Origin of the sequence: Bradyrhizobium sp., from assembly GCF_036735945.1 — a bacterium.
Taxonomy (GTDB): Bacteria; Pseudomonadota; Alphaproteobacteria; order Rhizobiales; family Xanthobacteraceae; genus Bradyrhizobium.
The window spans coordinates 1-95,977 of record NZ_DAINNI010000010.1; the positions used below are offsets into that span (position 1 = coordinate 1).

General features: G+C 64.0%; 104 protein-coding genes. 51 read left to right on the plus strand and 53 right to left on the minus strand.

Annotation, left to right across the window (positions count from 1 at the left end; translation table 11 throughout):
• A partial coding sequence (locus V7E26_RS05525; RefSeq protein WP_324414339.1) for an ATPase domain-containing protein occupies window positions 1-336 on the minus strand: 336 nt, incomplete at its 3' end.
• Between the two features lie 378 nt (window positions 337-714).
• Here V7E26_RS05525 and V7E26_RS05530 point away from each other — a divergent pair.
• The 3 genes from V7E26_RS05530 to V7E26_RS05540 all read left to right on the plus strand — a co-directional run bounded on the left by V7E26_RS05530 (window position 715) and on the right by V7E26_RS05540 (window position 2,364).
• Window positions 715-888 (plus strand): hypothetical protein, encoded by a 174-nt coding sequence (locus V7E26_RS05530; RefSeq protein WP_324414341.1) that lies wholly within the window; start codon window positions 715-717, stop codon window positions 886-888.
• 123 nt (window positions 889-1,011) lie between these two features.
• Window positions 1,012-1,209: a hypothetical protein gene (locus tag V7E26_RS05535; protein ID WP_324414342.1), complete on the plus strand. Its 198-nt coding sequence runs from the start codon at window positions 1,012-1,014 to the stop codon at window positions 1,207-1,209.
• 975 nt (window positions 1,210-2,184) lie between these two features.
• Window positions 2,185-2,364 (plus strand): hypothetical protein, encoded by a 180-nt coding sequence (locus V7E26_RS05540; RefSeq protein ID WP_324414344.1) that lies wholly within the window; start codon window positions 2,185-2,187, stop codon window positions 2,362-2,364.
• 23 nt (window positions 2,365-2,387) lie between these two features.
• Here V7E26_RS05540 and V7E26_RS05545 read toward each other — a convergent pair whose 3' ends face one another.
• The 3 genes from V7E26_RS05545 to V7E26_RS05555 form a co-directional block, all read right to left on the minus strand.
• On the minus strand, window positions 2,388-2,735 hold the full coding sequence (locus V7E26_RS05545; protein WP_324414346.1) for a PilZ domain-containing protein: 348 nt from the start codon (window positions 2,733-2,735) through the stop codon (window positions 2,388-2,390).
• Window positions 2,736-2,845: 110 nt separating this feature from the next.
• Window positions 2,846-3,076, minus strand: a complete 231-nt coding sequence (locus V7E26_RS05550) for a hypothetical protein (protein ID WP_324414348.1) — start codon at window positions 3,074-3,076, stop codon at window positions 2,846-2,848.
• A gap of 90 nt (window positions 3,077-3,166) precedes the next feature.
• Window positions 3,167-3,442 (minus strand): hypothetical protein, encoded by a 276-nt coding sequence (locus V7E26_RS05555; RefSeq protein WP_324414350.1) that lies wholly within the window; start codon window positions 3,440-3,442, stop codon window positions 3,167-3,169.
• Between the two features lie 172 nt (window positions 3,443-3,614).
• On the opposite strand from V7E26_RS05555, the gene V7E26_RS05560 reads away from it, so the two are divergent.
• Window positions 3,615-4,076, plus strand: coding sequence for a PaaI family thioesterase (locus tag V7E26_RS05560; protein ID WP_324414352.1), 462 nt, complete (start codon window positions 3,615-3,617; stop codon window positions 4,074-4,076).
• A 635-nt stretch (window positions 4,077-4,711) separates the two neighbouring features.
• On the opposite strand, the gene V7E26_RS05565 is transcribed toward V7E26_RS05560, so the two are convergent.
• Entirely contained in the window at window positions 4,712-6,745 is a 2,034-nt protein-coding gene (locus V7E26_RS05565; protein WP_324414354.1) for a pyrroloquinoline quinone-dependent dehydrogenase, read from the minus strand.
• A 55-nt stretch (window positions 6,746-6,800) separates the two neighbouring features.
• Entirely contained in the window at window positions 6,801-8,240 is a 1,440-nt protein-coding gene (locus V7E26_RS05570; protein ID WP_324414356.1) for a caspase family protein, read from the minus strand.
• A gap of 256 nt (window positions 8,241-8,496) precedes the next feature.
• On the opposite strand from V7E26_RS05570, the gene V7E26_RS05575 reads away from it, so the two are divergent.
• Window positions 8,497-8,874: a hypothetical protein gene (locus V7E26_RS05575; RefSeq protein WP_324414358.1), complete on the plus strand. Its 378-nt coding sequence runs from the start codon at window positions 8,497-8,499 to the stop codon at window positions 8,872-8,874.
• 2 nt (window positions 8,875-8,876) lie between these two features.
• Here the strand turns inward: V7E26_RS05575 and V7E26_RS05580 are convergent, their stop codons facing one another.
• A complete protein-coding gene (locus V7E26_RS05580) occupies window positions 8,877-10,661 on the minus strand; it encodes a ShlB/FhaC/HecB family hemolysin secretion/activation protein (protein WP_442893356.1) in 1,785 nt (594 codons plus the stop codon).
• A 129-nt stretch (window positions 10,662-10,790) separates the two neighbouring features.
• On the opposite strand from V7E26_RS05580, the gene V7E26_RS05585 reads away from it, so the two are divergent.
• The 4 genes from V7E26_RS05585 (at window position 10,791) to V7E26_RS05600 (ending at window position 17,024) form a co-directional block, all read left to right on the plus strand.
• Window positions 10,791-11,912, plus strand: coding sequence for a FecR family protein (locus V7E26_RS05585; protein ID WP_324414363.1), 1,122 nt, complete (start codon window positions 10,791-10,793; stop codon window positions 11,910-11,912).
• A gap of 75 nt (window positions 11,913-11,987) precedes the next feature.
• The gene (locus V7E26_RS05590) at window positions 11,988-14,708 is read left to right on the plus strand and encodes an EAL domain-containing protein (RefSeq protein WP_324414365.1); all 2,721 of its coding nucleotides are present in this window, start codon (window positions 11,988-11,990) and stop codon (window positions 14,706-14,708) included.
• Between the two features lie 174 nt (window positions 14,709-14,882).
• Window positions 14,883-16,079: a GNAT family N-acetyltransferase gene (locus tag V7E26_RS05595; protein ID WP_324414367.1), complete on the plus strand. Its 1,197-nt coding sequence runs from the start codon at window positions 14,883-14,885 to the stop codon at window positions 16,077-16,079.
• On the plus strand, window positions 16,080-17,024 hold the full coding sequence (locus tag V7E26_RS05600; protein ID WP_324414369.1) for a cupin-like domain-containing protein: 945 nt from the start codon (window positions 16,080-16,082) through the stop codon (window positions 17,022-17,024). It begins immediately after the preceding gene.
• Between the two features lie 99 nt (window positions 17,025-17,123).
• On the opposite strand, the gene V7E26_RS05605 is transcribed toward V7E26_RS05600, so the two are convergent.
• Window positions 17,124-17,762, minus strand: a complete 639-nt coding sequence (locus V7E26_RS05605; protein ID WP_324414371.1) for an NIPSNAP family protein — start codon at window positions 17,760-17,762, stop codon at window positions 17,124-17,126.
• Between the two features lie 34 nt (window positions 17,763-17,796).
• A complete protein-coding gene (locus V7E26_RS05610; RefSeq protein WP_324414373.1) occupies window positions 17,797-18,462 on the minus strand; it encodes a DsbA family oxidoreductase in 666 nt (221 codons plus the stop codon).
• Between the two features lie 162 nt (window positions 18,463-18,624).
• Between V7E26_RS05610 and V7E26_RS05615 the strand changes: the two genes are divergently transcribed.
• Both V7E26_RS05615 and V7E26_RS05620 read left to right on the plus strand, forming a co-directional pair.
• Window positions 18,625-19,419 carry a thioesterase family protein gene (locus V7E26_RS05615; protein WP_324414375.1) on the plus strand — a complete coding sequence of 265 codons (795 nt, stop codon included), beginning with the start codon at window positions 18,625-18,627 and terminating at the stop codon, window positions 19,417-19,419.
• Between the two features lie 190 nt (window positions 19,420-19,609).
• The gene (locus V7E26_RS05620) at window positions 19,610-21,400 is read left to right on the plus strand and encodes an adenylate/guanylate cyclase domain-containing protein (RefSeq protein WP_324414377.1); all 1,791 of its coding nucleotides are present in this window, start codon (window positions 19,610-19,612) and stop codon (window positions 21,398-21,400) included.
• Window positions 21,401-21,499: 99 nt separating this feature from the next.
• Here V7E26_RS05620 and V7E26_RS05625 read toward each other — a convergent pair whose 3' ends face one another.
• Both V7E26_RS05625 and V7E26_RS05630 read right to left on the minus strand, forming a co-directional pair.
• A complete protein-coding gene (locus V7E26_RS05625; protein WP_324414379.1) occupies window positions 21,500-22,312 on the minus strand; it encodes a helix-turn-helix domain-containing protein in 813 nt (270 codons plus the stop codon).
• 127 nt (window positions 22,313-22,439) lie between these two features.
• Window positions 22,440-23,258: a helix-turn-helix domain-containing protein gene (locus V7E26_RS05630; protein ID WP_324414381.1), complete on the minus strand. Its 819-nt coding sequence runs from the start codon at window positions 23,256-23,258 to the stop codon at window positions 22,440-22,442.
• A gap of 100 nt (window positions 23,259-23,358) precedes the next feature.
• On the opposite strand from V7E26_RS05630, the gene V7E26_RS05635 reads away from it, so the two are divergent.
• Entirely contained in the window at window positions 23,359-23,580 is a 222-nt protein-coding gene (locus V7E26_RS05635) for a hypothetical protein (RefSeq protein WP_324414383.1), read from the plus strand.
• A 36-nt stretch (window positions 23,581-23,616) separates the two neighbouring features.
• Window positions 23,617-24,015, plus strand: coding sequence for a hypothetical protein (locus V7E26_RS05640; RefSeq protein WP_324414385.1), 399 nt, complete (start codon window positions 23,617-23,619; stop codon window positions 24,013-24,015).
• Between the two features lie 62 nt (window positions 24,016-24,077).
• Here the strand turns inward: V7E26_RS05640 and V7E26_RS05645 are convergent, their stop codons facing one another.
• Together V7E26_RS05645 and V7E26_RS05650 are read right to left on the minus strand one after the other, a co-directional pair.
• Window positions 24,078-24,209 (minus strand): hypothetical protein, encoded by a 132-nt coding sequence (locus V7E26_RS05645; protein WP_324414387.1) that lies wholly within the window; start codon window positions 24,207-24,209, stop codon window positions 24,078-24,080.
• A complete protein-coding gene (locus V7E26_RS05650; RefSeq protein WP_324414390.1) occupies window positions 24,209-24,688 on the minus strand; it encodes a group III truncated hemoglobin in 480 nt (159 codons plus the stop codon). The genes V7E26_RS05645 and V7E26_RS05650 overlap by 1 nt, the downstream gene beginning before the upstream one ends.
• 77 nt (window positions 24,689-24,765) lie before the next feature.
• Here V7E26_RS05650 and V7E26_RS05655 point away from each other — a divergent pair, with 77 nt between their 5' ends.
• Both V7E26_RS05655 and V7E26_RS05660 read left to right on the plus strand, forming a co-directional pair.
• Window positions 24,766-25,194 (plus strand): RrF2 family transcriptional regulator, encoded by a 429-nt coding sequence (locus V7E26_RS05655; RefSeq protein ID WP_324414392.1) that lies wholly within the window; start codon window positions 24,766-24,768, stop codon window positions 25,192-25,194.
• Between the two features lie 16 nt (window positions 25,195-25,210).
• Entirely contained in the window at window positions 25,211-25,501 is a 291-nt protein-coding gene (locus tag V7E26_RS05660; RefSeq protein WP_324414394.1) for a DUF6522 family protein, read from the plus strand.
• Between the two features lie 2 nt (window positions 25,502-25,503).
• Here V7E26_RS05660 and V7E26_RS05665 read toward each other — a convergent pair whose 3' ends face one another.
• Window positions 25,504-26,178, minus strand: coding sequence for an SET domain-containing protein (locus V7E26_RS05665; RefSeq protein ID WP_324414396.1), 675 nt, complete (start codon window positions 26,176-26,178; stop codon window positions 25,504-25,506).
• A gap of 216 nt (window positions 26,179-26,394) precedes the next feature.
• On the opposite strand from V7E26_RS05665, the gene V7E26_RS05670 reads away from it, so the two are divergent.
• Window positions 26,395-26,961 (plus strand): hypothetical protein, encoded by a 567-nt coding sequence (locus V7E26_RS05670; RefSeq protein ID WP_324414524.1) that lies wholly within the window; start codon window positions 26,395-26,397, stop codon window positions 26,959-26,961.
• Between the two features lie 459 nt (window positions 26,962-27,420).
• Here V7E26_RS05670 and V7E26_RS05675 read toward each other — a convergent pair whose 3' ends face one another.
• Window positions 27,421-28,152 (minus strand): TetR/AcrR family transcriptional regulator, encoded by a 732-nt coding sequence (locus tag V7E26_RS05675; RefSeq protein ID WP_324414398.1) that lies wholly within the window; start codon window positions 28,150-28,152, stop codon window positions 27,421-27,423.
• A gap of 113 nt (window positions 28,153-28,265) precedes the next feature.
• On the opposite strand from V7E26_RS05675, the gene V7E26_RS05680 reads away from it, so the two are divergent.
• The 5 genes from V7E26_RS05680 to V7E26_RS05700 all read left to right on the plus strand — a co-directional run bounded on the left by V7E26_RS05680 (window position 28,266) and on the right by V7E26_RS05700 (window position 31,936).
• On the plus strand, window positions 28,266-29,669 hold the full coding sequence (locus tag V7E26_RS05680; protein ID WP_324414400.1) for a carotenoid oxygenase family protein: 1,404 nt from the start codon (window positions 28,266-28,268) through the stop codon (window positions 29,667-29,669).
• Window positions 29,670-29,774: 105 nt separating this feature from the next.
• Window positions 29,775-30,182: an MAPEG family protein gene (locus tag V7E26_RS05685; RefSeq protein WP_324414402.1), complete on the plus strand. Its 408-nt coding sequence runs from the start codon at window positions 29,775-29,777 to the stop codon at window positions 30,180-30,182.
• Window positions 30,183-30,334: 152 nt separating this feature from the next.
• Window positions 30,335-30,910, plus strand: coding sequence for a hypothetical protein (locus V7E26_RS05690; protein ID WP_324414404.1), 576 nt, complete (start codon window positions 30,335-30,337; stop codon window positions 30,908-30,910).
• A 43-nt stretch (window positions 30,911-30,953) separates the two neighbouring features.
• Window positions 30,954-31,511 carry an inner membrane-spanning protein YciB gene (locus V7E26_RS05695; protein WP_324414406.1) on the plus strand — a complete coding sequence of 186 codons (558 nt, stop codon included), beginning with the start codon at window positions 30,954-30,956 and terminating at the stop codon, window positions 31,509-31,511.
• Window positions 31,512-31,639: 128 nt separating this feature from the next.
• The gene (locus V7E26_RS05700; RefSeq protein ID WP_324414408.1) at window positions 31,640-31,936 is read left to right on the plus strand and encodes a hypothetical protein; all 297 of its coding nucleotides are present in this window, start codon (window positions 31,640-31,642) and stop codon (window positions 31,934-31,936) included.
• A 69-nt stretch (window positions 31,937-32,005) separates the two neighbouring features.
• Here V7E26_RS05700 and V7E26_RS05705 read toward each other — a convergent pair whose 3' ends face one another.
• Both V7E26_RS05705 and V7E26_RS05710 read right to left on the minus strand, forming a co-directional pair.
• Window positions 32,006-32,680 (minus strand): DUF429 domain-containing protein, encoded by a 675-nt coding sequence (locus V7E26_RS05705; protein ID WP_324414410.1) that lies wholly within the window; start codon window positions 32,678-32,680, stop codon window positions 32,006-32,008.
• Entirely contained in the window at window positions 32,677-34,329 is a 1,653-nt protein-coding gene (locus V7E26_RS05710) for a fumarate hydratase (RefSeq protein WP_324414412.1), read from the minus strand. Before V7E26_RS05710 ends, V7E26_RS05705 begins: the two co-directional genes overlap by 4 nt.
• A 179-nt stretch (window positions 34,330-34,508) precedes the next feature.
• Between V7E26_RS05710 and V7E26_RS05715 the strand changes: the two genes are divergently transcribed.
• From V7E26_RS05715 to V7E26_RS05730, 4 genes are all read left to right on the plus strand, one after another.
• Window positions 34,509-34,985 carry a hypothetical protein gene (locus tag V7E26_RS05715; protein ID WP_324414414.1) on the plus strand — a complete coding sequence of 159 codons (477 nt, stop codon included), beginning with the start codon at window positions 34,509-34,511 and terminating at the stop codon, window positions 34,983-34,985.
• 152 nt (window positions 34,986-35,137) lie between these two features.
• Entirely contained in the window at window positions 35,138-35,323 is a 186-nt protein-coding gene (locus V7E26_RS05720; protein ID WP_324414416.1) for a hypothetical protein, read from the plus strand.
• A 90-nt stretch (window positions 35,324-35,413) separates the two neighbouring features.
• Window positions 35,414-36,088, plus strand: coding sequence for a methyltransferase family protein (locus V7E26_RS05725; protein WP_324414418.1), 675 nt, complete (start codon window positions 35,414-35,416; stop codon window positions 36,086-36,088).
• Window positions 36,089-36,109: 21 nt separating this feature from the next.
• Complete coding sequence (locus V7E26_RS05730) at window positions 36,110-36,469, plus strand: GFA family protein (RefSeq protein ID WP_324414420.1); 360 nt, start codon at window positions 36,110-36,112, stop codon at window positions 36,467-36,469.
• 8 nt (window positions 36,470-36,477) lie between these two features.
• Here V7E26_RS05730 and V7E26_RS05735 read toward each other — a convergent pair whose 3' ends face one another.
• Window positions 36,478-37,185, minus strand: coding sequence for a glutathione S-transferase (locus tag V7E26_RS05735; protein WP_324414422.1), 708 nt, complete (start codon window positions 37,183-37,185; stop codon window positions 36,478-36,480).
• Between the two features lie 188 nt (window positions 37,186-37,373).
• Between V7E26_RS05735 and V7E26_RS05740 the strand changes: the two genes are divergently transcribed.
• On the plus strand, window positions 37,374-37,793 hold the full coding sequence (locus V7E26_RS05740; RefSeq protein ID WP_324414424.1) for a DUF3606 domain-containing protein: 420 nt from the start codon (window positions 37,374-37,376) through the stop codon (window positions 37,791-37,793).
• A gap of 28 nt (window positions 37,794-37,821) precedes the next feature.
• Here V7E26_RS05740 and V7E26_RS05745 read toward each other — a convergent pair whose 3' ends face one another.
• The 9 genes from V7E26_RS05745 to flgB all read right to left on the minus strand — a co-directional run bounded on the left by V7E26_RS05745 (window position 37,822) and on the right by flgB (window position 46,118).
• Complete coding sequence (locus V7E26_RS05745) at window positions 37,822-38,466, minus strand: lectin (RefSeq protein WP_442893357.1); 645 nt, start codon at window positions 38,464-38,466, stop codon at window positions 37,822-37,824.
• 264 nt (window positions 38,467-38,730) lie between these two features.
• Window positions 38,731-39,705 (minus strand): Tim44 domain-containing protein, encoded by a 975-nt coding sequence (locus tag V7E26_RS05750; protein ID WP_324414428.1) that lies wholly within the window; start codon window positions 39,703-39,705, stop codon window positions 38,731-38,733.
• 188 nt (window positions 39,706-39,893) lie between these two features.
• Complete coding sequence (gene cckA / locus V7E26_RS05755) at window positions 39,894-42,458, minus strand: cell cycle histidine kinase CckA (protein ID WP_324414430.1); 2,565 nt, start codon at window positions 42,456-42,458, stop codon at window positions 39,894-39,896.
• A gap of 146 nt (window positions 42,459-42,604) precedes the next feature.
• Window positions 42,605-43,678: a flagellar biosynthesis protein FlhB gene (gene flhB / locus V7E26_RS05760; RefSeq protein ID WP_324414432.1), complete on the minus strand. Its 1,074-nt coding sequence runs from the start codon at window positions 43,676-43,678 to the stop codon at window positions 42,605-42,607.
• 71 nt (window positions 43,679-43,749) lie between these two features.
• The gene (gene fliR / locus V7E26_RS05765) at window positions 43,750-44,520 is read right to left on the minus strand and encodes a flagellar biosynthetic protein FliR (RefSeq protein ID WP_324414434.1); all 771 of its coding nucleotides are present in this window, start codon (window positions 44,518-44,520) and stop codon (window positions 43,750-43,752) included.
• Window positions 44,521-44,534: 14 nt separating this feature from the next.
• Entirely contained in the window at window positions 44,535-44,798 is a 264-nt protein-coding gene (fliQ, locus tag V7E26_RS05770; RefSeq protein ID WP_057860162.1) for a flagellar biosynthesis protein FliQ, read from the minus strand.
• Between the two features lie 125 nt (window positions 44,799-44,923).
• Window positions 44,924-45,238, minus strand: coding sequence for a flagellar hook-basal body complex protein FliE (gene fliE, locus V7E26_RS05775; RefSeq protein WP_324414440.1), 315 nt, complete (start codon window positions 45,236-45,238; stop codon window positions 44,924-44,926).
• A 16-nt stretch (window positions 45,239-45,254) separates the two neighbouring features.
• Window positions 45,255-45,680 carry a flagellar basal body rod protein FlgC gene (gene flgC / locus V7E26_RS05780; RefSeq protein WP_324414442.1) on the minus strand — a complete coding sequence of 142 codons (426 nt, stop codon included), beginning with the start codon at window positions 45,678-45,680 and terminating at the stop codon, window positions 45,255-45,257.
• Between the two features lie 27 nt (window positions 45,681-45,707).
• Window positions 45,708-46,118 (minus strand): flagellar basal body rod protein FlgB, encoded by a 411-nt coding sequence (gene flgB / locus V7E26_RS05785; protein ID WP_324414444.1) that lies wholly within the window; start codon window positions 46,116-46,118, stop codon window positions 45,708-45,710.
• Between the two features lie 407 nt (window positions 46,119-46,525).
• Here flgB and V7E26_RS05790 point away from each other — a divergent pair, with 407 nt between their 5' ends.
• From V7E26_RS05790 to V7E26_RS05805, 4 genes are all read left to right on the plus strand, one after another.
• Window positions 46,526-47,533 carry a flagellar biosynthetic protein FliO gene (locus V7E26_RS05790; protein WP_324414446.1) on the plus strand — a complete coding sequence of 336 codons (1,008 nt, stop codon included), beginning with the start codon at window positions 46,526-46,528 and terminating at the stop codon, window positions 47,531-47,533.
• Window positions 47,530-48,285 carry a flagellar type III secretion system pore protein FliP gene (fliP, locus tag V7E26_RS05795; protein ID WP_324414448.1) on the plus strand — a complete coding sequence of 252 codons (756 nt, stop codon included), beginning with the start codon at window positions 47,530-47,532 and terminating at the stop codon, window positions 48,283-48,285. The genes V7E26_RS05790 and fliP overlap by 4 nt, the downstream gene beginning before the upstream one ends.
• 225 nt (window positions 48,286-48,510) lie before the next feature.
• Window positions 48,511-49,494, plus strand: coding sequence for a GGDEF domain-containing protein (locus V7E26_RS05800; RefSeq protein ID WP_324414525.1), 984 nt, complete (start codon window positions 48,511-48,513; stop codon window positions 49,492-49,494).
• 60 nt (window positions 49,495-49,554) lie between these two features.
• Window positions 49,555-49,887, plus strand: a complete 333-nt coding sequence (locus V7E26_RS05805; protein WP_324414450.1) for a copper-binding protein — start codon at window positions 49,555-49,557, stop codon at window positions 49,885-49,887.
• A 265-nt stretch (window positions 49,888-50,152) separates the two neighbouring features.
• Here V7E26_RS05805 and V7E26_RS05810 read toward each other — a convergent pair whose 3' ends face one another.
• Window positions 50,153-50,389: a hypothetical protein gene (locus V7E26_RS05810; RefSeq protein WP_324414452.1), complete on the minus strand. Its 237-nt coding sequence runs from the start codon at window positions 50,387-50,389 to the stop codon at window positions 50,153-50,155.
• Window positions 50,390-50,958: 569 nt separating this feature from the next.
• On the opposite strand from V7E26_RS05810, the gene V7E26_RS05815 reads away from it, so the two are divergent.
• On the plus strand, window positions 50,959-52,353 hold the full coding sequence (locus tag V7E26_RS05815; protein WP_324414454.1) for an FAD-binding oxidoreductase: 1,395 nt from the start codon (window positions 50,959-50,961) through the stop codon (window positions 52,351-52,353).
• A 44-nt stretch (window positions 52,354-52,397) separates the two neighbouring features.
• Here the strand turns inward: V7E26_RS05815 and V7E26_RS05820 are convergent, their stop codons facing one another.
• The 3 genes from V7E26_RS05820 to V7E26_RS05830 all read right to left on the minus strand — a co-directional run bounded on the left by V7E26_RS05820 (window position 52,398) and on the right by V7E26_RS05830 (window position 56,913).
• On the minus strand, window positions 52,398-52,634 hold the full coding sequence (locus V7E26_RS05820; RefSeq protein WP_324414456.1) for a hypothetical protein: 237 nt from the start codon (window positions 52,632-52,634) through the stop codon (window positions 52,398-52,400).
• Between the two features lie 109 nt (window positions 52,635-52,743).
• Window positions 52,744-53,118 carry a DUF1488 family protein gene (locus V7E26_RS05825; RefSeq protein WP_324414458.1) on the minus strand — a complete coding sequence of 125 codons (375 nt, stop codon included), beginning with the start codon at window positions 53,116-53,118 and terminating at the stop codon, window positions 52,744-52,746.
• Between the two features lie 102 nt (window positions 53,119-53,220).
• Window positions 53,221-56,913: a tetratricopeptide repeat protein gene (locus tag V7E26_RS05830; protein ID WP_324414460.1), complete on the minus strand. Its 3,693-nt coding sequence runs from the start codon at window positions 56,911-56,913 to the stop codon at window positions 53,221-53,223.
• Window positions 56,914-57,312: 399 nt separating this feature from the next.
• Here V7E26_RS05830 and V7E26_RS05835 point away from each other — a divergent pair, with 399 nt between their 5' ends.
• Together V7E26_RS05835 and V7E26_RS05840 are read left to right on the plus strand one after the other, a co-directional pair.
• Complete coding sequence (locus V7E26_RS05835; protein ID WP_324414462.1) at window positions 57,313-57,534, plus strand: hypothetical protein; 222 nt, start codon at window positions 57,313-57,315, stop codon at window positions 57,532-57,534.
• A gap of 5 nt (window positions 57,535-57,539) precedes the next feature.
• A complete protein-coding gene (locus tag V7E26_RS05840) occupies window positions 57,540-57,983 on the plus strand; it encodes a hypothetical protein (protein ID WP_324414464.1) in 444 nt (147 codons plus the stop codon).
• Between the two features lie 6 nt (window positions 57,984-57,989).
• On the opposite strand, the gene V7E26_RS05845 is transcribed toward V7E26_RS05840, so the two are convergent.
• From V7E26_RS05845 to fliL, 4 genes are read right to left on the minus strand one after another with little or no spacing between them, the layout of a single operon-like run.
• The gene (locus tag V7E26_RS05845) at window positions 57,990-58,760 is read right to left on the minus strand and encodes a MotE family protein (RefSeq protein ID WP_324414466.1); all 771 of its coding nucleotides are present in this window, start codon (window positions 58,758-58,760) and stop codon (window positions 57,990-57,992) included.
• Window positions 58,757-59,197: a DUF6468 domain-containing protein gene (locus V7E26_RS05850; RefSeq protein WP_324414468.1), complete on the minus strand. Its 441-nt coding sequence runs from the start codon at window positions 59,195-59,197 to the stop codon at window positions 58,757-58,759. The genes V7E26_RS05845 and V7E26_RS05850 overlap by 4 nt, the downstream gene beginning before the upstream one ends.
• Window positions 59,194-60,393, minus strand: a complete 1,200-nt coding sequence (gene fliM, locus V7E26_RS05855; protein ID WP_324414470.1) for a flagellar motor switch protein FliM — start codon at window positions 60,391-60,393, stop codon at window positions 59,194-59,196. The genes V7E26_RS05850 and fliM overlap by 4 nt, the downstream gene beginning before the upstream one ends.
• 18 nt (window positions 60,394-60,411) lie before the next feature.
• Window positions 60,412-60,906 (minus strand): flagellar basal body-associated protein FliL, encoded by a 495-nt coding sequence (gene fliL / locus V7E26_RS05860; RefSeq protein ID WP_324414472.1) that lies wholly within the window; start codon window positions 60,904-60,906, stop codon window positions 60,412-60,414.
• A gap of 391 nt (window positions 60,907-61,297) precedes the next feature.
• Here fliL and flgF point away from each other — a divergent pair, with 391 nt between their 5' ends.
• The 6 genes from flgF (at window position 61,298) to V7E26_RS05890 (ending at window position 66,578) form a co-directional block, all read left to right on the plus strand.
• On the plus strand, window positions 61,298-62,062 hold the full coding sequence (flgF, locus tag V7E26_RS05865; protein WP_324414473.1) for a flagellar basal-body rod protein FlgF: 765 nt from the start codon (window positions 61,298-61,300) through the stop codon (window positions 62,060-62,062).
• A gap of 18 nt (window positions 62,063-62,080) precedes the next feature.
• Entirely contained in the window at window positions 62,081-62,869 is a 789-nt protein-coding gene (gene flgG / locus V7E26_RS05870) for a flagellar basal-body rod protein FlgG (RefSeq protein WP_324414475.1), read from the plus strand.
• 9 nt (window positions 62,870-62,878) lie between these two features.
• Complete coding sequence (flgA, locus tag V7E26_RS05875; protein ID WP_324414477.1) at window positions 62,879-63,964, plus strand: flagellar basal body P-ring formation chaperone FlgA; 1,086 nt, start codon at window positions 62,879-62,881, stop codon at window positions 63,962-63,964.
• A 4-nt stretch (window positions 63,965-63,968) separates the two neighbouring features.
• Window positions 63,969-64,721, plus strand: a complete 753-nt coding sequence (gene flgH / locus V7E26_RS05880) for a flagellar basal body L-ring protein FlgH (RefSeq protein ID WP_324414479.1) — start codon at window positions 63,969-63,971, stop codon at window positions 64,719-64,721.
• Window positions 64,722-65,055: 334 nt separating this feature from the next.
• Window positions 65,056-65,415, plus strand: a complete 360-nt coding sequence (locus V7E26_RS05885) for a PRC-barrel domain-containing protein (protein WP_324414481.1) — start codon at window positions 65,056-65,058, stop codon at window positions 65,413-65,415.
• A gap of 782 nt (window positions 65,416-66,197) precedes the next feature.
• Complete coding sequence (locus V7E26_RS05890; RefSeq protein ID WP_324414483.1) at window positions 66,198-66,578, plus strand: ClpXP protease specificity-enhancing factor SspB; 381 nt, start codon at window positions 66,198-66,200, stop codon at window positions 66,576-66,578.
• 4 nt (window positions 66,579-66,582) lie between these two features.
• On the opposite strand, the gene V7E26_RS05895 is transcribed toward V7E26_RS05890, so the two are convergent.
• The 4 genes from V7E26_RS05895 to V7E26_RS05910 form a co-directional block, all read right to left on the minus strand.
• Window positions 66,583-67,395 carry a hypothetical protein gene (locus V7E26_RS05895; RefSeq protein ID WP_324414485.1) on the minus strand — a complete coding sequence of 271 codons (813 nt, stop codon included), beginning with the start codon at window positions 67,393-67,395 and terminating at the stop codon, window positions 66,583-66,585.
• A gap of 10 nt (window positions 67,396-67,405) precedes the next feature.
• Window positions 67,406-68,191, minus strand: a complete 786-nt coding sequence (locus V7E26_RS05900; RefSeq protein ID WP_324414487.1) for a 2-keto-4-pentenoate hydratase — start codon at window positions 68,189-68,191, stop codon at window positions 67,406-67,408.
• A 67-nt stretch (window positions 68,192-68,258) separates the two neighbouring features.
• On the minus strand, window positions 68,259-68,624 hold the full coding sequence (gene dksA, locus V7E26_RS05905; protein WP_324414489.1) for an RNA polymerase-binding protein DksA: 366 nt from the start codon (window positions 68,622-68,624) through the stop codon (window positions 68,259-68,261).
• Window positions 68,625-68,834: 210 nt separating this feature from the next.
• Window positions 68,835-69,446, minus strand: coding sequence for an NAD(P)-dependent oxidoreductase (locus V7E26_RS05910; protein ID WP_324414491.1), 612 nt, complete (start codon window positions 69,444-69,446; stop codon window positions 68,835-68,837).
• A gap of 114 nt (window positions 69,447-69,560) precedes the next feature.
• Between V7E26_RS05910 and V7E26_RS05915 the strand changes: the two genes are divergently transcribed.
• Complete coding sequence (locus V7E26_RS05915; protein WP_324414493.1) at window positions 69,561-69,950, plus strand: winged helix-turn-helix transcriptional regulator; 390 nt, start codon at window positions 69,561-69,563, stop codon at window positions 69,948-69,950.
• Window positions 69,951-69,986: 36 nt separating this feature from the next.
• Here V7E26_RS05915 and V7E26_RS05920 read toward each other — a convergent pair whose 3' ends face one another.
• A complete protein-coding gene (locus tag V7E26_RS05920) occupies window positions 69,987-70,403 on the minus strand; it encodes a flagellar assembly protein FliX (protein WP_324414495.1) in 417 nt (138 codons plus the stop codon).
• 265 nt (window positions 70,404-70,668) lie between these two features.
• On the opposite strand from V7E26_RS05920, the gene V7E26_RS05925 reads away from it, so the two are divergent.
• The 4 genes from V7E26_RS05925 to V7E26_RS05940 all read left to right on the plus strand — a co-directional run bounded on the left by V7E26_RS05925 (window position 70,669) and on the right by V7E26_RS05940 (window position 73,166).
• A complete protein-coding gene (locus V7E26_RS05925) occupies window positions 70,669-71,787 on the plus strand; it encodes a flagellar basal body P-ring protein FlgI (protein WP_324414497.1) in 1,119 nt (372 codons plus the stop codon).
• Window positions 71,787-72,125, plus strand: a complete 339-nt coding sequence (flgJ, locus tag V7E26_RS05930) for a flagellar assembly peptidoglycan hydrolase FlgJ (RefSeq protein ID WP_324414499.1) — start codon at window positions 71,787-71,789, stop codon at window positions 72,123-72,125. The genes V7E26_RS05925 and flgJ overlap by 1 nt, the downstream gene beginning before the upstream one ends.
• A 16-nt stretch (window positions 72,126-72,141) precedes the next feature.
• The gene (locus tag V7E26_RS05935) at window positions 72,142-72,627 is read left to right on the plus strand and encodes a hypothetical protein (protein ID WP_324414501.1); all 486 of its coding nucleotides are present in this window, start codon (window positions 72,142-72,144) and stop codon (window positions 72,625-72,627) included.
• A 158-nt stretch (window positions 72,628-72,785) separates the two neighbouring features.
• Window positions 72,786-73,166, plus strand: coding sequence for a hypothetical protein (locus V7E26_RS05940; protein WP_324414503.1), 381 nt, complete (start codon window positions 72,786-72,788; stop codon window positions 73,164-73,166).
• A 73-nt stretch (window positions 73,167-73,239) separates the two neighbouring features.
• Here V7E26_RS05940 and V7E26_RS05945 read toward each other — a convergent pair whose 3' ends face one another.
• The 3 genes from V7E26_RS05945 to V7E26_RS05955 form a co-directional block, all read right to left on the minus strand.
• The gene (locus V7E26_RS05945; RefSeq protein WP_324414504.1) at window positions 73,240-73,602 is read right to left on the minus strand and encodes a hypothetical protein; all 363 of its coding nucleotides are present in this window, start codon (window positions 73,600-73,602) and stop codon (window positions 73,240-73,242) included.
• 22 nt (window positions 73,603-73,624) lie between these two features.
• Window positions 73,625-73,990, minus strand: a complete 366-nt coding sequence (gene flaF, locus V7E26_RS05950) for a flagellar biosynthesis regulator FlaF (RefSeq protein ID WP_324414506.1) — start codon at window positions 73,988-73,990, stop codon at window positions 73,625-73,627.
• Window positions 73,991-74,288: 298 nt separating this feature from the next.
• Entirely contained in the window at window positions 74,289-76,283 is a 1,995-nt protein-coding gene (locus V7E26_RS05955) for a flagellin N-terminal helical domain-containing protein (RefSeq protein ID WP_324414507.1), read from the minus strand.
• A 298-nt stretch (window positions 76,284-76,581) separates the two neighbouring features.
• On the opposite strand from V7E26_RS05955, the gene flbT reads away from it, so the two are divergent.
• On the plus strand, window positions 76,582-77,010 hold the full coding sequence (gene flbT / locus V7E26_RS05960) for a flagellar biosynthesis repressor FlbT (RefSeq protein WP_324414508.1): 429 nt from the start codon (window positions 76,582-76,584) through the stop codon (window positions 77,008-77,010).
• Window positions 77,011-77,083: 73 nt separating this feature from the next.
• Here flbT and V7E26_RS05965 read toward each other — a convergent pair whose 3' ends face one another.
• The 5 genes from V7E26_RS05965 to V7E26_RS05985 all read right to left on the minus strand — a co-directional run bounded on the left by V7E26_RS05965 (window position 77,084) and on the right by V7E26_RS05985 (window position 84,926).
• Window positions 77,084-78,955: a flagellar protein gene (locus tag V7E26_RS05965; RefSeq protein ID WP_324414509.1), complete on the minus strand. Its 1,872-nt coding sequence runs from the start codon at window positions 78,953-78,955 to the stop codon at window positions 77,084-77,086.
• Window positions 78,956-78,962: 7 nt separating this feature from the next.
• Window positions 78,963-80,849 (minus strand): flagellar hook-associated protein FlgK, encoded by a 1,887-nt coding sequence (flgK, locus tag V7E26_RS05970; protein WP_324414510.1) that lies wholly within the window; start codon window positions 80,847-80,849, stop codon window positions 78,963-78,965.
• Window positions 80,850-80,896: 47 nt separating this feature from the next.
• A complete protein-coding gene (locus V7E26_RS05975; RefSeq protein WP_324414511.1) occupies window positions 80,897-82,705 on the minus strand; it encodes a flagellar hook protein FlgE in 1,809 nt (602 codons plus the stop codon).
• A 180-nt stretch (window positions 82,706-82,885) separates the two neighbouring features.
• Complete coding sequence (gene msrB, locus V7E26_RS05980) at window positions 82,886-83,386, minus strand: peptide-methionine (R)-S-oxide reductase MsrB (protein WP_324414512.1); 501 nt, start codon at window positions 83,384-83,386, stop codon at window positions 82,886-82,888.
• A gap of 61 nt (window positions 83,387-83,447) precedes the next feature.
• Complete coding sequence (locus V7E26_RS05985; RefSeq protein ID WP_324414513.1) at window positions 83,448-84,926, minus strand: NAD(P)/FAD-dependent oxidoreductase; 1,479 nt, start codon at window positions 84,924-84,926, stop codon at window positions 83,448-83,450.
• Between the two features lie 94 nt (window positions 84,927-85,020).
• Here V7E26_RS05985 and V7E26_RS05990 point away from each other — a divergent pair, with 94 nt between their 5' ends.
• Both V7E26_RS05990 and V7E26_RS05995 read left to right on the plus strand, forming a co-directional pair.
• Window positions 85,021-85,575 carry a SixA phosphatase family protein gene (locus tag V7E26_RS05990; protein ID WP_324414514.1) on the plus strand — a complete coding sequence of 185 codons (555 nt, stop codon included), beginning with the start codon at window positions 85,021-85,023 and terminating at the stop codon, window positions 85,573-85,575.
• Window positions 85,576-85,739: 164 nt separating this feature from the next.
• On the plus strand, window positions 85,740-86,165 hold the full coding sequence (locus V7E26_RS05995) for a universal stress protein (protein ID WP_324414515.1): 426 nt from the start codon (window positions 85,740-85,742) through the stop codon (window positions 86,163-86,165).
• Between the two features lie 35 nt (window positions 86,166-86,200).
• Here V7E26_RS05995 and V7E26_RS06000 read toward each other — a convergent pair whose 3' ends face one another.
• Window positions 86,201-86,437 carry a DUF1127 domain-containing protein gene (locus V7E26_RS06000; protein WP_324414516.1) on the minus strand — a complete coding sequence of 79 codons (237 nt, stop codon included), beginning with the start codon at window positions 86,435-86,437 and terminating at the stop codon, window positions 86,201-86,203.
• A gap of 178 nt (window positions 86,438-86,615) precedes the next feature.
• On the opposite strand from V7E26_RS06000, the gene V7E26_RS06005 reads away from it, so the two are divergent.
• Complete coding sequence (locus V7E26_RS06005) at window positions 86,616-87,956, plus strand: aminotransferase-like domain-containing protein (RefSeq protein WP_324414517.1); 1,341 nt, start codon at window positions 86,616-86,618, stop codon at window positions 87,954-87,956.
• Window positions 87,957-87,973: 17 nt separating this feature from the next.
• On the opposite strand, the gene V7E26_RS06010 is transcribed toward V7E26_RS06005, so the two are convergent.
• Together V7E26_RS06010 and V7E26_RS06015 are read right to left on the minus strand one after the other, a co-directional pair.
• On the minus strand, window positions 87,974-88,567 hold the full coding sequence (locus tag V7E26_RS06010; protein ID WP_324414518.1) for a YdcF family protein: 594 nt from the start codon (window positions 88,565-88,567) through the stop codon (window positions 87,974-87,976).
• Window positions 88,568-88,657: 90 nt separating this feature from the next.
• Window positions 88,658-89,263 carry a hypothetical protein gene (locus V7E26_RS06015; protein WP_324414519.1) on the minus strand — a complete coding sequence of 202 codons (606 nt, stop codon included), beginning with the start codon at window positions 89,261-89,263 and terminating at the stop codon, window positions 88,658-88,660.
• A gap of 69 nt (window positions 89,264-89,332) precedes the next feature.
• Between V7E26_RS06015 and V7E26_RS06020 the strand changes: the two genes are divergently transcribed.
• Window positions 89,333-89,767: a hypothetical protein gene (locus V7E26_RS06020; protein WP_324414520.1), complete on the plus strand. Its 435-nt coding sequence runs from the start codon at window positions 89,333-89,335 to the stop codon at window positions 89,765-89,767.
• A 9-nt stretch (window positions 89,768-89,776) separates the two neighbouring features.
• Here the strand turns inward: V7E26_RS06020 and V7E26_RS06025 are convergent, their stop codons facing one another.
• Both V7E26_RS06025 and V7E26_RS06030 read right to left on the minus strand, forming a co-directional pair.
• Window positions 89,777-92,179, minus strand: coding sequence for an EAL domain-containing protein (locus V7E26_RS06025; protein ID WP_324414521.1), 2,403 nt, complete (start codon window positions 92,177-92,179; stop codon window positions 89,777-89,779).
• Window positions 92,180-92,409: 230 nt separating this feature from the next.
• Window positions 92,410-92,556 carry a hypothetical protein gene (locus V7E26_RS06030; protein ID WP_324414526.1) on the minus strand — a complete coding sequence of 49 codons (147 nt, stop codon included), beginning with the start codon at window positions 92,554-92,556 and terminating at the stop codon, window positions 92,410-92,412.
• A 235-nt stretch (window positions 92,557-92,791) separates the two neighbouring features.
• Here V7E26_RS06030 and V7E26_RS06035 point away from each other — a divergent pair, with 235 nt between their 5' ends.
• The gene (locus tag V7E26_RS06035; RefSeq protein WP_324414522.1) at window positions 92,792-93,847 is read left to right on the plus strand and encodes a lysylphosphatidylglycerol synthase transmembrane domain-containing protein; all 1,056 of its coding nucleotides are present in this window, start codon (window positions 92,792-92,794) and stop codon (window positions 93,845-93,847) included.
• A 96-nt stretch (window positions 93,848-93,943) separates the two neighbouring features.
• Window positions 93,944-95,926, plus strand: coding sequence for a hypothetical protein (locus tag V7E26_RS06040; RefSeq protein WP_324414523.1), 1,983 nt, complete (start codon window positions 93,944-93,946; stop codon window positions 95,924-95,926).
• The last annotated feature ends 51 nt before the right edge of the window (window positions 95,927-95,977 follow it).

The following is a 95,977-nucleotide window of genomic DNA, read 5'->3' on the forward strand; positions in this document are numbered from 1 at the left end:
CGGATCGAGCGCGTGTTCGGCGTCGATGAAGGCGCAGATGCCGCCCTTCTTCTGCCCTTCCGCCACCGTGTGCAGCGCCAGCGTGGTCTTGCCCGACGATTCCGGCCCGTAGATCTCGACCACCCGCCCCTTCGGCAGCCCGCCGACGCCGAGCGCGATGTCGAGCCCGAGCGAGCCCGACGAGACCGTCTCGATGTCCATCGAGCGGTCGTTCTTGCCCAGCTTCATCACCGAGCCCTTGCCGAACTGGCGCTCGATCTGGGAGAGCGCGGCAGACAGGGCCTTGGTCTTATCCATGGAGGATCCTTCAACGATACGCAGGGCAGAGGCGGACATCTTACGTGCTCCTTATGGCGAGGATTCGCGAGCGGGGAAACGGGCGGCGGGAAGCTTTTTTGGTGCGATTTCGTCTGGGAATTTCTGTACCACGTTTGTTCTATGTTCGCAATATGTTCTTTTCGCAAGCACTGGCCTGCTTCCAATCTCGGGTGGGGCCCGGTGGATTTCAGGATCGACCGCCAACGGCCCCGGCTTTTTTCCGCCTCTCGCCGGGGCCGCCGGCTTCCGCTTGCTTGGGAGGCTGATGCTGCGGAAGCGGCAGCTAGTACGCTCGTCGGGAACGTTGGTTCCTAAGTGTCCGGAAGCCGCCAAAGCCGCCCCTCTACGCAATCATACGGAAGTGACCGCGGCCCGACCCGGTGCGCATATGCCGCGATGGGCCGTCACATTTTGTTCAAATGCCCGCAACTGGGCAGCAACGTGCAGCATTGGCTTCCGGACGCCTCGCCGGAGGACAAGCCCAATGCCTATGTTTCGGTCGCCTGCCTCGCCTGCACCCGGCTTCACTTCATTCACAGGGAGACCGGCAAGCTTCTCGGCGAGGACTGACGCGGGCTCCAGGGCCCGGGCCCGCCCCCCACCTGCTCATTTAGTTCACTTATGTCGCCTTCCGTTCGGAACGGATTCCGCCGCAGCGCGTAGTCGCTTCGGGTGTTTGTGGGCGAGCGCAGCGTGACGGGGAACCAGAGTGTGCCGGGAAAAAAATATTTGAGCGAACAGGCGGCAACCTTTCTGAAATTTGCAATGGCCAGCACGGATCCGGATGTCGCCGCGGGCTTTCTCGAAAAGGCCGCCGACCTATCCGCCAGGAGTAAACAGGCACCGGACGCCAGCCCCCGGCCGCCTGACGTAGAGCAGCCCGACGGCTAGCTCGCGCGGTGAGGCCGCCCAGCGCGGCCTCATTCGTTTTCCGAAGCTCGCTTCATCTACAATTTTAGGCGTGGTTGCCGTTCCATCTGAACGCTCCGTCAATCCGCAAGCGCTATGGCTCGCGGCATGCACATTCTCGTTGTCTCCCGTCACGAACCCCTGCTGCCGATGCTTCAAGAGCCTGGCGCCCATCTCCTCCAACCGCTGCTGAGCATCGGCCGCACGCCCGAACCCTCGCGCGTGCCGCAGCCTGTCCGGCCGGATACGCCGTCGCCGCGGCCGCATATTCCCTCGCGCGAGCCCTATCCGACGCGTCGGGACTAGACGTTCAGCCCAACGACCCCGCCGCATGGGGCTATGCGGCGAGGTCGCCGAGAGCTGGGAAATAAAGCACCACCCGGCCCTCAGCGAGCAGATACGCCGGCCGCAGGCGTCCCGTTTCAGCGCATTAACCGCTAGAGCATGATCCGGAAAAGTGTGCAGCGGTTTTCCGAAAAGATCATGCTCAAACAACAACCTAAAGCGCGATGATGATTCATCCCAATCTCATCGCGCTTTAGTCAAATCAGCGGCGCATCTGCCGCCCGCCGGCATTGAACCTTTTCGCGGCGAGCCAGACCTAATGTGTGCCTGGGACATTGCACCACCGGGGAATAAGCCTGCGCCGCCAAGCGAATATATTCCGCTTGCGCGGCGCAGTTGCTTTTTGGCGGCAGCCGAACGATTCGGCCCGAAACGCTGCCGGCCGGCGGCAGGCTTCGTCAACCGATTGCGTCATGGCACGTTGCAGTTTGCCGCGTCCCATTATCGCGCAGGACATCGTCCCGTCCGTCAGGCGCCGCCGCGTGGGGGATCACCGGCTTCGCCGCCGCTCGGGCTCGCGACCAACCGTCATTTAGTTGTATTGATTATAATATGCAATTTTAAGTACGGAGAATGGATTTGAGGCGGCTGAAGCCGCAGCGGGATATTGCAATGATTCACAAGGGCGTTGAATTCACCGTCACCGCGGTCGCTCCGGGCATCTGGAAGTGGCAATTCCGCATCGGCGAGAAGATCGTCGTCGGCAAGACCGAAGCCAGGCTCGATTTGCTGGCGATCCGCCGGGTGCAGCTCCGGATCGATCGGGAGCTCAAGAAGACCGCGCCGACGTGACTTCGGGCCCGCGACATGGCCGATCAGGCGCGCGCCTTCCGGGCAGTTTTCTCTGGTTCGCCGGCCGGCGGCGTGGCCGGGGAAATACCCTGGCGCAGCTCCCGCGCGGAGACGAAGCGGACGCCGATCAGCTCGCCACGGCGCCAGATTACCGTGCAGACCCGCCGCACCTCGCCTCCCGCCGTCAGCGACAGGCCGAACATCCCGGGCACGGCGAGGTCGCCGACATCCAGGCAGGCCCCGTTGTCGGAAATGTCGAGGATGTAGCACTCGATCCACGGCGCATCCGGTGCTGGAATCACGAACCCCGGCTTGTGCAGGCCGACCCGGATGAACTTGCGCGCTCCGAGGTCTTTGCGGTCTCTCGCCATGATTTCTCCTGTCGGGCCGAGACCGTAGGCAGAATACCTGAATACCGGGTTATCGGTATTCGGCAAAAATCGGGGTATCTGAGCAGGCGAGCGGGCCGTGACGAGCCGAACTAATCGGCGCTGGCGAGCCGGCGCATCGTGAACTCGATCTCGCCGCCGGGCAGTTCGCGCCAGCTTTCCACCGAACTCATATAGGCCGCCTTCGGATAGCGGTTGAGGAAGTCGCGCGCCCGCGCCCGGGCCGCCTCGCGCGGCAGCGTGAAGGTCTCGCGCAGATAGCCGTCGACCGGCCTGCGCCGGCCGGCTATCCGACTCGCGAGATCACGCGGGCGAAAGACCATGTCGCAACTCCGGACACGTGACGACAGGCCGAATATAGGCGCAACCGTGGCGGAATCCTACCACGCCGCCTTCGTGCTTCGCGGCGGAGCCTAGTGGCTGCTGCTGCCGGTCTTGGTCTTCGCCTTGGGCTGCGCCGCGGCCTTGGGCGCATCGTTGCTGCGCACGGTGCCCCAGGGATCGGAGGAGGCCTTGGCGTCAGGAATCCTCTTCAGGGAATCCCTGTAGGCCCTGTCCTTGATCGCATCCTGCTCCTTCTCCTCCGGCGACCTGGACTGGACCTCCGGCATCAGGTTGATGTTGGGGGTCTGCGCGTAGGCCGGCACCGTCAACAATACGACCACCGCGGCCGCGCTCAGCATTCTCATGACGCTCTCCTTGTGGGACGCTTGCAGCGTTTGCGCGATAGATACCACCGGCGCGGCGGCCCCGCCAAGCGGAAGTGCCCTCGCCTCTTGCCTCAATGCGGCGGCTGTTCCCTTCGCCGCCGCGACCACTACAATGCGCCGGCAACGGGAGCGAACGAGGAAACCAAAATTCATGCAACAACAGCCAGAAGCGGCGGAATTCGGCATCGCGGACGCCAGGCGCGTGCTCGGCGAGGTATTTGCGCCCTGGGTGATGGATCTCAATCTGTCGATCGAGCGCTTCGACGTGACGCCGCCGGGCGATGCCGCCGACTGGCAGCCGGGCGCGATCCTGCGCCTGCCGTTCTCGGAGCGGCTCTGCCGCAATGGCGGCACGGTCTCCGGCCAGGCGCTGATGGCGTTTGCCGACACCGCGATGGTGATCGCCAATCTCGCCGCCAACCGCGGCTATCGCGCGATGACGACGGTCGACCAGACCATGCATTTCATGCGCGCGGTCTCGGCCGCCGACGTGCTCGCCGATGCCCGCGTGGTCCGCCTCGGCCGCACCATGAGCTTCGGCCGCGTCACGCTCTCAAGCGCCACCGACAACAAGCCGGTCGCGATGGTCTCGAGCGCGTTCGCGATGTTGTAGGGATTTCACATGTGTTTGCCCGACGGGCAACTCACTTCTGATTTTCGGAAATCACGTCAAGCCGCGGAATCAAAAATATTCCGCTTCCGTTCTCACCCAAATCACCGGCATAATTCCGCTCGTCTCACCGCAAGATGAGGGGCGCTTCGCGAACGTCAGGAACGCGCGGTGAGATGCGATGGACGCCGATGGCGCGGAAGACGTTGCGCGCCGGAAGCGTACGGCGAAGTCGTGTGGTCTGGACGCCGCGGTGCTGGCGTTAAGTCCGAGCGAAGCGAAAGCTTCTTGCGGGCGATGGTGGCAAAATAGCCGTTCGCCAGGGAGAGCACGAAGTAAGCCGTAAAGCCATTGCGCAGGGAAGGCCGGGATGCTCCCGCCGAACCTGTATGCTCGTGTGCATCTCTTGCTATGCGCAACAGCACACGAGACCGCGGGTGCGGCGCGCACCCGGTCTTCCCTGCGCCCTCTGAATTGGATGAGGGCAAACGAGATGTACACCTCGGGCAATCATGTCGCGAGATCGCGCAACTATATCCACGTCATTGCGAGCGCAGCGAAGCAATCCATCTAACCCGAGCCGAACCATGGATTGCTTCGCTGCGCTCGCAATGACGGAAGAAGCAGCGGAGTGCGCCTTACGCCCTCACCCTCCGCCCCCGCCAGCGCCACAGCAGCGCCGCCAGCAGTACGAGCAAGAATCCCGCCGCGATCGCTCCGCCCATGAAGCGCCCGCCGGGCCGGTCGATCGTGCGCGAGCGCAGCGACGGCGTCTCGCCGGCCCGCGCGAGGCGGAATGCCACCACGCTGTCGCCGATCGTGGTGCCGGACTCGGAATGACCGCCAGCCCCGATCGCGACATATTGCTCGCCCTTCCACATGTACGTCATCGGATTGGCGACGCCCGGCACCGGCAGCCGGCCCTGCCACAGCTCGCGCCCCGAGCGCGCGTCGAAGGCGCGCAAGTATGCATCCATCGCGCCGGTGAAGACGAGGCCGCCGGCGGTGATCGCGACACCGCTGACCAGCGGCGTGCCGAAGGCGAAGGCAATGCCGAGCGGCGCGCGGTCCTCGGTGGTGCCGACGCGCGAGCGCCAGAGGATTTTGCCGCCCTTCAGATCGACCGCGACCGTCTCGCCCCACGGCGGCTTGTTGCAGGGCAGCCCGAGCGGCGACAGTGCGACCGCGCGCGTCATCGCGAACGGCGCGCCCTGCTGCCGGCCGAAATCATGCCCGGGTGGCGGCTCAAAACCCTGCGTCTGATCGCGCGGAATCAGTTTGACGATGTGGATCGCCCGCGAGATGTTGGCGATGAGGATCTGGTTGACGGGGTCGAACGCGGCGCTGCCCCAGTTCACGCCGCCGCCGGTCATCGGAAATATGATCGTGCCCTGCGTCGACGGCGGCGTGTACAGGCCGTCGTTGCGCGCCGCCGCGACCTTGGCGCGGCAGGCCTCGCGTTCCCAGAACGGGATCAGGCCGAACACGTCGTCGGGCGAAATCCGCTGCGACAGCAGCGCCGGCACGTGAGTCGGAAACGGCTGCGTCGGCGAGAGCTGTTCGCCCTCCGCGCCGCCCTGCGGAACGCTGCGCTCCTCGACCGGCCACACCGGCTTGCCGGTATCGCGATCGAGCACGAAGACAAATCCCTGCTTGGTCGGCTGGATCACGACGTCACGCTGGCCCTCGCCGGTCTCGATCCGCGCCAGCGTCGGCTGCGCCGACAGGTCGTAATCCCAGACGTCGTGGTGCACGGTCTGGAACGACCAGGCAAGCTCGCCGGTCTCGGCGCGCAGCGCGACGACCGAATTGGCGTGCTCGTTGTTGCCGGGCCGCTTGCCGCCCCAGAAGTCCGGGCTCGGCGAGGATGTCGGCAGGAACACCAGTCCCCGCTCCTCGTCCGCCGACATCGGCGCCCAGACATTGGCGTGGCCGGCGCTGATACCGGCATGACCCAGCGGATCGAAACTCCAGCGATTGACTCCGGTTCGCGCATCGAAGGCGCGCACCAGGCCCAACGGCGCCTCGACGCGGCGGTTGTCCGAGATCGCGGAGCCGACGATCACGGTATCGCGCACCATCACCGGCGCCGAGGTGATCTGGAATTCGCCTGGCCATTCCAGTGGCATGCCGATATCGATTTTGATCTCGCCGCCGGTGCCGAAATCAGCGCACGGCGCGCCGGATCTGGCATCGAGCGCGATCACGCGGGCGTCGTTGGTGCCCATGAAGATCCGCGCGCGGCAGGCGGCGTTTTCGGGTGCCCTGCGGTCCACCCAATAGGCGACGCCGCGGCAATTATAGCGGTTGGCGGGGCGCAGGTTGGCCGGAAGCTTCGGATCGAACCGCCACTTCTGCGCGCCGCTGCCCGGATCGAGCGCGATGACTTCGTTGAAGGGCGAGCAGAAGATCAGGCTGTCCTCGACCAGCAGCGGCGTTGCCTGAAACTTGGTCCTCCGCATCACATCGGCTGCGCGGCTGTCGAGATCGCCGGTGCGAAACTCCCAGGCGCGGACCAGATTGTCGACATTGTCGGGCCTGATCTGGCCGAGCGGCGAAAACCTCGTTCCGCCGCGATCGCCGCCCCAATACTCCCACGCGGACGCCGGAAGCGCGGTACCGGCGGATAAGATGACAACGAAGAGAGCGACCAGACCAACCGGATTTCGCATTCCAACCCCGCAAGCGCATCGCAACGCTTGCGGGATGGATTACCCTATTGCCACCTCAGTATCTACCCCTGCCGTAACCGCCGCCGTAGTTGCCGCCACGGCCGCCGCCGAAGCCGCCGAGACCAATGCCGACACCGATGCTGACCGGCGGCGGTGGCGGCGCGTCATACACCACGCGCGGCGGCAGGCGGCGGACGACCACGACATCGTCGTCATCCGGCTCACGCACGCGACGCGGCGGCTTGCGGTCGGCCCGCTTCGGCGTTGCAGGTTCGACACGCCGCACCGGCGCGTTGACCTTGATCGGCTGCTGCTGCGGCGGCTGCGCATTGCAGGGACAGGTCAGCGCGACGTTCTGCGGGATCGCGGCATTGGCGGATGCGACGGCCGGCGTGAAGTCGGGACGGTTGCGCAGCCGCTCTTCCATCTTGCGCGCGGTGGCGCTGAGATCGCTGTCGGGGAATCGCGTCAGGAACGAACGATATGCGACCGCGGTATTGGCGAGCACGGCGTCATTCCACGCCACCATGCGGCGGTGGCGAACCAGCCAGTCGCGGGCCAGCCGTCCGAGCGAGGTCTGCGGATAAAGGCCGGCGAAGGCCTCATAGGCTTCGTCGGTGCCATCGGCCACGATCAATTCGTTTGCCGCATCGACCGGCTTGCCGTTCAGATCGCGCGTCCATTCGGCAACCGTCTTCTTCGGAGCAGCCGCCGGCTTCGGCCCTGCGACGGCAGTGCCCGTGAAGCGGAAATCTTCCGTCAGCGACGAGCTGTCCCACGGCGTCTGCCGGCCCTCGGTGACCTTGTTCACCGCAAGCCGCACCCGCTTGAAGGTCTCCTCGATCGGAATGTTCTGCTCCTTGCCCGCCGCCAGCAGCGCGGTCGTATAGGGGCTGTTGGAACCGGTGCCATCCTCGGCAACCGCACCCGGCGAGGTCGAGAACGACAGGAAGGTGCCGGGTGCGCCGACCTTGGCATCGACGAGCGCAAGACCGCCGCCGGCTGTCTTCAACTCCGGGAACGGATTGTTGCGGCAGGCGTCGAGCATCAGAATGCGCATCCGGCTCGGCACCGAGGTCAGCGTGTTCAGGATGTCGTTGAGGCGCACCGCCTGCAGCGGAATGTCGGCTTCGCGCTTCGGATCGATGTCGACCGGAATCAGGAAATTCTCGCCGTCGATCTGCAGTCCATGGCCGGCATAGAACACCAGCGCCACCGTGTCGGCGCCCTTGGCCGCCACCTTGCCGGCGAATTCGCTGACCGTCTCGCGAATCTGGTTCTGCGAGAGATCGGAGGCCGTCGAAACCTCGAAACCGGAGTCGGTCAGCATTTGCGTGACCGCTTTGGCGTCATTGGCCGGATTGGGCAGCGCCGGCACCGAGCGATAGGCGGATTGACCGATCACCAGTGCGAGGCGGCTCTCGGCGAAGGCCGGCTGTGCTCCCAACAGAAGCGCGGCGGGAATCATCAGTTTGAACAGCGTGTGACGGAACATGGGGGCAGCTCCAGACAATACAAGTTAGCGATTGGTGTCGGCCTCGCGGCGACGGGTTCAGGCCGGCTGCGCAATGTGAGGTGTGACAATAAGCCCGACTCAACGGCGATGTTCTCGCGGCGGAACGTCCTGCGCCGTGATGTGAATCACAGTCGCAAGATCGTTATGTTGACAGGACCGCAATGCCCTGTCCGAAACGGCATCTCCACGGTAAGAACAACCCCGGATGCGGCGGATCGGGATACATCTAGCGCTGGTGGCGGGCGCAGCGTTGACGCTTGCGGGTTGCGGCTTTGCCGACATCCGCGCGCCGGTGCCGGAATTTATGCGCGCCAAGGTACCCGAACCGGCCCCGCTCGAACCAGCGCCCGACGTCAGGCGAATGCTGAAGGAGAAACTGGATTCGGTATTCACGGCCGCCTCGCAACCGACCAATATTCGCGTCTCCGAGCCGCGCCCCAATCTTCGCGGCCCCGGCTGGACCGCATGCGTCAAGGCCGACGTAAATTCGGTCACCGGCCAGCCGCTGGGCACGCAAACCTATCGGATCGAGATTTCCGACGGGGCGATTGCCGACCGGCGGACGATCGAGCCCGAGGATACCTGCGCCGGCGAGAGCTACGAGCCGATCTAGCCCTACTGGCAGCGGGTTGCGGCCCGCACCGGGCAGAGTTTCAGCGCATTCGACAGCGAGAACAGCACCCGTGCGCTGCGGGTGGAATTGTCGGGCGCGCGATAGCTGAGCGGCGCGGCAACGCCGACGTCGGCCTGCAGGCCATCGAACATGAAGAAGCGAACGCCAGCGCCGGCCGAGACGAGCGTGATGCCGTCGCTGGGACCATAACCGTCGTTCCAGGCAACACCGCTGTCGACGAAGCCATAGAGCTGATAGCTGCTGAAATATGGCAGGCTGGTCTTCTGGTCGAAGCGCAGTTCGACGGTACCCGCCAGACCATTGTCGCCGCTGATCTCGGCGCTGCCATAACCTCGCCCGAACGCCAGGCCGCCGAGATAGAATTGCTGCGAGTTGAACAACGGGCCGGAAGCGGCCTGGCCGGCCGCGGCCAGTTTCAGCGACCATGCATCCGTCAGCATCTGGTAGCGCGTGAACCAGAAATTCAACGCCGAGAACTGGGCGGATGCGCCGAACCGCGACGAGTAATCATCGTCGCTGTGCGATGCGTCGAAAATATCGAGGCCCTGGCGATAATTCACCGTGAGATAATTGGTGCCGCCAAAATTGTCCTGCAGACGGTAGTCCGATGTCAGGCTCGCGGTGCGGATGCGATCGGCATAGATCGGGCCGAAGACATCGTTCTCGTTGGCGTTGGTGAAGCCGGCAGCCGCGGTCAGCGTCAACGTCGACTTCTGCGATTGCAGCGGCACGATGCTGCCGCGGATTTCGAACGACTCGGTCTTGACGTTGTCGCTGAAGAGGCGGCGGTAGTCGCCGGGCCAGACTTCGCTGTAATACCCCGATGCGCCGATGCGGGCGCCGTCGGTGCCGACAGGCGCGTCGTAGGACAGCCGGCCGAACGCGAGCTGGCGCACGTCGCCGGGGGTGGTCGACAGATTGGCCACGAAGGAGTCGCCGGGCGCGAGATAGGAATTGAACGCGACTGTGCCGTAGCTCTGCCAGGGGCCGACCGACGACGATCCCAGATTGTCGACGCCGACCGACGTGAACACGTGCCAGGTCTTCACCGAGAGGATCAGGCGGAACTGGCCGCTTGCCGTGCCGATCTCCTCAATCGCGGTGTCCTCGATCCGCACGCCGGGCCGGCCGTTGATCTGCAGCAACTGCCGTTCGAGCGTCGCCAGCCGCGAGGGCTGTTCCGTCAGCACGGCATCGAGCATCGGGCGGACGCCGAATTGCCCGTCGCTGTCGCCCTTCAGCGTCAGCTCGGTGATACTGCCTTCGATGACCTGGACGCGAAGCTCGCCATTCCGGATGTCCTGTGGCGGCGCGATCGCCCGGCTGAGGTGAAAGCCGGCGGCGCGATAGGCGTCGCTGATCGCGGTGGCGATCGCCGCGAGATCCGCCTGCGACACGTTTTTCCCGATATAGGGTTGATAAGCCGTCACCAGTCGCTCCCGCGGTATCGTCGCGGCGCCGGTGATCGAGACATGCCGCAGCACGAACAGCGGACTGGCCTCCCCCTGCCCCCCGTTCCCTGCGAATTGCGGCGACGGCAGCCGCGGGCGCCCGCCGGCACCCTGGCTCGACTGCTGGTCCTCGAAGCGCCTTTCGGTTTGCCTTGGATCGTAGCCGGGCTGGCTCACCTGTTGCGCGTGCGCCGGAAAGACGAGCAAAACCCACAACCCGATACCGGCCACAAGCCGGCAGGACAAGGATGCAGGCGCGCGTTTCCGTACTTCTACGGACGAACAGCCATAGTCATGGGAAGGCCCGCCAGCCATATGATTTTTAATAGAAAATTATGGTCAAGGAACGGTTAAAGGATCACGCGGGGCCTGCTTGTTCCGCTCACTCAATCTTGAAACATTTCCCCTAACTTCCGGGACAAATCGGTAATCGGGAGAAGTTTCATGCGTGCGTTGCTTCACGTCTCAAGAGCCTTCGCGGCCGCGGTCGTCATGGCGACGGGATCCATTGCGTACGCCGCGGATGGCGACGCATGGACGGTCAGCAAATCATCCGGCGAAGTCTGGCTCACCGGCAGCGGCTTGCAGCAGGCATCGCTGAAACAGGAGGACGTGTTGAAGCCGGGCGATACGGTGCGTACCGGCCGCAACGGACGCGTGCTGCTGAAGCGCGGCGAGGAAGCGATCATGGTCGCGCCGAATTCCGTGGTCGGCATGCCCGCCGAGAAGAAGGAAGGCCTCTCCACGACGATCGTGCAGCAGGCCGGCTCGATCCTGCTCGACGTCGAAAAGCGCAACGTCAAGCATTTCGAGGTCGAGACGCCCTACCTCGCCGCCGTGGTGAAGGGCACGCAATTCCGCGTCACCGTCAACGCCGGCAAGACCACGGTCGACGTCATCCGCGGTCAGGTCGAGGTCGCCGACTTCAAGTCCGGCCAGATCGCGCAGGTGATGGCAGGCCAGCATGCGACGGCTTTCGCGAACGGCAAGGCCGGTCTGTCCCTGGGCGGAACCGGTACGTTCAGCCCCATCGAACACGGCAAGCCGCGCGCGTCGTCGATCGAACGCGTTCCGGTGCCGCGCAACGGTCTCACCATGCGCCATGCGGCCGCCGGACAAAGTGGCAAGCCGGGCCAGCATGCCGTCGCTCACCGTGCCGGACATGGCGGGACCCGCATCTCGTCCTCAATCGGGGAAGTCCGCCTCAACGTCCATCGCGTCACGCACGGTCTCGCTCGCGAGAAGTCCGCGGTGCATGGCGGTTCGCGGAACGCCGCGAGGAACGACACGGTCTGGGGTTCGTCCGAGGGTGGCGCGAACTCGGCAAACAACGGCCAGAGCAATAGCGGCAACGCCGCGGCAAACCCGGCCGGCGCCTCCGGCGTCAGCGCTGCGATCGCCGCCTCGCAAGGTGGCGGAAACGGCAACAATGGCAATGGAAATGGCAACGGCGGGGGCAACGGCAACGGCGCCAATGGCAATGGCAACGGAAACGGCAACGCCTATGGGCACGCCAAGGGGAACGGCAACGGAAACGGCAACGCCTACGGCCGTAACAAAAGCTAGAGCCCATCTTAATTGAGAGGTCACGCACGCCAGGCTTGATGGCGTCGAATTTCGAACCACCAGAATGGTGACCAGGTGAAACGATACCGGGCGCAGATCTTCGCGATGATTGCATTGGCAATCGTCGCGCTGGGGGGATGGCACAGCGGGCTCCGCCATGCGCTGGTCGATCTGCGATTCGCATGGCAACCGCGCCAGGCGAGCGGCGATGTCGTCGTCATCGCGATCGATGCTCCGTCCATCGACGAGGTCGGCGTCTGGCCCTGGTCGCGCTCGCTCTACTCCGAACTGCTGCGCCAGCTTCAAAAGGCCGATACGCAGGATATCGCGCTCGACATCGATTTCTCGACGCCATCGGATGCGGCGTCCGACCGCAACTTCGCCGAGGCCCTCGAGAGCGCGGGCGGATCGATCGTGCTGCCGTCCTTCCAGCAGCCCCGCGTCGACCGCAAGGAGCTTCACCTCAACCATCCGCTGCCGCAATTTGCCGAGCATTCGTGGCCCGCGCTCGTCAACGTCGAAGTCGGGCCGGACGGGCTGGTTCGCCGCTACCCGTTCGGCGAGACCATCGGCAAAAAATTCGTGCCCGCGATGGCGGCGGTGCTCGCCGGACAATATGACGAGAAGCGCACGCCGTTCCTGATCGATTTCAGCATTCGTACCACCGGAATCCCAAAGATATCCTTCAACGAAGTAAGGCTCGGCGACGAAGCGACGCTGCGCAAGCTGAGCGGCAAGAAAGTCATCGTCGGCGCCACCGCGCTCGAACTGGGCGACCGCTTCAGCGTCCCGAACGGCGCGATCCTGCCCGGGCCCGTTCTCCAGGCCCTCGCACTGGAATCGCTGCTGCAAAACCGCGCGTTGCAATGGACTTCGGGTGTCGTCACGGCGGCCGGCCTCGCGCTGCTCGTTCTCGTCATGCTGGCGACGTGGCGTCGCCTGTCCGCCAGCAAGCGGGTGGCGATACTGCTCGCAATGGCCGCCACGGTGGAAGCCGGTGCGTTCCTGCTGCAGGCGATGTTCCCGCTGATTCCAGACACGGCGCTGTTTCACATCGCCGTCGCGATCTACATCGCCACGATCGCACTCGACGAAATCGACATCCGCAATCTGCTCGGCCGCGTCGCCGAAAGCCGCTTCCAGCGCGTCGCGATGTCGCTGGGCGACGGACTGGTCTGCACCGACTCGCGCTACATGATCACGGCCTGGAATCCGGGCGCGACGGCGATCTTCGGCTACCAGCCCGACGAGATGATCGGCCGTCCGTTCGACGATATCTGCGCCCACGACGAAACGGTTGCCGCCTTCTCGATCAGGAAGGCGGCTGAACTCGCCGCCGGAACCGTGATCGAATTCGACGGACGCCGGCGTAACGGCGAGGTATTTCCGGTCGAAGCCAGCTTCTCCGGCTGGCAGGGCGCCGACGGCCTGCAGTTCGGCGCGATCCTGCGCGACATCTCGGTGCGCAAGCGCGAGGCTGCGCGAATAAAGTATCTGGCCGAACACGACACGCTGACGGGGCTGATCAACCGGAACACGCTTCACGCCAGGCTTGAAGAAAAAATGTCCACGGCCGAAGCGGACGGGAACCAGGTCGCACTGCTGGTAATCGGTATCGACGGTTTCCAGCAGATCAACGAGATGCTCGGCAACAGTTTTGGCGATCTCGTGCTTCGCGCCATTTCACAACGACTGACGCCGGCTATTCCACCGGAAGGTCTGGTCGCGCGCTTGAGCGGAGACGAATTCGCCATCGTCGTTCCCACGGGCGATATCGGAGACGACCTCGGCGGCTTCGCCGAACAGATCGGCGACAGCTTCGATGCGCCGCTGCTGGCCGGCAACCGCCACCTCCGCATCAAGGTCAGCATCGGCGCCGCCGTTGGCCCCACCGACGGACGAACCGCCGACGAACTGCTCAGCAACGCGCATATGGCACTGAGCCGCGCCAAGGCCACCAACCGCGGCGGCTGTGTGCTGTTCGAGGACTCGATCCGTCGCGAACTGGAGACGCGCCTGACGCTGGAGGCGGAACTGGTGCTGGCGGCGGACCGCGACGAATTCGAACTGTTCTACCAGCCGCAGGTGCATCTGGCCGATGGCCGCCTGATCGGCGCCGAAGCGCTGATCCGCTGGCGTCATCCGGAGCGGGGCCTGCTCTCGCCTTCGGAATTCATGTCGGTCGTCAACACCTCCTCGATTTCCGAGCGGATTGCCGAGCGGGTGCTGCAGGCCGCCTGCGCCAAGGGCGCCGCCTGGGAAGGCGCCGGACACAGGCTCCGCATCGGCGTCAACCTCGCGCCGATCCAGATGGGATCGGGCGGTCTCGCCATCTCGGTCGCGCAGGCGCTGGCGAACACCGGCTTGAGTCCAACCAGCCTCGAGCTCGAGGTCACCGAAGACATCCTGCTCCACGATGAGCAGGCCGCGCTGAACACGTTCCGCGAGATTCAGGAGCTTGGCGTTCGCCTCGTGTTCGACGATTTCGGCACCGGCTTTGCCAGCCTGAGCTATCTGAAGAAATTCCCGCTCGACGGGCTGAAGATCGATCGCTCCTTCGTGCTGTGCTTGCTGACCAATCCCGACGATGCCGCGATCGTCAGTTCGACGATCGGCCTTTCCAGGCAACTCGGCCTCTCCGTCATCGCCGAGGGCATCGAGGATCGGGCTACCGCCGACTTCCTGATCCGCATGGGCTGCGAAGAAGGCCAAGGCTATTTCTTCGGGCGGCCGATGCCGGCCAGCGAGTTCGAAGCCAGATTCCTGACCGCCCCGGCGACCGCCGAAGTGGCGTGAGGCCGACGCGGACCAATCAGGCTAACGATCCGTTAACGCAACCGCTCAAATTCAGGCCTCGCAGAAACACTCTTTTCTACCTCTTCCGTTACCGTTGCCCCGTGAACGCGATGGCCACACGGCGCCCCCAAAGGCGTCGCCGGCCGCATAAATCGCGAACGGGGATGCGGGGACGTGGCTGACATAGCCGACACATCGACGATGCAGCGTGCATCGAGCACGGATACGAACACGCGCGTGCCGGCGTCCGGCGCCGCGCTGATGCCGCTTGCCGCCGTCTCCATGGCTCAATGGCGCGCGCTGTCCGAACGCGCGGCCGAACCGAACGGCTATTACCTTCCCGAATGGGAACTGGCGGTGAACGCCTCTGCGGGAGGCCGCACCGATGCCGCAGCGCTCGGCGCATGGCGCGATGAAAAGCGCCTGATCGGCCTCGTGCCTGTGATCTCGATGTGGCGCGCCTACAGGATTCCGTTGCCGGCGCTGGTCAGCGCCGACCCCTACGGCACGCTCTGCACGCCATTGCTCGACGCCGACATGGCCGAGGATGCCGTGGCGAGCCTGTTGCACAGCGCCCGGCAGGCCGGCGCGCATGCGCTGATCTTCCGCGCCACCTCGCTCGAGGGCGCGGCCATGCAAGCCTTTACCGAGGTGCTGCGTCGCGACGGCATGCAGCCGCTGGTGCTGCAATCGCATGTCCGCGCCTGCCTCGACGCCAACGCCGATGCCGAGATACTTCTGCGCGAGGCGCTGGGGCAAAAGAAGCTGAAGGAACTGCGCCGCCAGCGCAATCGCCTTGCCGAACATGGCACCGTCGGTTTCGAGGTGGCGCGAACGCCGACTGAGACAGCCGCCGCGCTCGAAACATTCCTGAAGCTGGAGGCAAGCGGCTGGAAAGGCCAGCGCGGCACGGCGCTCGGCCAGGACGAGGGCGATGCGACCTTCATCCGCCGCGCGGTCCCCGCACTGGCCGCGACCGGCCAGTGCGAGATCGTGAGCTTGCGTGCCGGCGCGACGCCGGTGGCGGCGGCGATCGTGCTGCGCCATCACCATCGCGCCTTCTATTTCAAGCTCGGCGTCGACGAACGCTTCGCAAGATTCTCGCCGGGGGTGCAACTCACGCTGGATCTGACCCGGCATCTCTGCGCCGACCCTGATATTTCGACGGTGGATTCCACCGCGAACCCCGACCATCCCATGATCAACCCGATCTGGCGCGGGCGCCTTGCCATCGGCGACGTCCTGATCCCGCTGCGGCGGAACGATCCGGTGGTGGCGCTGATCCGCGCCGCGCTGGCGTTGCGCGGCGCCATCCGCGAACCGGCGCGCCGCCTCGTTCATTTCATCCGGGCACGGCAGGAGAAATCCTAGATGAACACGCTCACTGCCATCGCGCCCGTGATCACCGCCGAGCACGAAGCGCTGCGCCGCGATTTCCCGCTGAAGCCGTTCGCGATCCGCCACAGGCTCGCCGGCCATCCGCTGCTGACGCTGCCACGCATCGCGCAACTGGCCTCCGAACTGCCGCGCGACCTGATCGAATATAATTCCGGAGGGGTCGCGATCAGCCAGGATCCGGATGCGATCCCGACCGTCGACCTCGATCCCGTCGAAGTCGTGAAAAGCATCGAAACCGCCGGCGCCTGGATGGTGCTCAAGCGCGTCGAGAACTCGCCCGAATACCGGGCGCTGCTGGAGGACACGCTGCTCTCGGTCGCCCGCGCCCGCGGCTTCAACAGCCTGCTGGATGCCGGTTTCGAGCAGGTCGAAGGATTCCTGTTCGTGTCCTCGCCCAACTCGACCACGCCGTTCCATCTCGACAGCGAAGACAATTTTTTCGTCCACGTCCACGGCGAGAAATACTTCACGATCTTCGACAACACCGACCGTTCGATCGTCTCCGACGAGGAGATCGAGCGCTCGATGACGAAGCACCGCAACCTGAGATATGATGAGAGCATTGCGCCGCGCGGCACGGAATTCCACCTGTTCGCGGGCGACGGCTGCTACGTGCCGTATCAATGGCCGCACTGGGTGCGCACCGCGGGCTCGTTCTCGATCTCGATGGCGATCACCTGGAAGACGCGCGAAGTGCGACGGATGAACGATCTGCACTTCTTCAATTCGATGCTGCGCGGCATCGGCCTGCCGCAGCAGCCGCCGGGCAGGCAGCCGGTGCTCGATGCGCTGAAGCTTGCGGTCTACCGGACGGTGACGACCCTGATCAAACCGCTGCGCGCCTCGATGGCGATGCGCCGCGTATTGCGGCGGATCGCACTCGGCAAGCGCGCGAATTATTATTTGAAGGGCGCGTAAGCCTCTTCGTAGCCCGGATGAGCGCAGCGACATCCGGGGCGGTGTGAGAATAGTCCCGGATGTCGCTGCGCTCATCCGGGCTACAATTCCACGAATATCTCACTTCAGCGGCGAATGCGGCGCCGGCAGCATGATGGTCGAGTGCATTTCCTCCAGGAAGCCAGGCCCCCTGCCGAGGAATTCCTGCCACGCCGGATCCTTCATCGCATTGCCGCGCGCTTCGGCGCGGGCATTGAGGCTGGGATAGGCCCAGATGTGGCAGGCCTCGTTCGGCTGTCCCGCCTCGGTGGTCCAGAGGCCGACGATCTTCGAATATTTCTCGCGTTCCGGCAGCACCGCCGTAAACGCGTCGAGCCATTGCTTGAGGCCGCCCGCCGCCTTGCCGCGGTAATTGCGCAGTTCGTAGACATTGCCCGTCGAGGCCGGCGCGACCGGCGGCTTGACCGCGTTCATCAGTCGGACCTCCTGACGCACCAGCAAGGGGCGGATCAGCGGCACGTACTCGCCGGTCCAACGCGGATTCCTGGCCAGCTCCGCGCGCATCCGTGCCCGCTCGTCAAAGCTGTTGTAGCTCCACATGTGCAGGACCTGGTTGAGCGGTCCGATCTCGGTGAACCAGTAGCCTTCGAGCTTGCCGTAATCGTCCTTGCGGATCTCGCGCGACACCGTGCTCGCGGCCTTGACCATGTCGCCGAGCGTGCCCGGCTTTACGGTGTAGGTTCGTAGTTCGTAGATCATGACGCCTCCCCAGATGTTGTTGTTTGTTGTTGAATTACTCAGCCGCCTGCGCGTTGATTTCGCCGGAGACCTGCCGGATGGCGCGGGCAAGCTGCTCGGCAGGCTGCGCGCCGGAGACGGCGTATTTCTGCGCGAAGACGAAGGTCGGTACGCCGGAGATGCCCTTGTCCGCGGCCTCCTGCGCCTGCGCGGAGATCCGCGTGACATCCTCATCGGTCGCAAGGCGCCTGCGGACGTCATCGGCATCGAGACCGATATCGGCCGCGGCCTGCACCAGCACGTTCACGTCGGTGAGATCGCCGCCATCGCGGAAGTACAATTCCATCAGCCGCTGCTTCATCTCGGCCGCCTTGCCGATCGCTTCCGCCCAGTGGATCAGGCGGTGGCAATCGATGGTGTTGGGCTGGCGCTTCACGAGTTCGGGCCGATAGGTCAGGCCCTCCTCGCCCGCCGCCGCCACGACGCGGCCGGCGATGCCCTTGTAGGCCTCCACCGAGCCGAACTTGGCGGTGAGATATTCGTCGCGGCTGATACCCTCGCGCGGCACCCAGGAATTGAGGAAGAACGGCCGCCAATTCACTTCGACCGGAACATCGGGCACCAGTGCCAGCGCATTCTCGATCCGGCGCTTGCCGATATAGCACCAGGGGCAGACCACGTCGGAGACGATGTCGATCTTGAGAGGTTTCAGGGTGCTCATCGGGGCGTCCTCGCTGAATGGTGCCCGGAAGGTAGCCCGATCCAATGGGGAGACAAGGGCGATATCGGCATGTCTCGTATCACTTCACCTCCGCGGTTATTGTGGGACCCTGCCGGCCTTCCTAGAACTCCGTCCTATCGATCTGAACCTCGGAGCCGCGCCATGACCGCCATTTTCAAGCCCGAAGGCCCCCTGTTTCGCGCCACCGAGCAGGCCGGGGGGCCGTGGTCCCCCGAGATGCTGCAGGGCAGCGCCACCACGGCCTTGATGACGCGCGAGGTCGAGCGGGTTGCGGAGGCCTCCGGCTTTGCGGTCCGCCGCCTCACCTTCGACCTGTGGCGCCCGGCCGGGCTGCGGGCCTACGGGCTCACGACGGACATGCTGCGTGACGGCCGCAAGGCCAAGACCCTGCAGGTGCGGCTCACGGACGGCGACGTCGAGATCGGCCGCTGCACGGCACTATTGACGGTGCAAGGCAGCGAGTCCCCGGCCGATCCGTTCTCGAAGGACCGCACCGACGCCGCGCCGGAGACCGGCACGCCGCCGCCGGCCTTTGCGCAGAAATGGAGCCGCTATTTCCAGAACGTCTCGGTGCGGCTGATCGAAGGCGCGCTGGAGAAGCCCGGTCCCGCAGCCGCATGGATGCGGCTCGACGTGCCGATGGTCGAGGGCGAGCGCAATACGCCGCTGCTGCAGGCGGTGCAATCAGCGGATTTTGCCAGCGGCGTCGGCCAGATCGTCGACATGCGGGAATGGACCTTCATCAATCCGGAGATCAGCCTGTACTTCTTCCGCCCGCCGGAAGGCGACTGGATTTTGATCCGCTCGCGCACCCGCGCCGGCGCAGATGGCGCCGGGCTGACGATGGCGAGCTTAAGCGATTGCAAAGGACCGTTCGCAGAAGTGCTGCAGGCCATGACCTTCGAGCGGCGCGCCGCGCAAGCTCAGGCATCTTGAGTCGCTGAATCCACAAAGACAGAGCCAGTCGACTAATGTCCGCTTTGGTGCGCATGCCGGAATCACGTTGGCCTTGCCTGAGGTTCGAAAGCGCCAAAAACCGACATCATCCTGCCTTCGTGTCTCCCAAATAGCTTTTGGCGCTCCGTCCAATCCATCATACAGTATCGCTCTTGGCGGATTGCGGGCGATGGTGCAGGAACGGCCAGTCCGGGTCGAGCGCAAGTTGGCTGCGATATTGGCGGCCGACGTGGCTGGCTATTCGCGGCTTATGCACCACGATGAGGAAGGTACGCACGCCAATCTGACCGCGCTCCTCGCAGAAATTGTCGAGCCTTCGATTGCCGAATACGGCGGCCGGATCGTGAAGAAGACCGGCGATGGGTTCTTGGCGGAATTTCCCAGCGCGGTTGAAGCAGTTCGAGCCGCCTTGCAGTTTCAAGTCCGTGTGAGGGATTTTGCAATCGGCGAATCGGAACACAAGCGCATTGCTTTCCGAATCGGAATTAACATCGGCGACATAATCGTCGAGCCGCATGATATCTTTGGAGACGGAGTCAACATCGCCGCACGGCTTGAGGGAATCGCAGAACCCGGTGGTATCTGCGTCTCGGCTTCCGCCTACGATCAAGTGCGAGGCAAGATCGGGGTTGAGTTTGCCGATTTGGGCGAGCAAGTCCTGAAAAACATAGCGCTTCCAGTCCGCGCCTACGGCTTGGGACCCGATGGGTATCGCCCGATTGCGCACAGTGACGGCAAACCTTCGATCTCCTCTTTGGCGCCTCGACTTTCCATTGTGGTGCTTCCCTTTTCGAACATCGGCAGCGATCCCGAACAGGGCCATTTCGTCGATGGCGTTACGGAGAGCCTGACCACGGACCTGTCGCGCATCAGGGGCTCGTTCGTCATCGCGCGAAATACCGCGTTCACCTTCAAAGGCAAAGCCGTTGACGTGAAGAAAGTCGGGCATGAATTGAGTGTCCGCTACGTGCTCGAAGGCTCGGTGCAGCGAGGTGGGAATCGGCTTCGGATCAACGTCCAGTTGATCGACGCCCAATCCGGCAATCACATTTGGGCTGAACGCTTCGACAAGGCCGTCGCCGACCTCTTCGACATGCAGGACGAAATCGTATCAAGGCTCGCAAATACGCTGGATGCCCAACTCGTCGCGGCCGAAGCGCGGCGAGCGCGACGTTCGCCAAATCCCGACGCGATGGATATGCATTTTCAGGGCATGGCCTGCCTGCACGAAGGACTTACGACCCAGCATCTGACGCAAGCACGTGCCTATTTCGAACGCGCTTTAGCGCTCGACCCCGCTAGCGTCGAAGCACGCGTTGGCACGGCAATAGTCGACTTCAACAGAGGCGCCATTTTTGGTGCTGACGGCCGAGCTGTGCCCCTTGCGGCGGCGGAGATGGCCTTGATCAAAGCCTTGTCCATGGCGCCTCAATACGCGGAGGCTCATATGTATCTGGGCGCCGTGCATATCTTCACGGAGCGAGTCGCTCAGGGTGTCGTCGAATGTGAGCAGGCGTTATCGCTGGATCGCAATTTAGCAAATGCTCACGGCTGGATCGGTATGGCCAAGTATATTCTTTGTCGCGCTGCGGAGACTGAGACGCATATCCTTGAAGCGTTGCGTCTTTCACCTCGCGACGTGTTCGCTCACCGATGGATGATGTGGGCCGGCATGGCGCGCGTGCATCTCGACGCCAACGCCGAGGCAGTTGCCTGGTTGCGCCGGAGCATCGAGGCGAACCGCAACTTTCCTCTCGCGCATTTCAATCTCGCCGCGGCGCTAGCGCTTCTTGGATCGATCGACGAGGCGCGGATGGCCGCACAAGTGGGGCTTGCGTTAGATCCAGGTTTTACTCTCCGACACTTCCAACTTCGGTCACCAACCAAGGATCCTGATTATTTGGCGAGACGTGAACGTTTCTATCAGGGCATGCGTTTGGCTGGGGTGCCGGAGATGTGATCGCGCGTGACATGGTCGAGCGATTCCTCATGAGAGCAATCTGCATCGAGACCTCTCGAGCCGAATGAGGACCTCGCTGCGAACTCTTGGACTAGCTGATCATCCCCCTAAGTTTACGAGCGTTGCTTCCGATCCTTCGTCCGCCGGCATGAACATCTCCACGCGCAATTCCTGCAGCGTGACGTCCTGCGGTGTGCCAAGCGTCAGCACCGCGCCGATCAGGCCGATGCTGACATCGCCCTTCTTCAGCCGCACCTCGCAAAGCGGGCCCGGCGGATCGGTCTCGTTGAGCTGTGGCGTCGGGATATCGGGCAGCTTCAGGAGTTCGCGCCAGGTCGATTGCAGGGCCAGGTCGAGCGGCGCGGCCATCGCCTCGTGGCGGGCGCGCGCGAGCAGCGCGGCGGCAACCTGCGGCCAGTCCGCGACGAATGGGCGCAATTCGTCCGACGCGAGAAACATCCGCATGTGATTGAGCGGCCGCGTCATCCGCTCCTCGCCGAGCAGCATTGTCATCAGCCGCGCAGCGGCGCGGTTCGCCTGCACCACGTTCCAGCGCCGGTCGGTGACGATGGCCGGAAACGGCTCGTGCCGGCGCAGCAGCAGATCGATCGCGCGCCGGGCGTCGGCGACTTCAGGCGCGGAGAGATCGCGCTCGCCATACTGGCGCGCGAAGCCTCCGGCTTCCAGCAGCGCGTTGCGGTCGCGCAAGGAGAGACCGAGCGCGGCAGCGAGTTGCAACAGGATGTCGCGACTGCCGGCGGCCTTGCCGGTTTCGACGTAGCTCAGATGCTTGATCGAGATGCCGGCCTCGAATGCGAGGTCGGCCTGGCTCATGGCGTGGCGGGTGCGCCAGCCGCGCAGGAGATCGCCAACCGGATTGATCGACAGCGGTGCATGTTGGCGCGGGTCCATGCGGCGATTATGCGAAGGCAGCGCTGCGGTGTAAACCGCGTGTGTAGGATGGGTAGAGCGCAGCGAAACCCATCATTACCACCGATCCGGCGTAAGCCGTGATGGGTATCGCTTCGCTCCACCCATCCTACAAGCCAGCCGCAATTTGCCGCATCCGCTCGGCCGTCAGGTCGTCCGCCGGGAAGAAGGTTTCCAGAGCCAGCTCCTGCAGCGTGATGTCGACCGGCGTGCCGAACACCATGGTGGTCGAAATGAAGCTCAGCACATCGTTGCCAAGCCGCAGCTTGAAGGGGATCGCGACATTGTCGGCCGGGACCGGTCCGGAACGCGCCGGCATCCGATAGGACTTCAGCTCCTGATAGAGCTTGAGCAGTTCGGGATCGGCGGTGGCCTCACATTGCCGGTGCAGCCGCTCCAGAAGATGCGCGCTCCATTCGGCGAGGTTGACCGTGCGCGGCGCCAGGCCCTCGGGATGGAAGGCCAGCCGCAAGATGTTGAAGGGTTGCCCGAGCAGATGCGGCGGCAGTCCTTCGAGCAGCGGCGCCACCATGCGGTTGGCCGTCACCAGATTCCAGTGCCGGTCATAGGCCAGCGCCGGATTGGGCTCATGCGCCCGCAGCACCAGATCGATCGCATGCCGCGCGGATTTCAGCGCGGGATCGTCCAGCGAGCGCTGCGGAAAGGCCGGCGCGAAGCCCGCGGCGACCAGGAGCACGTTGCGTTCACGCAAGGGAACCTCCAATCGCTCGGCGAGCTTGAGCACCATTTCGCGCGAAGGCGAGGCGCGGCCGGTCTCGACGAAACTGAGGTGGCGCGCGGATATCTCCGCATCTCCCGCCAGATCGAGCTGGCTCAGATGGCGACGCTGGCGCCATTCGCGCAGGTGATCGCCGATGTGATTGGGCCTCGATCGTTCGGCTCGCGCCGCGGCAGCATGTGCGTTCATGGTGGAAAACCTACCATGCGAATTTCATCCATTCCATTACGTCCGAGGTAATCGAAACCGGTCTCGGGCCGGCTCATCCTGAGAGCACAGGAGATGACCCATGCTGATGCTCTCGCTCTTCCGCCTCGCCGCAACCGTGATCCCCGTAGCGGTCAAGCTGGCGACCTGGCTGCTGGCCCGTTCGCTGAACATGCCGCAGCCGGTCGTACACGACACCGGCGTGTTCGTGTTCGTGCAGGTGCAGACGATCGAGAACCGGATCGGCAAGGCGCTGTGTCCTGTGCGGCTGCTGCGTCAGCTCCGGTCGCTGCTGCAACGCTGACCCCTGCCCTCAACCACCCAAGCAAGGAGACTTGTCATGATCCGCCCCTCGACCTTCCTGAGCCGTGCCCTGCTCGCCGACGCCTTCTTCAGCGGCGTTGCCGCTGTTGTCCTGACGCTCGGCGCCGGCGCCCTTGCGCCGTTCCTCAATCTGCCTGAAGCGTTGCTGCGCGAGACCGGCCTGTTCCTGATCGCCTATACGGCGCTGGTCGGCTGGCTCAGTTCGCGCTCGACGGTGGCGAAGGCGCTGGTGCTGCTGGTGATCGTGGGCAACGCGGCATGGACGCTGGGCAGCATCGCGCTGCTGTTCTCCGGCGCGGTGTCGCCGAACCTGCTTGGTCAGGTCTTCATCGTGGCGCAGGCGATTGCCACCGGGCTGTTTGCAGAGCTGCAGTTTATCGGGCTGCGCAGGAATGGTGAGACGGTGACGGCGTAAGTTGCGTTTCGTCATTCCGGGGCGATGCGAAAGCATCGAACCCGGAATGGCGCAAGTAACCGTTAGCTCAACATCACCGCCACGATCATTCCTGCAAAGGTGAGGATCAACCCAATGACCAGCATCGGCACCAGGCTGCTGCCGGAATACGGGTTAGACTCCTTACCGCTGATGAGATGTCCACGATACGCCATTAGACTGCTCCTTCCTGGTCGCGCCGAAATCGTTCTCCCTTGCCCAGCATGACGCCATGGGCGCCGGCGATGCCGAACTCGAGGCTTTGCGCGATCCGTCGCGCCCGCTCGACAAAATGCGCTTCGGCCTCGCCCGGGCAGATCTCGTGGGCCGCTTGCTCGAACAGCGCGAGCCAGCGGTCGAAATGGCCGCCGTCGACCGGCAGCGGGAGGTGCTTGACCATCGGGGTGCCGTGGTAGCGGCCCGTCATCAGGGCAACCGACGACCAGAACGCGCACATCTGCATCAGATGCGGTTCCCAATCCTTGATCCTGGCATCGAAGATCGGCCCCAGCACGACATCAGCGCGCACCTTGGCATAGAAGCCTCGCACCAGGCGCTCGATCATCGCCTCGTCGATCCCTGTCCGCTCCATGATTTCCGCCGTCAGCCGCTCTCGCCGCTCCGGCCCCGCCACGATCGCTTCCATTCTCGGCATGCCCTTAAATAGGTATTTCAAATACCTATTTAGACGGCTATAGATGATTTGCAAGCGGATATTTCGAAAGAGCTCCCATGCGCCTGACATCGTTTACGGATTTTGCCTTGCGCGCCCTGATGCGGCTGGCGGGCGAGCCCGGCCGCTCGTTCGCCACCAGCGAGATCGCAGCCGAGTTCGTCATATCCCGCAATCATCTGGCCAAAGTGGTGCGCGACCTCGCCGACAGCGGCTTCATCACGACCCAGCGCGGTGTCGGCGGCGGCTTCATGCTGGCGCGCCCGGCACAATCCATCACCATCGGCGAAGTGGTGCGCGCGCTGGAAGGTCCGCCGCTGGTCGAATGCTTCAGGGAGGACGGCGGTGAATGCGTGCTGAAGCCGCGCTGCCGGCTGAAGGCAAAGCTCGCCGCCGCGCGCGAGGCCTTCATGCGCGAACTCGATTCCACGACGCTGGCGGAATGCGCTTATCCGGCGCCGGCCAGGCGAAACCCGGTCCACGCGTGACCGCAAGGAGGCAAGTATGCAACCGATCGAATTCGACAACGGCGCCGTGCAAATCGACGCCTCCATCGTTGCCGAAGGTCTCGGCCTGACGCCGCTATCGCTGCGACAGCAGATGCACGCCGGCAGGGTCACGAGCCGTGCCGAGCGCGGGATTGACGCCGATGCCGGCAGGCACCGCCTCACCTTCTTTTCCGAGCATCGGCGGTTTCGCGTCGTGGTCGACGCAACAGGCGCGATCGTTCAGCGCTCGTCGGTCGATTTCGGCAATTCGGCGCTGCCAAAATCGGCGCACAGGAGCGGCGGGTAAACTCAGGCCTGCAGGGCCGGCGCCGGGGTCGTTCGCTTCCGCCCGGCGGGCTTCTTGCCAGCAGTTTTCTTGCCGGCCGTCTTGGTGCTGATACCGCCGTTCAGCGAATGGCCATTGAGCTTCTTCTTCCGCTCAGCCTTCGCTTTCAATTCATCCTTCAGCTTCGCTTTGGCCTTGGCGAGCTTCTCGGCCTTCTTCAAGGCCTTGCGCTCGGCCTTGGCCTTCAGGCGCGCCCGCTCCTCGCGGGCCTCGGCACGCTTCTTCTTGCGCTTCTTCTCGCAGGCGTCGCATTTACAGCCGATCGGCTTGAGATAGGCTTTGAAGTAGTCGGTGCCGTAATCGTAATTGATCTCCTCGCCCGGCTCGATGTTCTTGATCGCCCGGATGAACACCTTGCGCTTGCGCGGCTTGACGTCGGATTCGGCATTGGGCTTGCAGGCATGATTGATGTAGCGAGCGACGTTCTCGCGGACCGAGCCGTCGATCGTCCAGCGGTTGGTCAGTTCGAACAGGTACTTGTTCTCGATCTCGTCCTCTTCTTTCTTCTTGGAATCGAGAAGCGGCCCGAAATAGCGGATGATCTTGCTGCCCTTCCTGATCGGTTTGGTGGCAAAGAGGCCGAGTCCGGTGCGGGAGCGGCCGACGCGATAGGGTTTGTTCGATGGTATGGACGGCATGACGATTGAATTGACTGCACGCTCTTGAAACGAGGAATTGCGAAGCCGCCCTTCTAGGACGATTCCGAGGCAAAGTCAGGTGTTTCGCGCTGTTCCATTGAACCTTCCCCAGATTGCACACGTCACATGGCCGAAGGCCTTCCCCAGCAAGGGCAGCAGATGAATTTCGTTCCCAATTCCCAGGCGGGGCTGCCAGCCCTGGCGCTTCTCGGCGCCATGTTTGTTCTGCCGGTACCGGCAGACGCCCAAACTTTCAGCAGCAGCTACACCTCCACCGCGCCAAAGGACTGCCGGACGATCGGCAAACCCGGAGCGGAAGACGGCAGCACCACGCAGGTTTGCCCCGGCAAGTGGGGTCTGGTGGTTCTGATCAGCGAGGGCGACCTGCGCGAAACCGTGTCGGTAGGCCGAACTCGCGAAGCCGCAGCCAGGGAACCCGCCGCGGAGACCTGGTTCGGTCCGTTCAATTCCACGGCCCACACGGTCGAATGGCGGGCCATCGAGGGCAAACCCTTTGCCATCATTCAGCGCTGGCTGATCGCCGATATCGACGACGAGGACAAGACCGGAAAGCCTGTCAGCAAACCGATGCTGGCGGTGACGCGGCTGCCGCCGGGGCCGGTGTGCCATGTCGCCTATGTCGACGGCCAGGCCAACCGCAATGCCAACGAGCTCGCGCGCCAGGCGGCGGACGAATTTGCGCGTGATTTCAAGTGCGGAAAGGATGAGGTGAAGGTAATCGGTGAGCGCGGCCGCGCGGTGGACATGGCAGCGCGACAATGAGATACAGGGCGGCACTTTATCGCCGCATTAACGTCAAAGCTTCAGGCTTGAGTGACCTGAGTTGGAAATCCGGATTTTTGCTGCGTCATCAATTGGAGGGGCAGTGGTGCACACGAAACTCATTGCACTCCTTGTGGCCTGCAGCGCCCTCTCCGGCTGCTGCGTATCAGGCACAGGCTGTTCGGCTCCGGCGCCCGGCACGCCGCTCGCCTGGGATGGATTGGGTCAACCGCCGACGGCAGATGGCGAGCCGGCCGGGCCTCCGTCCAAGCCCGTGCGACGGGCCGCGCCGAGCCGTGATCGCGAGATCGTTCTCGGCCCGCTGAATGGCGCCCCGCCGCCCCAATCGGACGCCAAGGCGCGGTATGACGATTGGACGCGGGCGCCCAACGAAGACGCGGAAGCCGATGCGAGACTCGCGCGGCAAACCAAGATCTGCAAGGGCTGCTGAGCGCGCCTTTACATCCCCGGCGGCCGCGGCACCGTCGAGCGCAGCATCGCATCCAGCAACTGGTCCACGCCGGTGCCTTCGGGCAGCCGGTGCAGGATGTCCTTCAGCCGCCCGTCGAGCAGCAGCATGGTGAAACCGTGCACGAGCGACCACGCTCGTGCTATCGCGGCGGCCTGGTCGAGCGACAGGGTCTCCAACGCCTCGCCGGTCATCTTCTCGTTGCGGCTAAGGCTCACGGCCGTCGCCAGGCCTTCGAACGAGGCGGTGGCCGCCTCGTGCAGCGAGGGCCGCATCATGTCGAGCCGTTCGGTCCGGAACATCAGCCCGTACATGCCGGGCTGCGCCTGCGCATAGGCGACATAGGCCTTGGCGCGCGCCAGCGCCTTCATCAGCGGCAACGTTTCGCTGTTGCCCGCCGCGATCATCGCTGCGTTGAAGCGGCGGAAGCCGATGGCGGCAAGCTCGCTCAACAATCCCGAGAGATCGCCGAAATGATGCGTGGGCGCCGCATGCGAGACGCCGGCCTCGCGCGCCACCGCGCGCAGCGTCAGGCCGGGCAGCCCGTCGCGCTCCAGCACCTGCTCGGCGGCGGCAAGCAACGCGTCGTGCAGGTCGCCATGATGATAGGGAGCTTCGCCGGCCGAGCGGCGGCGGTTCGCCGGCCTTTCGGTCGCGACTCTTGCCGGACGCCGTCTCGCGGCAGGACGGGTCACTCTTGATTCTCTTGATGCTCTGGCCATGCGACTCCTTATAGCCGCAATTTTTACAGTGTAAAGATTTTGCTTGACGACGCCACTTGGCATGCCTACTGATATCTTTACGATGTAAAGATAAACTTCAGAGGAGACGCGAGATGCTCGACCAGGTGAATGCGGATTGGGCGCGGACCAATCTGGCGCCGATTCCGATGGAATGCGACGCGCCGCACCTCAAGGTCTCTGGCGAGCTGCCGCGCGAACTGAACGGCACGCTCTACCGCAATGGCCCCAATCCGCAGTTCGATGCCCCCGGCGCCCACTGGTTCGTCGGCGACGGCATGCTGCACGCCTTTCACCTGGAGAACGGCCGTGCCAGCTATCGCAATCGCTGGGTCCGCACGCCGAAATGGCTGGCCGAGCACGACGCCGGCCGCGCGCTGTTCGGCGGCTTCGGCCGCAAGCTGCCGGGTGCGCCGGCCGGGATCACCGACGATGGCGGCGTCGCCAACACCAACATCATCTTCCATGCCGGCAAGTTGCTGGCGCTCGAGGAAGGCCATCTGCCGACCGAGATCGAGCCCGGCACGCTGAACCGTGTCGGCTATTGCGACTATGAGGGCACCATCAAGGGCCCCTTCACCGCGCATCCCAAGATCGATCCGGTAACCGGCGAAATGGTGTTCTTCGGCTACAACGCCAAGGGCCCGCTCACACCCGCCCTCTCCTTCGGTTCGGTCAATGCCTCCGGCGTCGTGACGCGGTTCGACCGTTTCGACGCGCCCTATGCCAGCATGGTGCACGACTTCATCGTCACCGAGAATCATCTGCTGTTTCCGATCCTGCCCATCACCGGCAGCATGGAGCGCGCGATGCGCGGCGGCCCGCCCTACGCCTGGGAGCCGGAAAAGGGCGCCTATGTCGGCGTCATGAAGCGGAATGGATCGGCGAATGATCTGGTCTGGTTCCGTGCCGAGAACTGCTACGTCTTCCACGTCATGAACGCCTGGGAAGAAGGCAGCCGCATCATCGCCGACGTGATGCAGTTCGAGGAAGCCCCGCTATTCCCCCATCCCGACGGATCGAAGACCGATCCGCAGAAATCGCGGGCGCGCTACTGCCGCTGGACCTTCGATCTCGCCGGCAATACCGACCGCTTCACGCAGACCTATCTCGACGATCTCACCGGCGAATTCCCGCGTATCGACGATCGCCGTGCAGGCCTTTCGAACAGCCATGGCTGGTACGCCTGCGCCAATCCTGACCTGCCGATGTTCGGCGCGCTGTCCGGAATCGTCCATGTCGACGGCAGGGGCAAGCGCCTCGGGCGTTACCTGCTGCCCGCCGGCGACACGATTTCCGAGCCGGTGTTCGTGGAGCGCGGACCCGACGCCGCCGAAGGCGACGGCTGGCTGCTCGCCGCGGTCTGGCGCGCGCGGGAGAACCGCAGCGATCTCGCGGTATTCAACGCGCAGGACGTCGAAGCCGGCCCGGTCGCGCTGGTGCATCTCGGCCACCGCGTGCCCGACGGCTTTCACGGCAACTGGGTCGGCGGGGAGTAAGCGCTTCAAGCCGTCATTCTCCGATGTGCAATTGCACATCGGAGGCATCGCGCAGCGATGAACCTGGAATGACGTGGTAGGTAGATGGACCCCTGGGAGAACCACATGCACCTGCCCTCAATCACATCAACCTATCTCGCCGTCCTCGCCCTGCTCTACACCGTGCTGGCGGTTCAGGTCGGGCGGCTGCGCCAGCGCGACCGCGCCGCGTTCGGCGACAATGGCAGCCTGCAACTGCGCAGCGCGATCCGCGCACATGCCAACTTCATCGAATACGTCCCGATCATCACTCTGATGGTCGCGATGCTGGAAATGTCCGGCCTTTCGGCGGCATGGGTACATCTCCTCATGGGCGCGCTGCTGCTGTCGCGGCTGCTGCACCCGCTCGGCATGTACGCCGCACCCAACACGCTGCAATTCCGCATCGGCCGCGTCGGCGGCATCACGATCACGCTGTTCCTGCTGCTTGCGTGCGCGCTCACGATCCTGTCGCGCGCCCTTGCGGGCGCCTGAAGACAACCAAGCAGACATTCAAGACGTTGAAAATACGAGAATGTTCGTAATTTATCCGCTTATTTTGACACTGTAAAGATTTTCCTTGACGACTCCAGCCTGCGGCTCTACGGTATCTTTACGTTGTAAAGATTATTGCTTCAGAGGCCACCATGATCCTCTTCCTGCTCCTCGCACCCTTCGGCGCGTTCGCCCTGCTGATGCTGGTGACCACGGCCGAGATCAGCCTGTTCGCGGCAGCTGCGATCTGCCTCGCGGTCATCGGCATCGACGTCTATCGGGGCCGCTCGATCAAGATCCTCGGCGCGGGTAGCGTTCTCATGTTCAGCGGGCTGGGCGCCTATATCGCGCTGATCGATCCGCACATGAGCACCTCCGCCGTGAAGCTTTCGATCGATATCGGCATGCTCGCGATCGCGCTGGGCTCGCTGATCATCCGCAAGCCGTTCGTCATGCAATACGCGCTTGAGGAGGTCGATGCCGAGACGGCAAAGCTGCCCGGCTTCATCAAGGCGGTCTATCTCATCACCTGGGCCTGGAATGCCACGTTTGTCCTGATGATCGTCGGCAACGTGCTGACCATCTACGTGCCGGGCCTGCCGCTGTGGTCCAGCCTCGTGATCGCCTTCGCCGCCCGCAACAGCGCCGCCTATTTCACGACGTGGTATCCACAATATCGCAAGGCAAAGTATGGTACGCCGGCGAACGCCCTCCCCGGCACCAACTGAACCCTGACCTCAGACCGCAACACGAGCACCAGAGAGCAAGACGATGAAGGACGTATTCGCCAGACTGGGCGCCGATTTCTTCTCCACGATCGTATTCCTCGCGATTTATCTCTCAACCGACAACGTGCTGCTGGCAACGGGCGTAGCAATCGCCGGTGCCATCGGCCAGGTGATCTACTCGCGGATCAAGGGCAAGGAGCTCGGCTACATGACGTGGGCCAGCCTTGCGCTCGTCATCGTGCTCGGCAGCGCCACGCTCCTGACCCACGATCCGCGCTTCGTGCTGGCGAAGCCCGCGATCGGGCATTTCGCGATCGGCGCCATCATGCTCAAGCGCGGCTGGATGCTGCGCTACATGCCGCCGATCGTGTCGCAGACGATTCCCGAATACGTCACCTTCGCGGGCTATGCTTGGGCCGCCCTCTGTTTCGCGCTTGGCGCCGGCACCATCGGCGTCGCCATGACCGGCGACATGAAGCTGTGGACCTTCTATGTGACGGTCGTGCTGGTCGGCGCCAAGGTCGCGGCGTTTGCAATTCAATACGTCGCGTTTCGTATTCTGGTCGGCAGCCGGCTTCGCGCCGCCGCCCAGCGCGCCTGAAGATATCAGCGTCAAAAGGACGCTTGAGACGGTTGGGCTTGTGTGGCGAGATGGGCTATACCGCCGATCGAGTTTAGCGGATCTCGCAAGCCATTCCGGTTTGCCGGGACAAATGTCGGGAGACAGCAATGGCCGTGGACGGAAACTGGAATCTCACCATGAGCACGCCGATGGGCGAGCGCAAGGCGACGCTGACCCTGTTGAATTCCGGCGGCACGCTGACGGGCACGCAGGGCGCCGACGGCAATTCCGCGCCGATCTTCGACGGCGCCGTCAGCGGCGACGCCATCAACTGGAAGGTCTCGATCACCAATCCTATGCCGCTGACCCTCGAGTTCATCGGGAAGGTCTCCGGCGACAGCATGAGCGGCGAGATGGGCATCGGGCCCATGGGCAGCTTCCCGTTCTCCGGCACGCGGGTCTGACGCATCAGGAGGCGGCGACGCCTCCTTCCTCTCCTGCCTATGCGCAAGACCACCGTCGTTGCGATGAACTCACGACCAGATCTGCATCGGCAGGCCGTAGGCATCGCGTGGCGCTGAGCCTTCCGGAACGCAGCCGGTGACGTCGCGTGCGGCAATCGCAACGGCGCAGGCGTCAAGCACGTCGTCGCGCTTGGCGCCGGTGCCCAAACGCTCGTCGGCCAGCCACCTGTCGATCGCCCTGATCCCTTGCCGCTTCAGCAGCCGGCAGCGCAGACGTATCCCATCCTCCGATTTCTTCGACGGCAGCGGCTTGGTGCCGTTGAGGCGCAAGTAGACCAGTTCCGGATGAGCCTCGCGGATATCCTGAGCAGGATTGGCTCGCACGAACCCATCCACCTCCATGATCTTCGGGCCGAGATGCCAGAGCTGGCGCGACACCCGCTTCTGGCCGCGCCGCACGGCATCCTCATTGGCCCGGTCCGGATCGGAGAATTCAGTCCACAACCACCGGCGAGCCCCGGTGAACACGCGCGAAAAATGCGGCCGCAACCGCTCGCGGGCGAGCAGATCGCAGGCCCGCTCGCCGTCATCGGTCATGCCGATTGGAATGTCGATCGCCGCGCGATCGAAGCCGATGGACAGCGCCTCGGCGATGTCGCGACAAAACCTGATTTCGTGGCGGTCGCCGTCGAGGAGCACGGCGACCCAGCCTCTGCTGAACCCGTCGAGGCCGAGCGCCCTCACCCCAGGTTCAATTCCTTGAAGAAGTCGTTGCCCTTGTCGTCGACGATGATGAAGGCCGGGAAATCAACCACCTCGATGCGCCAGATCGCTTCCATGCCGAGTTCGGGATATTCGACGACCTCGACCTTCGTGATGCAGTGTTCGGCGAGGTTTGCCGCAGCACCGCCAATCGAGCCGAGATAGAAGCCGCCATACTTCTTGCAGGCCTCGCGCACCGCGACCGCGCGGTTGCCCTTGGCGACCATCACCATCGAGCCGCCGGCGGCCTGGAACTGGTCGACGAAGGAATCCATCCGTCCCGCGGTGGTCGGGCCGAACGCGCCGGACGCGTATCCATCGGGCGTCTTGGCGGGGCCGGCGTAGTACACCGGATGGTTCTTGAAATAGTCCGGCAGCGGCTCGCCCTTCTCCAGCCGCTCGCGCAATTTCGAGTGGGCGGAATCGCGCGCGACGATCATGGTGCCAGTCATCGAGACCCGCGTCTTGATCGGATATTGCGACAGCGTCGCCAGGATCTCCTTCATCGGCTTGTTGAGGTCGATCTTGACGACCTCGCCGCCGAGCGACTGCTCGACCGCGGGCAGATATTGCGCCGGGTTATGCTCGAGCTCTTCGAGATAGACGCCGTCCTTGGTGATCTTGCCGAGCACCTGGCGGTCGGCCGAACAGGAGACGCCGAGCCCGATCGGGAGCGAGGCGCCATGGCGCGGCATTCGGATCACGCGAACGTCGTGGCAGAAATACTTGCCGCCGAATTGCGCGCCGACGCCGAGCGACTGCGTCATCTTGAGGATTTCCTGCTCCATCTCGAGATCGCGGAAGGCGTTGCCGTCGGCTGAGCCCTGGGTCGGCAGCGCATCGAGATAGCGCGCGGAAGCAAGCTTCACCGTCTTCATGCAAAGCTCGGCCGAGGTGCCGCCGATGACGATGGCGAGGTGATAGGGCGGGCACGCCGCGGTACCCAGCGTCAGCACCTTCTCCTTCAGGAACGCGAGCAGGCGATTCCTGGTCAGCACCGAGGGCGTCGCCTGGTACAGGAAACTCTTGTTGGCGCTGCCGCCGCCCTTGGCCATGAACATGAACTTGTAGGCGTCGTCGCCCTCGGCGTAGATCTCGCACTGCGCCGGCATGTTGTTGGCGGTGTTCTTTTCCTCGTACATCGAAAGCGGCGCCACCTGCGAGTAGCGCAGGTTACGGCGCAGATAGGCGTCGCGGGCGCCTTCGGAGAGCGCCGCCTCGTCGTCGCCATCGGTGATGACGTTGCAGCCCTTCTTGCCCATGATGATCGCGGTGCCGGTATCCTGGCACATCGGCAGCACGCCGCCGGCGGCGATGTTGGCGTTCTTCAGGAAATCGAAGGCGACGAACTTGTCGTTGTCGCTGGCCTCCTTGTCGTCAAGGATCGAGCGGAGCTGCTTCAGGTGGCCGGGCCGCAGATAGTGATTGATGTCGCCGAAGGCGGCTTCCGACAGCGCCCGCAGCGCCTCGCGCGACACCACCAGCATATCCTTGCCGAGCACTTTCTCGACCCGCACGCCCTCCGTCGTGATCTTCTTGTAGGGCGTGGTATCGGGCCCAAGCGGAAACAGCGGCGTGTGCTTGTAGGGCGGAACGGGCTTCTGGTCGGGAAAAGCGGTCGGGGCGTTCATGTCGATATCTCGGGTTGGCCTGCGACGGCCGGAACGGCGCCGCGGAGATAGACCCGTTCTAAGCATTTTTCGACCAAAAGGAAGGTTTTGCTTGCCCGTGACAAGCAAGTTGACTTCCGCGCGCGCTCCTTGCAGGAAATTCGGCGCGCGGGCGTAGTTAGGGCATAGGGGCATTCACAATGGCTTTGGGACCACGATTTCACCGACCGATCCTGCTTGCCGTGGCGCTGGCCCTCGTTGCTTGCGTCAGCGCATCGCCGGCGCGCGCCGACCGCTGCGACGACAGCGCCAAGGAGCTGGCCGGCCAGATCGACAGGCTGAAGGTCAACTTCAAGGCGGCCAACACCGTCTATCTGACGCACCCGCTCGCCAAGGAATTGTCGGTCTCCTGCCGCGGCGACAAGTTTTCCATCGAGCTCTACGCAAAGGGCGACCGCAAGCCGAAGCCGGAATTCATCTCGCTGGTCGGCGCCATGGCCGCGCTCGTCTTTTCGGTGACCAAGGACGACACCACGACCGGCGCGTCGCGCTGCCTCAAGCGCATGGGCCTGCTCCGCGGCGACAAGGTCAGCATGCGCTTCCGCCGTCTCAGCCTGGAGTGCCAGCGCAACAAGACCGAGTCCTGGATCGCGATCACCCGCGGCAAGGACGAATAGGTTCCAGATCCATCGCATTCTAACGATTCAGCGAGCCGTCCGTTCACCCTCCTGCGGGATTGACGGCATCGGCGCGGGATTGCGGTGCCGGATTCACCAATCATTCGCTTGAGCCCGGCCAGTGTCGGAGGCAACGCACAAGGATGCTTCCGATGAATATTTCTGCTGTGCCCGCAACGGTCGTGGTCAAAGCGCCCGAAGTCCCCGTGTTCAAGGCCCCCGACCCGACGCGCGACGTGCAGAACGGCGCGCCGGCCGACGGCACCCGCAAGCCGCAGCCGACGCTGGTTGCCCCCTTGCCGCCCGGTCAGGGAACGCGGGTCGACCAGTTCGCGTAAGGGCTGACGTTCCCGTCGGGAACGAGTCGACGCCGCAAGTTTGCCGAAGAATTGCGCGATCATCTCGCTGCGGGGGAACGGAACCCGGGCATGATCGCGAAACTTCTGCTGCAGAATTCCTTCTTCGTCGTCGCGCTCGGCGCCGTGCTGTTTGCGTCAGCGGGCTCGCTGGACTGGCCGGCGGCGTGGGTGTTCCTCGTCGTCAGCGCGATCCTCGGACCCGCCTGCGGATTGTGGCTCGCAAAGACCGACCCCGCCCTGCTGGCCGAGCGGATGCGGCCGACGTTCCAGGCGGATCAACCGGCCGCCGACAAGAAGTTTATGCTCACGTTTGCGGCGGCAACGCTGGTCTGGCTGATTGCGATCGGACTCGACCGGCGCGTGCAGGCGTCAGATGTTCCGCTTGCGTTGCAGGCGGTCGGACTTGCGATGTACCTGCTGTCGACCGCCTTCATCATGTGGGTGTTCCGCGAAAATTCCTTTGCCGCGCCGGTCGTGAAGGTACAGACCGCGCGTCACCACCATGTCGTCTCGAGCGGGCCTTATGCATTTGTCCGCCATCCCATGTATAGCGCGGTCATGCTGTTCTTCTTCGGGGTGCCGCTACTGCTCGGATCATGGTGGGGCGTCGCGATCGCACCGATATTCGCGGTTCTGTTCGCCATTCGCGCGCGCATCGAGGAGCGTGCGCTGATCGAAGGCCTGCCGGATTATGCTGACTACGCAGCGCGCGTGCGCTATCGTCTGGTGCCCGGACTGTGGTGAGATAACGAAGGCGGACCAGCGATGCCCGAAAGCAAGACCTACACCGGCGGCTGCCATTGCGGACAGGTGCGCTTCGAATGCACCACGGATCTAGCGATGGTGACCGCATGCAACTGCTCGATCTGCACCAAGAAGGGCCTGCATTTCACCTTCCTCGACCCCAAGAGCTTCCAGCTCCGCGCCGGCGAGGAGAACCTGAAGGAATATCTCTTCAACAAGCACGCGATCCATCACCAGCTCTGCGTCGATTGCGGCGTCGACGTATTCGCGCGTGGCAGCAAGCCCGACGGCAGCGCCGTGATCGCGCTGAATGTGAGCTGCATCGACGGTATCGATCTGTCGAAGCTGCAAATGACACCTATCGATGGGCGGAGCATGTAGGCTCCACGTCAGGCATCCAGCGCCTTGTACCGACGAAAAATCCCATCCTCGTTGAACGGAATCCTTCGATCGCTCGCCAGATAGGTCTTGATGTTGGGCCGCGCCGCGACGCGGTCGCGCAGCTCGACCAGGCCGGGAATCCTGCGCTCGAACGCCTTCATGCGTTTCGGGAAAGCGTAGCGCAGTCCCTCGACGATCTGAAACAGCGACAAGTCAGCGTAAGTGAGGCGGCGGCCGGTGACGTAGGTTCCGCCATTGGCCTTCAGCAGGTCTTCGAAATAACCCAGATATTTCGGCACGCGCGCCTTCCAGAACTCATCGGTGCGCTTCTTCGCCGGCGCCCTCTGTTCCTCGTAATACAGCGACGGGCCGAGCGGATGGTGGGTGTCGTGAATTTCGAGCACGAGATCGGCGATCGTGAGCTGTAACTGATGCACCCACAATTTGCCGGCTTCCGACTTCGGCGCTAGCCCATGGCGCGATCCCAGGTAAAGCAGGATGTTGGCGGTCTGCCCGATCACGAGCTTGCCGTCCTTGAGGAACGGCGGCGCAAACGGTGGCGCTCCCTTGCTCGCATCCATCATCCGCGTCATCGCAGCCATGCCGTTGCCGCGGCGCACCACATCGGCGTAGCGGGCGCCCGCTTCCTCCAGCGCGAGGCGAACATATTCGCCGCGCCCCTGAATCATCGGCCAGTAATAGAGCTCGTAGCGCATCGATCGCACCTCCGCTGCCGGTTCGGTCGATGTAACAAATCATCCCGCTGCTCGTTCGTCACGCCCTCTGCGCGGCGCTACGAACGTGTCGTACAGAACTCCACAAGCCTGAATCTGTCCGAATGCGGTGGAGCGTGTTAGGTTGCTCGTGTTTGAATCATCGATTCTCAATCCGCGGGAGAACGGGAATGGCGGACGACAAGAAGAAGCGCGGCGGGGCTGACCGCGGGTTGATCGCGTTGAGCGAGCCTTACGAGGTCGCCTATTGGTCGAAGAAATTCAAGATCACGCCGGTGAAGCTGAAGGCCGCCGTCGGCAAGGCAGGACGCTCCGCGAAGAACGTCGAGGCCTACCTCAAGCTGCAGAAACACAAGGCTGCCGACCGGGCACGGATCGCAATCAGCCAGCCTTACGAAGTCAGCTACTGGTCGAAGAAGTTCAAGGTCACGCCGGCCAGACTGAAGGCGGCCGTGGCCGCCGTCGGACATTCGTCCAAGGCCGTCGGCGCCCACCTCGCGGAGCGCAAGGCGGCGAAGAAGACGAAAAAGAGCGCCAGGAAAGCTCCAGGCAAGACGGCAAAGAAGCGCGCAAAGAAAAAGGCCGCCTAATTTAGCGGCGGCCTTGTTCGCACCGCGCTCAGTTCGCCGCGAAGCAGTAGAACAACCCGTCACCGCCGGTGCTCTTCAGGTCGGCCTGCGAGCAGCCGCCGTCCGATCCGCGCGAAGGGTGCGAAGAGTTCCAGGATTTCGAAGCGTCGTCATCGCGCAAGCCGATGCGGTCGGTATGACCGACCATCGCTGCGCCTTGCGTCGAGCTCGTCCAGTTCTTGCAGGTGCGGTCCTCGCCGGCCGCGAACGCGGTCCCGTCGGCCTGCGAGCCCGTCAGCGCGTCATGGCGATTGGGCGTATCGCCGCGTCCGTTGATGACCTCGCCCTTCTCGCTGAGTGCGGTCTGCTTGGTGAGACCATTGGTGCCGTGCAACTCGGCGACATCCTTGGCGACTACCTGGCCCTTTGCATTCTTCCACGGTCCCTTGCCGATGCGGTCGCGCGCATTGACCGCGGGCTTATCGTCGGCGGCCTGGGTTGAAAGGTAGGCGCGCCAGGTCTTGGCCCCTGCTCCCGCCGCCTGCGCCAGCGTCTGGCAGTGATTGTCGGCGCCGGCGAGCCCGCCGAGATTGCCGCCATTGCCGATGCCGTTGCTGGTCAGGAAGAAGCCGGTATCGGCGGACTGCGCCTGCGCGGGCGCGGGCGGTACAAACGACATGGCGGCGAGCATCATGGCCGGCGCAACGATCCCTGCGAAGTTCTTCATTTTGGTCTCTCCCTGTTGGCTCTTGTTCCTGGTCATCAACCCGATGCGACGACCATTATTCCGGTCGTGGCGACGTCATCGTGAAATCAATAAGGCAAGGAACTCTTCTCGTGGCACGGATGCAGCGCGGCGTGCAACGCTGCACCGCATCCGGGAGACGCAGCTGCACCAAACGAAAAAGGCGCCGCGGAACGAACCGCGGCGCCTTCCTCATAGTGTACCTGCAGGCGACTAGCCGGTCTGCTGGATCGCCGAGAGTTCCCAATCAGTGCCGCGGCGGCGGGAGAAGGTCCAGACCTCGGTGGCCTCGGTCGGGGTTTCGCTGCCCGCGACCAGACGGTTGGTGCCGCGCTCCAGCGTCTTGTCGACCAGCGAGAACCGCATCGCCACGCTGGCGTAGTCGGTTTCGCCCTCGCGCCACGCTTCCGCGAGGTCACCCTGCAGCAGCTTGACGTCAGTCACCTTGTTGATGTCGTTGCGGGCCTTGTTCTCCTCGAGGTCCTTGGAGAAGTAGGACACCATCTCGGGCGTCGCGAGCGTATGCAGCTTCGCGATGTCCTCGTTCGACCAGGCGGTTTGGACCTCGCCGAGCAGCCGCTCGAAGGCTTCGTAGTCAGCCGGCTGGATTTCCAGCGGCGGCTGGCTCGATCCGATCCCGAAGCCGCTCAGGCCGGAACGGAGGCTGGTCTGCGCGCCGGGGCTTTCGGCAGGCGCGCCGGCATAGGCGGAGGCCGGCGTATGGCGACGCTGCCACCACGACATCGCCAGCCGCACCACGATGACGATCAGCGCTATCTGCAGCAGCAGACCGATGATCGAGGACAGGCCGCCGAGGCCGGAGAACAGGCCGCCGCCGAACAGCATGCCGAGCAGGCCGGCGCCGAGGAAGCCGGCGGCAAGACCGCCGAGCATGCCCATGCCGGGCCGGTTGAAGAAGCCACCCTTGTTGGCCGCCGCGCCAGCCGCGGGCGCGCCCATGCCGGGGTTGCCCGGCTGGGTGAAGGTACGATTCATCGGCTGCGCCGTGCCAGGCGCCGTGGTCGTGCTGGGGGGCGCCGAATAGGTTCGCGATCCCCGCGAACCCGAACTGCTGCCGCCGCCGACGCGGGCGTCGGCCGCCTCGATCGAAATCGCCAACGGGAGCGCCACGGACAGGACGACGGCCATTGCCCGAATAATTCCGCGCGTGCCTTGCGAGAAATTCATGTGCTTGTTCCTCATTCCCCTGGATGGGGAAGCGCCCCTAAGATGGGCGCCATTGCTTAAAAGTGAAGCCACTATCGGGAACCGCCGCTGCGGCCCTCAGTCGCGGGGATGTGACGATTTGGCAGTGAGTTAGCGGTAATTTGCGGGCCGAGCGGCGGCCAGGAAATTGGCCGGCGTCCAGAAAGCGTTCACGACGTCGTCATGGTCTCCTTCACCTTCTCGACCAGCGCGGCGAGCGCGAACGGCTTCGGCAGGAAGGCGAACTGCTCGTTCTCCGGCAGGCTCTTGTCGAAGGCCTCTTCGGCGTAGCCGGAGACGAAGATGATCTTGAGGTCTGGATTGCGCTTGCGCATTTCGCGCAACATGGTCGGCCCGTCCATTTCCGGCATCACCACGTCGGAGACGACGAGATCGACGGCGCCGTCCTTTTCCTCGAGCGCTTCCACCGCCTCGAGGCCGTTGGACGCCTCGATCACGCTGTAGCCGCGCGAGCGAAGCCCGCGCGCGTTCAGGGACCGCAGGCCGTCCTCGTCCTCCACCAGCAGGATGGTGCCCTCCCCGGTCAGATCGGGCCGCGGCTTCGGCGGCTCGGCTCCGCCCTCCTTGGCCGCACCGCCCGTCGGCTGCGGCTCCGGCTGCGCTTCCAGCTCGGGCCGGTGACGCGGCAGGAAGATGCGGAACGTGGTGCCTGCACCGGGCATGGAATCGACATAGACGAAGCCGCCGGTCTGCTTGACGATGCCGTACACCGTGGAGAGGCCGAGACCCGTGCCCTTGCCGACTTCCTTGGTCGAGAAGAACGGCTCGAAGATCTTGTCGACGATGTCGGCGGGGATGCCGGTGCCGGTATCGGAAATGTCGATCCGCACGTAATCAGCCGCGGGCATGCCCTTGTGCGAGAGCTGCGCGGCTTCTTCCGCCGTCACGTTGCCGGTCCTCACCGTCAGCTTGCCACCGTCAGGCATCGCATCGCGCGCATTCACCGCGAGATTGACCACCACCTGCTCGAATTGCGAGACGTCGACCTTGACCGGCCAGAGGTCGCGGCCATGAACGAGGTCGAGCTTGACCTTCTCGCCGATCAGCCGCCGCAGCAGCATGGTGAGATCGGAGAGCGCGTCGCCGAGATCGAGCACCTGCGGTCGCAGCGTCTGGCGCCGCGAGAACGCAAGTAGTTGTCGCACAAGCGTCGCCGCCCGGGTCGCGTTCTGCTTGATCTGCATGATGTCCTGGAACGACGGATCGGTTGGCTTGTGCGCGTTCAGCAGGAAGTCGTTCGCCATCATGATGGCCGACAGCACGTTGTTGAAGTCGTGCGCGATGCCGCCGGCGAGCTGGCCGACCATGTCCATCTTCTGCGACTGGTTGATCTGGTTTTCCAGCGTGCGCCGCTCGCTGGTCTCCAGCAGGTAGACGATGGCGGCTTCGGTGTCGCGCTCGTCCTCCTCGACCGCGGTGACGAAGAACTGCCCCCAGCGCTCCTTGGCGCCGTCGAGCATGACTTCCACCGGCGCGATGTCGCCCTGCCCTTCGGCAGCCTGGTTGATCGCCGCGATCAGCAGGCTGCGGTCGCGGGCGTTCACCGTGCGGAAGATCGACTTGTTGGCCGCGCCGTCCGGGGCCAGGCTCTGCGCGAGCTTGGCGAAGCGCGCATTGGCGCGCACCACCGCGCCGGCGCGGTCCACCGTCGCAATCGCCATCGGCGTATGGTCGAAGAACCGCATGAAGCGGACTTCGGCGGCGCGTTCGGGATCGGAATGCTCGTCGCGCGCCCGGCTGATCACCAGCGTGCGCGACGATCCCGGCGCGCCGTCGGCGCCGAAGGCGAGCTTGTGATAGAGCCGCACCGGCATGGTCTTGCCGCCGCGCATGCGCAGGTCGATATCGAAGACTTCGGTCTTGACCTCGCCTGGCACCGCGACGATCGAGGTCAACAGCGCAGCACCGTCGCCGGAGACGATATCGGTCAGCTTCAGCCCGCCCGAGCCGATCTCGGCAAGATCGTAGTCGAGCCAGTTCGCCAGCGTGGCGTTGACATAGATGACGTCACCGGCCGGATTGACCGAGAAGAAGCCGCATGGCGCATGATCGAGGTATTCGATCGCGTGCTGCAGCTCGCGGAACACGTCTTCCTGGCGCTCGCGGTCGCGCGTGATGTCGGCGATCGACCACACCGCGTATTTTGCTTCGCGCTTGCCCTGGCCGAGCGGCCGGACCCGCATCCTGAGCCAGCGGCCCTGCGACCCGTCGGAGCCGGCGATACGGACCTCTTCCTGCTGCCGCTTGCCTTCGCGCGCCGCCTTGAGCAGGCGGAACACGGCTTCCGAGACGTCGGGATTGCCGATGAAGACGCGCTCGACCGGCCGCACGTCCTGCCGGCCGGCGGCGCCCGTCAGCGCCAGGTAGGCGGCGTTGGAGTAGACCACGTGTCCCCTGGCATCGGTCACCGCCAGCCCGTCATGGGCCTGGTCGGCGATGCGCCCCATCACCGGGTCCTCGGCGGCGCGGTCGGTGAAGCGGACAATGCCGGCGGCAAAGGCAAACAGATTGAACAGGCCGACCATGGCGAGCAGCGCCAGCACGCCGAGGATATAGGGCTGGGCCTGCGCGCGGCCGATGGTCATCAGCGCCACCGCCACCGCGACGATGCCGGCCGCCACCAGCAGCACCAGCACGATGCTACCGCCCCGCCGCACCGGTTCCTGGCCCGCGAAGGGCTCGGTCGGCGATGGACTGTTGGTTTCGACGGTCATGAAAAAAGCGCTGCCTTCCGGCATGGGGGGTGACGCGCCAAATTGCGCGTCCCTCCTGAGTGCCTGAATCGGACCCGCAAACGCAAGTCCATCAGGCAGCAATTTGACATATTGAAGGTATTTCAAGGGGATTTCCGGTTATTCCCTCAATTTCGCCGCCCGGAAAGCCCGCTCTTCAGCCGCATCACATAGCCGATGATCTCGGCGACCGCGTGATAGTGCTCGACCGGGATCTCCTCGTCGACGTCGACGGTGGCATGGAGCGCGCGCGCCAGCGGCACGTTCTCCACGATCGGGATGTCGTGCTTTTTGGCGATTTCCCTGATCTTGAACGCGACGTTGTCGACGCCCTTGGCGACGCAGACCGGCGCCGCCATGCCGCGATCATAGGATAGCGCCACCGAATAATGGGTCGGGTTAGTGATGATCACGCTGGCATTGGGAACGGCGGCCATCATGCGCTTCTTCATGCGCTGCTGCCGCAACTGCCGGATGCGGCCCTTGATGTGGGGGTCGCCTTCGGACTGCTTGAACTCGTCCTTGATCTCCTGCAGCGACATCTTCTGCCGCTGGTACCATTGCCGGTACTGGAAGAAGTAATCGGCGATCGCGACCGCGGCCAGCATCGCCGCGACCGCCCCCATCAGCTGCAGGGTCAAGCCTTCCGTCACCCCGAGGATCGCCGACGGATCGAACATCATGAACGATTCAAGCCGGTGCCGTTCCGGCCAAAGCACCGCCATCATGACGGCGCCGAGCGCGATCAGCTTGAACAGGCCCTTGAAGAAATTCGCCAGCGCCTGCTTGCCGAAGATGCGCTTCAGCCCGGCGCCCGGAGAAACCTTGTTGAAATTCGGTTTCAGCGATTCCGCCGACCACACCAGGCGGTGCTGGATCATGTTGCCGGCGATCGCAGCCAGCGCCAGCATCAACAGCGGCACGCCGATCGCGCCGATCACGGCATAGACCAGCGTATTGCCGAGCGCGAGCAGCGCTGCGCCGTCGGCGTGGAGCTGGCCCGCATTGGCGAGCAGATTTCGCAGCGGATTGAGGATGCCGCCGCCGATCGACCCTGAGAACGTCGACAAGATCAGCGTACCGCCCGCGATGATGAACCAGGTGTTGACCTCCTGGCTCTTGGCGACATCGCCCTTGGCAAGCGCGTCATCGAGGCGCTTTTGCGTAGGGTCTTCTGTCTTGTCGTCGGTATCCTCGGCCATCGCGGCGCCCTAGCAATTCGTATGAGCATGATCTTCACGGAAGAGCGGTACCCGCTTTTCCGGATCATGCTCTATTTCAGCGGCGTCAGCTCGTGCATCACGCCGATGAAATAGTTGAGATAGGTCGCCATCATTCCCGTGAGGACGAGGGCGAAGATCAGAAAGCCCGCCATGATCGAAAGCGGCACGCCAACGAAATAGACCTGCATCGCGGGCATCAGCCGCGCCAGCACGCCAAGTCCGATATTGAAGACAAGGCCGAACACCAGGAACGGCGCCGAGAGCTGCATGCCGATCTTGAAGGCGGTGGCGAAGGCGCGCGTGGCAAGCGCCGCCACGTCGCCGGTCGGCATCAACTGACCCGGCGCGAAGATCCGGTAGCTCTCGTTGATCGCTGCGATGACGAGATGATGGGTGTCGGTGGCGAACAGCAGCGTCATGCCGAGAATGGAGAGAAAGTTCCCGATCAGGACGCCCTGCTGGCCCTGGGTCGGATCGACCGCGGTAACAAATCCGAGGCCGAGTTGCTGGGCAATCACCGAGCCCGCCACCGCAAGCGCCGCCAGCGTCACACGGGCGGTGGCGCCGAGCACGATGCCGATGGCGATCTCGTGCACCATGAGCACGCCGAGCGCAGCCATCGACGTCAGGTCGACGTGGTAGTCGTTGCGGTGCAGCGGCAGGAGGATCAACGTCAGCAGAAGCGCGATCGCGAGCTTGATGCGCACCGGGATGTTGCTTTCGCCAAATCCCGGCAACAGCATCACCATCGCTCCAACGCGGGCGAATACCAGCATGAAGGTGGCGGCAAGGGCCGGCAGTAGCGAAATGTCGACGCGCATCTAGTCACAATGCATCAACCGCCTATGATTCGCGACGATATCCGCATCATGTGACCGTGCAGCGAATCCGCCATGAATGGCAGCGCCAACAGCAGCGTCACGAAGATCGCGAGAATCTTCGGCACGAAGATCAGCGTCTGCTCCTGGATCTGGGTCAGCGCCTGGAACAGCGACACCACGACGCCAACCACGAGCCCGATCACCATCAGGGGTGACGACACCACCACGATGGTCCAGATCGCATCGCGCGCCACGTCGAGGGTTTCGGCACCGGTCATTGTTGTTTCTCGCTTGATTTCAATTGCACTGTCATTCCGGGGCGATGCGAAGCATCGAACCCGGAATCTCGAGATCCCGGGTCTGGTCCTTCGGACCATCCCGGGATGACGTCCCCACAGGGACGTCAGATCGGCATCTTCATGATGTCTTCGTAGGACTGGATCACGCGGTCGCGCACCGACACCAGCGTCGAGACCGCGACGTCGGTTTCCGCCACCGCCGTCACGACGTCCATGACGTTGGCCTTGCCCGAGGCCATCGCGATGGCCTGGGTGTCGGATTTCTTGCCGGCGTCCATCACGCTTCCGACCGCGTCCTTGAGCAGTGCGCTGAAGGACGGGCCGCCGGCGGTGGACTGGCTGCCCTTCTCGGCGCCGCCGGATTCCATGATGCGCGAAAGCGCGGCGTAGGCATTTGCTGCAACGGTCGGTGAAGCCATTTGCTATGGTCCCTGTTCAGGCCTTGAGGATGTCGAGGGTGCGTTGAATCATCCGGCGCGTGGCGCTGATGATGTTGAGATTGGCCTCATAGGACCGCTGCGCCTCGCGCATGTCGGTCATTTCGACCAGCGGATTGACGTTCGGATATTTGACGTTGCCGGCCGCGTCGGCCGCCGGATTGCTCGGCTCATGCTTGACGCGAAACGCCGACTGGTCGGGCCTGACCTTGCCGAGCGTCACCACGCGCGCATCCATCGTGCGGTCGAGCGCCGACGAGAATGTCGGCACCTTGCGGCGATAGGGATCGCCGCCCGCGGTCGGTGCGGTGGAGTCCGCATTGGCGATGTTTTCCGAGATCACCCGCATCCGCCCCGCCTGCGCCCGCAGGCCTGACGTCGCGATGCTCATCGAACGGGCGAAATCGCTTCCATCATCTGCCATGATCCGGTCCTCCTAAGACGCGGCGCGTCAGCGCTTGCCGATCGCGGTTTTGAGCAGGCCGAGGCTGCGGGTGTAGAGCGAAGTGGCGGCGGCGTAGTCCATCTGGTTGGCCGAGACCTTCAGCATCTGATCCTCCAGATTGACCGAGTTGCCGGCCGGCTTGGTCAGGAAGCCGCTCCTGCCGCCGTCCCCCCGGAAACTCGGCGCGCTGCCGGAGACGCCGATATGGGTGGCGCTGGTGCGCATCATGGCGAGCGAGCCCATCGCCCCGCCGACATTGCCGCCCTTGCTGTCGAACTTCGGCTCGACCAGGTCGCTCGGCCTGAAATTCGGGGTGTTGGCGTTGGACACGTTTTCCGCAAGCACGCGCTGACGTTCCTGGTGCCACTGCATCCTGGTGCGCAGCGCCGACAGGAGCGGAAGATCGTTGATGGCCATCGCAAGCGGCTCCCGTTAACCTCTGGCTGAAGCTGAGGTAGGCAGAATTTGCCCGGTGTATGGTTAACGGCTGGTTAAAATCCCGCGCGGCGGCCGAATGCCCCCTCCGACCACGGCAAAACGAGCGCCTTTTGGCCACGAAAGCTGCGTTAACCAGCAGCAACGACGCGGCTCGGTGCGCTCAGAAGTCGTTTTGGACCCGGCGATTCTTGGTCTATTAGTTAACCGGGCGGCGAGGCTCGCCGCGGGGAACAGGAAATAAGGCTGATCTCGGGCGTGATTCGCCGCATGCGGATCGCGCGGGGCTTGTTCCAGCGAGCGGGAATCGCATTCCCATGGGGAACAGGCTTGGACCGAGAAACCCAGGACGGCACTCGAGAGAACGGCCCGTGGCCGGGGACTAAAGAATGCAGACACTGACATTCCTCTTCGCATTCATCGCCGTTCTGGCGCTGATCGGCGTGGCCGCATGGCTGGTTCGCCGCTTCGCCAACAACCGCCTCGGAACCAATACCCAGCGCGGGCGGATGCCGCGCCTTGCCGTGATCGATGCTGCTGCCGTAGACGGCCGCCGGCGCCTCGTGCTGGTACGGCGCGACAATGTCGAACACCTCCTGATGATTGGCGGCCCGAGCGACATCGTGGTCGAACCCAACATCGTGCGCGCGATGCCCAACCGCGATCAGATGGGCCCGCGCCCGTCGGTCGGCGAGCAGCCCCCGCGCATCGCACCGCTGCCGGATGCCGCCTGGAGCGACGAGGCGGCAAGAGAGGCCGTCCGCCCCGATGTGCGCCCGGCCGAGTCCTTCGATCAACATGCCGAACCGCAAATGCCGGAGCCTCCGCCGCGTCCCGCACGGCCGGCCTTCCCCGACGAGGTTCGCCGCCCGGCGCCGCCGCCGCCCATGCCCGAACGCCGCAGCGATCCATTGACCGGCTTTGCGCCGGAACCGATCAACGGCCGCGCCGACGGGGCCCCGCCGCGCCTGCCGCGCGGTGAGCCAATGATGCCGCGCCCGCAACGCGAGTTGCCCAAGCGCGAGGCTCCCGCGGTCCGTGAGGCACCGCCGATCCGCGAAGTATTGCCGGTTCGCGAGACGCCGGCCCGCGCGCCCGAGCGCTCCGTAGCGCCACCACCTGCGCCGCCGCCGCCACCCGCCCCTCCGGCCCCCGCGCCATCGAGCGCCGACCAGAATCTCGCCGAGATGGCGCAGCGCTTGGAAGCCGCCTTGCGCCGGCCGGCCGAGCCGGTCGCGCCGCCGGTCGCTCCGGAAACGCCGCCTGCCCGCAGCAACAACCGCAGCGAACCGCCCGCTCCCCCGCCTGCGCCTGCGCCCGCTCCCCAGAAGAGCGGCTTCGAAAATCTCGAAGACGAGATGGCGTCCCTGCTGGGCCGGCCGAAGAACCCTTCGTGAGGCCGGCGAGTTTTCCGCGTAGAGTTTTGTTTTTCTTAATCCTGACCGCCGCCGGATCCCTCGCCGATCCGGCGATGGCGCAGGACATCAGCATCAATCTCGGCCAGGGCGGCGGCGGCGTCACCGAGCGCGCGATCCAGTTGATCGCGCTGCTGACCGTGCTGTCGATCGCGCCCTCGATCCTGATCATGATGACATCGTTCACGCGGATCGTCGTCGTGCTCTCCTTGCTGCGCACCGCGCTCGGTACCGCGACCGCCCCACCCAACTCCGTGATCATTGCGCTCGCGATGTTCCTCACGGCCTTCGTGATGGGACCCGTGCTGCAGCGTTCTTACGACGACGGCATCAAGCCCCTCGTCGCCAACGAAATTGGCGTGGAAGAAGCCTTGCAAAGGGCTTCCGTGCCGTTGCGCGGCTTCATGCAGAAGAACGTTCGTGAAAAGGACCTGAAGCTGTTCGTCGACCTCTCCGGCGAGAAGCCACCGGCCACGCCGGAGGACCTCTCGCTGCGGATCCTGATCCCCGCCTTCATGATTTCGGAATTGAAACGCGCTTTCGAGATCGGCTTCCTCCTGTTCCTTCCGTTCCTGATCATCGATCTGGTGGTCGCATCCGTCCTGATGTCGATGGGCATGATGATGCTGCCACCCGTCGTGGTGTCGCTCCCGTTCAAGTTGATCTTTTTCGTTCTCGTCGACGGCTGGTCGCTGGTTGCGGGCAGCCTGGTGCAGAGCTACGGCGGTAGCTAAAAACCGGTCCCGCCAATTAGCAATACAAATAGGTCAATAATCGTTACGTATTTGGCGTGGAATGATCCCGGGACTTTAAGTTCAGATTAGTTCCTTCGTGCACAATGGATGCCAGGGAAACGGATTTTCTTATCTAACGCACTGGGACAGACGATGGCAGGGCAGCCAATCGGCGAAATGGACGTCGAGTACGCAACGACGATTGCCGACCGTGCTATTCGGTTGATGTCACAGCAGTCCGTTCCGGCCACGCCCTCCAATTTCGCAGTCTGGTTCGAATATTCGCTTGGCGAAGGTATTGCGCTGCGCAAGACCATCGACATTCTGATCGCAGGCAAGCGCAAGTTCGACGCCACGACCAACCATGAACTCTACATTACCTATATAGCGCCACAAACCGGCGTGGAGCCTCTTGGCGACCTGCCGGAACAACTCAGCGGCTTGATTGCCACGGCCCAGCAGTTCCTCAATACCGCCGTTACCGACAACCGCACCCACATGAAGGCGCTCGACGAAGTGTCGTCCGAAGCCGCCGCCAGCAGCGATCCCCGGACGATCATTGCAAAACTGGTTGACGAATTGTCAAAGGCGACGTCCCGGGCCACTCAGCTGGAGGCGAACTTCGCTGCTACCTCGGCAGAACTGGACACCATCCGCGATTCGCTGAAGGCGGCCGAACAGCGCTCCAATACCGATGCGCTGACCGGCCTTGCCAACCGTCACTCGATGGACGAATTCCTCCGTCTCGCCCAGATTGCGGCGATGGAAAAGGACGAAGCGCTCAGCGTTTTCCTGATCGACATCGACCACTTCAAGAAATTCAACGACGATTACGGCCATCAGGTCGGCGACCAGGTGCTCCGGCTGGTCGCAAAAGTCCTGCAGGAAGGCGTTCGCGAGATCGACCTGGCGGCCCGCTATGGCGGCGAGGAATTGATCGCGGTGCTTCCCGGCGCCGATCTTGAGACGTGTACGGGGGTGGCCGAGCGCATACGCCGCCGCATTGCCGAAGCCAAGCTGACCCGCCGCGCCACCGGCAAGGAAATCGGCAGCATCACGGTTTCGATCGGTGTGGCGCAATTCCGCCTCGCCGAATCTGCCGATGCCATGATCGAGCGCTGTGACCGTGGACTCTACCGCGCCAAGCGGCTCGGCCGCAACCGCACGGTGACGGAAACCGAACTCGAGCAAGAGGCCGGCGCGGCATAGCTGGAACCAATCCCGGCCATTGGGACTTATCTCCGATGCTTCTTAGTCGGGGAGTCTTCCATGAAATTCGCAGGGATGATTGTGGCTGCCGTCGCAGCACTGAGCATCGTCGGTACGTCGGCATTTGCCCAGCAAATCCGTACGGGATTGGTGACCAGGATAGACCGGATCAGCAATACCATCTCGATCAGGGACATGCCTGAGGGCACCACCGGTGCAAATGAGGGCGCTGCAACCGAGGAATTCAAGGTTCAGGACGGCGCGCGGCTGAATGATCTCCACGCCGGCGACAGGGTCAGCTTCGCCGTGAGTGACGCCGCCGGGACCAAGACCATCACCAGGATCAACAAGGCGGACGCCGTCACGAAGATCGACAAGAACGGGAAGAAGTAAGGCGATGCCGATGCCGTCGCACTTCGTGATGTCTTGTATCGATTGAACAACAGCGAGGCCCGGCACACCCTGAGCAAGAGGCGTTCCTTCGAACGCCGTCCGCTTTTGGTGTCCGGGCCTCGTCACCGGAGCTGCCCCATCCGGAACACGGAGCCGCGCGGCATTGATCGTACGCTTAAGACGATTACGCCCGACGCGCCTTGATCTGCCGCAAACGCCCGCTGGAATCCTCTCAGGAAAAATCGGGGTGCCAACCGGTCAGGCGTCAGCCAGGTGACCGTTCGAGCGAAGCGCGAATTTCCGCTGCCGCTTCGTCGAAGTAGTCGTTCAATTTCTGGAATCGTTGTTGCAACGCCCTGAGCTTCACGGCGCGCTTCGCCGGGCCTTCCCGATCGATATTGAACCTGTCGGCCGGCGATGGACGAGACGCCACGGTCTCCGTGGCCGCCAGTGCCGCGAGCGCTGCCAGAATCGATGCTTCGTGACCGTTGGTAGAAGACATTCTGCACGCCCTGAAAACTGCGTTCCGTCCGGACCAGGTCCGGTGGAATTTCCATATGATCACGCGCTGGCGTTGCGAGCTTGTACTCCGCAGTGTGTTGTTTGAATGCCCGGTCAGGGCCGATTTGGAGGCAAAAGACCGTCGGGCGCGGCCGAATAATCGGGAAAACCTAGTATTCCTACGGACTCGATTTCCACGAATAAGATGCAATCGAGAGCCAGTCTTGCTGACGCAGTTTGTTGCTCAGCGATAGTTCGTCATGTCCGTACCGCACTCAGAAGCCACCCCGCGCTGCGAAATGTGCGGGACAGGCACGGTCAGGATCGGGAAGCTGCCTCGAATCGGATTGCGTCCTCTCGTTTACGTTTACAAGTGCGACGCCTGCAACCAAATCACGTCGGTCGAGCCGGAGCGGGAGGGAGCCCTCGTCGCTCAACCTTGATGCCGCGACCGCATCACCAATCGAGATAGATCCGAAAATCCGCCTCTCGTTGCGCGGCCGGGTTTCTTCCCGGCGATCCCGCATGTATAGCTTCGGCCAAACTTCTCAGAAAAGAAGAGGCAGGGGCATGTCCGAGGGCTTCATTGACGAATTGCGCAACGCGCTTGGCAACGGTGCGGTGCTGGCGGGCGACGATATCGACGCGCGCTATCATCACGACATCGCCGGCAATCCGGCACCGAAACCGCGCGCGGTCGTCCGCCCGAGGACGACCGAAGACGTCTCGACCCTGTTGCGGCTCTGTCATCGCGCCGGCGTCCCGGTAACCACGCAGGGCGGCATGACCGGGCTGGTGCGCGCCGCGCTGCCCAATGCGGACGAAATCGTGCTGTCGATGGAGCGCATGAACGGCGTCGAGGAGGTCGATGCCTCCGGCGGCGTCGCCATCGCGCAGGCGGGCACGCCGCTGCAGAAGCTCCAGGAACGGGTCGAACGGGACGGGCTGATGTTTCCGCTCGACCTCGGCGCACGCGGCAGTTGCACCATCGGCGGCAACATCTCGACCAATGCCGGCGGCAACCGCGTCATCCGCTACGGCATGACGCGTGACCTGGTCCTCGGCCTCGAAGTCGTTACCGCCGACGGCACCGTGCTCAAGGGTCTGCGCAAATACATCAAGAACAACACCGGCATCGACCTGAAGCATCTCTTCATCGGCAGCGAAGGCACCCTTGGCGTCGTGACGCGCGCTGCGCTCCGCGTGTTTCCCGCGCCGGCGGAGCGGCAGGTGGCGCTATGCGCCCTGCCCTCGTTCGGGCAGGTCATGACATTCCTGAAAATGGCGAGGGAGAAGCTTGGCGGCGAATTGACCGCGTTCGAGGTGATGTGGAACGCCTACTACCGCCTCACCGTCGAACGCGTAAAGGGCGTCGTCGGTCCGCTGCCTACCGATCATCCGTTCTATGTCCTGATGGAGGCTTCCGGCAGCGACCCCGAACGCATCCATGCCGATCTCGAAAAGCTGCTTGAGGCCGCGATGGGCGACAACCTGATCCTCGACGCGACACTCTCGACCTCCCATGCATCAGCCGCCGCGATCTGGCGCATCCGCGATTCCAGCGTCGAGCTCGGCCGCAGCTTCCCCTACACCGCGAGGATGGGGTTCGACGTCAGCCTCGCCATCGACAGAATGGCGGAATATGCGGATACGCTGGATGCACGGGTCAAAGCGATCGATCCGCGCGCCTTCACCATCGTGATGGGACACGCCGGCGACGGCAATTTGCATCCCAGCGTGTATCACGAACATACGCCTGACAAGCACGATGAGTTCGAGAAGCTGGTCTACGACCTCACCGGCGAATTCGGCGGCTCGATCTCGGCCGAACACGGCATCGGCATCCTGAAGAAGCCCTACCTGAAGATGAGCCGCACCGAGGAGGAAATCGAGACGATGCGCACCCTCAAGCGCGCGCTCGATCCGAAGAACATCCTGAACCCAGGGCGGATCTTCTCGGTGTGAAGGATTCTCGTGCGATCAGGCCGAGCCCGACACGCGCGGCCGTCTCACTCCTTGAAATCATACTGCCTGCAGAGGTGGTCGCCGATCTGGACCAGCATGGCGACGCATTCGGGATAGCCCGGTTTGGCGATCGTCGCCTCCTCCGCCTTCGCCCGAAACTCCCAGCTGTCACCGTCGCGGATCACCGATATCTCGATGCCGTCGGGGCAATCGGCATGGACCTTCAGCTCGGCGCGCGCCATCGCAATGAGTTCGGCTTCGGTTTTAGCGGGTTTGCTCATCGTAACCGCATCCTCCGGCAGATCGTTTACCCCGCAGGTTGCCGCTTTGACGCGCATCTGTCGAGGGGGGCCGGAGCGACGCGCCATCTGGCGTTGGCAACACGGCGTGCTATGGCGCCGGGGCTGCCGGCTTCGTTTCGGCAATGACGCGCAGCGAGACGGCCTGGTCGCCATCAGGCGTGGCGCCGGTCGCGATCGGCTCCAGCGGCGTTTTCTGCACGTGCTTGGTGAAGATACGGACGATCTGGCCTCTGACGTACGGCGCCTTGTGGAAGATGCCGGAGGCAATTTCCTCCACGGCATCCCGCAGCGCCAGGAATTGCGCCTGCCGCGCCATGCTCTCGGTCCCCTTCACGCCTCCGAGTTCATCCAAAGCGGCGTCGCTGATCTGGCACTCGACCGTGTCGGCGTTGTTCAGCATGGTGAAGCGGAACGCCAGCCGTTCGTTGTCATGTCCTATAATTCGATCTCGGGTCAGCGGCATGGGACGGCGAGGGAGAGGATTGCGGTTCAGCGCCCGGTGGCGCCAGCATCTCGGCTACTGCGCCAACTCGTCAAAAATTGGCCGAAGCTGAGGCGTAATCCGCTACCGCGTCCGTTTCTTCAGGTCGATCTGCCTGACCCCGACAATCGCGGGCAAGGCGCCGGTGTGGACCGGCTCGGCGCCCGACATTTCCGGCGACAGCGGCGCGCGGGCGGTGGCGTCCGGGAAGCGGACCTTCATTTCGCGGATGAAGCCGTCGAGCGTATCGACGCTGGCGGCCATCCTGGCGATCTCGGAGAATTCAGCGCTGCTGGCGGCAGCCGGCTTGCTCGCGGTATCGAACGCCAACTTGTCGGCCTCGCCCGTCATCAGGGGTGCGTATTTCTCGCGGAAGCGGGCCAGGCCAATCGCATCCTCGGCCAGGGCGTAGCCAACCACGGCGCGGAGTATGTCGCTCTTCTCGGCGGCGTCCAGCGGTTTGAAATCCCGCCAGCGGTCGCCGTAATACAGCTCGATCTGCTCGGAAGCCTCCCGCCACTGCCGCGACGCCCAGTAGATGTCGGAACGCAGCCGGATCGCTTCGCGGCCGGGGATGTTGGAGATGATGTCGAGCGCAAGGTCGTGGCGCCCGACGTCGCTCTGGGCACGGCCCTCCAGCAGCAGCCGCTGCTGCCGCAGTTCGCCGGAAAGATCGGCGATCCGGGTCAGGCGCAGCGCGGTGATCGCACGGTCCGGCTTGCGGGCGGTCAGGTAGACCATGGCAAGGCGCGCCGCCACCTGCGCCCGCGCGGCGCCCTCCAGCCGCTTGTCGACCTGATACTGCAGCAGCTCGGCGGCCTGGTCGAGCAAGTCGATCGAGGCGAGCCGGTCGGCGAGCCGGCGGATCATCTCGTCGCCGCGCCGGCCGATCGGCGTCAGTTCGCGATACTCGTAGAACATGGCGAGCGCGTCGACCGGCTTCATGTCGTCGCCCTTCGGGCCGAGATAGACCTCCGAGAACAGCGCAGATGCTGCATCCTGGGCCTGCCGCGACAGTTCGGAATTGGGCTGCAGCCTGGTTGCGGTCTTGGCGGCCGCCAGCGCATCGAGATAGCGTCCGGTTTCGGCGTAGATCTGGGTCAGCTTGTTCAGCACCTTCAACTCGATCCCGTCGCCGCGCCAGAGGACCGACAACGTCTCAAGTTCACTGGTCAGCTCGGGCAGTCCGAGTTCGCCGCGCCTGTGGCGCAGCAGCGCCTGCTGCAGGGCAGCTTCCGCCGAAGCCTCCCGGTCGCGGGACTGGGCTGCGAACCTGTAGGCATCCAGCGCGTCCTTGTCATGTCCCAGGGCTTCGGCGAGACGCCCGCGCAGCACCGCGAATTCCGGCTTCGTTTCAGCGGGAATGCCGATCACGTCGAGCTCGCTGCGCCGCCGCGAGGCCCCGCCATAGTCCTTGACCTCGAGCGAGGCCCGCATGGCATCCATCGTGACGATGCGCTGCAGCTCCAGCGGCAGCGCGGCGATCGAGAATTCGGCGTTCTTGAACTTCTCGCGCGCGTCCGCCCATTTTTCCTGGCGGGCAAAGGCGAACCCTTTCCACAATTGGGAATCGTAGCCGTTGCCGATCGCCGGATTGGCAAGATCCTTCAGCGCATGTTCGGGATGGCCGATCAGGATGCTGGCGACCGCATGAATCATGATCACCGCGGCGTCTTCGTTCCCCTCGTTGGAATCGGAGAGGATGAGGTTGGTAACCCCCCTCGCCTCCTGGTACATCCCGCGCGACATGTAGAAGTTGGCGAGGTCGAGACGGGCCTCGGCCTTCTGCTCTGGACCGGCGACGGCCGTGGCCGTGATCAGCGCATCCAGCCGCGGGAGAAACTTCTCTTCACGGTTCTTGCGCCATTCGATGGGGTCGAACAGCGGTCTCACCGCCGCCGTGGCGCGTTCGGCGGCGACATCCGCGGACGATAGCGTCAGTCCGCCGGGCCGGCCAAGCATCACCTTGTCGGAGCCGACCTCGGCATTGATGTCGTCGGAATTCGGATGCACGGCGACGCCGTGTACCGATTCCAGCAGCGACAGTTCGACGAAATCGTGCCGCTTGATGAGGCCGCGGGTCGGCGGCGGCGCCGTGACGACCAGCAGCGTATCGCCGGCATCGGGATCGACCAGCCGGTGCATCGCGCCGGGATTGGCCAGCGGCACGGTAACGTTGGCCAGTGCGGGATCGGTGATGTTCCGCAGCACCGTCAGCGGCAACGGCGATGTTTGTCCGCGATCGGCGAAAGTCAGCGTCCACTCCGTTCCATTCGCGCGGCCTTCGCTTTCCAGCGACGGAATCTGCGGCCGGTTGAGACGAATGCGAATGGCCTGGCCCTTTTCCAGCGCCAGCCGCGTGACGTCGCCGATGATGGCGCCGCCCTTGCTGCGGATCGGCTCGATATCGAACGGTTGGGTGTGATCGAACACCAGCCATACCGTGTCGGCACGGCGGAACAGCGCAGCCGGGGTCGGCACGGCGAAGGAGAACGTCACGCGCAGCCCGTCGCTGTCGCGCCTCGCCTCGATGGTGGCGGCTTTGGTGCTGCCTTCCGGCGGCGGCTTCGACGCGGACGGAGCTGCCTTTGGCGGCTCGGCGGGCTGCGCCGCTTTCGCGGCTTCGGCCGGAACCGATGGCTTTCCCGGCGCGGCCGCCATCTGCTCTGTTGCGGGAGCGGCGCTGTTGCCGGCCGGCGCTTCGGCTACCTGCGCGGGCTTGATCTCGATCTTGGCCTGCTCGGCAATCAGCTCCGAGGTGGCGGGCGGGATCTCCGCCGGCTGCTGCGGCGGCGATTCCATCGACGGCTTGTCGCGGGAGGCGCGCGAGGTCGGCCCTGGCCTGGCCGCTGCCGCCGGCTTGGGCGCAGCCGGCGCCTCGGCCGCAGCAGCGGGCTTGTCCGGCTGCTGGAAGGCGACGTCGACCACGTAGTTCTTTTCCTCGCGGAAGGAATGCACGTCGACCTCGCCGATCAGCAGGATGTCGACGGCGGAGGAGTCGACATCGGCCCGCTGGGTGATGGAGGCGATGTTCGGCGGCGCCGCCACCTTGGCGTCGGCCAGATCGAAATTGAGCACACTGTTGAACTGCAGCGTCAGCTTTTGCTCGTTCAGCACCGACGAGACGTTGACGCCATCAGGCATCTCGAAAACGAAGCGCACGAATGTCGGTTGCATCGAAGCGCGAACGCGCACCGGCGCCTTCTTCTTCGCGGCAGCGACCGCCAGCTGTGCGCGAAGTGCCCGCTCGGCGACGCGGGCCCGTTCGGCGAGCTCCCGCACGACCGACGCAGGAAGCGACGGCGGCGGGCCGGTCCAGCTATCGGGCAGGAAGTCGACGAAAATCCGCTCGCCTGCGGTCATGGTGTTGACGGTTGCCCGCCGCGCCAGCGACAGGCGGATCGCGGTACCGTCGGGATCGCGCCGCGCAGAGCCGACATAATCGGGAACCGCGTCCGACAATTTATCGACGGGAATGTCTACCGGGCGCTTGAAGCGGATGATGATGATCGAGCCGGCAGTCACGACGTCGGACTCGACATCCTCGGCCAGCCTCAGCACCAGTCGCGCAAACCCGCCGCCGGCCGTGAAGGTCGCCTCTCCCCGGACCGGATCGTCGGCCCGGCAGGCTTGCGAAACCGTCAGGCCGGCGAGCAGCAGGACAAGGGCAAGCGGCCGGCCAAGGGAACGGCAGAGGGCAAGACGAAGGCAAAGCCGGGCCGCCCGCGCCAAAGCGCGGCCCTGCGACCCAGTTCCAGCGGCAGCCCTATGCCCCATCCGGGAAATCTCGCGGCCTCAATGAGTTCTTCGGCGAAGCTCTCTTGCCTGCCGGTTTAAATCTTGGATCGGGCGGCTTAAGGCTTTGTTAACGTCAACTCATTGATTTCGTTAGAGGGCGTAGATTGGGCATTAGCAGCGGGCCGCGAGCCGCCAGCACGCATCAACCGATGGCCGAGATGCGCCCGCTTTCGGGATTATCGGTTTGAATTCGAGGGCATCGCATTTGCCATCGTCTCGCCACGCACCGCGCTCAAAATCATTATTGCCAGATGATTGGAACCAACATCGGCATCCCGTTTTAGGAAGATCATAGACCCGGGCACACGGCCGGCCGTCGATCAACCAGCGCCCCGGGTCCGACAAACCTGCCTCAGGCAGCCAATCGGAGTGCGTGAAATGGCAACCCAGATCGTAATGGATCGTACCGGCGACACCCGTCATTCATTCGACGTCCATGATCGTGTGGAGATAGAGAAGGCCGAGCGACGGTTCAAGGAATTGACCGGCGCCGGGTTTACGGCAGCGGTTCGATCGGGGCCCGGCGAGCAACGGGTTATCCGCTCCTTCGATCCGACGGCGGAGGAAACGCTGTTTTATCCGCGTCTCGTCGGCGGCTGACGGCAGTGACCCAGCAGATCGCGCTGGCGATATGCTCGTTCATCCTGGCATTGCTTGGTACCGTGCTGCTGGCGGCGCTTTCGCTGGTGGTGGCACGGTCCACTTCGAGCGGCAGATCGTTCCGATTCGAGACTGAAGCGCGAGCGCTGGCGCTCCTGAAGGGCTGGCTCTCGCCCAAGCAACGTGCCTGCTACGAGCGCTTTCGATATTTCGATGTCATCGGCAGCGACACCGGTACGCGCTATCGGATACATCACGGCACGCAAACGAACATCGAGGAACTCAGCAGCACGGGTCACCATGTCTGCAAATGGTGCTTCGTCCCGGACGGCGACCTCGTCGCGGGCGATGTCATGCTGGCGCAGAAGGTCGCGCTGGAAACCAACGAGCGCGGTGCGCTCTTGGTCGCCCACCGCTCGTTTGTCGCGTCGGGGCCGCGCAGGTTCTGATTTGCGTCAGTTGATCCTCGGCTGCAGCAGCTTGCCTTCGATCTTCGGCAACTCGGCGGCGGGGCCGGATTTGTCGCCGCCGGCGCGGCGGGCCAATTCGACCGTCAGCCGTTCGGCGGCTTCCGGCTGCATCAGGCCGAGAATGTCCGACATCTTCCGCGGCGCGATTTGCGACGCGATCTCATAGAGCACGGACATCTCCAGCCGGTCGAATACCTTGGCGGCGTCCTTCGGCTTCATGCCCTCATACATCGTGATGATGCCCTTGAAGCGGGCGGCGTCCTGTTCGGCCTTCTGTCCGCTGACGCTCGATATCCGCGTCTCCGTGGCCTTCATGTCCTCGACGCGGCCCTCGATGCGCTTCTCGGCGGACTTCAACAGGCTTTCGCGAATTTCGATTTCACGCGCGCGCTGCTCCAGTTCCTGGCGCCGCGACTGCAGCCGCTCCAGAATCGCGCGCTCGGACGGCGAGACCGATTGCGGGTTCTGATCGGGAAACACCACGACGCCATCGGGCTTCGGCGCCTCGACGGCCGGCGCCGCCGGCTTCGGCGGCTCTTCCTTCTTGACCGAACCCGTGATGTCGACCGGATCGGGCTTGGCGCCACCGGGGAAACCCAGATTGTCCTGCGCCCACGAGCTTTGGGCCGGCTTGCTGACCTGATAATCGAACACGTATCCGCCATCGATCACGAGGCCGGCGATCTTCAGCACTGCGAGGCCGAAGATCGCGACCAGCACGACCGGAATGACGCGGATGTCGCGAACGGATTTCATGCAGCGAGGCCACTGGCCCTGCGGCGTTCGGAGAAGGCTTCAGCCGCCGCGGCGACCGCCTTGGCGGAAGATACCCTGGGCGCCGCCGTGGATTCGGCCTCCTGCGAGGGCCGTGCCGCGATCGCGATCTTGGACAGGCGGCGAATGACGCCGTCGCCTTCGGCCAGCATGTTCTTCAGATGCCCGGCCATCTCCGTCGCCGCCGTGAGCTGGCTGCCGAGATTCTCGTTGACGTCGCGCACGGTGTGCTTGAGGCCGCCGATCGCCCGCTCGGCGATCTCGGTCGCGGTGATCAACTCGGCGATGGTGGCCTTCAGCGAATGCTCGTCCGCCTTCAGCCGCTGCAGCCGCTTGTTGAGCAGCATGCAATAGCCGATCGTGAGCATCAGCAGCACGGCGACCAGGCTCTCGATTACAATGCCCAGGGAATGACTCATTGTGCCTCCATCAACTTGGTCTGTTCATCGGCCTTCTCGAACATCGCGAAGGTGGTATTCGGTTTGCGCAACTGCTTGGTGACGCGGATGGCGACGCGATCGCCGACCCGGCCCATCCGTCCTTCAGTCAGCGTGACGTCGCCGCAGCGGACCGAAACCAGCGCGTCGGGGCGCATCTCCAAGGGCAGCGTGTCGCCGACCTTCAGCTTCATGAGCTGCTTGAGGGGGATGTCGGCTTCGTACAGCACGGCGTCGACCGAGATCTCGGCCTGCGCCACCTCGGTCGCGAAATGTCCTTCCCAGATCGGATCGCGGCCGAACTTTTCGCCCATGAACATCTGGAGCAGAACCGGGCGGATCGGCTCGATGGTCGCATAGGGCAGCAGCAATTCGATGTTGCCGCCGCGGTCTTCCATGTCGACGCGCAGCCGCACCAAAATCGCGGCGTTGGCAGGCCTCGATATCGCGGCAAAGCGCGGATTGGTTTCCAGCCGGTCGATCGAGAAGGTCACCGGCGACAGCGGCCGGAACGCCTGCTCGGCATCGGCCAGCACCACCTCCACCAGCCGCTTGACCAGGTTGGTCTCGATCGTAGTGTAGGGCCGGCCCTCGATGCGCAGCGAGGTCTGCCCGCGCCGGCCGCCGAGCAGCACGTCGATGATCGAATAGATCAGGCTGGAATCGACCGTCGCAAGACCGAAATTCTCCCACTCCTCCGCCTTGAACACGCTGAGCACCGCCGGCAGCGGAATCGAGTTCATGTAGTCGCCGAATCGGACCGAGGTGATGCGGTCGAGCGAGACTTCGACGTTGTCGGAAGTGAAGTTGCGCAGGCTCGTGGTCATCAGCCGCACCAGGCGGTCGAACACGATTTCGAGCATCGGCAGACGCTCGTAGGACACCATCGCCGAATCGATGATGGCGCGAATGCCGTTGTTGTCGTCCAGATTGACGTCGCCGACGGCAAAACCGAGCAGATTGTCGATTTCTTCCTGGGATAGAACCCGCTCGCCGGAATTCTTGTTTCCGAACTCGCGGCCGCCATCCTCGACCATGGCTGCCCATTGCAGCGCCATGCTCTCGGAGAGTTCATTGGCGGCAGCTTCTTCCGCCGCCGCCGCGGGATCCTCGGAATCGAGCGACGCCTCCCATTGGGCGGCTATCGCATCCTGGTCCATCTGGTCGTTGCCGGCCATGCTACCAAATTCGTCCCGTCACTGAACCATGATTTCTTTGAACAGCACGGCGCTCACCTGCTGCGGCGCCACCGCTGTATTGACCCGCTTGGTCAGTTCTTCCTTGAGACGGAACAGCCCGGCCGAGCCGTTGATGTCGGAGGGACGCAATTCGCGCAGGTAGGTCTGGAACAGGTCGGTGACGCGCGGCAGGTTCGGCTTGATCGCCTCGACCTGCTTGTCTTCCTTGATCTCGAGCACGACCTTGACGCGGAGGTACTGCACGCGCTCGCCGGGAGCGCCGACCAGGTTGACCATCATGTCGGGCACGTCGACGTAGGACGGCGGCTTCGGCGGCGGCGCCTCGGCGTGCTTCACCTCGCCATGGCCGCGCATCAGGAAGAACCAGCCGGCACCGGCGCCGAGGACGGCGACGAAGCCTGCGACCGCAATGATCAGCTTGAGCTTGCCCTTTTTCGACGGTGCGGCTTCTGCGCCATCTGCGCCGCCTTCCGCCTGCTCGTTCTCAGCCATTGCCCCGCCCGCTTCGATTCCGAAAACGAACGCGGTTGCCACCAGCCCGGGTAACGAATGCCCCCACAACGCGAAACAAAAGCCGCCAGCGCACACGCGCTCTCTACATCTGCAACGCTAGGGTAATAATGGTTAACGGAACCTTATCCATTGCCGCCCAACTGGGAAAAATCTGCCGGGCAAACATGGTCAACAAGACCTTTCTGCCGCCCTCGCCGCATCTCGAAAGATACCTAACCCCTTAGAAAATCAATACTTCCCGACTTGGCACAGCTTTCGCTGAGGAGATGGCGTGACCTGCAGGCTTGGGAGAGCCCAACGGTTACGACGGATCAGGACCAGGGGCTTGGGAGAGCCTGCTGTTCGGATCGATCAGAGGGGAGAACCACCGATGGAGAACATGCTTCTCGTCGGACTATCGCGGCAGATGACGCTGGAACGGCAGTTGGATGTCGTCGCCAACAACGTCGCGAACATCAACACGACGGGCTTCAAGGCCGACCGGTCGCTGTTCGAGGAATATCTGCGCTCGCCGGCGCATGAAGACAATTTCGTGCGCGCCGACCGCCGCGTCTCCTTCGTGCACGACCGCGCCACCTTCCATGATTTCGCGGCCGGCCCCAGCGAGCAAACCAAGAACCCGCTCGACATCGCGATCGACGGCAAGGCCTTCCTGGTGGTGCAGACCGCCGCCGGCGAGCGCTACACCCGCGACGGCGGCCTGCAGATCAACAATCAGGGCCAGCTCGTGACCGCGAGCGGCGATCCGGTGCTGGGCAGTTCCGGGCCGATCGTGTTCCAGCCGACCGACAAGTCGATCACGATCGCAGCCGACGGCAACATCACGGTCGTCGAGGGCACCGGCCGCACCGACTCGGTCCGCGGCAAGCTGCGGCTGGTCTCCTTCGCCGACGCGCAGAAGCTCGTGAAGGAAGGCGGCAACCTCTACTCCGCGGGCCAGGGCATCGCGCCGCAGCCCGACACCACCTCGCGGGTGAACCAGGGTTACATCGAGAAGTCGAACGTCAATTCCGTCCACGAAATGAGCCGGCTGATCGAGATCACGCGCACCTACACGCAGATCTCCGCGATGCTGCAACAGCAGCACGACCTGCACCGCACCGCAGTCGAGAAACTCGCCGACGTTCCGGCATAACGTTCAGGGAATAGATCGATGCGCGCACTCTACACAGCAGCGACCGGCATGGCGGCACAGGAACTCAACGTTCAGGTGATTTCCAACAACATCGCCAACATGCGCACCACCGGCTACAAGAAGCAGCGGGCGGCGTTCCAGGACCTGATCTACGACCACGTGCGCCGCGTCGGCGCGCAGGCGTCCGACCAGGGCACCATCCTGCCGGTCGGCGTCGATGTCGGCGGCGGCGTCAAGACCGCCGGCACGCCGCGCCTGATGAGCCAGGGCACGTTGTCCCCGACCGGCAACGACCTCGACATCGCGATCCGCGGCGAAGGCTTCTTCAAGATCCAGGTGCCCGACGGCACCTATGCCTATACCCGCGACGGCTCGTTCATGATGGATGCCCAGGGCCGTGTCGTCACCGCCCAGGGCAACCCGGTGCAGCCGACGATCACGATCCCGCAGAATTCGTCGCAGATCACGATCAACGCGCAGGGCCAGCTCACGGTGATGCTGCCGGGCTCGACCACACCGACGCTCGTCGGCCAGATCGGACTGACGCGCTTCATCAACAAGGCCGGCCTCAACCCGATCGGCGACAACCTGTTCACGGACACCCCGGCCTCCGGCACGCCGCAGGACGGCGTCGCCAATACCGACGGTTTTGGCGACATGCAGCAGGCCAACCTCGAACAGGCCAATGTCGAGGTGGTGACCGAAATCTCCGACCTGATCGCCGCCCAGCGCGCCTATGAGATGAACGCCAAGGTCGTCAGCGCGGCGGACCAGATGCTGCAATCCACCTCCAACATGTTCCGCTGAGCATTGATCATGATCGCCCGCGCCCTCTTCCTGGCCGCCGCCCTTACTGCCGCATCGAGCGCGGCTGCTGTCGCACAGACCCGGGACAGCTTCGCGAACCGGAGCGTTATCGCCGCCCCGGTCCTGCGAGCCAACGTGCAGGTAACCAGCGATCTGGTGCGGATCGGCGACGTCATCGACAATGCGGGCAGCGCCGCGCAGATCGCGATCTACCGCGCGCCGGACCTGGGCACCACGGGCACGCTGCCGGTGGCGCAGGTGCTGAACGCACTTCGCGCCCATCAGGTGATCGGCGTCGACACCCGCGACCTCAAGGAGATCTCGGTGACGCGGCTCGCCCGCACGCTCGAGGGCAAGACCATCGAGCTGCAGGTTGCGCAGGCGCTGGAGCGCCGCAACGGTCTTGGCGATGCGGCCAATCTGCTACTGACCTTCGACCGCGAGCCGGGCGATCTCCGGCTGGATGCCGGCTTCAGCGGCGCCCTGCAGCCGACCATCGTCCGTTACGACAACCGCAACGGCCGCTTCGATGTCACCCTCGAGGTCGCCAGCGAGAACGGCGGCGCCGCCGCCAAGCTGCGCTTCACCGGCACGGCGGTCGAGACCGTCGAGGCCGCAGTGCTGGCGCGCGACGTCGCGCGCAACGAGATCCTGAAATCGTCCGACGTGGTGGTCGAGCGACGCCCGAAGGCGGAAACCGGCACCGATGCCGCCGTGCGCGATCGCGCCGTCGGCATGCAGGCCCGCCGCCAGCTCCGCGCCGGCCAGGCAATCAAGACCGCCGACCTCGCCAAGCCCGATCTGGTGCAGCGCGACCAGAACGTCACGCTGATCTACGAGGCGGCCGGGATTTACCTCACCATGCGCGGCAAGGCGCTCGACAACGGCACCGAAGGCGATGTCGTGAGCGTCATGAACCTGCAGTCGAAACGCACGATATCCGGCACCGTGATCGGCCGCGGCCAAATCTCTATCAGTCCCGTCTCGATCAGCCGCCCGCAGACCAGCGATGCCACCTCCTCGCTGGGTACAGCCCAGTCCGCGCCCATCGCCGTCGCCACCGTCAGTTCGCCAGCCGCTTCAAAAGCCGAGTAATGTAATGTCAGTCATCCGTCTCAACCGCATCGTTCTCATCGGCGCCATGCTGTCGCTGGCCGCCTTGGCTGGCGGGTGCTCCTCGATCGACCGTCTGTCGCAGATCGGCGAAAAGCCCAGGCTGACGGAAATCGAAAACCCGACCACGCAGCCCGGCTACAAGCCGGTGCAGATGCCGATGCCGAAGCCGGAGCAGGCGTCCTACAACGCCAACTCGCTGTGGCGGAACGGCAGCCGCGCCTTCTTCAAGGATCAGCGCGCCGCCCGCATCGGCGATCTGCTGACCGTGACCGTAAATATCACCGACAAGGCCAACCTCTCCAACGAGACCCAGCGCAGCCGGTCCGCCAAGGAAGACTCCGGGATCACCGATTTCATCGGATCCCAGACCATCACGCAGCCGCTCAAGATTTTGCCCGGCAAGATCCTGACCACGGACTCGACGTCGTCGAGCGACGGCAAGGGCTCGGTCAACCGGCAGGAGTCCCTGACCACCAACGTCGCCGCTGTTGTCACGCAGGTGCTGCCGAACGGCAATCTCGTCGTCGAAGGCAAGCAGGAGATCCGCGTCAACTTCGAAATCCGCGAACTGATCGTCGCCGGCATCGTCCGCCCCGAAGACATCCAGAGCGACAACACCATCGATTCCTCCAAGATCGCGCAGGCGCGCATCGCCTATGGCGGGCGCGGCCAGATCACCGACGTTCAGCAGCCCCGCTACGGCCAGCAGGTGATGGATGTGCTGCTGCCGTTCTAGTTCTCCGAACTCCCACATCTCGTTGCGAACCTAGGCGCGACGGAGATGTTCTACGCGGCCTCCGCCAGCTCCCCTGGCGGAGGCCGTCGTCGTTTTCGAGCCGGGCAACCGCGGCGAAGGCGGCTGGCGCCATCCGATCTTCAGTGCGAACGATGCCGGATGCGGCTCTTGTCGATGAGCTGGGCATTGACGATGAGATTGCGATTCTCCGCAGAAGAGGCCATTCGCCCGGAGGCCGCGGCCTCGCACTGTGCCATGCGTCGATGCGCTATTTCCTCAGGAACATTTCCCCTCACCTCTTCGTTTTCCCTCCATCAACCGCAACGGAGGAAATATGTCCTTGGAAACCAATGAAACCGGCAACCTGATCGGCAGCGACAAGGTCGAGGGAACCGCGGTGTACGGCGCCGATCAGAACAAGATCGGCTCGATCGAGCGCGTGATGATCGACAAGAAAAGCGGCAGGGTATCCTACGCCGTTCTATCGTTCGGTGGTTTTCTCGGCATCGGCGACGATCACTATCCCCTGCCCTGGCAGTCGCTGAAATACGATACGTCGCTCGGCGGCTACGTCACCGGCGTGACCGAAGCGCAGCTCAAGGGCGCGCCGCGCTACCGCAACGACAACACCTGGAACTGGAGCGACCCGACCAGGACCCGTGCCGTCAACGACTATTACGGCGTCGCGATCTGATCTCGGTCATGCCCAACATCCGAAAGGCCCGCCCCGCGGCGGGCCTTTTGCTTGACCGCAATCGGGACCTTCGGTTTGCCTGCCAACAGAGAACCATTCTTGCTGCTTTGCGTTGAGAAGTCTTTGGGAGGCAAAGATGGGAAAATTCTTCTTGATCATTATTGCTCTCAGCGTCGCCATTTTGCTGGCGATGAGCGCGTATGTCATCAGCCTGTGACGCGATGCGACGTGTCGGCCGCTTGGCCTGGTTCGCGGGCGCCGGTGCTCTCGGCGGGGGACAATAGCTCATGCGCCGCGTGCGCAATTTGTCGCAGGGCGTTATGTCCGCGCGCAAGCAACGGCGCGCAGGCCAACGACCTCACAAGCGACTTCGGGCTGCAGCACATGGCCTGTCAATGTGATGGTTAACGGCATGGCGCGCGGAACGATTGCGCGGTCCTGGCAAACCCGCCGCTGATGCCAATACGGCGAAGGTGCCTTGAGCCGACAAGGCTCGCGATTAACCATTAGTCGTAGGCGTAGCCGCTCGGACGCCCCCGCGATAACCACCATGCGGTTGCCATCGGTGCACACGCTTTGCGGGTGCAGCGACGCGCGGTTGCGCCGGGGCCTCTTTCTTTTTTGACGGAACTGTTTAGCATGACATCGGGCCAAGCGAGCCGCGGGGACGCGAGAAGCAGCCAGTTGTCCACTCGCCGTAAGGGCAGGCGATCAAGTATTCCAGAGACAGCGTGATGGAAACGACAGGTCGCGGCATACTGCATGCCCCGCAAATGCGGGCTATGGGCATCTCTCGAGAGGCAATACTTCTCCTCATCGCAGTCCTCATTCCGGCAACATCAGCGATCGCCGCCGAGTCCTGCAGCAAGCCAGCTCAGCGCGCCAGAATCGCCGAGACGCTCAAGCTCGCCTCAGAGCAGCGGCCGGTGAACATTACCTTTCGAACCCACGCCGACGGCGTGAAACTGTCGCAGAGCCTCAAGTCGAAATATCCCGACGACATGACCATCATCCTGCAGCAGGATTTCGAGCAGCTGAACATCAAGGACGACCGCTTCGAGGTCTTGCTGCGTTTCATGGGGAATCGGGAACGTCTCACCGTGCCGTTCAACGCCATCAAGGCGTTCTGGGACAAGTCCGAACTGAAGTGCTCCGACGGCTGACGCGTCAGTCCGGCGTCGCGCGCCGAATCATGGCGCAGAGCCCGGTCATCCGCGCGATCGGATGTTCGACGAACAGGCGGCAGGAAGCGAGTGCGCCCTTCAGCGTGGCGGGCGGCGCCGCAGGCTTCAGTTGCGTCGCCAGAGTAGCACCATGCGCATAGCCAAGCGCGCGGGTCGAAAGTGTCAGTGCATTGAGCCGGCCCTGCTGCTGCAGCGGCGCCAGCATGGTTCGCACCAGCGCCAGATAGGCCGGCCAGTATGCGAGATGCCGGTACATGCTCGCGATCAGTTGCGGTTCAGCGTCCTCGCCGAACGTATTCAGTTCGCCGACCAGCGCCGCGACTTCCGGATCGAGCGCATCCATCGGCGGCAATTCCGGGATCCTGGCGGCGGACGGCTTTGGCGCTGAAACGGCGGCCGCCAATGCGGGCGCCGGTCGCGGCTCGTAGTGAGCCAATAGCGCCGAGAGCACGACCAGCGCCAGCGCATTCGTATGCTGATAGCTGTCGAGCACGCCGCGGATGAGCGCGCGTTCGCTCCCGTCCACGCCGGCGGCCAGCAAGGTGTCGGCGGAAAAGCCGGGCCAATCCGGCAACGCGATCGTCTGCCTGACGGCTTCGGCATGCAGCGGTGCGTCGCCGAGATAGAGCGGACGCACCGTCGACCAGGTCCATTCCAGTGCGCCCGGCATGGTCGCGAGGTTGCGCCAGATCAGGTTGACGACGCTGGTGCCGAGCACCTTGCGGATATCGGCATAGATGTCGGCAATTTCGCCGCGCGCATCGGATTCGAGAATCGACGGAACGCTCTCGGCCATCACTGCCATTTCATGTGAATTTGGCCTCCACGCGGCCGAGGCCCTCGAGCTCCATCCTCACGCTGTCGCCGGCCTCGAGCCAGACCGTCTTCACCAGGCTGCCCGTGAGCACGATCTGCCCGGCGTGCAGCCCCCTGCCTTCCTCGGCGAGATGATTGGCGAGCCAGGCCAGCGCGTTGTGGGGATGGCCGAGCACGTCTGCGCCGGTGCCGTGGCCGGCCTCCGTGCCGTTGATGACGGCGCGGCCCTGCACCTTGAGCAGGTCCGGCGCCTTGACGCGCGCCACCGCCTGGCCGAGCACGCAGCCGGCGGCGAAGAAATCATCGGCAACGAGCGTCGGTACGCCCATCGTCTCCCATTTGACGTAGCGGTCGTCGACGATCTCGATCGCCGGATGATAGGACTCGATCGCCTCCATCACCCACTCCGCAGTGAACGGCGCCTCCGACGGCGCCAGGCTGCGTGCAAGCCGCACCGCGATCTCGCATTCGACCCCGACCCTGACGTAATCGCCATGGCGCAGCCGGGCGCCGCTGTCGTGAACGCCCTTTTCGAACACGCCGCCGGCGCAGGGATGGGGGATGTCGAGATATTCCTGCATCACGGCGCTGGTGCAGCCGATCTTGTAGCCGACCAGGCCGCCGGTCTGCGGCAGCAGGAGATCGTGGACGGCGCGTTGGATGCGATAGCCCTCGGCCTCATCGCCCGGCGCGAGATCAGCGGGGAGCGAGGCCAGCGGCGCTCGGTTGCGGCGGGCCGTGGCGATGGTCTGGGCGGCCGCAAGAATGTTGTCCATCAGCGGCGGCTTTCTCGGTTGCGACCTGCAGCGCTGACCGGTTCGCGGTCAGACGCCAGGCATTATCCTACTCGTCGCGATAAACCTTCTCGCGCTTCTCGTGCCGTTCCTGCGCTTCCACCGACAGCGTTGCAATCGGACGGGCCTCCAGCCGCTTGAGCGAGATCGGTTCGCCGGTCTCCTCGCAGTAGCCGTAGGTATTGTCCTCGATGCGTTGCAGCGCGGAGTCGATCTTGGAGATCAATTTGCGCTGGCGGTCGCGGGCGCGCAATTCGATGGCGCGATCGGTTTCAGAAGAGGCGCGATCAGCCAGATCCGGATGATTGACGTTCTCTTCCTGAAGCGTCTGCAGGGTGATCTTCGATTCCCTCAGGATCTCATCCTTCCACGCCAGCAGCTTGGCGCGAAAATAATCGCGCTGGCGGTCGTTCATGAAAGGCTCTTTTTCGGAGGGTCGATAGTTCTTCAACTTTTCCAAGGCCAGCCCATCTTCGCGTGCAAGGCGGGGCGGAAAATTGTCCGTCCGCGCGGGCCTTATATAGCGACGGGTTGTGACAGACAATATCGCCCCTACCCTTGAGAGTACCTTGGGGGTATCTCCCCAAGGCCTTGCACAGGCAAAGTTATTGGGCTTGCCCCTTTTTCAATAGCCGACGGTGAATCGCTGGCGGATATGGGCCGGCCGCTCGATCTCGTCGGCGAGTGCAACTGCGAAGTCCTCGAAGGAAATCGAGCTTTTGCCGTCGGTAGCGGTCAAAAGCCGGTCGGTCCCAAGGCGGAACCTGCCGGTCCGCTCGCCGGGCGTGAACAGGGCCGAGGGCGACAGGAAGGTCCAGTTGAGTTCCTTCTCGGCCCGAAGCAGGTCGAGAAACGCGGCGCCGGCCTCGGCCTCCGCCTTGTATGCCACGGGAAAGCCCGGCGTGGTGACCAGCCGGACGCCGGGTGCCACTTCAAGGCTGCCGGCGCCGCCGACGACGAGGTACCTGCCAACCTTCGATTCGCCGGCGGCCGCGATCAGCTTGGCCGGATCGCTGGCCAGGAAACGAACCGAACTGATCGCTACGTCATGGCCGGCCAGCAGGCGGGCAAGGCCGGCCTGATCCGTGACGTCGCCGCTGACGGGCGTGACATTGGCCTGGGCGGCGACCTTTTCTGGATGGCGGACGATGGCGGTGACGCTGTGGCCGCGGCGGGCTAGTTCGGCGGTGATGCGCGAACCGGCGTTACCGGACGCGCCGATGACGGCGATCTTCATGGAAAGTCTCCCTGCGATACGCGAATTTGGTATCCAACGGTGACTAGATAGCGAAAAGGATGTAAGTGTGAAGAGAGCACTTCCGGGTCACCTGATTACGCCGGAGTAACCGCCGTGAAAGCCGCCAATTCGAAAATCCCGAATGCCTATTCGGCCGACTGCCCGACCCGCCAGATTCTCGATCGCGTCGGCGACAAATGGGCAGTGTTGATCCTGCTTCTCGTGCGCGACGAAGCGATGCGCTTCAACGCGTTACGTCGCGCCATTGAAGGCATATCGCAGAAGATGCTGAGCCAGGTTCTCAAATCGCTTGAACGCGACGGGCTGATCAAGCGCCGTGTCATCGCTACCGTGCCTGTCACGGTCGAGTATTCGATCACGCCGCTTGGCGCGACGCTCGCCGACGCCGTCGATCCGTTGCGGGACTGGGCGGAGAAGAATCTGAAGGAGGTATTAAGCGCGCAGCGCCGTTACGACGCGGCGCGCAAGGACATGGCGGCGTGAGCCACGCCGTCCGCAGGCGATGACATCCGTTTCGATCTAGAACCGTTGCCCGGCCTTGGCCAGTTCGACCTCGACCCGAAGCTCGATTTCGGAGAGCACGGCATCGAGGCCGGGATCGCCGGAGGAGGACTTCAGGTTTGCGGCAGCGTCGCGCAGCCGGTTCACCGTCGAGGCGTCGAGGTTGCCGGAAAGCAATCCGATCTTGAGTTCGTCGAGCACGTCGAGCGCGCCCCTGCCCCGCGCCACCGATCGCTTGCGGCGCTCGGCCGGATCCTCGACGCCCTGCAGGGCAAGCAGCGCATCGATGTTCCCGGCGGCCTTGGGTGCGGCGGCCGAGCGCGTCTCTTCGGGCGTAGCCGGCGTATCCGGCAACGAGAAGCCGGTCGAACTGGTTCGCCGCGTGTGGCTCGCAGGCGATCCAAGCGTGGTGCCGTTCGGTCCGTAGATGCGCATCGTGGTGATCTCACCGTGAGAGTCGCCCCGACCTTCGCCTTCTTATGGTTAATGACGCGTAAACGGCCCGGCAAAATCTGCCGACGTGCGGCAGTTTCGCCCGTCATGGTGAAGCGGGAGCGACACCAGCGCTCCAGCATACATCCAGCAATATCAACGGATTGCAGCCGCAGCGCGAGATGGCACGTCCTTCGCATAGTTAATCGCGGACCGCCGTCATGGGAGTGGCGCCGCGGTCCGGTGGAATACTCGAGGGGAGCACAGGATGCCCGGCATCCGTTCGGCAAAACTGATTTGGGCGGCCTGTGCCGCGCTGCTGGCGCTATCGCTGTCGCCGGCGGGTGCGACGTCGCGGATCAAGGACCTCGCCAATATCGAAGGCGTGCGGCAGAACCAGTTGATCGGCTACGGCCTCGTGGTCGGCCTCAACGGCACCGGCGACACCCTCAACAACATCCCCTTCACCAAGCAATCGCTGCAGGCGATGCTGGAACGGATGGGCGTCAACATCCGTGGCGCCACCATCCGCACCGGCAACGTCGCCGCCGTCATGGTCACCGGCAACCTGCCGGCCTTCGGCACCCAGGGCACGCGGATGGACGTCACCGTCTCGGCGCTCGGCGATGCCAAGAACCTGCAGGGCGGCACCCTGCTCGTCACCCCCCTGCTCGGCGCCGACGGCAACGTCTACGCGGTCGCCCAGGGCTCGCTCGCCATCTCCGGTTTCCAGGCCGAAGGCGAAGCCGCCAAAATCACCCGCGGCGTGCCGACGGTCGGCCGCATCGCCAACGGCGCCATCATCGAGCGAGAGATCGAATTCGCGCTCAATCGCCTGCCCAATGTTCGCCTGGCGCTGCGCAACGCCGACTTCACGACAGCCAAGCGCATCGCCGCCGCCGTCAACGACTTCCTCGGCGTAAAGACCGCCGAGCCGATCGATCCTTCCACGGTGCAGCTTTCGATCCCGGCCGAGTTCAAGGGCAATGTCGTCGCCTTCCTGACCGAGATCGAGCAGTTGCAGGTCGATCCCGACCTGGCCGCGAAGATCGTGATCGACGAACGCTCCGGCATCATCGTGATGGGCCGCGACGTCCGCGTCGCCACCGTGGCGGTGGCGCAGGGCAATCTCACCGTGACGATTTCCGAAAGTCCGCAAGTGAGCCAGCCCAACCCGCTGTCGCGCGGGCGGACCGTGGTGACGCCGCGCACCGGCGTCAGCGTCAGCGAAGACGGCAAGAAATTCGCCATCGTCAGGGACGGCGTCTCGCTGCAGCAGCTCGTCGACGGCCTCAATGCGCTCGGCATCGGACCGCGCGACCTGATCGGCATCCTGCAGGCGATCAAGGCCGCCGGCGCGATCCAGGCCGACATCGAGGTGATGTGATGAACACGGTCGCCAATACCTACAACAAGGCAGCGCTGATCAACGGCCGCAAGGACCTGCAGCTCGCCGAAGCGCTGACCAAGGTTTCGCCCGAGGCGCAGAAGAAGACCCGCGCCAAGGCCGAGGAGTTCGAGGCGATGTTCCTCAACTCGATGTTTTCGCAGATGACCACCGGCGTCAAAGGCGACGGTCCGTTCGGCGATACGCCCGGCACCGGCGTCTGGCGCTCGATGCTGACCGACGAATACTCGAAGTCCTTCGCCAAGTCCGGCGGCATCGGCATTTCCAACGATGTCTTCCGCACCTTGATCCTGCAGCAAGCCAACCGCGCCGGCTGATCCAAAGGAACCCGACATGAATCCGCGCCCTCAGGCCAGCCCCGCCCCCGCAAGAGCAATCTCCACGCCGGCCGAGGCGCGCAAGCTCGCGGAAGAACTGGTGAACGTGATGAGCGCCCTGCTCGGCGTCATCGAGCGAGAAACCGAACTGGTCCGCGCCGGCAACGTGCGCGAGGCGATGCGTCTCGAAGATCAGAAGGGCGACCTGTCGCGCCGATACATGGTCTCGGTCGAAAATCTCAAGAATGCGCAGAGGTACCTGGCGCAAGTATCGCCGGAATTGCTGAACACGCTGCGCCGCCATCATGACACCTTCCGCGCGATGCTGCAGATCAATCTCACGGTGCTGGCGACCGCGCACGCCGTGTCGGAGGGCATCGTCCGCGGCGTCAACGCCGAGATCCAGCGCAAGAACATCCCGAGCACCTATACGGCCGCGGGACAGCGCGCGACGCCGGGGCCGCGCAACATGACCCCGCTCTCGGTCAGCCGATCGCTATAGGCGCTGCTGCCTTCGATTGCCTACAATTTTAACTGAATTTGCGCGCCCGGATCAGCGCGGGATTCAGCGTGTTCCCTAACATCGCGTTGAGGTATCGGGGACTATATTGCCACCCACGAGGGGTTGGGATTTGACTCGCAGCAAGCCAGGAGGCTGCCATGAGTACAGATTTCAGCATCAAACCGGTGGGGGCACCGGTTGCCGCGCCGATCGTTCAGCACGTGAGCGAGACGGCCCAACATGCGGTCGCAACCGATCTGCCGGCGAGCCAGAGCGTCTCGGCGGTGGAGCCGAGTGCGCGCGCCTCAACCGATTCCGCCGCGGTCCGCGTCTCCATTTCTAATGCTGCAGTATCGAACCAGGTCGTGATCGACCGCGACGCCCGCGCCGTCGTCTATCAAGTCGTCGACGTCAAGACGAGCCAGGTGGTGAAGCAGTTTCCCGAGGAAGCCGTGCTGCGCCGCCGCGCCTACTTCCATACCCTTGACCTGACCAGGGACGCGCCGCAGCGGGTTCGCGCCACCGATCGCAAGGCTTGAGCCATCGCGGGCTTTTGGTCGATCGCAGGAACAAGTGGATGGCCAGTTGGTGCGCGGGAGTCCGCACCGCCGCTCAGGAACGCTTCGCGTAGGCCTGATCGAGGTAGGTTTGTCCACTGGCGGAGTCGGTGACGACGTTCTTGACCAGCGCCGTATTGTTTCCCGTTAGCGTGAACTTCGTGTCGCCGATCCTGAACGCATTGTCCTTGATCAGCACTTCCTGAAATTTGCTGGTGGCGCCGCTCTGGTATTGCACCTTGGCGCGGAAGCCGGTGATGTTCGAGACCGTGATCTTGAACGTCTTCTGGTCGGCGTATTTTCCAGTCCAGCCGCCCTCGTACAGAGCCGGATCGACCGCCACATAGGGCGTCTTGGTCGGGACCGTCATCCCGACCGTTTTATAGTTGGCCGCAATGATGCTCATCATGTCGGCCATGACTATGGCTCCCGTTCCGCCGTTAGCGGCGGCCCGCCAGGCCGGCGGCGAGGTTGCAGTTGATGTCGATCAGCGACTTCAGCTTTGCCGGATCCGGATTCATCTGCATGTCCACCGTCTGCTTCATCACAAATACGCCGATGTTGGCGATGTTCTGGCGCACTTCGATCGACTGCGGATTGTCGTCGGTCTGCGCCGCGCTCATGAATATCGACCAGAGCCGGCGATTGAACAGCAGCGCGTTCTGCATGGCCTGGCCGGGACCTTGCCAGTTGGTCTGGACTTCCTGGAGCTGTCGTGCGGCCTTCAGCAGCGCCTGCGCTTCGATTTCACGGGGCGACGACGTCGTTTGCGACGTGCGAGCGTAGGCCTGGGCTGCATTAGACATTCACTAACCTCGGTGAGAGCGGCTCGCAGGACGACCGCGGGGAATTCGGAGAAACTGCCTAACTTTCATACAGATAGTGCCTTTAAATATGGTTAGCGGGCGTTACGAGTTGTGTCAGCAGCGCGCCGAAAATTCCATATTTTCACCACCATGCCCGTCATCGGTTCTGATGGAATTAAGATCGAGGCTCCAATTTTTTGTTTCGATGCTCTTTCTTCACGCGATCGATCTTCAGCTCTCATGAAAAAAGACGGCGAGGTTTCCCCCGCCGTCTTGATCGTTGAGATCGTCGCCTGGCTTAGCGCAGGAGTTGCAGCACGCTCTGCTGCGACTGGTTGGCCAGCGCCAGCGCGGACACCGCGATCGACTGGCGGGTCGACAGCGCCTGGCTGTTCGCCGCTTCCTCGTTGGTGTCGGCCAGCGTCAGGTTCGACGAGCCGGTCTGCAGCACGTTGATCAGGTTCTTCGAGAAATCCTGACGGATCTGCACGATCGACAGGTTCGAACCGAAGGCGGAAGCCTGCGAGCGCAACGTCGACGACGCGCCGCTCAGCGCCGTCACGATGTCGTTGATCGCAGCGTTGTCCTTGAAGGCGCCCGTGTTCAGGACGTCGAGGCCAAGGCCCGCCGGGTTGAAGTTCACCCCCTGGATATTCAGCGTGGACTTGCCGGTTTCGTTGAAGGTCAGCTTCAGCGTGTCACCGCCGAGCAGGTTGATGCCGTTGAACGACGCGTCCTGCGAGGTGGTGGTGATCTGGTTGATGATGTTGTTGTACTGAATGACCAGGTTGTCCCGGGTCAGCTTGGCCGACGGGTCGACAATCGGTGCCGGAGCCGTGGTACCGGCAGCGAACGCCTGGCCGGCGCCAACCGCGGAACCGGTGATCGCACCGATCGTGGCCGAAGCCGCTTCGTTCGTCGTGGTGATCGTCAGCTTGCCGGACACGAACGTGGCCTGCAGGTTGTTGGCGGCAAGGGCCTCGTTCAACTGGTTGAGGTTGGAGACGCGGCCGGGAGCCGCACCGAACACGATGTCGGTGGCGGTACCGCCGCCGGTCGCTGCGATGTGCAATGTCTGGCCTTCCAGCACGCCCGGGACCTGCGTGCGAGCCAGGGTCACGCCGCCCGGCAGACCGAGCGCCGTGAGAGCGGCAGCGTTATTGCTGGACAGCGTCAGGTCGCTCAGCGAGCCGGTGTTCAGCGTGATCTGGCCGCCGGTAATGGTCGAGGGCGTCGACGAGCCGGTCAGGCCGTCGATCTTCGCCAGCAGGCCGGTGACGTCGCTATCGACCTTGATTTGGTTCGGGTCGTTGCCGAGCGTGTTTGAGGCCACGAAGGTCAGCGTCTTGCCGTTGACCGTGATGGTGTCACCCACCGCGAAGCCATTCGCCAGCGACGGTGCGGTGCCGTCACCTGCGCTGAGCTTGGTGGTCCCGGCCAGAGCCGCAGGCGACACTGCGCCACCGCCACGAGTAGCAGTGCTTTGAGCAACAGTGTTGATTTCGAGCGCGGCGGCGGCGGTACCGGTCACGACGAGGTCGGCGGCCGTACCGGACCTCAGGGTGATGATGCCGCCCGTTGCCGTCGACGCGTTGGCCGGCGTCGTGTTACCCGACAGGGTGTCGATCGCGGTCATCAAATCGCTCAGCGAGGTATCGACACCCATCGTATAGGCGGCGCCCGAACCGACGAGGCCATTCGCGCCCGCCTGGAACGTGATCGTCTTGCCGTTGACAACCAGCGTGTTGCCAGCCGCGACCGGAACGGTGAGGGCCGACAGAAGCGACGAAGCGGTCGCATTGACCGGGCCGGCCGTCTCGAGCTGGCCGCCCGGGGTAGCTACCGCGGTGCTGGTATACGCAGCGCGCTCCGGAGATGCAGCACCAGTAAACGCGGCGTTGGTCGGATTCTGATCGGCGACGAGATTGTCGGCCGTAGCGCCCGCGATCACGCCGGACGTAAACGACGACTTGGTCGAGAAACCGACCGTCGTCTGCAACGCCTGATTGGCGACCGACTTGGCGGAGTCGACGAGCTTTTGCAGCGAGGTGATGCCGGTGTTGGCGGCCTGCAGCACCTGCACGCCGTTGCCGATGCTGTCGAGGAGATTGTTGATGTCAGCGGCGCGCGCATCAAGCGACGCTGCCGTGAAATAGTTGGTCGGGTTGTCGAGGGCGGTGTTGACCTTCTTGCCGGTGGCAAGGCGATTCTGCGTGGTGGCGAGCAGATCGGCGGTCGACTGCAGCGAGAGGAGGTTCTGGCGAACCGAAGCCGAGAGAACAATACCGGACATCTTTCATACCTTTCTGGTGTGAAATTAAACGAGCACGATCCCGACCTCTCGGCCAGGTGACGCCCCACTCTGGAAGCAAGTCTCTAAGAAAAAATGAATTTGACCCGACCGGACGTCCGTAAAAGGCAGCAAATTTTTGCGTCTGAATTCATTCCGTATTTCTACGGGGCGCATTCAGAAAAGTCCCGTCAAACGGGTACATTTCGCATCTTCACGATTGGTTAACCATCATCGGGAAGGATGCCGAATCTGCCGGCGGGCACGACAACGCGCGGAATGCGCCAAAGGGAGAACAGGCATGGCCTTGAAAGTCGAGCTCAAACCGCACGAGCGAATCATCATCGGCGCCTGCGTGGTCACCAACACCGATCAGCGCGCCAGGCTACTGATCGACGGCGACAGGATTCCGATCCTGCGCGAGAAAGACATCCTGACACCCGATACCGCGGACACCCCGGCCAAGCTGGTCTACCTCGCGGTACAGCTGATGTACCTGTCGCCGGATCCGATGGCGCACCACCCGACTTATTTCAGCCTCGTCCGCGAAATCATCTCGACGATGCCGAGCGCATGGCCCTTCATTGAAGCCATCAACAACTACACGCTGAACGGCGATCTCTATCATGCGCTGAAGGAAGCGAAGAAATTGATCGGCCATGAGGAGCAGATTCTGGAGAGCGCCCGCAAACTGCAAACGTCCGGGCAGGCCGACCGCAAATCCGCATAACGGCGACCTGTCGCTTGACACGAAAGAGGCCTCCGCAACGAGGCCTTCTTGCCTGAGAACGGAAGTCGCCCGATCAGATCGGCAGGAACTTGGTCAGCGTGGTCTGGTAGAGCATCGACGTCGTCTGATACGAGGCCTGCAGGCTGGTCTGCAGCGCCAGGATCTTGGTCGCGACTTCGTCCTGGTTGATGCCCTCGATCTGGTCGAGCATGGTCTGCGCCATTCCCTTGAGCTGGGTCTGGCGATCGGTCGATGCCTTGATGGCGTTCTGCGCGCCGGCGAACTCCGCCTGCATGTCCTGTATCGACTGCTGGCCGGTCTGCGGCGCCAGGTTCGCCGAGATACGCTGCTGCAGCGCGTTAATCTGCGCCTTCGAATTCGGATTGCTGGCGTTGGTCGTCACCGCCGCATACACCGCGATATTCTGCAACTGGTAGCGCAGCGCCTGCTCGTTGGCGCGCGCGCCATATTGCACCGTCACCGACTGGTCGATACGCGCGATCGCGGTGCCGCGTGCCGGATCGGTCCCAACTTCGCCGGTGTACCACGACACCGTGTTGGCCGAAGTGCCGCCGATCAGATTGGTGGCAGTCGCAAACGGCGGGCCGTTGACCCGCAGCGGCGCGGCGGTCGCACTCGGCGTGCCGCTGAAGCCAAGCGCCGTGAACGCCAGGGCGTTCGAGCTCGAGATCGAGAGAGCATCGCCGTCTCCACCGTGCAGCGCAATCACACCGCCCGTGACCGTCGATGGCGTCGTGGTCCCGGTGATCGCATCGATCTTGGCGAGCAAGGCCTGCACGCTGTCGGTGACGTTGAGCTGGTTGCCGGTGGCGCCGGAGGCGACGAAGGTGATCGGCGTGCCGTTGACCGTGATGGTGTCGCCCGCTGCGAAGCTGGCAGAGAGCGAATCCGTGTTGGCCGCGCCGGAAAGCAACGTCGCACCGGTGATCGGCCCCGGCACGGTATTCTGGTTGTTTTGGCCGCTTCCGACCAGCGTCGCCGACGGATTGAAGAAATTGTTCGACGCGGCGATCGCCGAAGCGGCGACCAGCGAGGTGTCGCTCAGCGTCTGGATCGAGGACGTCAGCACGGCCTGCATGTTGGCCGTCGCCACTACGGGGTCGGCATCGATCAGGAAAGAACCGGCCGGCGGCGGATTCTTCGTGGTCGCGGTCAGCGTGAAGGCTTCGCTGGTGCCGTCCGGCAGGTTGAAGTTGAAGGTGAACGTGTCGCCATCACCTGGATTGGCGGCGCCGAAATCGATGACCGTCGCCGGCGGCGCCCCGGCCGGTTGCGTCACGGCGCCCGGCAACGATGAGGTGACGGGGCCGAGCTTCAACCCGAACGAAGAACCGTCCTCGGCAAGACTGGTCACCGGCATGAGCGGCGGTGACGATACCGTCAGATGCCCCATATTGCTGACGCCTTGATCGGCCTGGCGGCGCTCATTGATCAGCTGCTTCAGACCGGCCTGCGTTCCCACGCCATTGAGCATGACGTCGGCCGGTACCGTCGCTCCCGTGTCGGTGGTGCGGCCCGAAAAAAGATAGCGATCGCCGGATTGGCTGTTGAGCAGCGACACCGCGTTCGAGAACGCCGCCTGCGCCGTGATCTGGCCGGAGGTCTGGCCGCTGTCATTGAGTATGATGGTCGAGGTGCTCGCCGCGCTCTTCACCGAACTTCCGATGTCGACCATCCCCTGCAGCGCAAGATTGACGACGCTGAGCCGCGTGTTGACGTTCTTCGCGGTGTCCGAGAAGGCGTCGATGCTGCTGACCTGCGCGCGCAGGCTGAGCGCAAAGCCGCGATTGGCGCCCTGCCCCGCATAGGTCGTCGAGACCCGGCCGCTGGCGAGTTGCTGGGTCAGGCCATCGAGCTGCGCCCGCAGCCCCATGATCGCGGTCCCGATATAGGATGTCCTGCCGTTAACGCCATCAATCGACATGAAACCCTCACATGGCCTGGATCAGCGTGTCGTACATCTGCTTGATGGACGACATCACGCGGGCGTTGGCGGAATAGGCATTCTGCAGCGCGAGCAGATGCGCCATCTCGTCGTCGATATTGACGCCGGATGCATCGGTGACCTTCTTCTGCAGCGTATTCAGCACCACGGCCTGACCGTCCGAGAGCTGCTTGGCGGAGGTCGCAGCCTCGCCCTGCTGGCTGATGAACTGCTTGGCGAAGTTCAGCAGCGTTCCGGTGAACGGCGCGGCGGTGGTCCCGATGCCGCTCTGCGGCGAGTAGCGATAGCTCCCCGTCTGCAGTTGCGTGAGAATGAAGTCCGAACGGGTGGTGTCGCCGGCCGCGGTCAGCGGGCTGGTGGAAAATACGATGGTGCGCGAGGGGTCGCCGAGCAGCCCGAGGTTGACGCTGATGCGGCCGGCAAGCCCCGTCACCTGCGGACCGTTGGCCGTGAGCGCGCCCGCATAGATCCCGCCATTGTCGGTGAACAGCGGAAGCTGGGCATTGCCGCTGGTCAGCGACGACATCGTCGTGGTGACCGAGGCCGACAGCACGTCCGAGCGATTCGGAGCACCGTCGTCCAGCACGCGCAAGGTCGAGCCCGATGGATTGGCGAACTGCAGATTTGCAGTCGTTCCGAGCGCGGCGTTAAGCTGGGAAACCACCGACGCCATACCGCCGGAAAAATCGACGCCCAGCACCTCGTCGTTCGGATCCAGCGTCGCGTTATTGCTCAGCGGCAGCACGCTCGGATCGTCGACGCGCACGATCGAGAGATTGTGCGTGACGCCTGTGGTGTTGTCCTTGTAGCTGACGTGAATGACGTTGCCGGACTGCAAGCCGGCGAGATCGAGATCATAACCTGCCTGCGGCAGGACCGAGGCCGGAGCGGCGGCGCCGGCGGTCGTCTTGTCCGACAGCGAACTCGACATCGCGGCCGCGAACTGGTCGATCTGCGCCTGCGCCTTTACGAGCGTATTGTCGCGCAGCTCGAGATAGGCGGCGATCTTGCCCGAACGGATCGAGTTGGTCGACACCAGATCGTAGCTGCCGCCATGCGGGAAGTTGATGGTGATGGTGCCGACGTTGCTCTTGCTCGGATCGGTCGGATTGTAGAGCGTATTGGGCGTCATCGTGCCCTGCGGGTTGAAGGACAGCTGAGCTGCCTCCGTCCCCACCAGTTGCACGCCGGAATTGGTGAACACGGTCACCTGGTTCAGATCGTTGACGACCGTTCTGATATCCATCAACGCCGATAGCTGCGTGATGTACTGGTCGCGCTGGTCGAGCAACGACGCCGTCGCGGCGTCGGTCTTGCCATTGTTCTGCAACTGGTTGTTGATGAACGCGATCTGGGCCATCGCGTTGTTCGCCGTAATGATGGAATCGTTGATGCCCATCTCGGCGTTGGCGCGAAGATTCTGGATGCCCTGCGTCGTCGCGTTGAGTGTCTGCGCCATCGTCTGCGCGGCGCTGACGGCGCCGATCCGCGCCGACTGCGAATCCGGGCTGGTCGACAGGCCCTGAAAGGCGGTCAATAGTTTGTTGAACGCGTCCTCGATGGTTCCCGTTTCGGACGGATTTCCGTAAACGCTCTGCAAATTCTGCAGGAAGGTCGAGCGAATATCGGCATAGGCCGCGCCGGAGGTTTCGGTGCGCAACGCAGTCTGCAGATATTGATCGAGCTGGCGGTCGACGCCGTGCAGCAGAACGCTCGAACCGTAGTCGCCGGTTACGCCGGCGGACTGGATGACCGTTTTCCTGACGTAACCGGGCGTTTCGGCGTTGGCGACGTTCGATCCAACCAGGGAGATCGCGGCTTGCGTGGCGCGCAGGCCGGACATCGCGGTAGAGAGAGCCTGACTCAAACCCATGACTGATTGCCCATCTCAAATCGCATTCGCGAACGAACCGCCGCGGATCAGCGCAGCACGTTCAGCAGGTCCTGCACCATCGTGTTGGAAGTCGTGATCACCTTGGTATTGGCCGAGTAGGCCTGCTGGGTAACGATCAGCTTGGTGAACTCGTCTGCAATGTCGGTGTTGGATCCTTCCAGCGAGGAACCGACGATGGTTCCGGCCTTGCCGAACAGCGCCTGTCCGGATCCGTCGGTGACCTCGAACGCACCGCCATTGACGCGCTTGAGGAAGTTGGTGCCGTTGAAGGTCGCAACCGAGATTTCGGCGAGGTCGAGGTTACGGCCGTTGGAGTAGTTGCCGACGATACGGCCATTGGTGCCGACGCCTACCGACTGCAACTGACCGGCCGGGAAACCGTCCTGCTGGATCTGGTTGACCTGCACGTTGCCGTTGGCGTCGGCGAATTGGGTGACGCCGCCGGTGCCGAAGTTGATGACGGGGCTGCCCAGCGCCACGCCGTTGACCACGGCGTTGTTGAGCTGCACGGACGGAACGGCCGGCGACATCTGGCCCGAGGCGGAGAAGGTGAAATTGGTGTTGACGTTCTGCCACGCGACCTGGGTGCCGGTCGCGTTGGGATTGACCTGGTAGAACAGGTTCCAGGTGTCGGTATGGCCCGCGCCCAGCGTAGCGCTGTCGGACTTGGCCCAGCGGAACTGCAGGTTCACCGGGGCGCCCGAGATGTCGTAGGTCGTCACCGCGCCGCCCGCGATCGATTCCCCGAGGAACGTCGAGTTGTCGTTGCCGATGACCTGGCCGGTGCCGGTGCCGCCACCGCCGCCGCGCGTCGCCGTCACAGTGCCGGTAAAGCCGAGCGCGGCGAAAGCCGCGGTGTTCGAGCTCGATACCGAGAGATCGGAGAGAATGCCGGAATGCAGTGTGATCGAGCCGGTGGCAATCGTGGACGCGGTCGCCGTACCCGTGATCGCGTCGATCTTGCCCAGCAAGGTCGCGATGTCGTCCCCGATGTTGACCTGGTTGTTGCCGACGGCGCCTGACGCCACGAAGGTGATGGTCTGGGCGTTGACCGTGATGGTGTCACCGATGATGAAGTTGGACGCGATCGAATCGGTACCGGCCGCGCCATTGAGCAGGGTCGCGCCCGTGTTCGCCACCGACGGCGTCGCCTTGTTGTTCTGGGTGGTGCCGCTTCTGGAGGCGTCGGTATAGGGCGCCGGCGGCGTACCGAGCGAGAGCGGATTGTGTCCGGCGCTATACGATCCCGGTACGATCAATTCCGATCCCGGAACGGAGACGTCGTGCTTGGTCGTCAGCGGATAGCTGGCGAGGTTGGCGCGATAGTCGATCCTCGTCGTCTGCTGCGCCGGCAGGAAGTCGTTCTGGAATCGGAGAACCTGCGGCGAGCTGCCGGAGGGGTTGCCCGTGGTCGGGTCGATCGGCACGCCCTGCAGATAGTAGCCGGCGCCGTTGACGAGATAGCCGCTCTTGTCGAGCTGGAAATCGCCGCGGCGGGTGTAGCGGTCGACACCGTCGAACACCGGCGTGCCGTCGGTGAAGTTGCCGGGATGTTGAACCGCGAAGAAGCCGTTGCCGTTGATTGCCATGAAGGTCGCGACCGAGGCCGACTGCACGTCGCCCTGCACCGAGTTGGTGGCGCGGGATTGCGTGGTCACGCCGCCGGCGAGCTGCGCCGTCGTGGCGGTCTGCGGAATCAGATCGAGAAACGAGGTATCGATGCGCTTGAACGCCGTCGTCTGCGAGTTGGCGATGTTGCCGGAGACGTTTTCCAGCGCGTAGGAGTTGGCGCGGAGGCCGCCGACCGCGGTGGTTAGAGCGCCGAAGATACCCATGACATTTTCTCCAAATTCGATCCGGGGCGGCTCGGAAGACCAGGCCGCGTCGGGAGAACGTGTCGCAAGCGGTGTGCCAAACCACAACTCTCATATAAATCAATCACTTAACGAAAAAACCCCGGTCCGAGGACCGGGGCACATTTGCCGGGCGGGCAACAATTGCCGGGTATCGGCCGCCTATGAGGCCTGCGGCCCGGCCGGGTGAAACACCATCCCGAAGCCGTCGATGCAGTAGCGTAAGCCGGTCGGCTGCGGCCCGTCTTCGAAGACGTGGCCGAGGTGACCGCCGCAGCGGCGGCAATGGACTTCGACGCGCGCCATGCCGAAGGTGCGGTCCTCGGTCTTGCCAAGGGCATTGTCGAGCGGCTGCCAGAAACTCGGCCAGCCGGTGCCGCTCTCGTATTTGGTGTCCGAGGAGAACAGCGGCAGATCGCAGCCGGCGCAGGCGAAGACGCCCTTGCGCTTTTCCTTCAGCAGCGGGCTGGAACCCGGCCGCTCGGTGCCGTGCTTGCGCAGGATATCATACTGCTGCGACGTTAGCTGCGCGCGCCATTCGGCGTCGGTCTTTTCAACCTCGAATTTCTCGGCGGCCTGCGCCGGCGTCGAGCGCAGCCAACGGAAGGCGGTCAGGCCAAACAGGCCGGCAACGGATGTGAGCAGGATACGGCGGTCGAACATGGAAATCTCCGTGCGTGGCGATCATGACGTCGCCATCAGATACGGGCCAGAAATGCCGACGTTACATCGATCCGTCCGGAATTTTCTCACTTTCCTGCGAGGCAGCGAGCGGGATACCGCTGTCCTGCGGCTCGGCCGGCCGCGGCGGCTGCGGCCGCACCGGGCGTGGCGCGGCCGGCGGCGGACGGGTTCCGGCCTGCCGGTTGGCCTCCGCCAGGCGCGCCTCGCGAACGCGTTCCCGGGCGCGGGCGCCTTCACGGTAACGAGCCAGCGCTCCCGCGGCGGCGGAATGGCCCCGCCCCCACAGGCCGATCAAATGGCCCGCGACGCGGCCGGTCGCGCCGCCCGCCCAGACCAGTTCGAACGGCGAGAACAGTTTCCAGCGATCGTCGCCCAACAGGATGCTGCGGGAGATCATCTGCCCCGCCATCGCCGAGGTGTTCAGCCCCTGCCGGCCAAAGCCGCTGGCGACCCACAGCCCTTTGCGCAACTGGCCGATCTGCGGCATGCCATGCACGGTCACGCCGACGGCGCCGCCGAACGTTTCGGCAATCGGGACCTTGCCCAGTCGCGGGAAGACGGTCGCGATGCGGCGCTGAATGGCTGGACCGAACCGGCCGGGACGCGCGTCCCAGGTGGTTTCCGGGCTCGCCCACATCAGCCGATCGCCGTCCACGATCCTGAAATGATCGATGCCGTCGCTGTCGGCCACCGAGCCTCTGAAAGCGATCACCTCGGCGAGCCGCTCCCCCAGTGGCTCGGTCACGGCCGCGTAGCGCCAGACCGGCAGCAGCGTCTCCGACAGGCGGCGCAATGGTGCGCCGAGATGGACATTGCCGGCGAGCACGATGTGCGAGGCGCGCAGCCGCGCCGACGGCGTCACGATGCGCTTGCGAATCCCTGACGGATCGATGCTGACGACAGGCGTATCCTCGAAGATGCGCGCCCCCGCCCGCCGTGCCTGCGCGGCAAGACCGCGGACGTATTTGCGGCCGTCGATCTGGAACGCGCGCGGAAAATAGATACCGTGGTAATAGCGCGCCGTCCCGAGCTGGTCGCGTACGCGGTCGACCTGCCAGCCCTCGACCTCGGTTTCGAAGTCCCCGCTCAATGTCTGCAGCCGGCTGATCAGCGTTTCGCCGCCATCGACATTGGAGACCTCCAGCGCACCCTCGCTCAGTGCGATTCCAGGCATTGCCTCCTCGGTGGCGGCGGCCCGAACGTAATCCGCCCCCTCCTTCGACATCGCCCAGAGCTCGCGCGCATCCTCGATACCGACGCGCTCGATCAGGTCGCCGATTGGAAGGCTGTAGCCTGGCATGACGGTGCCAAGCTGGTGTCCGGAGGCATTCCAGCCGACATGCCGGCCTTCGAGCACGGCCACGCTGGCGCCGAGGCGCGCCGCCTCCAGCGCCACGGTGAGGCCGGCAAGGCCTGCTCCCACCACGCAAATGTCAACATCCAGGTCGAATGAAAGACGCGAGCGAAAGGGCGCGTCATCCTCGGGGCCGTTGGTCGCACTTGTGAAAGTCTCGGGCATGGCGTTTCTTACGGACCGCTGCGGCGCTTGTCACCTTGTCGGCGACATGAGCTTGTAGATTAGTCCAGACTAAGACCGAATCGAGAATGCGCCCATGCGCCGTTTGATGCTGCTGCGTCACGCCAAGACCGAACACGACGCGCCTTCGGGCCATGACCACGACCGCCGTCTCGACGAGCGCGGCCGGCTGGACGCCGCCGCGATCGGAACCTGGATCGGCCGGCATCCGCCCTTTCCCGATACCGTCATGGTCTCCACCGCGGTGCGTGCGCGGCAGACCTGGGAGATCGCGAGCGACGCGATGAAGGATGCAGCGCGGGATGGCTCGCCGCAGCCGCATGTCGAACTGCTCGACGAGATCTACGGTGCCGAGCCGACGCAGCTCCTCAAGATCATTCGCATGGCCGATGTCGCCGATCCGAAGCGGTTGATGCTGATCGGCCACAATCCCGGCATGCACGAACTGGCGCTGATGCTCGCCGGCAGCGGCGATGCCGCGGCGAAGAAGTCACTCGAGGACAATCTGCCGACCGCTGGCCTTGCCATCCTGGATTTTGCGATCGACGACTGGAGCGAAGTCGCCTTCCGCCACGGCAAGCTGGTGCGCTTCACCAGTCCGAAATTGCTGAAGCAGTCGCTCGACGATTGAGGGGCTGCGGACATCGAGGCGCGCCGTGCTAAACTGACGCCCGCTTTCGCGCGAAATGACGACAAGTTCGCTTACAAGTTTGCTTGAGAGAAAACACGTCAAAACAAAGGGCTGGAGTCGGCTTCCGACAAATCGGAACCGGACCGTTGCCTCGGGAGACGAAGATGTTCAAGTCGATTCTCGTGCCGATTGATCTGGCCGATACCGATCTGGCCAAGCCGGCGATCGCCACTGCCGCCACGCTGTCGCAGACATGGAACGGCAAGGTGCGCCTGCTCAACGTGTTGCCGATGACGCCGACGATGCTGGCCGAATATGTGCCTGCCGATTTCGATGCCCAGCAGCGCGCAACGTCGGAGGAAGCGCTCGCCATCGTAGCCAGGGAATCCGGTATCGAGGCGCCCCGCATTTCCATCGCAGTGCGGCAAGGCGGCATCTATCACGAGATCCTCGAAGAGGCGGCAGCGATCAAGGCGGACCTGATCGTGATGACTTCACACCGTCCGGCAATGCGGACCTATTTTCTCGGGTCCAACGCCGGCCACGTCGTCCGTTACGCCAAGTGCTCGGTGCTGGTAGTCCGGCACTGATGGCACGGCGCCGCTGAATGGCGGCGCCGGACACCTCACATCATCCGTCCGAACGTCGGATCGATCGCGCCGTATACCGCCGATTCGATCTGGCTGCGCTCGACCCCGATGTCGCGAAGCGCGCGATCGTCCAGTTCACTCAGGGTTTTGACGGCCTCGCGGTGCGCGAAATAGGTGACGACGTCGTTCGCCCAGCGTCCGAGCAGGCCAAAAAATCCGGCCGGGCTCTTCCGGGAAGCAGGCTGGCCTGCCGTCTGGGATATCGTCGTCATCGTCCTTCTCCTTGCTGCTGCACGGCAACCGCTGCCACTGGCTAAAACGCCGCGAGGCGCTTGAACCTTCCAATGATCTGATTGCTTGCACCCCTCTCAGTGCAATCATGGGCTTGATAGGCTCTAAATGATCCGATACATTTCTCGGTGCAAGGAAAACATTGCTCTCGGTGCAATTATGTCGAAGTTCGAGTACCTGAAGCTTGCCGATACCGTCGCCGCCGAGATCGCCAATGGGGCGCTCAAACCCGGCGACCGCCTGCCGCCGCAGCGCAGCTTCGCCTACGAACGCAAGATCGCGGTCTCGACCGCAAGCCGGGTCTACACCGAGCTGCTGCGCCGCGGCCTCGTGGTCGGCGAGGTCGGACGAGGCACCTTCGTTTCGGGCGAGTCTCGCCCCAATGTCACCCTGCCGGCCGAGCCGCGCGGCGCGCGGATCGATCTCGAAGTGAATTATCCGATCCTGCCGATGCAATCGGCGATGATCGCAAGAAGCCTCGCGGGGCTGGAACGCCCCGAAGTGCTCGATCTGGCACTACGGCACTCGTCCACGACCGGCACGCTGGCGGCGCGAACGATTGCCGCAGAATTTCTTTCCCACGAGGACTGGTCGCCGGCGCCCGATCAACTCGTCTTCACCGCGAACGGCCGGCAATGCATCGCCGCCGCGCTCGCGGCGACAGTCCCGAGCGGCGGCCGTTGCGGCGTCGAGGCGCTGACCTATCCCTTCATCAAGGACATCGCCGCGCGGCTCGGCGTCACGCTGGTCCCGCTCGCCATGGACGAAAGTGGTGTTCGCCCCGACGCGGTGCAGAAGGCGCACCGCGAGACGCATTTGTCGGCATTGTACATTCAGCCGACGATCCAGAATCCGCTCGGCATGACCATGCCGCAGACACGCCGCGCCGAGTTGCTGCGCGTCGTCGAGAAGCTCGGCCTCACCGTCATCGAGGATACGGTCTACGGCTTTCTGGACGAGGAAACGCCGATGGCCGCGCTCGCGCCCGACATCTGCATCACGCTCGACAGCCTGTCGAAGAAAGTAGCGCCCGGGCTGGCGCTCGGCTTCATCGTCTCGCCGCCGCGCTTGCGCGAGCGCGTGATGGCCGCGGTTCGATCCGGCGGATGGACGGCTTCCGGATTTGCCTTTGCCGCCGGGCAACGGCTGATGGCGGACGGCACGGTGGCCGAACTTTCTCGCCTGAAGCGGATCGACGCTTCGCGGCGCCAGCACCTGGCGGCCAGATACCTCGCCGGCTTCGAGGTGCAGGCGAACGTCAAATCCTATCATCTGTGGCTCACCCTGCCCCCGCATTGGCGGTCACAGACGTTTGTCGCGGCCGCGGCCCGGCGCGACATCGCGCTCACGCCTTCGACCACCTTCGCTGTGACGCCCGGCCATGCCCCCAACGCGGTCCGCCTGGCGCTCGGCGCGCCGAGCAGCGAACAACTCGACCTGGCGCTGCGAACGCTGTCGGCCATGCTGACCGCGAAGGAGGATGTCGATACGACCGAATAGCGCGATCGATCGCGCTGTCAGCCCGCCGGCCATTCGGCGATAAAGCCCCTCGCCTTGTACGGCTCGATCTTCTCCCACTCGCGGAGCATGCGGCGGCTGAATTCCGCGTCGGTATGCCAGAGCGCCCGCGGCGTCCTGAAGCTGTCGACCGTGACCAGCATCTTCTGCACGTCGGGCCAGTGCCGGTGCAGCGTCATCGGATAGCGGCGCGCGGTCCAGGTATTGCCGAGGCAGATCACGCTTCGGATATTGGTGAGCCCGATCGCCTGCTCGATGATCGGCAGCGAGAAGATCACGTTCTCGCCGGTATTCTTCGCGCGGTCCTCTCTCAGGATAACATCGGCAGGAACGCCGCGAGCGACCATCGCACCGGCAATGATCTCGCATTCCGACCGCTCCGATCCCGGCGTGACGCCGCCGCTGACGATCGCCCAGCGAAAATATCCCGCGCGCCACAGCCGGCAGGCTTCCTCGATGCGTTCTTCGACATCCTCGCGGGTGCCGAATACGAACAGGAGATCGGCCGGCCGCAGCGGCGTCTCGATCAGATGCCGCGCATTGATCGCCGCAATCTCGGCTTCCGTCGGCAATCGCGTCGTCGTGTCGGTCACGTCAATCTCGCCCAAGGGAATGCCGCTAGACTGCCGCGCCTTCCGGCGCCTCGCGAAATCACATTTCGTGTCGCTTGATTGCGACGGCCCCTATGGCAGCAGCGACCCGGGGAGTTTGTCGAACGTATATTTGCACGGCCGATTGCGCCTGACGAAGCCGCCGATGGTCCAGGCAAACCAGATGGCGATGCCGATCAAAAACAACGCGCCCGTGAATTCGGAGGTCGAGAGCGCACGGACGAGGAGCGCGACCATGGCGACGGCCAGCAGCGCCAGCATCGCGACCGCCGCGGCATAGCTCAGCGTTCCGATGCCGCCGGTGAGTGACGCCCTGCTGCCAGCCTCCCGCATCCGCCGATGCAGCTCGGTGATGAAGATGCGGTAGCCCTGGTCCTGCGGCGTCATCAGCGTGACGGTCTGCCAGCTCGTCGAAAGAACCGCGATCCGTCCGCCGCCGGCTTTCCCGATATCGGCGCGAAAGCGGCGAGGTTGCATCGACATCGGCCGGTACGACAGGCGGATCGACGCGATATCGGCATAGGGCCACACGCCGGACCGTCCGCCGATTTGCCACGACAGTCCGGCATCCGTCAGGTCGAACTGATAGGCCGAGGAAATCAGCGACGCCTTGTAGGCGTAGCTGATCGCGCGTGCGCCCTCGCCTCCCGTTACCTCGTTCGGCAGTGATGTCGGCAATTCAAAATATCCGCGTCGTTTGATTCCGCCTGCTTGCGCGGCGTGCCGACTTTACCTTACAAGCGGGCCATGGCCGAAACGACTTATTTTCCGCGCCGCCTGATCCTGGCCGGCGCGATTGTTTCCGGGGTGCTGCTGGCGCTGGCCATGCACATGCTGGGGGCGCGCTATGGGCTCGATCTCGGCGGCCTGTGGCGAAACGACACAAGCCAGTTCATGCCCGCGGGCGCGGCGATCGCATGGTGGCTGATCGCGACCGTCGGTTTTTCCGGCGGCTATTTCACCGCCGACCTGATGCACAGCGCGGTATCCGGCCAAATCCCGCAGCGGATGCGGCAGTTCCTGATTGCCGTCGGTGTGCTGATCCTCGCCGGCGCCGGACAGGCCGCCTCCGCGCCGAGCCCGGTCCCGACCGTGTCGGGCGTACTCGCCGGCCTGGCAGCCCTGTGTCTCGGCGCCGTGATGGCGTTCTGCGGCGCGCATTTCGCGTTGCGCGAGGCCTGAAGCCCGGCCCTAAGCGACCGCCTGTGCCCGTGCTTTCCTGAGCATGCCTTCCACCTCGGCTGCGGGACGCGGCGGGCTGAACAGATAGCCTTGCGCCTGCGTGCAGCCTTCCTGACGCAACAGGTCAAATTGTGCGTCGGTCTCGACGCCTTCGGCCGTGGTGACGATGCCCAGGCTCTTGCCGAGGCCGGTCACCGCACGCACGATCGCCATCGAATCCTCGCGCGTCGCCAACTCGGTGACGAACGAACGGTCGATCTTGATCTTGTCGAACGGGAAGCTGCGAAGGTAGCTGAGCGACGAATAGCCGGTTCCGAAGTCGTCGAGCGAAATTCGCACTCCGAAGGCGCGAAGCTCGTGCAGAACCGATAGCGTCGCCTCGCTGTTCTGCAGCAACACCGATTCGGTGATCTCGAGCTCGAGCCGGTGCGCTGGAAGGCCGGAGTCTTTGAGCGCCTGCTTTACCGTCGCTACCAGGTCGGGATTCTTGAACTGCACCGGCGAGAGATTGACCGCGACGCCGACATTCTGCGACCAGCCGGCCGCGTCCATGCAAGCCTGCCGCAACACCCACTCGCCGATCGGCACGATCAGCCCGGTTTCTTCCGCCAGCGGAATGAAATTGGCCGGCGAGATCATGCCGCGCAGCGAATGATTCCACCGCGCCAGCGCTTCGAAGCCGACGACGACGTCTTTGGCAACGTCACGGATCGGCTGGTAATAGACCTCGAGTTCGTCGCGCTGCAGCGCAGCGCGCAAGTCGAGTTCCATGAGCCTCCGGGCCTGCGCGCGGGCATCCATTCCGGTCTCGAAGAAGCGATAGGTGCCGCGACCGTCTTCCTTGGCGCGGTAGAGCGCGAGGTCGGCCTTCTTGAGCAGTTCGTCCGGATTCTTGCCGTCCTCCGGCGCCAGCGAAATGCCGATGCTGACGCCGATGACGAGCTGATGGCCGCCAACCTCGTAAGGCGCGGAAACCTTCTCGACCACGTGGCTGGCGAGCGCTGCCACGGCGGATGGTTCGCAATCGCTGCAGAACTGCACGATCGCGAATTCGTCTCCGCCCAGCCGCGCCACCGTGTCATTTTCGGTGATGCATTCGCCGAGACGGCGCGCGACTTCTTTCAAGAGCGCGTCGCCGACGGGGTGACCGAGCGAATCGTTGATGTCCTTGAAATGGTCGAGGTCGAGACAGAACACGGCGAGCTGGTCGCTGCGCCTGGCCAGCCGCAGGGCCTTTTCGAGCTGCTCGCGAAACAGGGTGCGGTTCGGCAGGTTGGTCAGCGCGTCATGGCGCGCCATATGCGAGATCTGTTCCTGGGCTGCCTGCCACTCGGTGATATCCTCGAAGGTTGCGATCCACCCGCCGCCCTTCATGGGCTGATCGACGACGCGGATCGAACGTCCGTTGCGGCTCACCGTCCGCGTCACGCTTTCGCCGGCCCTGGCGCTGGCGATCACGCTGGCGGCGAACTGATCGGGATCGCCGTCCCAGCGATTGAGCGACTTTTGCTGCCGAAGCACGTCGAGCAGCAGACGGCCCTGCAGCGTCATGCCGGTGCGTCCCAGCATTTCGGCATAGCGTTCATTGTACAGCATGATCCGCCCATCCGCGTCGAACATGGCCAATCCTTGCGACATGTTGTCGAGCGCGGTATCGAGCAGGACCTTCTGCTGATGGAGTTCGCCCTTGGCGCGGCGGTCGATCATCGCCGCCAGCAGCGACAGACCGAGGATGGCGAAGGCCGCCACCGCGGTCAGGAACGAGAGCGAGGTCGGAGAAACCGAAAGCCCGTCGTTACCGAGGGTCGAGTCGGGAATGAGCGTGACGGCGCCCATGGCCGTGAAATGATGCGCTACGATGGCAACCGTCAGCAGTCCGGTCGCGACCAGGGTATGAGCGGGATTGTCGCGGCGCGCGGCGACAAGCAGCGAGATCGCCGCGAACAGGCTGCCCAACACGATCGAGCTAGCGACGATGCCGTTCGACCAGACGATGTAGGCCGGCAGCTCGAGCGCCGCCATGCCCGTGTAGTGCATCGCCGCGACGCCACCGCCTATGACGGCGCCGCCGAGGGCAACCACCGACTGCCGCGCGCTGGACAACGCGATGCAGAGGCCCGTGGCGACGATGGTTATCGCGAAAACCAGCGACAGCAGGGTGACGGGTATGTTGTATCCGGCGCTCGCGCCCGGAGCGTAGGCCAGCATCGCGACGAAATGCGTGGCCCAGATTCCGCACCCTCCGACCGCCGCGTCGAGAGCAATCCAGACCGCGCGCGATCGGCCGCGCGAGGCCCTGGCGCGATGAAACAGGCTGATGGCGACGGCACTGGCGAACCAGCAGATGGTTCCTGCCAGGACGACCAGACGCCAGTCATGCTCAGTGGTGAGGCAAGTCAGGACACTATACATTACAGACCCCCAAGGCCTGTAACAGCATTCCCATTGGTATATTTGACGTAACCTTTGCCGTGCAGTTGAAGGGATGATGAACAAACGTTGAAGTGGAACCGACCGCCCCCGGCGGAGGCGCGGATCAACCAGATCGGTCCGCCGACAATTCGCGTCACCCGTCGGGACCGCGCGAAAAGACGCCGCGCGGGTATGCCCGGCGCGGCGTTTTGCCTCAATTGTCGAAAAAGTCAGTTCGCGGCGCGCAGGTTGACCTTGCCTTCGGCCAGCGAGGTCAGCTTCTTGTCGATGGTATTTTCCTCATCGAGCGTCTTCTGCAGAATCGCGGCGGGCCCCGAAAACGCCGCGATGGAACGGACGCCAAGTACGGGCGCCAAGTACGGCAAAAACGGTCCGAGGAATCGACCTCCGTGCGACTCAAAATCGTTAATGCGGCGACATATGTAGGGCGTATGACAGCAGAGACGAACGACGCCAAAACGCATGCTTGTCAAGGGCTGCACAACGGCCCGGATTTGGCTTATGGATTTCGCGCACGGTGCCTTCTGACCGTCGACTGTCACCCTCGTGGCAGGTCCCATCTATCGTATTGCCGCCCCGCCGGGAGGATGAATGCATCGGCTGCTGACCGCGCTCGGGCGTGGTTTCAAGGAGAAGATCGGCTGGAAACGCCTGGGAATCGCAGCGAGTCTTCTCATCATAGCGCTTGCGATCACCCATCTGGTGCGCACCCTCAAGGGGGTCGACACCGGGGTCGTTCTCGTCGCACTCACCGAAATCGCCCCGCACCGCATCGCGCTGGCAGCGCTGTGCGTGGTCGGTGCATTCTGCACGTTGACCTTCTATGACTTCTTCGCGCTGCGAACGATTGGCAAGACGCACGTCCCCTACCGCATCGCCGCGCTGTCGAGCTTCACCAGCTACACCATCGGTCACAACATCGGCGCTACCGTCTTTACCGGCGGCGCGATCCGGTTCCGGATCTATTCCGACTACGGCCTGACGGCGATCGACGTTGCGAAGATCTGCTTTCTCTCGGGCCTCACCTTCTGGCTCGGCAACCTGTTCGTGCTCGGGATCGGCATGGCCTGGCACCCGGAAGCCGCGTCGACGATGGACCTGTTGCCGTCGGCGATGAACCGCTTGATTGCGCTCGGCTGCCTTCTCGGCATCGGCGCCTATTTCGTCTGGTTGCTCACGGGCGAAGGCCGCCGCGAACTCGGCCAGAACGGCTGGAAGGTGGTGTTGCCCTCCGCCCGCCTGACGCTGCTGCAGGTCCTGATCGGCGTCGTCGACCTCGGCTTCTGCGCATTGGCGATGTATCTGTTGATGCCGATGACGCCCTATATCGATTTCGTTTCGCTGGCGGTGGTCTTCATCCTTGCTACCCTGCTCGGCTTTGCCAGCCATGCGCCCGGCAGCATCGGCGTGTTCGACGCCGCGATGCTGGTGGCGCTGCCGCAGTTCGGCAGGGAAGAGTTGCTGGCGACGCTGGTGGTGTTCCGGATCCTGTACTTCCTGATCCCGTTCGGCATCTCGATTTCGATCATGGGGAGCCGCGAAGTCTGGCTCAGCGTGATACAACCCTGGCAGGAGCGGCGCCGGCTTGGCCAGGCCTGCACCGCCAAGGCCAGGGTGCGGCAGCCGATCAAGGGGCGGCAATCCTGAGACGGTAACGGCGTCGTTATCCGCGTCCGCTGGTCTTTTGTGGTGGAGCTGCCGCATTCTCTTATTTCTGCCTTACCGCCAACGTCAAAAAGCGCCATGGCTGGATCTTTCCTACGTTCAACAATCTCGGCGGCGCTGGTCGCCGGCGCGCTATCAGGTGCGTTCGTTTCCACTGCGGAAGCCCAGACCGCCGGCGGCTACGGGGCGCTGCAGATTTCCTGGGAAGTGCGCAACCGCTTCCGCCTGTTCCGCGAGGAGCGGGATTTCCTGCTGCATGCCGAGACCGGCCGGGGACGCAGCGTGTTGGCTTCCGAGCAGGCATTGGCGGTCCAAAGCGACGGCCGAGGCTGGGCGCGCAACACCGTCAACCGGCTCTGTATCGATCTTGCCGGCCGCGTCAGCGAGCCCTGCACCCGCGACAACGTCAAGGAAAGCTATCTGACGCCGATCGACCATCCGGTCGTGATCCGCCTGACGGGCCCGGTGCCGGTCGGCGCGACCTGCGCGTGGACGGTCGACGACGGCGACGGCCCGCAAACCTCCGCCTTCGACTGTGCCGAACCGGTCAACCTCAGAGTCCGCTACGGCCGCACGACAATGGTGACCGCCGATGTATCCAGTTCGGAAGGAAGCCAGCGCGTCGCCACCGAGATCGCGGTACGCGACATCTTCATCGCCGGCCTCGGCGACAGCATCGCGTCCGGCGAGGGAAATCCGGACCGGCCGGTAGCACTCGCCGATGAAGGCTTCTGCTTCCGCTCCTATCTCGGAACGGCAGCGGCGCAATATTACCGGCCGAGCCGCGCCGGCTACAAGGGCGGGCGCGCCTGCGAGGCGCCCGATTCCCTCGCCGTCTGGCAGCGACAGAGCGCGCTCTGGTTCAACCCCGCCTGCCACCGTTCGCTCTATAGCTATCAGACCCGGACCGCGCTGGCGCTCGCCGTGCGATATCCGCACATCGCGGTGACCTATCTGCCGCTGGCCTGCACCGGCGCCACCATTGCCGACGGGCTGTTCGGTTCGCAGCGCGCCCGCGATTGTCTGCCGTCGAAATCGGGCGGGGCCTGCCAGGGCACCGTCAACGGGCAACTGGCCGAACTGCGCGAAGCGGTTACCGCCGCCAAACGCCGACAGGCGGATCGCCAGCTCGACCTGGTGCTGCTGTCGGTCGGCGCCAACGACATCTATTTTTCCGGCCTCGTCGCCGACGTCATCGTGGATACGGCGACCGAACGCGCATTGTTTCGGCGCAGCGGCGTGATGGCCTCGGTGGACGACGCACGCAGCGCGATGACGCGGGATTTGCCGCAGGGTTTTGCCAAGCTGCGCGAGGCGCTGAAACCGCTTGTCGGCGGCGACCTGTCGCGCGTCGTCTACACCGCTTACGCCAACCCGACGCTGGCGAATGGCGGCGCGCCCTGCCCCGGCGGACGCGCCGGCTTCGACATCCATCCCTCCTTCAACGCGCAGCCGCAGCGGCTTGCCGCCGTCTCCGCGTTCGTCGAAAACGAATTCCTGCCGCAGTTGAGGGCGCTGGCGATGTGCGAGGGCGGCATCCTGTGCCGCAATCCCCGCGTCGACCGCATGACCTTCGTGGACAGCCATCAGGCCAGCTTTGCCAACCATGGCTTCTGCGCCCGCGCCGAGAGCGATCCCGATTTCGACCGCCAGTGCTTCTCGGCCAAGGGCGACAGCTTCGATTCCGATATCGTCACCGCCGCCAGCCAGCCGATGCGGTGCGGCCGCAGCGCCGGCGAGTATCGCGCCTATCTGCCGCGCGCACGCTGGATCCGCGACGCCAATGACAGCTACTTCGCCGCAATGACCTATCCGCAAGGCTTGCCGTCATCGCAGCAGCCGGCCGATATCCATGATGCGACCTGGGGCGTGTTGTCGGCGGTCTATGGCGGCGCGGTGCATCCGAGCGCTGAAGGCCATGCCGCGATGGCGGATGCCGCCGTGCCGGCCGCCGCCGCTGTGTTGCGGCTCGATACAGCGATACCCGAAGTCACCTCGCAGCCATCGCCGCCCATCATGGTTGCGCCGGACGCACCGCACCCACCAGGCAGATTGAACTAGCCCGTCTTATTCATGATTGCCGGGCGGGCTGGTGGAACATTTCGGGTCGGA

Coding starts and splice junctions, on each gene's coding strand:
- V7E26_RS05650 (WP_324414390.1), bottom strand. CDS start 24,688: ATGCCGAGAATGGAAGCGATCGTGGCGGGGCCGGAGCGGCGAGAGCGG.
- msrB (WP_324414512.1), bottom strand. CDS start 83,386: ATGTTCGACCGCCGTATCCTGCTCACATCCGTTGCCGGCCTGTTTGGC.
- V7E26_RS06005 (WP_324414517.1), top strand. CDS start 86,616: ATGTCGAAGTTCGAGTACCTGAAGCTTGCCGATACCGTCGCCGCCGAG.
- V7E26_RS06000 (WP_324414516.1), bottom strand. CDS start 86,437: ATGACGACGATATCCCAGACGGCAGGCCAGCCTGCTTCCCGGAAGAGC.
- V7E26_RS05825 (WP_324414458.1), bottom strand. CDS start 53,118: ATGCCGCTGACCCGAGATCGAATTATAGGACATGACAACGAACGGCTG.
- V7E26_RS05670 (WP_324414524.1), top strand. CDS start 26,395: ATGTTTGTTCTGCCGGTACCGGCAGACGCCCAAACTTTCAGCAGCAGC.
- fliR (WP_324414434.1), bottom strand. CDS start 44,520: ATGCGCGTCGACATTTCGCTACTGCCGGCCCTTGCCGCCACCTTCATG.
- V7E26_RS05750 (WP_324414428.1), bottom strand. CDS start 39,705: ATGAATTTCTCGCAAGGCACGCGCGGAATTATTCGGGCAATGGCCGTC.
- V7E26_RS05995 (WP_324414515.1), top strand. CDS start 85,740: ATGTTCAAGTCGATTCTCGTGCCGATTGATCTGGCCGATACCGATCTG.
- V7E26_RS05935 (WP_324414501.1), top strand. CDS start 72,142: ATGAATCCGCGCCCTCAGGCCAGCCCCGCCCCCGCAAGAGCAATCTCC.
- V7E26_RS05600 (WP_324414369.1), top strand. CDS start 16,080: ATGAACACGCTCACTGCCATCGCGCCCGTGATCACCGCCGAGCACGAA.
- flbT (WP_324414508.1), top strand. CDS start 76,582: ATGGCCTTGAAAGTCGAGCTCAAACCGCACGAGCGAATCATCATCGGC.
- V7E26_RS05635 (WP_324414383.1), top strand. CDS start 23,359: ATGCTGATGCTCTCGCTCTTCCGCCTCGCCGCAACCGTGATCCCCGTA.
- V7E26_RS05615 (WP_324414375.1), top strand. CDS start 18,625: ATGACCGCCATTTTCAAGCCCGAAGGCCCCCTGTTTCGCGCCACCGAG.
- V7E26_RS05920 (WP_324414495.1), bottom strand. CDS start 70,403: ATGCGCATCTACGGACCGAACGGCACCACGCTTGGATCGCCTGCGAGC.
- V7E26_RS05810 (WP_324414452.1), bottom strand. CDS start 50,389: ATGTCTTCTACCAACGGTCACGAAGCATCGATTCTGGCAGCGCTCGCG.
- V7E26_RS05885 (WP_324414481.1), top strand. CDS start 65,056: ATGTCCTTGGAAACCAATGAAACCGGCAACCTGATCGGCAGCGACAAG.
- V7E26_RS05695 (WP_324414406.1), top strand. CDS start 30,954: ATGAAGGACGTATTCGCCAGACTGGGCGCCGATTTCTTCTCCACGATC.
- V7E26_RS05605 (WP_324414371.1), bottom strand. CDS start 17,762: ATGATCTACGAACTACGAACCTACACCGTAAAGCCGGGCACGCTCGGC.
- V7E26_RS05645 (WP_324414387.1), bottom strand. CDS start 24,209: ATGGCGTATCGTGGACATCTCATCAGCGGTAAGGAGTCTAACCCGTAT.
- flgJ (WP_324414499.1), top strand. CDS start 71,787: ATGAACACGGTCGCCAATACCTACAACAAGGCAGCGCTGATCAACGGC.
- V7E26_RS05790 (WP_324414446.1), top strand. CDS start 46,526: ATGCAGACACTGACATTCCTCTTCGCATTCATCGCCGTTCTGGCGCTG.
- fliM (WP_324414470.1), bottom strand. CDS start 60,393: ATGGCCGGCAACGACCAGATGGACCAGGATGCGATAGCCGCCCAATGG.
- V7E26_RS05815 (WP_324414454.1), top strand. CDS start 50,959: ATGTCCGAGGGCTTCATTGACGAATTGCGCAACGCGCTTGGCAACGGT.
- V7E26_RS05540 (WP_324414344.1), top strand. CDS start 2,185: ATGATTCACAAGGGCGTTGAATTCACCGTCACCGCGGTCGCTCCGGGC.
- V7E26_RS05925 (WP_324414497.1), top strand. CDS start 70,669: ATGCCCGGCATCCGTTCGGCAAAACTGATTTGGGCGGCCTGTGCCGCG.
- V7E26_RS05610 (WP_324414373.1), bottom strand. CDS start 18,462: ATGAGCACCCTGAAACCTCTCAAGATCGACATCGTCTCCGACGTGGTC.
- V7E26_RS05640 (WP_324414385.1), top strand. CDS start 23,617: ATGATCCGCCCCTCGACCTTCCTGAGCCGTGCCCTGCTCGCCGACGCC.
- V7E26_RS05725 (WP_324414418.1), top strand. CDS start 35,414: ATGATCGCGAAACTTCTGCTGCAGAATTCCTTCTTCGTCGTCGCGCTC.
- V7E26_RS05545 (WP_324414346.1), bottom strand. CDS start 2,735: ATGGCGAGAGACCGCAAAGACCTCGGAGCGCGCAAGTTCATCCGGGTC.
- flaF (WP_324414506.1), bottom strand. CDS start 73,990: ATGTCTAATGCAGCCCAGGCCTACGCTCGCACGTCGCAAACGACGTCG.
- V7E26_RS06040 (WP_324414523.1), top strand. CDS start 93,944: ATGGCTGGATCTTTCCTACGTTCAACAATCTCGGCGGCGCTGGTCGCC.
- V7E26_RS05550 (WP_324414348.1), bottom strand. CDS start 3,076: ATGGTCTTTCGCCCGCGTGATCTCGCGAGTCGGATAGCCGGCCGGCGC.
- V7E26_RS05660 (WP_324414394.1), top strand. CDS start 25,211: ATGCAACCGATCGAATTCGACAACGGCGCCGTGCAAATCGACGCCTCC.
- V7E26_RS06035 (WP_324414522.1), top strand. CDS start 92,792: ATGCATCGGCTGCTGACCGCGCTCGGGCGTGGTTTCAAGGAGAAGATC.
- V7E26_RS05965 (WP_324414509.1), bottom strand. CDS start 78,955: ATGTCGATTGATGGCGTTAACGGCAGGACATCCTATATCGGGACCGCG.
- V7E26_RS05620 (WP_324414377.1), top strand. CDS start 19,610: ATGGTGCAGGAACGGCCAGTCCGGGTCGAGCGCAAGTTGGCTGCGATA.
- V7E26_RS05685 (WP_324414402.1), top strand. CDS start 29,775: ATGCACCTGCCCTCAATCACATCAACCTATCTCGCCGTCCTCGCCCTG.
- V7E26_RS05850 (WP_324414468.1), bottom strand. CDS start 59,197: ATGAGTCATTCCCTGGGCATTGTAATCGAGAGCCTGGTCGCCGTGCTG.
- V7E26_RS05820 (WP_324414456.1), bottom strand. CDS start 52,634: ATGAGCAAACCCGCTAAAACCGAAGCCGAACTCATTGCGATGGCGCGC.
- V7E26_RS05530 (WP_324414341.1), top strand. CDS start 715: ATGGGCCGTCACATTTTGTTCAAATGCCCGCAACTGGGCAGCAACGTG.
- V7E26_RS05585 (WP_324414363.1), top strand. CDS start 10,791: ATGCGTGCGTTGCTTCACGTCTCAAGAGCCTTCGCGGCCGCGGTCGTC.
- V7E26_RS05665 (WP_324414396.1), bottom strand. CDS start 26,178: ATGCCGTCCATACCATCGAACAAACCCTATCGCGTCGGCCGCTCCCGC.
- flgB (WP_324414444.1), bottom strand. CDS start 46,118: ATGGCCATCAACGATCTTCCGCTCCTGTCGGCGCTGCGCACCAGGATG.
- V7E26_RS05890 (WP_324414483.1), top strand. CDS start 66,198: ATGGGCATCTCTCGAGAGGCAATACTTCTCCTCATCGCAGTCCTCATT.
- V7E26_RS05830 (WP_324414460.1), bottom strand. CDS start 56,913: ATGGGGCATAGGGCTGCCGCTGGAACTGGGTCGCAGGGCCGCGCTTTG.
- V7E26_RS05710 (WP_324414412.1), bottom strand. CDS start 34,329: ATGAACGCCCCGACCGCTTTTCCCGACCAGAAGCCCGTTCCGCCCTAC.
- V7E26_RS05625 (WP_324414379.1), bottom strand. CDS start 22,312: ATGGACCCGCGCCAACATGCACCGCTGTCGATCAATCCGGTTGGCGAT.
- V7E26_RS05570 (WP_324414356.1), bottom strand. CDS start 8,240: ATGTTCCGTCACACGCTGTTCAAACTGATGATTCCCGCCGCGCTTCTG.
- V7E26_RS05800 (WP_324414525.1), top strand. CDS start 48,511: ATGTCACAGCAGTCCGTTCCGGCCACGCCCTCCAATTTCGCAGTCTGG.
- flgC (WP_324414442.1), bottom strand. CDS start 45,680: ATGGCAGATGATGGAAGCGATTTCGCCCGTTCGATGAGCATCGCGACG.
- flgA (WP_324414477.1), top strand. CDS start 62,879: ATGATCGCCCGCGCCCTCTTCCTGGCCGCCGCCCTTACTGCCGCATCG.
- cckA (WP_324414430.1), bottom strand. CDS start 42,458: ATGACCGTCGAAACCAACAGTCCATCGCCGACCGAGCCCTTCGCGGGC.
- V7E26_RS05580 (WP_442893356.1), bottom strand. CDS start 10,661: ATGGCTGGCGGGCCTTCCCATGACTATGGCTGTTCGTCCGTAGAAGTA.
- V7E26_RS05845 (WP_324414466.1), bottom strand. CDS start 58,760: ATGAAATCCGTTCGCGACATCCGCGTCATTCCGGTCGTGCTGGTCGCG.
- flgG (WP_324414475.1), top strand. CDS start 62,081: ATGCGCGCACTCTACACAGCAGCGACCGGCATGGCGGCACAGGAACTC.
- V7E26_RS05745 (WP_442893357.1), bottom strand. CDS start 38,466: ATGATGCTCGCCGCCATGTCGTTTGTACCGCCCGCGCCCGCGCAGGCG.
- V7E26_RS05975 (WP_324414511.1), bottom strand. CDS start 82,705: ATGGGTATCTTCGGCGCTCTAACCACCGCGGTCGGCGGCCTCCGCGCC.
- dksA (WP_324414489.1), bottom strand. CDS start 68,624: ATGAACGACCGCCAGCGCGATTATTTTCGCGCCAAGCTGCTGGCGTGG.
- V7E26_RS05690 (WP_324414404.1), top strand. CDS start 30,335: ATGATCCTCTTCCTGCTCCTCGCACCCTTCGGCGCGTTCGCCCTGCTG.
- V7E26_RS05910 (WP_324414491.1), bottom strand. CDS start 69,446: ATGAAGATCGCCGTCATCGGCGCGTCCGGTAACGCCGGTTCGCGCATC.
- V7E26_RS05945 (WP_324414504.1), bottom strand. CDS start 73,602: ATGGCCGACATGATGAGCATCATTGCGGCCAACTATAAAACGGTCGGG.
- V7E26_RS05900 (WP_324414487.1), bottom strand. CDS start 68,191: ATGGACAACATTCTTGCGGCCGCCCAGACCATCGCCACGGCCCGCCGC.
- V7E26_RS05730 (WP_324414420.1), top strand. CDS start 36,110: ATGCCCGAAAGCAAGACCTACACCGGCGGCTGCCATTGCGGACAGGTG.
- flgF (WP_324414473.1), top strand. CDS start 61,298: ATGGAGAACATGCTTCTCGTCGGACTATCGCGGCAGATGACGCTGGAA.
- V7E26_RS06020 (WP_324414520.1), top strand. CDS start 89,333: ATGGCCGAAACGACTTATTTTCCGCGCCGCCTGATCCTGGCCGGCGCG.
- flhB (WP_324414432.1), bottom strand. CDS start 43,678: ATGGCCGAGGATACCGACGACAAGACAGAAGACCCTACGCAAAAGCGC.
- V7E26_RS05560 (WP_324414352.1), top strand. CDS start 3,615: ATGCAACAACAGCCAGAAGCGGCGGAATTCGGCATCGCGGACGCCAGG.
- V7E26_RS05700 (WP_324414408.1), top strand. CDS start 31,640: ATGGCCGTGGACGGAAACTGGAATCTCACCATGAGCACGCCGATGGGC.
- flgH (WP_324414479.1), top strand. CDS start 63,969: ATGTCAGTCATCCGTCTCAACCGCATCGTTCTCATCGGCGCCATGCTG.
- V7E26_RS05565 (WP_324414354.1), bottom strand. CDS start 6,745: ATGCGAAATCCGGTTGGTCTGGTCGCTCTCTTCGTTGTCATCTTATCC.
- V7E26_RS05740 (WP_324414424.1), top strand. CDS start 37,374: ATGGCGGACGACAAGAAGAAGCGCGGCGGGGCTGACCGCGGGTTGATC.
- V7E26_RS05555 (WP_324414350.1), bottom strand. CDS start 3,442: ATGAGAATGCTGAGCGCGGCCGCGGTGGTCGTATTGTTGACGGTGCCG.
- fliL (WP_324414472.1), bottom strand. CDS start 60,906: ATGGCTGAGAACGAGCAGGCGGAAGGCGGCGCAGATGGCGCAGAAGCC.
- V7E26_RS05715 (WP_324414414.1), top strand. CDS start 34,509: ATGGCTTTGGGACCACGATTTCACCGACCGATCCTGCTTGCCGTGGCG.
- V7E26_RS05805 (WP_324414450.1), top strand. CDS start 49,555: ATGAAATTCGCAGGGATGATTGTGGCTGCCGTCGCAGCACTGAGCATC.
- flgK (WP_324414510.1), bottom strand. CDS start 80,849: ATGGGTTTGAGTCAGGCTCTCTCTACCGCGATGTCCGGCCTGCGCGCC.
- V7E26_RS05630 (WP_324414381.1), bottom strand. CDS start 23,258: ATGAACGCACATGCTGCCGCGGCGCGAGCCGAACGATCGAGGCCCAAT.
- V7E26_RS05955 (WP_324414507.1), bottom strand. CDS start 76,283: ATGTCCGGTATTGTTCTCTCGGCTTCGGTTCGCCAGAACCTCCTCTCG.
- V7E26_RS05835 (WP_324414462.1), top strand. CDS start 57,313: ATGGCAACCCAGATCGTAATGGATCGTACCGGCGACACCCGTCATTCA.
- V7E26_RS05895 (WP_324414485.1), bottom strand. CDS start 67,395: ATGGCCGAGAGCGTTCCGTCGATTCTCGAATCCGATGCGCGCGGCGAA.
- fliQ (WP_057860162.1), bottom strand. CDS start 44,798: ATGACCGGTGCCGAAACCCTCGACGTGGCGCGCGATGCGATCTGGACC.
- V7E26_RS05675 (WP_324414398.1), bottom strand. CDS start 28,152: ATGGCCAGAGCATCAAGAGAATCAAGAGTGACCCGTCCTGCCGCGAGA.
- V7E26_RS05940 (WP_324414503.1), top strand. CDS start 72,786: ATGAGTACAGATTTCAGCATCAAACCGGTGGGGGCACCGGTTGCCGCG.
- V7E26_RS05655 (WP_324414392.1), top strand. CDS start 24,766: ATGCGCCTGACATCGTTTACGGATTTTGCCTTGCGCGCCCTGATGCGG.
- V7E26_RS05990 (WP_324414514.1), top strand. CDS start 85,021: ATGCGCCGTTTGATGCTGCTGCGTCACGCCAAGACCGAACACGACGCG.
- V7E26_RS05680 (WP_324414400.1), top strand. CDS start 28,266: ATGCTCGACCAGGTGAATGCGGATTGGGCGCGGACCAATCTGGCGCCG.
- V7E26_RS05985 (WP_324414513.1), bottom strand. CDS start 84,926: ATGCCCGAGACTTTCACAAGTGCGACCAACGGCCCCGAGGATGACGCG.
- fliE (WP_324414440.1), bottom strand. CDS start 45,238: ATGGCTTCACCGACCGTTGCAGCAAATGCCTACGCCGCGCTTTCGCGC.
- V7E26_RS06025 (WP_324414521.1), bottom strand. CDS start 92,179: ATGTATAGTGTCCTGACTTGCCTCACCACTGAGCATGACTGGCGTCTG.
- V7E26_RS05720 (WP_324414416.1), top strand. CDS start 35,138: ATGAATATTTCTGCTGTGCCCGCAACGGTCGTGGTCAAAGCGCCCGAA.
- V7E26_RS05735 (WP_324414422.1), bottom strand. CDS start 37,185: ATGCGCTACGAGCTCTATTACTGGCCGATGATTCAGGGGCGCGGCGAA.